General features: G+C 54.9%; 106 protein-coding genes and 2 tRNA genes (2 of these 108 cut by a window edge). 50 read left to right on the top strand and 58 right to left on the bottom strand.

The genetic code is table 11. The features are described from left to right. A protein-coding gene (locus M8006_RS03885) for an asparaginase (protein ID WP_250080146.1) crosses the window boundary here: on the top strand, nt 1-140 show its end. It extends 931 nt beyond the left edge of the window; the window shows 140 of its 1,071 coding nt (coding positions 932-1,071); its start codon lies beyond the left edge, outside the window; its stop codon occupies nt 138-140. A gap of 112 nt (nt 141-252) precedes the next feature. Beyond that, a complete protein-coding gene (locus M8006_RS03880; RefSeq protein ID WP_250080145.1) occupies nt 253-492 on the top strand; it encodes a DUF2789 domain-containing protein in 240 nt (79 codons plus the stop codon). 50 nt (nt 493-542) lie between these two features. Here M8006_RS03880 and M8006_RS03875 read toward each other — a convergent pair whose 3' ends face one another. Further along, complete coding sequence (locus M8006_RS03875; protein WP_250080144.1) at nt 543-971, bottom strand: SRPBCC family protein; 429 nt, start codon at nt 969-971, stop codon at nt 543-545. 89 nt (nt 972-1,060) lie between these two features. Next, nucleotides 1,061-2,473, bottom strand: a complete 1,413-nt coding sequence (gene trhP, locus M8006_RS03870; protein ID WP_250080143.1) for a prephenate-dependent tRNA uridine(34) hydroxylase TrhP — start codon at nt 2,471-2,473, stop codon at nt 1,061-1,063. A 197-nt stretch (nt 2,474-2,670) separates the two neighbouring features. Here trhP and queC point away from each other — a divergent pair, with 197 nt between their 5' ends. Genes queC through M8006_RS03850 form a run of 4 tightly spaced genes read left to right on the top strand, consistent with a single transcriptional unit; the run spans nt 2,671 to nt 5,123 of the window. After that, the gene (gene queC / locus M8006_RS03865; protein ID WP_250080142.1) at nt 2,671-3,366 is read left to right on the top strand and encodes a 7-cyano-7-deazaguanine synthase QueC; all 696 of its coding nucleotides are present in this window, start codon (nt 2,671-2,673) and stop codon (nt 3,364-3,366) included. After that, nucleotides 3,353-4,003, top strand: a complete 651-nt coding sequence (gene queE / locus M8006_RS03860; protein WP_250080141.1) for a 7-carboxy-7-deazaguanine synthase — start codon at nt 3,353-3,355, stop codon at nt 4,001-4,003. Before queC ends, queE begins: the two co-directional genes overlap by 14 nt. Next, complete coding sequence (locus tag M8006_RS03855; protein WP_250080140.1) at nt 4,003-4,836, top strand: 6-carboxytetrahydropterin synthase; 834 nt, start codon at nt 4,003-4,005, stop codon at nt 4,834-4,836. Before queE ends, M8006_RS03855 begins: the two co-directional genes overlap by 1 nt. After that, nucleotides 4,833-5,123 carry a YkgJ family cysteine cluster protein gene (locus tag M8006_RS03850; RefSeq protein WP_250080139.1) on the top strand — a complete coding sequence of 97 codons (291 nt, stop codon included), beginning with the start codon at nt 4,833-4,835 and terminating at the stop codon, nt 5,121-5,123. Before M8006_RS03855 ends, M8006_RS03850 begins: the two co-directional genes overlap by 4 nt. Before the next feature lie 19 nt (nt 5,124-5,142). Here M8006_RS03850 and M8006_RS03845 read toward each other — a convergent pair whose 3' ends face one another. Continuing rightward, complete coding sequence (locus M8006_RS03845; protein WP_250080138.1) at nt 5,143-9,042, bottom strand: ATP-binding protein; 3,900 nt, start codon at nt 9,040-9,042, stop codon at nt 5,143-5,145. Between the two features lie 30 nt (nt 9,043-9,072). Further along, nucleotides 9,073-9,729: a MiaE family protein gene (locus M8006_RS03840; RefSeq protein WP_250080137.1), complete on the bottom strand. Its 657-nt coding sequence runs from the start codon at nt 9,727-9,729 to the stop codon at nt 9,073-9,075. Nucleotides 9,730-10,119: 390 nt separating this feature from the next. On the opposite strand from M8006_RS03840, the gene acnB reads away from it, so the two are divergent. From acnB to M8006_RS03825, 3 genes are all read left to right on the top strand, one after another. Then, entirely contained in the window at nt 10,120-12,723 is a 2,604-nt protein-coding gene (gene acnB, locus M8006_RS03835) for a bifunctional aconitate hydratase 2/2-methylisocitrate dehydratase (RefSeq protein ID WP_250080136.1), read from the top strand. A gap of 184 nt (nt 12,724-12,907) precedes the next feature. Then, the gene (gene rraA / locus M8006_RS03830; protein ID WP_250080135.1) at nt 12,908-13,420 is read left to right on the top strand and encodes a ribonuclease E activity regulator RraA; all 513 of its coding nucleotides are present in this window, start codon (nt 12,908-12,910) and stop codon (nt 13,418-13,420) included. A 141-nt stretch (nt 13,421-13,561) separates the two neighbouring features. Further along, the gene (locus M8006_RS03825) at nt 13,562-15,445 is read left to right on the top strand and encodes a glycerophosphodiester phosphodiesterase family protein (protein WP_250080134.1); all 1,884 of its coding nucleotides are present in this window, start codon (nt 13,562-13,564) and stop codon (nt 15,443-15,445) included. Between the two features lie 6 nt (nt 15,446-15,451). Here the strand turns inward: M8006_RS03825 and M8006_RS03820 are convergent, their stop codons facing one another. Together M8006_RS03820 and ppsA are read right to left on the bottom strand one after the other, a co-directional pair. Continuing rightward, complete coding sequence (locus M8006_RS03820) at nt 15,452-17,248, bottom strand: gamma-glutamyltransferase family protein (protein ID WP_250080133.1); 1,797 nt, start codon at nt 17,246-17,248, stop codon at nt 15,452-15,454. Nucleotides 17,249-17,353: 105 nt separating this feature from the next. Continuing rightward, on the bottom strand, nt 17,354-19,726 hold the full coding sequence (gene ppsA / locus M8006_RS03815) for a phosphoenolpyruvate synthase (RefSeq protein ID WP_250080132.1): 2,373 nt from the start codon (nt 19,724-19,726) through the stop codon (nt 17,354-17,356). A 283-nt stretch (nt 19,727-20,009) separates the two neighbouring features. Between ppsA and ppsR the strand changes: the two genes are divergently transcribed. After that, nucleotides 20,010-20,843, top strand: coding sequence for a posphoenolpyruvate synthetase regulatory kinase/phosphorylase PpsR (ppsR, locus tag M8006_RS03810; protein ID WP_250080131.1), 834 nt, complete (start codon nt 20,010-20,012; stop codon nt 20,841-20,843). A 20-nt stretch (nt 20,844-20,863) separates the two neighbouring features. Here ppsR and M8006_RS03805 read toward each other — a convergent pair whose 3' ends face one another. From M8006_RS03805 to M8006_RS03790, 4 genes are all read right to left on the bottom strand, one after another. After that, nucleotides 20,864-21,442 carry a hypoxanthine-guanine phosphoribosyltransferase gene (locus tag M8006_RS03805; RefSeq protein ID WP_250080130.1) on the bottom strand — a complete coding sequence of 193 codons (579 nt, stop codon included), beginning with the start codon at nt 21,440-21,442 and terminating at the stop codon, nt 20,864-20,866. A 28-nt stretch (nt 21,443-21,470) separates the two neighbouring features. Then, nucleotides 21,471-22,490 (bottom strand): beta-N-acetylhexosaminidase, encoded by a 1,020-nt coding sequence (nagZ, locus tag M8006_RS03800; protein WP_250080129.1) that lies wholly within the window; start codon nt 22,488-22,490, stop codon nt 21,471-21,473. A 64-nt stretch (nt 22,491-22,554) separates the two neighbouring features. Next, nucleotides 22,555-23,073 (bottom strand): L,D-transpeptidase, encoded by a 519-nt coding sequence (locus tag M8006_RS03795; RefSeq protein ID WP_250080128.1) that lies wholly within the window; start codon nt 23,071-23,073, stop codon nt 22,555-22,557. Further along, nucleotides 23,060-23,728, bottom strand: a complete 669-nt coding sequence (locus M8006_RS03790) for a TetR/AcrR family transcriptional regulator (protein ID WP_250080127.1) — start codon at nt 23,726-23,728, stop codon at nt 23,060-23,062. Before M8006_RS03790 ends, M8006_RS03795 begins: the two co-directional genes overlap by 14 nt. A gap of 288 nt (nt 23,729-24,016) precedes the next feature. Here M8006_RS03790 and lexA point away from each other — a divergent pair, with 288 nt between their 5' ends. Continuing rightward, complete coding sequence (gene lexA, locus M8006_RS03785; protein WP_250080126.1) at nt 24,017-24,688, top strand: transcriptional repressor LexA; 672 nt, start codon at nt 24,017-24,019, stop codon at nt 24,686-24,688. A 19-nt stretch (nt 24,689-24,707) separates the two neighbouring features. Here lexA and M8006_RS03780 read toward each other — a convergent pair whose 3' ends face one another. Further along, nucleotides 24,708-25,379, bottom strand: a complete 672-nt coding sequence (locus M8006_RS03780; RefSeq protein ID WP_250080125.1) for an energy-coupling factor ABC transporter permease — start codon at nt 25,377-25,379, stop codon at nt 24,708-24,710. A gap of 22 nt (nt 25,380-25,401) precedes the next feature. After that, nucleotides 25,402-26,271, bottom strand: coding sequence for a formyltetrahydrofolate deformylase (purU, locus tag M8006_RS03775; protein WP_250080124.1), 870 nt, complete (start codon nt 26,269-26,271; stop codon nt 25,402-25,404). A gap of 263 nt (nt 26,272-26,534) precedes the next feature. On the opposite strand from purU, the gene M8006_RS03770 reads away from it, so the two are divergent. After that, nucleotides 26,535-28,118 carry a ribonuclease J gene (locus M8006_RS03770; protein WP_250080160.1) on the top strand — a complete coding sequence of 528 codons (1,584 nt, stop codon included), beginning with the start codon at nt 26,535-26,537 and terminating at the stop codon, nt 28,116-28,118. Nucleotides 28,119-28,162: 44 nt separating this feature from the next. Here M8006_RS03770 and moaE read toward each other — a convergent pair whose 3' ends face one another. The 10 genes from moaE to M8006_RS03720 all read right to left on the bottom strand — a co-directional run bounded on the left by moaE (nt 28,163) and on the right by M8006_RS03720 (nt 36,133). After that, entirely contained in the window at nt 28,163-28,615 is a 453-nt protein-coding gene (gene moaE / locus M8006_RS03765; protein WP_250080123.1) for a molybdopterin synthase catalytic subunit MoaE, read from the bottom strand. A gap of 1 nt (nt 28,616) precedes the next feature. Beyond that, complete coding sequence (gene moaC, locus M8006_RS03760; protein WP_250080122.1) at nt 28,617-29,426, bottom strand: cyclic pyranopterin monophosphate synthase MoaC; 810 nt, start codon at nt 29,424-29,426, stop codon at nt 28,617-28,619. 72 nt (nt 29,427-29,498) lie between these two features. Beyond that, on the bottom strand, nt 29,499-30,077 hold the full coding sequence (mobB, locus tag M8006_RS03755; RefSeq protein ID WP_250080121.1) for a molybdopterin-guanine dinucleotide biosynthesis protein B: 579 nt from the start codon (nt 30,075-30,077) through the stop codon (nt 29,499-29,501). Nucleotides 30,078-30,108: 31 nt separating this feature from the next. Next, the gene (locus M8006_RS03750) at nt 30,109-31,302 is read right to left on the bottom strand and encodes a uracil-xanthine permease family protein (protein ID WP_284046918.1); all 1,194 of its coding nucleotides are present in this window, start codon (nt 31,300-31,302) and stop codon (nt 30,109-30,111) included. A gap of 179 nt (nt 31,303-31,481) precedes the next feature. Next, entirely contained in the window at nt 31,482-32,111 is a 630-nt protein-coding gene (gene upp, locus M8006_RS03745; protein WP_250080119.1) for a uracil phosphoribosyltransferase, read from the bottom strand. A 96-nt stretch (nt 32,112-32,207) separates the two neighbouring features. Beyond that, nucleotides 32,208-32,891 carry a uracil-DNA glycosylase gene (gene ung, locus M8006_RS03740; protein ID WP_250080118.1) on the bottom strand — a complete coding sequence of 228 codons (684 nt, stop codon included), beginning with the start codon at nt 32,889-32,891 and terminating at the stop codon, nt 32,208-32,210. Between the two features lie 42 nt (nt 32,892-32,933). Further along, the gene (gene gpt / locus M8006_RS03735; RefSeq protein WP_250080117.1) at nt 32,934-33,413 is read right to left on the bottom strand and encodes a xanthine phosphoribosyltransferase; all 480 of its coding nucleotides are present in this window, start codon (nt 33,411-33,413) and stop codon (nt 32,934-32,936) included. Between the two features lie 7 nt (nt 33,414-33,420). Beyond that, nucleotides 33,421-33,966, bottom strand: coding sequence for an adenine phosphoribosyltransferase (locus M8006_RS03730; RefSeq protein WP_250080116.1), 546 nt, complete (start codon nt 33,964-33,966; stop codon nt 33,421-33,423). 33 nt (nt 33,967-33,999) lie between these two features. Beyond that, complete coding sequence (locus M8006_RS03725) at nt 34,000-35,298, bottom strand: NCS2 family permease (protein ID WP_250080115.1); 1,299 nt, start codon at nt 35,296-35,298, stop codon at nt 34,000-34,002. Nucleotides 35,299-35,506: 208 nt separating this feature from the next. Continuing rightward, nucleotides 35,507-36,133 carry a riboflavin synthase subunit alpha gene (locus M8006_RS03720; protein ID WP_250080114.1) on the bottom strand — a complete coding sequence of 209 codons (627 nt, stop codon included), beginning with the start codon at nt 36,131-36,133 and terminating at the stop codon, nt 35,507-35,509. A gap of 496 nt (nt 36,134-36,629) precedes the next feature. Here M8006_RS03720 and M8006_RS03715 point away from each other — a divergent pair, with 496 nt between their 5' ends. The 4 genes from M8006_RS03715 to M8006_RS03700 all read left to right on the top strand — a co-directional run bounded on the left by M8006_RS03715 (nt 36,630) and on the right by M8006_RS03700 (nt 39,757). Continuing rightward, nucleotides 36,630-37,688, top strand: a complete 1,059-nt coding sequence (locus tag M8006_RS03715) for a methionine ABC transporter ATP-binding protein (RefSeq protein ID WP_250080113.1) — start codon at nt 36,630-36,632, stop codon at nt 37,686-37,688. Beyond that, nucleotides 37,669-38,322, top strand: a complete 654-nt coding sequence (locus M8006_RS03710) for a methionine ABC transporter permease (RefSeq protein WP_250080112.1) — start codon at nt 37,669-37,671, stop codon at nt 38,320-38,322. Before M8006_RS03715 ends, M8006_RS03710 begins: the two co-directional genes overlap by 20 nt. A 91-nt stretch (nt 38,323-38,413) precedes the next feature. Next, nucleotides 38,414-39,205, top strand: a complete 792-nt coding sequence (locus M8006_RS03705; RefSeq protein ID WP_250080111.1) for a MetQ/NlpA family ABC transporter substrate-binding protein — start codon at nt 38,414-38,416, stop codon at nt 39,203-39,205. Nucleotides 39,206-39,280: 75 nt separating this feature from the next. Continuing rightward, a complete protein-coding gene (locus tag M8006_RS03700) occupies nt 39,281-39,757 on the top strand; it encodes a GAF domain-containing protein (protein WP_250080110.1) in 477 nt (158 codons plus the stop codon). Between the two features lie 88 nt (nt 39,758-39,845). On the opposite strand, the gene M8006_RS03695 is transcribed toward M8006_RS03700, so the two are convergent. The 3 genes from M8006_RS03695 to M8006_RS03685 all read right to left on the bottom strand — a co-directional run bounded on the left by M8006_RS03695 (nt 39,846) and on the right by M8006_RS03685 (nt 41,517). Beyond that, a tRNA-Val gene (locus M8006_RS03695) sits at nt 39,846-39,922 on the bottom strand. 45 nt (nt 39,923-39,967) lie between these two features. Further along, nucleotides 39,968-40,044: transfer RNA gene (locus tag M8006_RS03690), tRNA-Val, on the bottom strand. 96 nt (nt 40,045-40,140) lie between these two features. Next, nucleotides 40,141-41,517 carry a class II fumarate hydratase gene (locus M8006_RS03685; RefSeq protein WP_250080109.1) on the bottom strand — a complete coding sequence of 459 codons (1,377 nt, stop codon included), beginning with the start codon at nt 41,515-41,517 and terminating at the stop codon, nt 40,141-40,143. Between the two features lie 257 nt (nt 41,518-41,774). Between M8006_RS03685 and M8006_RS03680 the strand changes: the two genes are divergently transcribed. Next, the gene (locus M8006_RS03680) at nt 41,775-42,149 is read left to right on the top strand and encodes a phasin family protein (protein WP_250080108.1); all 375 of its coding nucleotides are present in this window, start codon (nt 41,775-41,777) and stop codon (nt 42,147-42,149) included. A 64-nt stretch (nt 42,150-42,213) separates the two neighbouring features. Here M8006_RS03680 and hda read toward each other — a convergent pair whose 3' ends face one another. Continuing rightward, nucleotides 42,214-42,918, bottom strand: coding sequence for a DnaA regulatory inactivator Hda (gene hda, locus M8006_RS03675; protein ID WP_250080107.1), 705 nt, complete (start codon nt 42,916-42,918; stop codon nt 42,214-42,216). Continuing rightward, a complete protein-coding gene (locus tag M8006_RS03670; RefSeq protein WP_250080106.1) occupies nt 42,915-44,033 on the bottom strand; it encodes an AI-2E family transporter in 1,119 nt (372 codons plus the stop codon). Before M8006_RS03670 ends, hda begins: the two co-directional genes overlap by 4 nt. A 175-nt stretch (nt 44,034-44,208) precedes the next feature. On the opposite strand from M8006_RS03670, the gene purM reads away from it, so the two are divergent. Together purM and purN are read left to right on the top strand one after the other, a co-directional pair. Further along, nucleotides 44,209-45,276: a phosphoribosylformylglycinamidine cyclo-ligase gene (purM, locus tag M8006_RS03665; protein WP_250080105.1), complete on the top strand. Its 1,068-nt coding sequence runs from the start codon at nt 44,209-44,211 to the stop codon at nt 45,274-45,276. Next, entirely contained in the window at nt 45,273-46,016 is a 744-nt protein-coding gene (gene purN / locus M8006_RS03660) for a phosphoribosylglycinamide formyltransferase (protein WP_250080104.1), read from the top strand. The genes purM and purN overlap by 4 nt, the downstream gene beginning before the upstream one ends. A 69-nt stretch (nt 46,017-46,085) precedes the next feature. Here the strand turns inward: purN and dcd are convergent, their stop codons facing one another. The 5 genes from dcd to M8006_RS03635 all read right to left on the bottom strand — a co-directional run bounded on the left by dcd (nt 46,086) and on the right by M8006_RS03635 (nt 51,455). Beyond that, nucleotides 46,086-46,652: a dCTP deaminase gene (dcd, locus tag M8006_RS03655; RefSeq protein ID WP_250080103.1), complete on the bottom strand. Its 567-nt coding sequence runs from the start codon at nt 46,650-46,652 to the stop codon at nt 46,086-46,088. 10 nt (nt 46,653-46,662) lie between these two features. Then, entirely contained in the window at nt 46,663-47,463 is an 801-nt protein-coding gene (gene apbC / locus M8006_RS03650) for an iron-sulfur cluster carrier protein ApbC (RefSeq protein ID WP_250080102.1), read from the bottom strand. A 121-nt stretch (nt 47,464-47,584) separates the two neighbouring features. Then, nucleotides 47,585-48,385: an enoyl-CoA hydratase-related protein gene (locus M8006_RS03645; protein WP_250080101.1), complete on the bottom strand. Its 801-nt coding sequence runs from the start codon at nt 48,383-48,385 to the stop codon at nt 47,585-47,587. Continuing rightward, nucleotides 48,385-50,547 carry an acetate--CoA ligase family protein gene (locus M8006_RS03640; RefSeq protein ID WP_250080100.1) on the bottom strand — a complete coding sequence of 721 codons (2,163 nt, stop codon included), beginning with the start codon at nt 50,545-50,547 and terminating at the stop codon, nt 48,385-48,387. The genes M8006_RS03645 and M8006_RS03640 overlap by 1 nt, the downstream gene beginning before the upstream one ends. Nucleotides 50,548-50,609: 62 nt before the next feature. Further along, on the bottom strand, nt 50,610-51,455 hold the full coding sequence (locus M8006_RS03635) for an enoyl-CoA hydratase/isomerase family protein (RefSeq protein WP_250080099.1): 846 nt from the start codon (nt 51,453-51,455) through the stop codon (nt 50,610-50,612). Between the two features lie 294 nt (nt 51,456-51,749). Here M8006_RS03635 and M8006_RS03630 point away from each other — a divergent pair, with 294 nt between their 5' ends. Then, complete coding sequence (locus tag M8006_RS03630; RefSeq protein ID WP_250080098.1) at nt 51,750-52,676, top strand: MurR/RpiR family transcriptional regulator; 927 nt, start codon at nt 51,750-51,752, stop codon at nt 52,674-52,676. A 131-nt stretch (nt 52,677-52,807) separates the two neighbouring features. On the opposite strand, the gene M8006_RS03625 is transcribed toward M8006_RS03630, so the two are convergent. Continuing rightward, nucleotides 52,808-53,785 (bottom strand): NADPH:quinone reductase, encoded by a 978-nt coding sequence (locus M8006_RS03625; RefSeq protein WP_250080097.1) that lies wholly within the window; start codon nt 53,783-53,785, stop codon nt 52,808-52,810. 130 nt (nt 53,786-53,915) lie between these two features. Between M8006_RS03625 and M8006_RS03620 the strand changes: the two genes are divergently transcribed. Then, nucleotides 53,916-54,689, top strand: coding sequence for a glycerophosphodiester phosphodiesterase family protein (locus M8006_RS03620; RefSeq protein ID WP_250080096.1), 774 nt, complete (start codon nt 53,916-53,918; stop codon nt 54,687-54,689). Nucleotides 54,690-54,717: 28 nt separating this feature from the next. On the opposite strand, the gene M8006_RS03615 is transcribed toward M8006_RS03620, so the two are convergent. After that, nucleotides 54,718-55,149, bottom strand: coding sequence for a hypothetical protein (locus M8006_RS03615; protein WP_250080095.1), 432 nt, complete (start codon nt 55,147-55,149; stop codon nt 54,718-54,720). A gap of 231 nt (nt 55,150-55,380) precedes the next feature. Here M8006_RS03615 and M8006_RS03610 point away from each other — a divergent pair, with 231 nt between their 5' ends. From M8006_RS03610 to M8006_RS03585, 6 genes are all read left to right on the top strand, one after another. Beyond that, nucleotides 55,381-57,111: a proline--tRNA ligase gene (locus tag M8006_RS03610; protein ID WP_250080094.1), complete on the top strand. Its 1,731-nt coding sequence runs from the start codon at nt 55,381-55,383 to the stop codon at nt 57,109-57,111. Then, nucleotides 57,083-57,664: a lytic transglycosylase domain-containing protein gene (locus M8006_RS03605; protein ID WP_250080093.1), complete on the top strand. Its 582-nt coding sequence runs from the start codon at nt 57,083-57,085 to the stop codon at nt 57,662-57,664. The genes M8006_RS03610 and M8006_RS03605 overlap by 29 nt, the downstream gene beginning before the upstream one ends. 120 nt (nt 57,665-57,784) lie before the next feature. Then, the gene (locus M8006_RS03600; protein ID WP_250080092.1) at nt 57,785-58,462 is read left to right on the top strand and encodes a cupredoxin domain-containing protein; all 678 of its coding nucleotides are present in this window, start codon (nt 57,785-57,787) and stop codon (nt 58,460-58,462) included. A gap of 29 nt (nt 58,463-58,491) precedes the next feature. Beyond that, the gene (locus tag M8006_RS03595) at nt 58,492-60,840 is read left to right on the top strand and encodes a putative bifunctional diguanylate cyclase/phosphodiesterase (protein WP_250080091.1); all 2,349 of its coding nucleotides are present in this window, start codon (nt 58,492-58,494) and stop codon (nt 60,838-60,840) included. 164 nt (nt 60,841-61,004) lie between these two features. Further along, nucleotides 61,005-61,748 carry a DUF3034 family protein gene (locus M8006_RS03590; protein ID WP_250080090.1) on the top strand — a complete coding sequence of 248 codons (744 nt, stop codon included), beginning with the start codon at nt 61,005-61,007 and terminating at the stop codon, nt 61,746-61,748. Between the two features lie 35 nt (nt 61,749-61,783). Further along, nucleotides 61,784-62,236 carry a group I truncated hemoglobin gene (locus M8006_RS03585; RefSeq protein ID WP_250080089.1) on the top strand — a complete coding sequence of 151 codons (453 nt, stop codon included), beginning with the start codon at nt 61,784-61,786 and terminating at the stop codon, nt 62,234-62,236. Nucleotides 62,237-62,367: 131 nt separating this feature from the next. Here M8006_RS03585 and ccoM read toward each other — a convergent pair whose 3' ends face one another. After that, the gene (gene ccoM / locus M8006_RS18230) at nt 62,368-62,478 is read right to left on the bottom strand and encodes a cytochrome c oxidase subunit CcoM (RefSeq protein ID WP_347709737.1); all 111 of its coding nucleotides are present in this window, start codon (nt 62,476-62,478) and stop codon (nt 62,368-62,370) included. 167 nt (nt 62,479-62,645) lie between these two features. Beyond that, nucleotides 62,646-63,161, bottom strand: coding sequence for an FKBP-type peptidyl-prolyl cis-trans isomerase (locus M8006_RS03580; protein ID WP_250080088.1), 516 nt, complete (start codon nt 63,159-63,161; stop codon nt 62,646-62,648). 94 nt (nt 63,162-63,255) lie between these two features. Here M8006_RS03580 and M8006_RS03575 point away from each other — a divergent pair, with 94 nt between their 5' ends. Further along, a complete protein-coding gene (locus tag M8006_RS03575) occupies nt 63,256-64,623 on the top strand; it encodes an AmpG family muropeptide MFS transporter (protein ID WP_250080087.1) in 1,368 nt (455 codons plus the stop codon). Between the two features lie 23 nt (nt 64,624-64,646). Here the strand turns inward: M8006_RS03575 and M8006_RS03570 are convergent, their stop codons facing one another. Beyond that, entirely contained in the window at nt 64,647-66,464 is a 1,818-nt protein-coding gene (locus M8006_RS03570) for an SEC-C metal-binding domain-containing protein (RefSeq protein ID WP_250080086.1), read from the bottom strand. 96 nt (nt 66,465-66,560) lie between these two features. Next, nucleotides 66,561-67,811 carry an ABC1 kinase family protein gene (locus M8006_RS03565; RefSeq protein WP_250080085.1) on the bottom strand — a complete coding sequence of 417 codons (1,251 nt, stop codon included), beginning with the start codon at nt 67,809-67,811 and terminating at the stop codon, nt 66,561-66,563. A 145-nt stretch (nt 67,812-67,956) separates the two neighbouring features. On the opposite strand from M8006_RS03565, the gene M8006_RS03560 reads away from it, so the two are divergent. Further along, nucleotides 67,957-69,867 (top strand): DNA topoisomerase 3, encoded by a 1,911-nt coding sequence (locus tag M8006_RS03560; protein ID WP_250080084.1) that lies wholly within the window; start codon nt 67,957-67,959, stop codon nt 69,865-69,867. 175 nt (nt 69,868-70,042) lie between these two features. Here the strand turns inward: M8006_RS03560 and M8006_RS03555 are convergent, their stop codons facing one another. The 4 genes from M8006_RS03555 to M8006_RS03540 form a co-directional block, all read right to left on the bottom strand. Next, a complete protein-coding gene (locus tag M8006_RS03555) occupies nt 70,043-70,672 on the bottom strand; it encodes an O-methyltransferase (RefSeq protein WP_250080083.1) in 630 nt (209 codons plus the stop codon). A gap of 378 nt (nt 70,673-71,050) precedes the next feature. Beyond that, nucleotides 71,051-72,358, bottom strand: a complete 1,308-nt coding sequence (locus tag M8006_RS03550) for an ATP-grasp domain-containing protein (RefSeq protein WP_250080082.1) — start codon at nt 72,356-72,358, stop codon at nt 71,051-71,053. 471 nt (nt 72,359-72,829) lie between these two features. Next, the gene (locus tag M8006_RS03545) at nt 72,830-75,985 is read right to left on the bottom strand and encodes an efflux RND transporter permease subunit (protein ID WP_250080081.1); all 3,156 of its coding nucleotides are present in this window, start codon (nt 75,983-75,985) and stop codon (nt 72,830-72,832) included. Then, the gene (locus M8006_RS03540) at nt 75,982-77,220 is read right to left on the bottom strand and encodes an efflux RND transporter periplasmic adaptor subunit (protein ID WP_250080080.1); all 1,239 of its coding nucleotides are present in this window, start codon (nt 77,218-77,220) and stop codon (nt 75,982-75,984) included. The genes M8006_RS03545 and M8006_RS03540 overlap by 4 nt, the downstream gene beginning before the upstream one ends. A 125-nt stretch (nt 77,221-77,345) precedes the next feature. On the opposite strand from M8006_RS03540, the gene M8006_RS03535 reads away from it, so the two are divergent. Continuing rightward, nucleotides 77,346-79,121 (top strand): ABC transporter transmembrane domain-containing protein, encoded by a 1,776-nt coding sequence (locus M8006_RS03535; RefSeq protein ID WP_250080079.1) that lies wholly within the window; start codon nt 77,346-77,348, stop codon nt 79,119-79,121. Here M8006_RS03535 and M8006_RS03530 read toward each other — a convergent pair. From M8006_RS03530 to M8006_RS03495, 6 genes are all read right to left on the bottom strand, one after another. Beyond that, nucleotides 79,118-79,930 (bottom strand): inositol monophosphatase family protein, encoded by an 813-nt coding sequence (locus tag M8006_RS03530; RefSeq protein ID WP_250080078.1) that lies wholly within the window; start codon nt 79,928-79,930, stop codon nt 79,118-79,120. The two genes, M8006_RS03535 and M8006_RS03530, sit on opposite strands and share 4 nt — an antisense overlap. Nucleotides 79,931-80,137: 207 nt before the next feature. Further along, complete coding sequence (locus tag M8006_RS03525) at nt 80,138-80,503, bottom strand: hypothetical protein (protein ID WP_250080077.1); 366 nt, start codon at nt 80,501-80,503, stop codon at nt 80,138-80,140. A 110-nt stretch (nt 80,504-80,613) separates the two neighbouring features. After that, entirely contained in the window at nt 80,614-81,084 is a 471-nt protein-coding gene (locus M8006_RS03520) for a pilin (protein WP_250080076.1), read from the bottom strand. Nucleotides 81,085-81,091: 7 nt separating this feature from the next. Next, nucleotides 81,092-81,604: a pilin gene (locus M8006_RS03515; protein WP_284046912.1), complete on the bottom strand. Its 513-nt coding sequence runs from the start codon at nt 81,602-81,604 to the stop codon at nt 81,092-81,094. A 16-nt stretch (nt 81,605-81,620) separates the two neighbouring features. Beyond that, a complete protein-coding gene (locus tag M8006_RS03505; protein ID WP_284046911.1) occupies nt 81,621-82,136 on the bottom strand; it encodes a pilin in 516 nt (171 codons plus the stop codon). Between the two features lie 67 nt (nt 82,137-82,203). Beyond that, nucleotides 82,204-82,686, bottom strand: a complete 483-nt coding sequence (locus tag M8006_RS03495; RefSeq protein ID WP_284046910.1) for a pilin — start codon at nt 82,684-82,686, stop codon at nt 82,204-82,206. Between the two features lie 220 nt (nt 82,687-82,906). Here M8006_RS03495 and pilB point away from each other — a divergent pair, with 220 nt between their 5' ends. From pilB to M8006_RS03460, 6 genes are read left to right on the top strand one after another with little or no spacing between them, the layout of a single operon-like run. Next, a complete protein-coding gene (gene pilB, locus M8006_RS03485; RefSeq protein WP_250080075.1) occupies nt 82,907-84,664 on the top strand; it encodes a type IV-A pilus assembly ATPase PilB in 1,758 nt (585 codons plus the stop codon). Nucleotides 84,665-84,681: 17 nt separating this feature from the next. Then, nucleotides 84,682-85,914: a type II secretion system F family protein gene (locus M8006_RS03480; RefSeq protein ID WP_250080074.1), complete on the top strand. Its 1,233-nt coding sequence runs from the start codon at nt 84,682-84,684 to the stop codon at nt 85,912-85,914. A gap of 8 nt (nt 85,915-85,922) precedes the next feature. Then, the gene (locus M8006_RS03475) at nt 85,923-86,777 is read left to right on the top strand and encodes a prepilin peptidase (protein ID WP_250080073.1); all 855 of its coding nucleotides are present in this window, start codon (nt 85,923-85,925) and stop codon (nt 86,775-86,777) included. 34 nt (nt 86,778-86,811) lie between these two features. Beyond that, nucleotides 86,812-87,411 carry a dephospho-CoA kinase gene (gene coaE / locus M8006_RS03470; protein ID WP_250080072.1) on the top strand — a complete coding sequence of 200 codons (600 nt, stop codon included), beginning with the start codon at nt 86,812-86,814 and terminating at the stop codon, nt 87,409-87,411. A 51-nt stretch (nt 87,412-87,462) separates the two neighbouring features. Beyond that, nucleotides 87,463-87,708 carry a DNA gyrase inhibitor YacG gene (gene yacG / locus M8006_RS03465; RefSeq protein ID WP_250080071.1) on the top strand — a complete coding sequence of 82 codons (246 nt, stop codon included), beginning with the start codon at nt 87,463-87,465 and terminating at the stop codon, nt 87,706-87,708. Nucleotides 87,709-87,713: 5 nt separating this feature from the next. Beyond that, nucleotides 87,714-88,598 (top strand): DNA replication terminus site-binding protein, encoded by an 885-nt coding sequence (locus M8006_RS03460; protein WP_250080070.1) that lies wholly within the window; start codon nt 87,714-87,716, stop codon nt 88,596-88,598. A gap of 10 nt (nt 88,599-88,608) precedes the next feature. Here the strand turns inward: M8006_RS03460 and M8006_RS03455 are convergent, their stop codons facing one another. After that, nucleotides 88,609-89,004: a hypothetical protein gene (locus tag M8006_RS03455; protein WP_250080069.1), complete on the bottom strand. Its 396-nt coding sequence runs from the start codon at nt 89,002-89,004 to the stop codon at nt 88,609-88,611. 351 nt (nt 89,005-89,355) lie between these two features. Between M8006_RS03455 and M8006_RS03450 the strand changes: the two genes are divergently transcribed. Beyond that, nucleotides 89,356-90,192, top strand: coding sequence for a helix-turn-helix transcriptional regulator (locus M8006_RS03450; RefSeq protein ID WP_250080068.1), 837 nt, complete (start codon nt 89,356-89,358; stop codon nt 90,190-90,192). Between the two features lie 107 nt (nt 90,193-90,299). On the opposite strand, the gene M8006_RS03445 is transcribed toward M8006_RS03450, so the two are convergent. The 8 genes from M8006_RS03445 to M8006_RS03410 all read right to left on the bottom strand — a co-directional run bounded on the left by M8006_RS03445 (nt 90,300) and on the right by M8006_RS03410 (nt 101,514). Next, nucleotides 90,300-90,674 (bottom strand): histone-like nucleoid-structuring protein, MvaT/MvaU family, encoded by a 375-nt coding sequence (locus M8006_RS03445; protein WP_250080067.1) that lies wholly within the window; start codon nt 90,672-90,674, stop codon nt 90,300-90,302. Between the two features lie 540 nt (nt 90,675-91,214). After that, nucleotides 91,215-92,891, bottom strand: a complete 1,677-nt coding sequence (rpsA, locus tag M8006_RS03440; RefSeq protein ID WP_250080066.1) for a 30S ribosomal protein S1 — start codon at nt 92,889-92,891, stop codon at nt 91,215-91,217. Between the two features lie 184 nt (nt 92,892-93,075). Continuing rightward, nucleotides 93,076-93,765, bottom strand: coding sequence for a (d)CMP kinase (gene cmk, locus M8006_RS03435; RefSeq protein WP_250080065.1), 690 nt, complete (start codon nt 93,763-93,765; stop codon nt 93,076-93,078). Beyond that, entirely contained in the window at nt 93,758-96,016 is a 2,259-nt protein-coding gene (locus tag M8006_RS03430) for a bifunctional prephenate dehydrogenase/3-phosphoshikimate 1-carboxyvinyltransferase (RefSeq protein WP_250080156.1), read from the bottom strand. The genes cmk and M8006_RS03430 overlap by 8 nt, the downstream gene beginning before the upstream one ends. A gap of 23 nt (nt 96,017-96,039) precedes the next feature. Continuing rightward, nucleotides 96,040-97,122, bottom strand: coding sequence for a prephenate dehydratase (gene pheA, locus M8006_RS03425; protein WP_250080064.1), 1,083 nt, complete (start codon nt 97,120-97,122; stop codon nt 96,040-96,042). Between the two features lie 7 nt (nt 97,123-97,129). After that, nucleotides 97,130-98,233: a 3-phosphoserine/phosphohydroxythreonine transaminase gene (gene serC, locus M8006_RS03420; RefSeq protein WP_250080063.1), complete on the bottom strand. Its 1,104-nt coding sequence runs from the start codon at nt 98,231-98,233 to the stop codon at nt 97,130-97,132. Next, entirely contained in the window at nt 98,217-100,913 is a 2,697-nt protein-coding gene (gyrA, locus tag M8006_RS03415; RefSeq protein ID WP_250080062.1) for a DNA gyrase subunit A, read from the bottom strand. The genes serC and gyrA overlap by 17 nt, the downstream gene beginning before the upstream one ends. A 163-nt stretch (nt 100,914-101,076) precedes the next feature. After that, nucleotides 101,077-101,514 carry an acyl-CoA thioesterase gene (locus M8006_RS03410; RefSeq protein WP_250080061.1) on the bottom strand — a complete coding sequence of 146 codons (438 nt, stop codon included), beginning with the start codon at nt 101,512-101,514 and terminating at the stop codon, nt 101,077-101,079. Nucleotides 101,515-101,684: 170 nt separating this feature from the next. Between M8006_RS03410 and M8006_RS03405 the strand changes: the two genes are divergently transcribed. From M8006_RS03405 to nth, 11 genes are all read left to right on the top strand, one after another. After that, the gene (locus M8006_RS03405; RefSeq protein WP_250080060.1) at nt 101,685-102,635 is read left to right on the top strand and encodes a recombination-associated protein RdgC; all 951 of its coding nucleotides are present in this window, start codon (nt 101,685-101,687) and stop codon (nt 102,633-102,635) included. A 61-nt stretch (nt 102,636-102,696) separates the two neighbouring features. Further along, the gene (locus M8006_RS03400; RefSeq protein WP_250080059.1) at nt 102,697-103,899 is read left to right on the top strand and encodes a 1-acyl-sn-glycerol-3-phosphate acyltransferase; all 1,203 of its coding nucleotides are present in this window, start codon (nt 102,697-102,699) and stop codon (nt 103,897-103,899) included. 125 nt (nt 103,900-104,024) lie between these two features. After that, complete coding sequence (locus tag M8006_RS03395) at nt 104,025-104,306, top strand: hypothetical protein (RefSeq protein WP_250080058.1); 282 nt, start codon at nt 104,025-104,027, stop codon at nt 104,304-104,306. 96 nt (nt 104,307-104,402) lie between these two features. Continuing rightward, nucleotides 104,403-106,439, top strand: coding sequence for a methionine--tRNA ligase (gene metG / locus M8006_RS03390; RefSeq protein ID WP_250080057.1), 2,037 nt, complete (start codon nt 104,403-104,405; stop codon nt 106,437-106,439). 28 nt (nt 106,440-106,467) lie between these two features. After that, nucleotides 106,468-107,049 (top strand): electron transport complex subunit RsxA, encoded by a 582-nt coding sequence (gene rsxA, locus M8006_RS03385; protein ID WP_250080056.1) that lies wholly within the window; start codon nt 106,468-106,470, stop codon nt 107,047-107,049. A 31-nt stretch (nt 107,050-107,080) separates the two neighbouring features. Continuing rightward, a complete protein-coding gene (gene rsxB / locus M8006_RS03380) occupies nt 107,081-107,689 on the top strand; it encodes an electron transport complex subunit RsxB (protein ID WP_250080055.1) in 609 nt (202 codons plus the stop codon). Then, nucleotides 107,673-109,340: an electron transport complex subunit RsxC gene (gene rsxC / locus M8006_RS03375; RefSeq protein ID WP_250080054.1), complete on the top strand. Its 1,668-nt coding sequence runs from the start codon at nt 107,673-107,675 to the stop codon at nt 109,338-109,340. Before rsxB ends, rsxC begins: the two co-directional genes overlap by 17 nt. A 16-nt stretch (nt 109,341-109,356) precedes the next feature. Beyond that, the gene (locus M8006_RS03370) at nt 109,357-110,406 is read left to right on the top strand and encodes an RnfABCDGE type electron transport complex subunit D (protein ID WP_250080053.1); all 1,050 of its coding nucleotides are present in this window, start codon (nt 109,357-109,359) and stop codon (nt 110,404-110,406) included. Beyond that, nucleotides 110,403-111,053, top strand: a complete 651-nt coding sequence (gene rsxG, locus M8006_RS03365) for an electron transport complex subunit RsxG (protein WP_250080052.1) — start codon at nt 110,403-110,405, stop codon at nt 111,051-111,053. The genes M8006_RS03370 and rsxG overlap by 4 nt, the downstream gene beginning before the upstream one ends. After that, nucleotides 111,050-111,751, top strand: coding sequence for an electron transport complex subunit E (locus tag M8006_RS03360; RefSeq protein ID WP_250080051.1), 702 nt, complete (start codon nt 111,050-111,052; stop codon nt 111,749-111,751). Before rsxG ends, M8006_RS03360 begins: the two co-directional genes overlap by 4 nt. 41 nt (nt 111,752-111,792) lie before the next feature. Further along, entirely contained in the window at nt 111,793-112,431 is a 639-nt protein-coding gene (nth, locus tag M8006_RS03355) for an endonuclease III (RefSeq protein WP_250080050.1), read from the top strand. Here nth and M8006_RS03350 read toward each other — a convergent pair. Further along, complete coding sequence (locus M8006_RS03350) at nt 112,423-113,472, bottom strand: tRNA-queuosine alpha-mannosyltransferase domain-containing protein (RefSeq protein ID WP_250080049.1); 1,050 nt, start codon at nt 113,470-113,472, stop codon at nt 112,423-112,425. The two genes, nth and M8006_RS03350, sit on opposite strands and share 9 nt — an antisense overlap. 183 nt (nt 113,473-113,655) lie before the next feature. On the opposite strand from M8006_RS03350, the gene M8006_RS03345 reads away from it, so the two are divergent. Both M8006_RS03345 and M8006_RS03340 read left to right on the top strand, forming a co-directional pair. Next, the gene (locus M8006_RS03345) at nt 113,656-114,030 is read left to right on the top strand and encodes a response regulator transcription factor (RefSeq protein ID WP_250080048.1); all 375 of its coding nucleotides are present in this window, start codon (nt 113,656-113,658) and stop codon (nt 114,028-114,030) included. Then, nucleotides 114,027-115,343 carry the 5' portion of a 3'-5' exonuclease gene (locus tag M8006_RS03340; RefSeq protein WP_250080047.1) on the top strand. Its footprint extends 741 nt past the window's final position, so 1,317 of the gene's 2,058 nt are visible here — the first part of the coding sequence; the start codon lies at nt 114,027-114,029; its stop codon lies off the right edge, out of view. Before M8006_RS03345 ends, M8006_RS03340 begins: the two co-directional genes overlap by 4 nt.

Here is a 115,343-nt window from a genome sequence, read left to right as displayed (position 1 = left end):
TACGAGAAGCAGGCGTGTTATCGGGAGATGGCATGACGCCTGAAGCAGCTTACACCAAGCTTATCCATTTGCTTGCACAACCTCTTACTGAGGCCGAGCGTCGTCAACAATTCGTGACGTCACTGGTTGGCGAGCGATAGTATATTTCATCGTGACCCAGTATCAGGTCATAGTGGCATAAGCGCGCATACGCGCTATGGTGAGAGTAGCGACGAATTACATGTTATCGACTGCATCGAAAGGAGAGTATAGATGGATAAACCGGTTCACCACTTTAGCGAACTGTTTGAACAACTCGGGCTAGCCAACGACGCAGCTTCAATTGAGCGCTTTATCGAACGTCACTCACCGCTGTCTGCAGAAATGCCTCTTGCTGAAGCACCGTGTTGGAATGAAGGCCAAGCAGAATTGCTGCGCGAAGCCGTAGGTGAAGACGCCGACTGGGCCGAGGTCGTTGACCATTTAGACGTCTCAATGCACAAAAGCAACTAAGTGTTCAATCGAAATAGAATCCGTTAAGTGATTGGGTTACATGCCATCGCTTAGCGCTCATTTTCTATGTCAAGTCTCGCTTGTACGCGCTCCAAAATTTGTCGACTTACCTTCCCCACCAATGGGTTCACGGCTTTATTCACCGCTTTTTCGACGAACCGATTACGGATCTCGTACGTTAAGGAGAGCGAGACTTCCGTGCCACCAGGTACTGGGTGCAACTGATACCGCCCCTGATTTTTCACGCCATTGAGCGATTTCCACGCCAGTACCTCCGGTGCCTTTTTTTCCGTGACCTCCACGTCAAAGGTCCAGTCCATGCCGACCGCCCGCACATACCAGCGATAACGGTCGTTGCCTAGCGATTCGATCCGCTGAACCAGGTCGGAATAATCAGCAAAATCCTCCACATGACTCAACAAAGAAAAAACGCTGGCAGGCGTGGCAGAAAGGATTTCACTGTGCTGAATCGTGGCCATAGAATCATCTCGCGTTGGTGGAGGCTCAGCCTAGCACTTTTTGCCCTAGCGACTCCATGGAGTCGCTAGCATAGACACCCATCACGCTGTCACGTTAAATCACGCATCAATAAGGCAAATTCGATGCGCTCAGGTGAAATTGCCTCGCCAGGCACAGGAATACGCACCACATGGCCAGAGCCAGGCGCCGCACCAACGGACTCGCCGCGCTTATTTTGGATATGCGCCAGCACAAAGCGGCGATTACCGCCCGGCAGCATCAGCTCCACCCCATCACCGACTTCAAAACGATTTTTCACGTCGATTTCTAGCTCGCCGCGAGCAGGATCATAGCTGATCACCTCGCCGACAAACTGTTGATGCACACCAATTGAGTTGCCTTGCTGGTAATTCTGGTATTCGTCGTGAACGTGGCGGCGATAAAACCCTTCGGTATAGCCGCGGTTGGCGAGATTATCGAGCTCATCCATTAAGCGCATATCGAAAGGTCGGCCCGCCACGGCGTCGTCAATGGCGCGACGGTAGACCTGCGCAGTGCGTGCCACATAGTAATGTGATTTAGTGCGACCCTCAATTTTTAGAGATGTCACCCCCATACGGGTCAACGCCGGCACGTGTTGAACTGCGCGCAAGTCTTTGGAGTTCATGATATAGGTGCCGTGCTCATCTTCAAAGACCGGCATGAGATCACCGGGGCGTGTGCGATCTTCAATTAGCGCAGAAAGCTCGTCCTGGCCTTCAATACCACCGGCGGTGGCGGTTGATTCCGCGACACTTCCAATGCCTGCGGCAATCAACCCGCCTTCACCGGGTGTCCACATGCCGCTTGCCGAATGAGCGCGCGCCGAGTTAGCCGGCACAATATCGCCGGTTTCATCCTGCGAAGCCGCCACGGTGTTGTACTTCCAACGGCAAGCGTTGGTGCACGTACCCTGATTGGGATCGCGGTGATTAAAATAGCCCGAGAGCAGACAACGGCCTGAATACGCAATGCACAGCGCCCCGTGAACAAAAGTTTCAATTTCCATATCCGGGCACTGCGCACGGATTTCCGCAATCTCCGCAAGCGACAGCTCGCGCGATAAAATAATGCGGCTGATACCTTGCTGCTGCCAGAATTTGACCGCCGCCCAGTTGACTACGTTAGACTGCACTGAAAGATGAATCACCTGATCTGGCCAGCGCTCACGAATCATCATGATCAAACCGGGGTCGGACATGATCAACGCGTCAGGACCTGCTTCAATCACCGGTTCCATATCGCGCAGATAAGTTTTCAACTTGCTATTATGCGGCGCAATATTGGAGGCGACATAAAATTGCTTACCACGCTCGTGGGCGTACGTAATGCCTTTATGCAAGTTATCGATTTTAAAGTCGTTATTACGCACCCGCAGCGAGTAGCGTGGTTGCCCCGCGTAAACCGCATCCGCCCCATAGGCAAACGCATAACGCATATTTTTAAAGGTGCCAGCGGGTGAGAGTAATTCAGGCGCTTTCATCTACTATGTCCACTCATAAGGTGGAGCGCATAGTACCAAGCTGCCCGTTCACTGACTAGGCAGCCATACCTGGTCAGAGATAGACGAGTTACGTACACTAGCTGCCTTCCGGACCGGACCCCGGAAAGCTTCTCGGCGCAGGAAATCTCATCGCGCTTGTGAGAAGAGATAAATTCTCCGACCAAGAGACGTTTTATATGCCCTACCCTTCAGAAAATACCACCGTGGTAATCTATTCCGGTGGCATGGATTCTTTCACCGTTCTCCATCGCGCCCTGCGCGAAGGGCTTAATATTCACGCGTTATCGTTTGATTATGGCCAACGCCACCGGCGAGAACTCGACGTAGCAACACAGGTTTGCCAAGCGCTCGCTATTCCTCACCAGGTGGTCGATATTCGCGCCATCCATGGCTTAATAGATAATTCAGCGCTAACTAACCTCGAGCGCAGCGTGCCCGATAGCCACTACGACAGCGAAAGTTTAGCCGCCACAGTTGTGCCCAACCGCAATATGGTGCTGCTCTCGCTGGCCATTGCCAAGGCCGTAAATATTGGCGCAACTCGGGTGGATTATGGCGCCCACGCTAGCGATCACGCGTTATATCCGGATTGCCGTCCAGAATTTGTCGATGCGATGAACCACGCTGCAGGCATTGCCAACTTCACCCCAGTAACGCTTCACGCGCCCTACCTTCACGCCAATAAGGCCGATATTCTGAAAGACGGCCTCGCCATGGGGCTCGATTATACTCACACCTGGACCTGCTACGAAGGCAAGGCGTTAGCGTGCGGGATGTGCGGCAGTTGTCGTGAGCGCTTAGCTGCCTTTGCGCAAAACGGCGTGTATGACCCCCTCCCTTATGCCCAAGAGGCAGCTCATGTATCACGTTAAAGAGGCTTTTTACACATTGCAGGGCGAAGGTGCGCAAGCAGGTCGCGCCAGCGTTTTTTGTCGATTTAGCGGCTGCAACCTATGGTCAGGGCGTGAAAAAGATCGTTCAAGCGCACAGTGTCAATTTTGTGATACCGACTTTATCGGCACCGATGGCCTCAATGGTGGTCGCTTTCACGACGCGATTACGCTCGCGATATACCTTCAAGCACTCTGGCCTAACACCACGCAAGGCACGCCTTATATTGTTTTCACCGGGGGAGAGCCGCTTCTACAACTTGATAAAGCCTTAATTGACGCACTACACGAGAAAGGTTTCGATATTGCAGTAGAAACGAACGGTACACTACCGGCACCCGAAGGCATTGATTGGCTGTGTGTCAGCCCCAAAGGTCGCAATCCCCTTGTCATCACCCAAGGGCAAGAGCTTAAGCTTGTGTACCCACAAGACACCGCAGCACCAGAGGAATTCGCTGACCTTGCGTTTACACACTTCTTTTTGCAGCCCATGGACAGCTCTTTTCTCGCGGATTCCGCTACGGTAGAAAAAGCGGTCTCACAGACCACGGAATACTGCCTAAGTCACCCACAATGGCGGCTTTCCATGCAAATACATAAAATCGCGGGCTTTGCATAATGGCGCTCTTTGTTCACAACTTGACTAACGTCGATGTATCTATCTGGGACCCTAATCACGGCTTAACAGGCATGAGCTGGCAGATTGATGTCCATTTAGAAGGGAAGCTTGGCGACGATGGCATGCTGCTCGACTTTGGTGCGGTAAAACCCTGGATCAAAGCAGTACTCGACAGCGGACCCGATCACACGCTTTTGATTCCCACCCAGGCACCTAATACCCGTATTTCCTCTTGCCAAGAGGGACTCTGCTTTCACGCAGAAACACCCTATCCGGCTGAAATCAAAGGGCCAGAAGAAGCATTCACCTTGATACCTGCCACCCATATTGATGCCGCTGTATTTGCGGCGTACGGCAGTCGATTGCTCAGTCAAGCATACCCTGACAACGTTGATCACGTCGGCATCAAAGTGCATCAAGAAGCTATTGACGAAGCGGCTTACGGCTATAGCCATGGACTCAAACGCCATTCAGGCAACTGTCAACGTATTGCGCACGGCCATCGCTCGCACTTAGCAGTTTACCAACAAGGGCAACGACAGCCGACACTTGAAGCTCACTGGGCCGAGTGGTTAAACCACCGCTATTTGGTTGAAGAGGCGGATATTACACACCAAAGTGCCAACACATTAACGTGCCGCTATACGGCGTTGCAGGGCAACTTCGAGCTTACTCTTCCGATGAACCGGTGCGCGGTACTAGGGTCTCCTACCACGGTTGAAAATATTGCTCGGTGGTTAGCCAGTCAAATTGCCCGTTACACGGGCCAAAAGACTGAAGTGGTAGCTTATGAGGGGATCAATAAAGGCGCGACGGCCGACGCTGCACCATGAGCACTTTGATTCAAACCGACCAAGCCAACTCAAATGAGGGGTGCCGTCCTGGTTGCGGCGCCTGCTGCATAGCGCCCTCCATCAGCACTCCTATTCCGAAAATGCCTAACGGAAAGCCTGCTGGAGTACGCTGTGTGCAACTCGACGAGCATAATTTTTGCCGCCTGTTCGGCGAGCCCACACGCCCGGCGGTGTGTGCACTTTTTCGCTTTGATTCAGCGCTATGCGGCGAGAAACGTGAAGACGCTCTCGCCGCTTTAAGCCAATTGGAAGACGCAACAGGCTAAGCCAGCCGCGCTAGGGCAGCTAATCGCTCGCTAGACTTTCGGGTGCCAAGCGACGGCCAAGCAGGCTGACCCATCGCACCAACACCGGTGCGTCACTGTGGCTAACGTCATTGAGCAAGCACCGGAAGGTTTCCCGAGCTTTTTCATCATCCGGTGCTATATCCGTCAACCAAAACTCCAGAGCCGCTAACTCTTGATGGCGATTGCCGTGCTCTCGCGCCTGGGAAATCGCCAGGCTAGCGAGGGTTTTCACCTCTTGAGGTGCGTACCCCATCCGCTGGCGAACGCGAGCCAGATGAGTGGCCAACTCAGGCAAAAATAGCGTGGTACGTTCCTGCGCAATAACCAAGCACTGGTCTAGGTAATCCTCTGCGGCTTTAAGCTCACCTAATGCCACACACGCATCGGCGTACCACAGCACCGGGCGCTTGTAACGATCGCGTCCATTCAGCTCGGCCATTTGATCCAAGCTTTCTTCTAGCTTTTGCAAGCCGGTCCTATCGCCACCTAACGCTTGCTGCCAGCCCAAAATGGCTTGAGCGGCAATTTGCCAAAGTTGCAAATCCGGTGTGCCGGTCATCGCCGCGGCTCGCTCGGCGTGGCGCGTCGCCAAATGCACATGCCCAAGTTGGCGATAAAGCGCAGCCGCAAACAACAATGCCATGGCAAGCGTGCCGGGGTGGCCGATTTGCTCTGCTAACCGAATCGCCGCTGAGACTTGGCGTTCAGCACGCTGGTAATCACCGCGCAAACACAAAGCCCAGCCCTGAAAACACGCCGCGGTGACTTGTGGGTGATCTGAGAAGGGCAACCACTCAATCATCATCTGCGCGTTGAGGGGGTCAATTTCATCAAGGTGATCGTGCGCTTGCTGAATACGCCCTGCCCAATATTCGCAGTGGGCTCGCGCGTAATCCGCCAGGCGCTGATAGCGTGGGTCTTCCAACTTAGCGGCGATACCCGCCAATGTTGAAGCCAGCGCAAATGCGTCCGCATGCGCGTAACGCTGACTGCGTCCCACCCAGAGCCCCCATTTCACCAGAAAGATTTGTTCTAAATCTTCTGGCTCATCAGCACTTTCCTGGTCGGTGCTACGCAAAAGCTCACGCGCACGGACAAAACTTTCATGCGCGGTTGGTGAGCCGTGCCCTTCCAAGGCAAACGCCGCCTGGCCGCGCACGGTAAGTAAACTGACTTCGCGCTCGGTTTGATGGTCTACGTGACGCAAGCTGGCAATACCAAAATCGGCCATGCGCAACGCCGTACGGTTAGCGCTGACTTTTAACGCCTCGCGCGCGGCAAGCTCGAAGTAGCGTGCACCACGGGCGTAATGGCCACTTCGGCGCAGATGGGTAGCAAAATCGCCTGGATGGCGACTCATCCACATGGGAAAGCGCTCTTCAATCAAGCTAACCACTTGCTGATGAAGCTTGACGCGCACATCCCGTGGGCAAGAAAGATAAGCCGCTTCCTGGAGCAGCTGGTGGCTGAACTGGTATTCTAAGTGATCGCCCTCTTTTTCTACCGGTTCTACAATTTCAAGCTGGCGCATATGCTCCAACGCCTGCTGCAACGCCGGTGGCTCAACGCCGCTGCACTCAGCCAGAAAATCCAACCGGAAGCGTTTGCCCAATACCGCCGCCACGTGGGCAAGATGGCGATCTTGCTCTAGCTGATCAATGCGACTAGCGAGCAAGCCTAAAAGGCCTTTGGGCAAATCATCAAACTGTATAGTGCGCCCCTCGCGACGATCCATATCTAGACGCCGACAAATCTCCTGCATATAGAGCGGCACGCCGTCGCAGCGCTCAATAATTTGATTGCGCAACCGCGGGCTAAGATGAATACGGTAGCGGCGTGACAATTGCGACAGCAACCGCGAAGACTGTAGTGCATCCAAGCGTCCTAGCGTTATTTGCTGATCCCAGTGTAGTTTAACCGGCAGCCCCTCGCGCCCATGATGGCTTGCGACAAGCATAAAGGCGGTATTGATGGGCAAGCGTGCCTGCAGGCCAGAAAGCACTTTGAATGAAGGCTCGTCTAACCACTGCAAATCATCAAGCATTAATGCGAGGGTTCGCTCCGACGCTTGCTGCTCGATCAAACGATGCAGCAGGTTTACCACCAGCTCTACGGCTTCACCGTTTTGTGTCAGCTGAGTAATCTCCTGAACGTCACGCACCCCTAACGCTTCTTCCAATAAACGCTGACGGGCGTCGTCAAGCTCAGGCATACCCAGGCGGGCCTGTAGCTCTTTGACCAAGCCAATATCAGGCTCGACATCGAGATACCAACCGATCAACGTACGAGCAACACCATAAGGCTCTAATACCGATAACCGCGTGGCAGGCTGCCAGCAAATTGCGGCGTCGCGACTGAGCTCTAACTGACGAAACCCGACCATCAGTGCGGATTTCCCCATTCCGGAAGGCCCTCGCACTAACACGCTTTGGCGCAACCCAATGCCAGCCCGCGCCAGGGCATCTCGCAGTGTGCGTAGTGCTGTTTCGCGCCCGACCAAACTTGGTGGCATGGCATCGCGCCCACCCTCGTTTTTGCCTAGCGCTAAGGCGCGCAGCCGCACACGGCCATCACTGGCTAGCAAGCGCGACGTAAGGCGTGGCTGCAAATCAAGCGCGGGCGGCATATGCTGGCTCGCCTCTTGCGAGATCACCAGTTCACTGCCTTCCGCAGCGCTCATTAGCTCAAGCGAAACCTGCGTCACTTGCCCCAACGGGTCTGCTAACTGACGCTCGGGCAAGTAAACCACACGACCGCTGTGTAAGCCCGCTGCCAACTCAAAGTGTGGTGGCTCACCGTCTCCCATCCAGTGGCGTTCGCACTCTTGCGGCAGCGCATGGCGACAATGCTCGTAAAGCGCCACTAGCTCTGCCAGCTGGTGAGCGGGCCCATGTGTGCCAAAACATGCTAGGCCTAAGCCACCCGTGGCGCCGGGTAACCAAAACCCGCCCAAGTGATGGCACTGTTGCTCCAGCCAGCGCAGCAACTCAAGCTGCAAGGTCAAGCAGCTGCGGGTCGCCCCCCGGTCTTGCCAATCTCCTTGCAAACGCAAACGTATAGCCATAACAGAAAGCTGACGAAGTTCGATTTCATCCTCGCGCAGCGGCTTACTATCTGCCGCCAAGGTCCGCGAATAGGCCCCCTGCGGGCTGATCATCCGAGGGTCCTGGTGCCCATCTGACCAATAGTTGGCAAGCTGCAAAAAGCTGGGTTCCGGTTGCTGACCCGAGAGCGCCAACAGCTGCAAGTAACTATTATATTGCTCGTGAGCTGCGGCCATTTGATCTTGCTCAGCCAACTGTTTCACTAGCCGCTCATGGAAAGGACCATAACCGGAAAAACGGCTTACCAAGGTTTCTAGCATGATATCCGGCATATCGGTGTGTGCATCTAGCACCTGTTCGGCAAAACGAATAACACGCTGACGCCACTCGTTGCGTACTTGCACCAGCCAACGTTGAAATTCGGCACAGTTGGTTAGCTGCAACTCTTCGATCAAATCTCCTTGGTAGCAGGCCAGCACAGCGTCGAGCGTTTCCAGATCGCGCGGCCCTTCAAGCAAACGCTGCAACTCATGCAAATCCACCTGCCAATGTAGGGGCAAGTTAAAGGCAATCGTTTGGCGAGAAACGCTGATCACCTGATCTGCTTTATCCCCCAGCGACTGACGCAAGCAGTGCAACGCATGACGTAGGTTAGTACGCCCTGACGATAACCCTTGGTCCGGCCAGAGAAGCTCCGCGAGCGCGGCGCGATTTACCGGCTGACGGTGAAGTAGCAAATACACCAGTAACGCTTTCACCTTGTCATAGCTGAAGTGGGTCAGCACATCCTCACCCAGGCTTAGGGAAAAATGGCCAAAAAGAACCAGCTGATCAGACTCACTTACATCGCGCATGGGACACATCCTGCCTAAGCAAATGACGGGTTACGCCGGGACACCGCTATGAAAACGAAACGCTGTATCGGGCGACATGATCAATTCCTGCTCACAAGCCACAAAGAACGCAATGCGTTCATCGATAGGCTCTCGGGTCTGCTGACCTGCCAGCAAAAGGTAATCCTCAAAATGCCGCCCTTCCGATTTCACCAGTGTACGATAGAACTTAGCAAGCTCAATATCTAAATAAGGAATCAAACAGGCAAACCGCTCACAGCTTCGCGCCTCAATCAACGCCCCGATAATCAGCACATCAATCAACCGCTCAGGTTCGTTAGGACGCACATGCCGTCTCAGCCCTTCGGCATAGCGAGAGGCCGTTAAATGACGATACGTTACGCCGCGCTTTTCCATCAGTTGGACGACTTGCTCAAAATGTAAAAGCTCTTCACGCGCTAGCTGTGACATTTTGCTAAGCAATAACGGCTGTTCAACATACCGGTAGAGCAAACTCATCGCCGTCGACGCGGCTTTTTTTTCGCACTGCGCGTGATCAATCAGCAGCAGCTCGTGATTTTCTAATGCCCAACCTATCCATGCCCTAGGGGTTGGACAGGCTAAAAAGTTCAGCAGACTTTCAGGCAGCAGGTCATCCGCTGTTAAAGAATGATCGGCTTGGTTTGATTCAGCGGTAAATATCGACATAACACCCGTACCCAAAAAAACGTTTTCGTCATTGTACAAGACATGTATCTAAAACGTAGGCACTGTGCAACATTAAGTATTATTACAGGCACACGTCATGACGTTTTCCATTACGTTATACTTCGACGTTTCATATTAACGTGGCAACGCCAGAATCACACCTGTTGGCTTATGCACTATCTCAATGCGGCTTTTTTACCTGCGGGCTTTCACCAAAGTACAAGGGCTTTGCCCGCCTGCTCGCTTAACATTGTCGACAGTTTGCCGTAGAATTGCGGACACCTAACCAGACGCTGTTTGTCAAGCGTATATCGTATGTCTGGCCTGTCCACTACTGACTTTCTGTAGCTACCCAGCCAGCCATCATAAAGCAAATGAGAGGGCCCCAACGTGCTTGAAGCTTACCGCCAACATGTCGATGAACGCGCTGCTGAGGGCGTACCGCCCAAGCCCCTGACCGCTGAGCAGGTTGCTGATCTTGTAGAGTTACTAAATAATCCACCGGCAGGTGAAGAAGAGTTCATTCTCGACTTGATCACCAACCGTGTACCGCCTGGCGTCGATGAAGCCGCTTATGTTAAAGCGGGTTTCCTAACCGCTATTGCAAAAGGAGACGCCACCTCCCCGCTGATCGACAAGATCCACGCAGTAAAACTGCTGGGCACCATGCAGGGTGGCTACAACATTGTCTCGCTGGTTGAGCTTTTAGATAACGAAGAACTGGCCCGTGAAATTGGCGAACAACTCAAACACACCCTGTTGATGTTCGATGCTTTCCACGACGTTGAAGAGCGTGCTAAGAACGGTAATGCTGTCGCCAAGGACGTTATTCAGTCTTGGGCCGAAGCTGAATGGTTCCTGTCTAAACCAGCGCTGGAAGAGAAAATCACCCTGACCGTGTTTAAGGTACCAGGTGAAACCAACACCGATGATCTCTCTCCTGCCCCCGATGCCTGGTCGCGTCCGGATATGCCGTTACATGCTCGCGCCATGCTAAAAAATGAGCGCGAAGGCATCGAGCCGATTGAACAGGGCAAGGTTGGCCCGCTCAAACAGATCGAAGAGGTAAAAGCCAAAGGCTTCCCAGTAGCATACGTCGGCGACGTCGTAGGTACGGGCTCTTCGCGCAAGTCCGCCACCAACTCCGTATTGTGGTTCTTCGGTGACGATATCCCGAACGTGCCGAACAAGCGCGCTGGCGGCTTCTGCTTTGGCGGCAAAATCGCCCCGATCTTCTTTAACACTATGGAAGACTCAGGCGCACTGCCGGTTGAGATGGACGTATCCAATCTTAATATGGGCGACGTTATCGACGTTTACCCGTACGAAGGCAAAGTGTGCCAACACGGCACCGACGACGTGCTGACGACTTTCGAACTCAAGACCCAGCTGATTCTTGATGAAGTACGCGCCGGTGGCCGTATTCCGCTGATCATTGGCCGTGGTTTAACCGGCAAGGCACGCGAATCGCTCGGCCTTGCGCCGTCTGATGTCTTCCGCCTGCCTGAGCAACCGGTAGATACCGGCAAAGGGTTTACGCTGGCGCAAAAGATGGTCGGCAAGGCGTGTGGCATGGACGGCGTTCGCCCGGGCATGTACTGCGAGCCAAAGATGACGACCGTAGGCTCTCAGGATACCACCGGCCCGATGACCCGCGACGAGCTCAAAGATCTGGCTTGTCTTGGCTTCCAAGCCGATCTGGTCATGCAGTCGTTCTGTCATACGGCTGCCTACCCGAAGCCGGTTGACGTCGATACTCATCACACCCTGCCCGACTTCATCATGAACCGCGGTGGAGTTTCGCTGCGCCCAGGCGACGGCATCATTCACAGCTGGCTGAACCGCATGCTGTTGCCCGATACCGTGGGCACCGGCGGCGACTCCCACACGCGCTTCCCGATGGGTATTTCCTTCCCCGCCGGTTCTGGCCTAGTGGCCTTTGCCGCCGCCACCGGTGTAATGCCGCTGGACATGCCGGAATCCGTACTGGTGCGCTTTAAAGGCGAGCGCCAGCCGGGCGTTACCCTGCGCGATTTGGTTCACGCCATTCCGCTTTACGGCATCAAGCAGGGCCTGTTGACCGTCGAGAAATCTGGCAAGAAGAACGCGTTCTCCGGCCGCGTATTGGAAATCGAAGGGCTTGACGATCTTACCGTCGAGCAGGCGTTCGAGCTTTCCGATGCGTCTGCAGAGCGCTCTGCGGCAGGTTGTACCATTACGCTTTCCGAGGACAGCGTAAGCGAGTACTTGAAGTCCAACATTACACTGCTCAAGTGGATGATCAGCAACGGTTATGGCGATGAGCGTACTATCAGCCGTCGTATCGAGGCCATGGAAGCCTGGTTAGCCGATCCGAGCCTGATGCGCGCCGACAAAGACGCCGATTACGCCGAAGTCATCGAGATCGATCTGAGCGAAATCAAAGAGCCGATCCTCTGCGCGCCGAACGACCCGGACGACGCCCGTTTGTTGTCTGATGTCGCTGGCGAGAAGATCGATGAAGTGTTCATTGGTTCCTGCATGACCAACATCGGCCACTTCCGCGCTGCAGGTAAGTTGCTAGAAAAGCAGCCAGCCGGCAGCCTGAAGACTCGCCTATGGCTGGCACCGCCAACCAAGATGGATCAGCATCAGTTGACCGAAGAAGGGTATTACGGCATCTACGGCCGTGCTGGCGCGCGCATGGAAATGCCGGGCTGCTCGTTGTGCATGGGTAACCAAGCACGGGTTGCCGCGAAATCCACGGTGGTCTCCACCTCCACACGTAACTTCCCCAACCGTCTGGGCGATGGCGCCAATGTCTACTTGGCCTCTGCCGAGCTGGCCGCTGTGGCGGCAGTAGAAGGTCGACTACCCAGCGTTGAAGAGTACCAGCGCTACATGGGTGAGTTTGATGCCATGGCCAGCGAAATCTATCGCTACATGAACTTCCACGAAATTGAGGAATATCAAAAAATCGCCTCGAACGTGATTCCGGTGGAACAAGAAGCGTAATCGCCTCCACCTGACCGACATCGCCGATGCTCGCACCATCACAGAAGCAGGCATTACGCTTCTGAGCCGATGACCGAACGCCCCGTTCCTGCCTTTGCAGGCGGGGCGTTTTTTCGATACTGGTCGTCATCATGGCTTATTAGATAACATCATTTTCTATTAGATAAAGCATAAGGAGTTTTCCATGAGTGTATCGATGAACCTCAATGAAAACGATATCGTGACCCCCGACATTTGCGATCGTTATCCCGACGTAAACGTTATTGAGCCACTCTTTGCCAATTTCGGTGGCTTAGACGCTTTCGGCGGGCCGGTACGTACGATTAAGTGCTTTGAGGACAATTCAATGGTCAAACGGGCCGTCGCCGAACCCGGTGATGGAGCCGTGTTGGTGGTCGATGCTGGCGGCTCTTACCGCTGCGCGATGCTTGGCGATATGCTCGCCGAACAAGCCGTCAAAAACGGCTGGGCAGGCATTGTAATGTATGGCTGCGTGCGTGATGTGGATATTCTCGCCACCCTGACCCTTGGCGTGCAGGCGCTCGGCAGTCACCCGCGCAAAAGTGAAAAACGCGATGAAGGGCAGCGCGATATTGCTGTCACGTTTGGCGGGGTCACCATCGAGCCGGGGCAGTGGCTGTATGCCGATAACAACGGGATCCTCATTGCCAAAGAACGTCTGACGCTCCCCGCTTGATTTTTTCCTCGTTTGCCAAGGGTGGTGGAACAGTGCCACCCTAGTCTTTCAACGTGAGATGGCACGGCACTGTTTAGCCACTTAACGTGTCCCACGACCGTTTCGTCATTCTTGGTCAGCTAGGTTTGTTCAACCATTACTATGCAGCCACTGAATACGCTAGGAAAGTCCTTACTCAGAACACTGCGTGACCACCTTCGGCCACTCATTGCCTTCCATCTATTTTTCACCGTGCTCGCCTCTGCTCTATTCTTACCTGCCGTTATTTGGTTGCTTCACGGGTTTTTAGCGCAGCTCAATCGAACGGTTGTCACTACCGATGAACTCGTCGCCCTTCTGTTTAGCCCGCTGGGGTTAGGCGTGTCATTGGTGGTGTTGGGTCTTGGGTTTCTGGTGCTTTATTGGCAGCAGGCCGGCATGCTTCATGTCGCCATACGCCCACGTGACAATCACTATCGCCTAGCATTAGACGCACTGTGGCTTAGCACTCGGCGTCTGCCCGCGCTAGCCGGTCTCGTCATCCTGCAGGTGGGCTCTCATCTCTTATTGATAGCGCCTTTTATGTTCGCCCTAGCGTGGCTTTATGACGCTTGGCTTGGCGGGCTAGATAGCTATTACCTACTACGCGTGAAGCCACCGGTGCTGTGGTACTTTGTTGCGTCGACTCTACCAATGGCGGGGCTGTGGGTGTGGCTTGCGGCAAGGCTCTACCTGCGGTGGGTACTGGCACTCCCTCTAGTGGCACTGGAGAACATGTCACCTTCGGGGGCTCTCAAGCGCAGCGTTATACTTACCCGTGGCTGGCATCGCTCAATTGGCACGGCGGTGCTCCTCGTACTGGTCGGCATTATTGTGCTGCCGATTTTAACCACACTGCTTTTTGATCGCTTGTTCACCCCCCTGCTTTGGTGGTTACCGGAACATAACGCCGTCCTGTTGCCGGCGATGCTGGCCTACCTAACGGGCTATGTGCTCGTGACCCTTGCCATCACGTTTTTAGGCATTGCAGTCAATGCCATGCTATCGGCCTGCTTATACCTGCAACTTACCCATCGCTCGCAGCACGCTGCAGCGCCCCAAGCCTCACACCCTGGGCGCCTTGCTTGGGCGGTAGAGCTTGGCGTACTGCTATTTGCGGGGTTACAGGCGTGGTGGATACTCAATAGCTTCGAGCTAAGCGACGATGTTGAGATTATCGCCCATCGTGGTAGTTCAATGGTAGCACCGGAAAACACGCTGGCCGCAACGCATCAGGCGATCAGAGACGGCGCCGATTCCATTGAGATTGATGTACGCTTAACCGCCGATGAACAGGTAATGCTCTATCACGACCGCAGTATGGCGCGCCTGACAGGTGACCAGCGCGAATTTAGCGATTTAACCCGCGAAAAGCTAAGCCAATTTGATGTGGGCAGCTGGTTCGGTGATGCCTTTCAAGGTGAGCATATACCCGGCCTAGATGAAACCTTACGTGCCGTGCGCGGCAAAGCCAGCCTGATGATAGACATGAAGCCACTCCCAGGCCAAAGCCGACGACTCGCCGACGCCGTCATCGCTACGCTACACACCGAAAGCGATGAGAGACGTGCTTGCTGGGCTCAACAGAAAATATCACTGAATGCTTATGCATACTGCGGTTTTCCTAATGCGTTTGCCGAAATGCGCGTAGCCACGATGACACCGGCACTACTCAGTTATTTAACAGCGCAGGTGCCCGGCTTACGTAAAACATTATTGGCCCAGCTAATTCTTCCCGGCACGCTCAACCGAGGTGAATTTGATGCGCTTGGCTTGCGCCATAACCGCATCACTAAACGGGAGATGCGCTTGGCAGTTCTTTACGGTTACGAAATCCACGCCTGGACGGTCAATAGTCGCGTCCGCATGTCAACGCTGATGGATATGGGCGTCGATGCGATTATTACCGACTACCCTGATCAACTCGCAGCGCTTCTAAACAACCGCCGCGAACTCAGCGACGGCGGTCTCATGCTGGTCAAACTGCGCAACTGGCTTCGCCAGTGACGAGAATTAATCGCCCATCACTACCCCTTCCCGCCGAGGGTCAGCTCCACCGAAAAGGGTGGCATCGTCTTGGCGCATAATCACTTGTAGTCCGCTTGTGAGCTCGCGTTGCGTTACCTGATGACCGTATTCCTCTAGCGCGTCTAGCGTCTCTTCCGGGAAGCGATCGGCTTCAACAAACACACTATCTCCAAGTGTAATGGCATGCGGGAGGTTTAGCGCCTCTTGGGCGTTTAGATCCCAATCTCGTAACGCCACTAACGTACGTGCCGTGTAGTGAATAATCGCCGCCCCGCCGGGTGAGCCCAAGCTTCCCACAAACTCACCACTTTCACGCTCGAAAATCAGCGTTGGGCTCATGCTCGAGCGTGGCCGCTTACCCGCTTCGACTCGATTGGCGACCGGTTTGCCTTCCACTTCGGGTACGAAAGAGAAGTCCGTAAGCTGATTGTTGAGCAGGTACCCACCGGCAAGCCCTGTGCCACCATCGGCGAGAATACGCGAACCAAACGCCTGCTCAATCGATGATGTCATCGCCACCGCTCGTCCGTCAGCATCCACGATGCTGATATGGCTAGTGCCATACTCTGGCTGCGAAGGTGCCACCGCCCAGCTAACGTTAAGCTCACCTGGGTTGCCAGGCTTAGCCCCACTCCCCATGCTTTTATCGGAAGAGACCAAGGCGGCACGCTTAGCCAAGTAAGCAGGCGCGAGCAGGGTATTCCAGTCACCATCTGGTGCACCTATAAAGCCAGGGTCGGCGATATAACGGTTGCGATCTGCAAAGGCAAGACGCGAGACCTCTAAAAACTGATGCAACCAGCCTCCGCTTGGTGCCCCGCTATCTAGAGGCGCTTCAAGCATCGCCTGGTGATCCAGCATGCCCAACATCTGCATCACGGTTAAATGCCCCGACGAGGGAGGCGGAAAGCCACACACCTTCCATTGACGCCACGGGGTACACAGCGGCTCCCGAATTAAGGCTTCGTACTCGGCCAAATCGCCCAGGCTTATCTCGCCTGGGCGGTCGTGATGTGTATTCACGCGTTGGACCAAATCTTCTGCGATAGCTCCTTCGTGCAAAACGTGAATACCATGCTGGGCAATCTGGCGCAGAATTTCCGCTAAAGCGGGGTTTTTTAGCACTTCCCCGATGGCCACTGGCGTGTCTTTGCCTTGATAATAAAACGCTTTTGCCAACGAATCGTTTCGAAGCGCCTCATCACTCGCTAGGCTCTGGTGTAAGCGGGGACTAACCTTGACCCCCTCTTCCGCCAAGGTAATTGCTGGGGTGAAAAGCGCGTCCCACGCGAGCGCCCCATGTTTATTATGGGCTTTTTCAAGCATTTTTAGCGTACCCGGCACGCCTACCGATCGCCCACTTGCCACCGCCTCCATAAAAGCCAGTGGTTCGCCCTCGCCATCAAGGAAAAGCCCCTCATCCACGGCTGCCGGTGCTGTCTCACGCCCGTCAAATGCTTGAACGGTGGCCCCATCAAAATGGAGCAAAAAGCTACCGCCGCCGATCCCGCTTGACTGCGGCTCGACCAAGGCCAGCACCATCTGCACCGCGACAGCCGCGTCTATCGCATTACCCCCCGCTTTGAGCACTTGATAACCCGCATCAGTAGCCAACGGGTTTGCCGCCGCCACCGCAAACTTCTCCGCCTTCCAGCCGGGTTTTTCTTCAAAACCCGACTCGGTTTCCGGCGAGATGGCCGGCGTTTCGTAGCTAAATCCCGCTGCAGATAGCGGCAGCAGCAAAAAACCTAGCGGCCAGCGTTTTTTCCAGTGGCGTAACATAAGCACTCCTATTCGTTCGCGGTGTTCATTGGCCTCACTGTACCTCAAACTAAAACGCCCAGCGTTAGGCCGGGCGTATGAAACAAAAAATGACGTTGCCGCTTTTTAGCCGAGCTTTTCGCCAGCAAGCATAAACCAAGTTTCCAAGACGGCATCAGGGTTAAGAGAAACAGAGTCGATCCCTTGCTCCATCAGCCATTTCGCCAAGTCCGGGTGATCCGACGGCCCTTGACCGCAAATCCCCACGTATTTGCCTTGCGCTTTACACGCTTGAATCGCCATCGCCAGCAGCTTTTTCACCGCTTCGTTACGCTCATCAAACAGATGCGCCACAATACCCGAGTCTCGATCGAGGCCCAATGTCAGCTGGGTTAAGTCGTTTGAGCCGATGGAGAAACCGTCAAAGTACTGTAGGAACTCATCGGCCAGTAGCGCATTGGCCGGAAGCTCGCACATCATAATGACCTTCAAGCCATGATCTCCGCGCTTCAACCCATTGGCCGCGAGCAGATCCACTACCTCACACGCTTCCTCAGTCGTGCGCACAAAAGGCACCATGATTTCGATATTGTCGAGCCCCATCACTTCTCGCACGCGTTTAAGCGCGCGGCACTCAAGCTCAAAACATGGTCGAAACGCATCAGAAATATAGCGAGAGGCACCGCGGAAACCAAGCATTGGGTTTTCTTCACCGGGCTCGTAAAGCTTACCGCCGATGAGGTTTTCGTACTCGTTAGACTTAAAGTCCGAGAGACGAACGATGACGCGCTGCGGATAGAACGACGCTGCCAGTGTCGAGATACCTTCAACCAGTTTATCAACGTAGAAGCTAACCGGGTCATCATAGCCTGCGGTGCGCAAATCAATAATTTGCTGCAAATCTGACGGCAGCGTGTCGTACTCCAACAGCGCTTTGGGGTGAACGCCAATCATACGGTTAATGATAAATTCAAGGCGCGCTAAACCCACACCCGCATTAGGTAAGCTGGCAAAACTGAACGCACGATCTGGGTTGCCGACGTTCATCATAATTTTGAACGGAATCTCTGGCATTGCATCAATGCTTGAGACATTATGATCAAACTCTAGCAACCCCTCATAGACGTGACCCGTATCGCCTTCCGCGCAAGAGACGGTTACGTCGCTGCCTTCGTTAAGCAGCTTCGTGGCGTCGCCACACCCCACCACGGCAGGAATGCCAAGTTCACGGGCAATGATTGCCGCGTGGCAGGTGCGCCCCCCCCGATTAGTGACAATGGCAGAAGCACGTTTCATGATCGGCTCCCAATCAGGGTCGGTCATGTCGGTGACCAGCACATCGCCGTCGTTGATCTTGTCCATTTCATCAGGACTAAGTACTACCTTGACCGCACCGCTACCAATGCGCTGGCCAATCGCGCGGCCGGTCACCAACGTGCGCCCCTTCTCTTTAAGGTTGAAGCGCTCGAGTTTGCCACCTTCCTGCTGAGAGACAACGGTTTCCGGTCGAGCCTGAACGATGTAAAGCTTGCCATCGTCTCCATCAAGCGCCCACTCGATATCCATTGGCCGCTGGTAGTGCGCTTCAATCGTCATCGCTTGACGCGACAACGCCATGATCTGCTCATCGTCGATGCAGAAACGACTACGGTCTTTCAGCGGCACATCGACGGTTTCCACCGACTTACCCGCGCTGGCATCTTCACCATAGACCATCTTGATCAGTTTAGAACCCAGGTTACGGCGCAGCACTGCCGGGCGTCCTGCGGCCAACGTCGGCTTGTGTACATAGAACTCATCCGGGTTCACCGCGCCCTGCACCACTGTCTCGCCCAACCCCCAAGACGCAGTAACAAACACCGCATCGCGGTAGCCAGACTCGGTATCCAGGGTAAACATCACGCCAGCCGAACCGGTTTCCGAGCGCACCATTTTCTGAATACCAGCGGAGAGCGCGACGTTTTCGTGGGCATAGCCGCGATGCACACGGTAAGAGATCGCACGGTCATTAAACAACGAGGCGAAAACTTCGTGCACCGCACGCTTGATATTGGCAAAGCCTTCAATATTAAGGAAGGTCTCTTGCTGACCGGCAAACGAGGCATCGGGAAGATCTTCAGCAGTTGCCGAGCTACGCACGGCGACTTTCAAATGCGGGTGTTGCTGTTGCAGTTTTTCGTAAGCGTCGCGCAGCGCGGCTTCAAACGTTGGCGGTAGCGGTGTATCGATAATCCACTGGCGGATATTGCGTCCGGCTTCGCTTAGCGCTTGAACGTCATCAACATCCAAGCGATTTAGCGTGTCGTTGATGCGTTCGTTGAGGCCTTCGTGGGAAAGAAATTCACGGTAGGCATGAGCGGTTGTGGCAAAACCGCCGGGGACGGTGACTCCCACTTCCGACAGGTTAGAGATCATTTCACCCAGCGAGGCGTTTTTCCCGCCCACGCGCTCGACGTCGGCCATACCCAACTGATCAAACCACAGAATATACTCTTCCACGCAATCCCCCTCGCATTTAAACATCCGTACGGCCAGTCGGCCTCTACTGATTGACGCTGACACCCTAGCACCGGCCGAATATATTCGCCATTAGTCTAAACGCGCAGAGAGTGGAGGATATTTACAACATAACGGTTTTTTCGCCCAGTTCTGTAGTGAGGCCGTTATAGCCGTCAGTGAATTTTGTCGTTCGAACGACATTGTCATCGGCATCACAACGCTCGACAATAGTCGCCACTATTTATTAATTACTGAGTTTATTGACTACTGAGTTAAGCACACCATGACACGCACTGCTTTTTTTATCTCTGACGGCACCGGGATTACCGCCGAAAGCTTAGGCCGTAGCCTGCTTGCGCAGTTTGAGAATGTCGATATCAACATGCAAACGAAGCCCTATATCGACACGCTGGAGAAAGCCCATACGTTGGTGGAAGTGATCAACGCCACTGCCAACCGCGACGGCGAGCGACCGATCATTATTGATACCATTGTGGATCAAGAGATTCGTGACGTCATTCGCCAAGCACTGGGCTTTAAAGTGGATATTTTTTCCACCTTTCTGAAACCGCTGGAACAAGAGCTCGATACGCACTCCTCGTACAGTGTCGGGCGTACGCACTCCATTGGTAGCGATGACGTCTACATGGACCGAATTCACTCGGTTCACTTTGCGCTGGATAACGACGACGGGGCGCGCACACATCAGTACAGTAAAGCCGATATTATTCTGGTGGGGGTTTCGCGCTGCGGCAAGACACCGACATCGCTCTACCTAGCGTTGCAGTTTGGGATTCGTGCGGCCAACTACCCGCTTACCGAAGACGATCAGGACGAAGATGGCGTACTCAAGCTACCAAAAGTGTTAGCGCCGCACCAACATAAACTGTTTGGCCTAACCATCGATGCCCGTCGACTTTCTGCGATACGTAACGAGCGTCGGCCCAATAGCCGCTATAGCTCAATGGATCAGTGCTTTCAGGAAGTGGAACAGGCCGAGTCACTCTACCGTTCGATGCATATTCCCTACATCGATACGACACGCTTCTCGGTAGAAGAAATCTCGACCCGCATGATTGCCGAAACCGGGCTGGCTCGGCGTTTTTCACCGCGCTGATGGCGACTAAGCGTAATGCTTCAGAGACCTTTAGGGGCAAAAATGCCTGGGGCGTTGCGCCAATAGCCTTTATAATCCATGCCGAAACCAAAGACGAAGCGATCAGCCACTTCTAGCCCGCAATAATCGGCTTTAAGTCCGGGTACTGCTTTGCGGTTGTGCTGTTTATCCACGAGCACCGCGGTGCTGATGCTCGCGGCTTGCGCTTCTTTGCAGTAGTCCAAGATAGCGGCAAGCGTGGCGCCTTCATCTAAAATGTCATCAATAATGACAACGTGGCGACCCGCCATAGGGACTTCGGGTGAAACACGCCAGAACAGCTCCCCTCCGCGGAGCTCGCTTCGATAGCGCGTCGCATGGAGATAGTCCACTTCTAATGGAAAGCCAAGGCGTGTTAGTAGATGCCCAGTGGTAATCAGGCCACCATTCATGACACAGTAGAACACCGGTAGCTTATCGCCGAGATCGCGATTAATTTCATCTGCCATACGGTCAAGTGCGTGCTCTACCTGCTCTTGGGTGATCAGGCAGTCCGCGTCGTCCATAAGCTCACGCATGGAGTCGAGCGAAGCGAGCGCTTCTTTGTCTAGCTTAGCCATATCTTACTTCCAAAAGTCACAAAAAAATTTAAGCGTACTCAGCCGCCAGTGCTTCAAGCCGAGCGTGAGTACGACGCCAACGCCCGAGGGCGGTTAGCGCATCGATATCTGGACGAGCACGCGCGTAGCGCAGTTTTGCCGGACGTTTGGCACTAACATTGGCGCAAGCAGACACCACCTCGAGTGCAGCCTCACGATCGTTACACACCAACAGCATATCGCAGCCTGCCCGCAGCGCGGCTTGAGCGCGCTGTGCTGGCGCACCAACTTCTTTGGCGCCCGCCATGCTTAAGTCATCCGAGAAAATACAACCTTTAAAGCCTAGCGATTCTCGCAGCATCCCCAGCCAGATAGGGGAAAACCCTGCAGGACGATGATCAAAGGAGCGATAAATCACGTGCGCAGGCATAATGCCATCTAAGTCGCTGGCAAGATGAGCAAACGGGATTAGGTCGTGCTGTTTGATAGCGCTTAACGGGCGCTCGTCAATGGGAAGGGCCACATGTGAATCTTCTGCCACGCTTCCGTGGCCAGGAAAGTGCTTACCGACGGCCGCCATACCCGCCTCATGGAGGCCAGAAATCAAGGCCTGGCCCAACGCACTTACTTGTTCAGGGTGGGTGCCAAAACTACGGTCACCAATGACGCTCGAAACACCGCCATCAATATCCAGCACCGGCGCAAACGTGATGTCTATTCCGCAAGCTGCCATCTCCATGCCGAGTAACCAGCCAGTATCTTTCACCAACCCAACACTTTCTGCACGCGCGGCTTGATATTGCTTACCCAGAACTGCCATGGGCGGCAGGCGCGTCACGCCCTCTTTGATACGCTGTACGCGACCGCCTTCTTGGTCCACAGCGATAAGAAGCCCTGGTCGTTGGCGACGAATGGAATCGCAAAGCGTTCTTACTTGAAAAGCATTATCAACGTTTCGCGCAAACAAAATGACGCCGCCAACGGCTGGAGCTTTTAATAGCGTGCGCTCATCACGGGTTAAAGAAAGCCCTTCAAGGTCAAGCATGACCGGGCCAAAGGGGTGCGGCATGGCGAAAGATCCTGAAAAAAGGAGCGCTAATTCTAGACAAACACTCGGTACATGCAACTATTCGCTAACCATGCACCCACACCGGCGTTCCCGGTGGCGCATGGTCAAACACGTAGAGCAAATCGTTTCGGCTTAGGCGAATACAACCATGAGACAGCGCCTGCCCCATGGGTTCGCTTTCCGGCGTGCCGTGTAGATAGATATAACGGCGCTGGGAATCCACGCAACCACCCCGGTTACGTCCTGTCTCCAATCCGCATAACCATAAAATACGGGTTAATATCCAATCGCGCTCGGGGTGCTGTTGGCCAAGCGTTGATGTGTAGACTTTACCTGTCCATCGCCGACCTCGGAATACCGCGTTCACCGGCGCACCGGCACCAATAGCAGCACGCACATAGTGCCATCCGTGGGGTGTTTTTCCGCTGCCCTCATCCTGCCCAATGCCAGCTTTTCCCGTAGAAACTAAGCAAGAGAAAAGCACTTTATCCCCTTTCCATAACGTAAGCGTCTGGCATTGGGTATCAATTTCTAGCCAATAGGCTTGCGAAGGCGGTAATTCACTGAGCCTAGGCGTTCGCATACATCCCCTCACCGACGTTTGCAGGCAGCGGAGCATTCATCGCTGCCACGACGACGGGACGCAACCGCCTGACAAGATCGCGCACTGAAACGTGTTCTTGATAGTCCTTTTCTGCAATATCGCGTAGCGCATCTAAACCCGAAAGCGTAAAGATTACCGTTCCTAGCATGAAATGCAGCCGCCAAAAACGCTCGGCATCGGGGATAGCGGGTGTTGCCTGACGCACTAGCTCCGTAAAGCGTGTGAACACATCGCCATACGCGTCTTGAATAAAACGACGTAAATGCCCTTGTGCTTGGCTATAAGCAAGGCCAAGAAGGCGCATAAATACCTTCAAGCTATTACGTTCGGCAGGCACGGCCAACACTGTCGTGGCCATGGTTTCTAGCAACGCCTCTAAGGGAATTACCTGCCCTTCGTAGCGTACTTCAAGCTCATCAAGCGCAGTATGAAAGCGTTGTGTAAAGGGATCAAGGTAGCGCGAGAACACCGCTTGAATTAGGGCTTTTTTAGAACCAAAGTGATAGTTCACTGCGGCCAAATTGACCCGTGCCTTACTGGTGATAGTACGCAGTGACGTTTCCGCGAAACCGCGTTCAGCAAATAATACTTCGGCAGTATCCAATATCCGTATCACCGTATCAGACTGAGCCATGATCGCTCCTAAAAACGAGTGTTTTAAACATTTTAGAATATTACGCCAAGCGTTATCCCGGCTCAATGCTTGAGGAATCAAGAGTTTTAAACGCTACCGTGACATTTGTACTATTACACTTAAACGCCCGCACCAGAAAATCAGGAAAAAGGCACATAACTGTTGTACTGGACAGAGCAACATACTGTATACTTAATCACACAAAACCACTTTACGTTATTGGCTTAGCCGTTTCATCGAGATGTCAAAACGTGCATAAGCCAAAACGTGCATAAACAGGAGCTTGCGATGTCACGGCCTTTAACAGCTCGTCAGCAAAACGTTTACGACTTTATTGTCAAAACCATGAGCGAGTACGGTTACCCGCCAACACGTGCCGAAATCGCTAAAGCACTTGGGTTTCGCTCCCCAAACGCAGCCGAAGAACACTTACGCGCACTAGAGCGTAAAGGCGCCATTCGTATTATCCGTAACACCTCCCGCGGCATCCGCTTACCCGCGCAAGAAACCGCCGAAAGACAAGAGCTCTCAAGCGAGAGCACCGCTGATAGCACCACGCCTAGCGGCCTACCGGTCATTGGCGAGGTCGCAGCGGGAAGTCCCGTTTTAGCCGCCGAACACATTGATCGCTACTGCCCTTTACCGTCTGAATACTTCACGCCAAAAGCCGACTACTTACTGCGTGTGCGCGGGCTCTCGATGAAAGATGTGGGTATTTTAGAGGGCGATCTGCTGGCGGTCCATCGCACCGAGCGCGTTCGCGATGGCCAAATTGTCGTCGCTCGGATTGAAGACGAAGTCACTGTTAAGCGCTTCAAACGCCAAGGGCACAACGTTCAACTGCTTGCGGAAAACGCAGACTTTGATCCGATTGTGATAGACCTGCGCACCCAAGCGCTAGAGATTGAGGGTGTTGGCGTCGGCGTCATTCGTGGCGGTAATGGCCAAGCCCTTGGCTAGAGTGTTCTAGACAAAGGATTTACTGCATATCGATATAGCGGTGGTCATTAAATGTGGCCACCCAGCTCGGATGATAGACCAGCAAAACGCTCAACAACATGCCGGTGATAAAGGCTTCAGACGGCATGAGTAGCGGTAAAAAACGCGCATATTCCTGTGCCAAATATACGGCTTCAGGATCGGTACTCGCAGCGACAATTAGCCCAACAGCGGTCAAACCACCCCCTAATGTTGCAAGAGCTGCGCCAAAAAAACCGCACACAAACAAAAAAACCATCAGGTTATCGGGCAGCTTACGATCCACAAGTCGCCAGATAATACCCACCACCAACGCCGGAATAATGCCGGTGACGAGCACATTCACGCCAAGCAATGCCCATTCATTGCGGCCAATCATTACCATTGCCACGTTAATCATCACATTGCTTATCAGTGCAAGCGGTGCTTTAAAAACCAGCGTCATCAATGCCGTAAAAACCAAGTGCAGCGTCAGCCAGTCAACGGCTTGAGCGCGCAGCTGCCACATCAACACAACCGCTAAGGTCGCCGCCAGCCAGCGATGCTGCAGCGCGCTGTCATCGAGCAAGGGCTGCCATGGTTTAAGTGCCATGACACGTAGCAGCACGGCGAGCGAAATAGCGCCACATAACCATAATGCCCAAGGAGCCAGCACACTTTCCGCAAATGACATAGCCACCTCAGCCGTCGATGAATTAGCTAAACACCACTGTTTTATTACCGTGAATAATCACTCGGTCTTCCAAATGCCAACGCAGACCGCGCGCCAGTACGGCTTTCTCTACATCACGCCCAAAGCGCACAAGATCAGTTGGGGTATGACAATGACTCACGCGATGGATGTCTTGTTCGACAATCGGCCCGGCATCGAGCGCTTCGGTCACGTAATGGCAAGTAGCGCCAATGAGCTTTACACCGCGTTCATATGCTTGGTGGTAAGGCTTCGCTCCCGCGAACGAAGGCAAAAAACTGTGGTGAATATTGATCACACGGCCTTGATAGCGCTGGCACAGCGCTGGCGGCAAAATCTGCATGTAGCGCGCTAGCACCACGCAATCAGCATCAAGGGCTTCTATTTGCGCTTCGACGGCATCAAACGCCGACTGCTTATTCTGTGGATCAACGGGAATATGAAAATACGGAATGCCATACCACTCGGTAAGCGCACACATATCGCTATGGTTTGAAATAACACCGACAATATCACACGCCAATTCACCCACTTGCCAACGGTAAAGAAGGTCCACCAAACAATGAGATTCTCTTGAGACCATCAGTACGACACGCGGAAGGCGTTTCGTATCGGTCAGCGCCCACTGCATGTTGAACGCTTGCGCTATTGGGGTAAATCCCTCGCGCAACGCCTGCGCTGTAATGCCAAGCGACTCTGCGATAATTTCATAGCGCATAAAAAAGCGCCCCGTTTCTAAATCAGAGTGTTGGCTTGCCTCGGTAATAGAGCCCCCTTGCTGGGCGATAAAACTGGATACACGGGCCACAATCCCGACCTGATCGGGACAAGAAACCACTAGACGATAATAGTGAGGCTGAGGAATATGAGACATAGAAAAACTTACTCTATTAACTAAAACTAAACGCCAAGCGGAGAAAAAAGGCGATAGTAACCACATGAAAGACGCTTAACACTACCTCCGCAAAAGGCGCCATGAATGACAAGCACGATTGTGACACGCCCCCGCAATCCCGTATAGTAAAGGCCCAACTTTCAAGGCTTTTCATCAACATGCAAGCACCGCGCGTACACATTCGCCCTCGCCGCCGCCACCCCTTGCGCTTACTGCCGCTAGGGGGGTGTGGTGAAGTGGGGATGAATTTCACGCTGTATGGCTTTGCGGAGCATTGGATCGCCGTCGACTGCGGCATGATGATACGCCAGGACTTGCCCAACACACCACTGCAAGTCCCTAACCTGGATACACTGGCAACGCTTGATATTTCCCCAGCCGCGCTATTTATTACCCACGGGCACGAAGATCATACCGGCGCGGTTGCTTGGCTGTGGCCCCACTGGCAATGTCCAATTTACGCCACACCATTAGCCGCTGGGTTATTGCGGCTCAAATTTGCCGAGCACGGCCTGAAACACGATGCCATTAAGGTCATAGAGCCGGGAGAGGCGCTAACCTCAGGTCCTTTTACGCTACGTTACTTAGCGCTAACCCACTCCATCCCGGAGAGCTGCGCACTTGTCATGCAAGCCGGTGATTACCGGATACTGCACACCGGTGATTGGAAACTCGATGCCGAGCCACTAGTGGGCAAGCCGGTCGATGCCACGCCGTTTCGCGCGCTAGCCCCGATCGATCTTGTCGTTGGCGATTCCACTAACGCCCCCATGCCAGGCCATTCCGGCAGCGAAGGCGATGTTGCCCGCGCCTTGGCTAAAACGCTTGCTACCTGCAAAGGCCGCGTCGTAGTGTCGTGCTTTGCCAGCAATGTGGCACGCATTGTCGCTATCGCCCGCGCAGCACAACGCTGCGGACGACGGATCAGCTTGATGGGGCGCTCCATGGAGCGCATGGTAACGGTCGCACGCGGGTTAGGCTACTTAGACGAGCTGCCGCCGCTGGTTCCCGCGCATGACTTGGGTTATTTGCCGCCGGAAGAGGTCGTGATTATTGCCACCGGTAGCCAAGGCGAGCCACGCGCGGCGCTTCAGCGCTTAGCGCAAGGCCGACACCCGTTTGTTGATCTGGAGCCAGGCGATAGCATCATTTTCTCAGCAAAGGCCATTCCCGGTAACGAACGGCCTATCGAGCAGCTGAAAAAGCGCTTTACTCAACTTGGCGTCATGTTGTTTGATGAATTTAACCATCCTGAATTACACGCCACCGGGCATCCCGCTCACGATGAGCTATGCACGCTCTATCGTTGGGTTAAGCCTAAGCATTTACTGCCTGTGCACGGTGAGGCTCGCCACCAGCAGGCTCACCAAGCTATTGCAGCGTCTCTGGGCATTGAAGCGCCCTTGGCGCCAATTAACGGCGACATGCTGCTATTCGATAGTCACGGGCTGAAATGCGAAGCGCGCTATCCACAGCCGCCCTGCATTGTGCATCAAAATAGTGTCACGCCCCACCCAGGGCTTGAAACGCCCAGTCATAGTTCACGACGCGGCAGCCTTTATCTCGCCCTGCCTGTTACCGCGAGTGAAACGGGCTGGTGGCGCATCGGTCGGCTGATGCTAGATAACGCAGGCGCCAGCCCGCTAGATGAAGACAGCTTTAGCGACTGGCTAGACGAGCAGCTAGACGAAATCCACGCAGATACGCTGGCGGAGCTCCGCCAAGCTTTACAACCTCGTCTGATTGCGTGGCTCGCAGAGCATATGCAGCATTTGCCTGAAGTGCATTTACAAATCATGGCCACCGAGATGCCTGAATCTCTTTGAGTCTTGAACCACTTTAATGCTGAGCTTTCGTTGCAGTTTGCCAATCACCAGCGCAAAGCATCATATTGGTCGGTATCGCGTTCTTTCACCCAGTAATCGCCTTGTTGGGCGTGCTCTTTTTTCCAAAACGGCGCCTGGGTTTTTAGGTAATCCATAATAAAGTCGCAGGCTTCAAAAGCATCACGGCGATGCGCACTTGCCACGGATACCCGCACAATAGGGTCTCCCGGCGCCATATAGCCAATACGGTGAATGATACGAACGCCCTGAAGTGACCAACGCTGCCACGCTTGTTCACCGATGTCTTCTAACGTGCGCTCGGTCATGCCTGGGTAGTGCTCAAGCGTCAAGCCGGTTACCTCGGGCGACTCATTAAAGTCCCGCACCAGTCCCGTAAAACTTACCACGGCGCCCACATCGGTACGCTCGGCGAGCAAATCATCATAGCCATACGCCATATCAAATGGGGCTAGCTGTACGTTTACGCCAATATTCATCTTACCCCCCGGTGACAGGTGGAAAGAACGCCACTTCGTCATCGTCGGTTACCGGTGCATTGTCATTGGCCATCACCTGATTAACGGCACACAACGTACGGCGATCACTCAATGCGGAAAAGACCTCGCTGCGCCTGGCAAGCGCCGCTTTAAGCCCGCCAACGTCGCGCGACTCCATCTCATCTAAGCTAATGGTAGCTTCGTTCTCTCCCAAACGTTCACGTAACTCGGCAAGAAACTTCACTCGCACGCAAGGTGAGACACAACGCTCACCTATGCGCACTTCGCCAGCCGCGCCAGCACCGGTCACAATGGGCGATGTCGTTTCGTAACCGTTGCCATCGCGCTGGTAGTCACCACTCTTACCACCCTGCTTGCTCTCAAGCTGCACGGCATCGATGCGCATCGATTTATCCACCGCCTTGCACATATCGTAAAGCGTTAAGCACGCGACCGAAACCGCCGTCAGCGCCTCCATCTCAACGCCAGTTTGCCCGCTTAGCCGACACATCGCTTCAACGTGAACACACCCATTTTGCTCGTCAATGTCAAAATCGAGCGCCACTTTTGACAGCGAAAGCGAATGGCATAGCGGAATCAGCTCATGGGTTCGCTTCGCCGCCTGAATCCCGGCAATGCGTGCTGTCGCAATCACATCGCCCTTAGGCAACGCGCCGTCCACCAATAGCTTTAGCGTTTGCGGCTGCATCACAATGCGCCCTGTTGCCACGGCCTCACGGCGCGTTGCTTGTTTATCGCCCACATCCACCATATTGGCTTCACCACGGACATTAAGATGCGTCAGCTGCATGTAAAATCACCTTGAATCGCTTTAGCGGATAGGGTACCAGGCCACGCGAGCGCTCGGCACCACCACATTCTATTACGCATTCACCTCACACGGCGTCAGTGCCCACTGTCTTACCCAGTCAGCTACCGCGTGAATATCATCAATGTCTAGTCGAGCAACATCCGACCTTAACGTGCGCTTATCTTCCGCTTTAAGCGCCGCCGCGCGCACCCACGCATTATCCAAAATAGCAGGGTCACCAACCTCCTCACGATAGAGCACCAACTTCGCCAACGGCCAGGCTTTAAAGCCCTCAACGATCACCAAATCGGGCGCATGCGGCAACATCAAACTGAGGAGGTGATTGAGATCGGGCTCCTGCTGCTCCGGGGTTTCCTGCATCAAAGCAAAGCGCTGATGCGAGGCCACCAGCATAGGCGATGCCCCTGCTTGGCGAAGCTCATAGCTGTCTTTCCCCGGCTTATCGACGTCAAAGCTGTGATGCGCGTGTTTAACTACGCCCACGTGAAGGCCGAAATTGCGCAGTATCGGCATCAGCTGTGTGAGCAACGTAGTTTTACCGGTACCGCTCCAGGCAGCAATACTTAACACGGGAAAAGGCATCGACGTTACAGGCGCAGTATGAGCAGAAAATGAAGGCGTTGACGGCATTGCGGCATGCTCCTTTTAGTTCTTAAACGGCTTACGCATCCTCACTGGCACCCGGCAACACCCAATTCAGTACAATGCCTACCAGTGCTGCAAGACTTACGCCCTGAAGCGTAAATTGACCACTGCCGAACTGCATACCGCCGATACCAAAAACAAGTATTAGCGATACGACCACGAGATTACGCGGCGCTGTCAGTGAATGCCCCGCGCGCACCAGCGTATTCATCCCGACAACGGCAATCGAACCGAAGAGCAACGTCATGATACCGCCCATCACCGGGCCAGGTATGGTCTGTAAAAGCGCTCCTAGTTTAGCAATGAAAGCCAGAAGGATGGCTATCACCGCCGCTACGACCATGTACATGGGGTTAAAAGCGCGTGTTAGCGTTACCGCACCGGTCACTTCTGAATAAGTCGTGTTGGGCGGGCCACCAAAAAGAGCCGCCAAAGTCGTCGCCAACCCATCGCCTAAAAGCGTGCGATGTAGCCCTGGTTTTTCGAGATAGTTATTACGCGTGACCGAACCAATCGCGACCATATCACCAATGTGCTCAACCGCTGGCGCAATAGCGACAGGAATCATGAACAAAATAGCGGCCCAATGAAACTCGGGGGCGGTAAAACCGGGCAAAGCGATCCAACTCGCTTCAACCACCGGAGAAAAATCGACCACGCCCATTATAAGCGCCAGCACATAACCGGTCACAATACCGCCCATAATGGGGACCAAACGAAGCAGCCCGCGCCCAAAAACGGCAAGCACCAACGTCACCAAAAGGCTTGCCATTGATAGCACAATCGCCTTGGCGTAGCCGATGTTATCACTCGTTTCACCGGTGGCCATATCCACCGCCACTGGTGCTAGCGCCAAGCCAATCACCATAATCACCGGGCCCACCACCACGGCCGGCAGCAACCGGTGTAACCATACCGTGCCTTTGAGTCGCACTGCTTGAGATATCACCACGTAAACCAAGCCCGCTGCCATCAAACCACCCAGGGTGGCGGGAATACCAAAATTTGCAATGGAGCCTTGTATGGGCGCAATAAACGCAAACGAAGAGGCCAAAAATACGGGCACGCTTTGCTTGGTAACCGCATGAAAGACCAACGTACCTGCACCGGCGGTAAACAGTGCTACGCTTGGATCAAGCCCGGTGAGTAACGGCACCAGCACCAACGCACCGAAGGCAACAAAGAGCATCTGGGTACCCGTCAGTAACATTTTGAGCCATGAATCAGCTTGCGCAGTCGTATCTGTCACTCGGGGCCTCCTTAATCTCCAGCAAAATAAGATATCCAGCAAAATAAGTTTCACGCTGCCCTATATGTTTCGTGTTTATCAGCAGGGCAAAAAAATGCCCCCACCGCACGGAGCGAAAGGGGCAGTCAAGCTAGTTGCACTTACCGCGTACCAAAAATTTTATCGCCAGCGTCGCCAAGACCAGGCACGATATAGCCATTCTCGTCTAGCCGCTCGTCGATGGACGCTGTATAAATCTCAATATCCGGGTAGGCTTCTTGCACACGCTCGATTCCTTCGGGTGCTGCCACCAGCACGATGACTTTCATGTTTTTGCAGCCGTGATCACGCAACATATCAAGGGTTGCCACCATGGAACCGCCCGTGGCGAGCATCGGGTCGATGACAATGGCCATCCGCTCTTCGATATCATTGGCGAACTTGGCAAAATAAGGCACCGGCTGCAGCGTTTCTTCATCACGGTACAAGCCGACTACACTTACACGTGCACTAGGAATTAAATCCGTTACGCCTTCCAGCATGCCCAAGCCTGCGCGCAATATCGGCACGACCGTGACTTTCTTACCTTTAAGGCGGCGAGTGGCAATCGGCTCTCCGTTCCAGCCTTTAATCTCATGATCTTCAAGCTCTAGCCCTTGAGTCGCTTCATACGTAAGAAGCTTTGCCACTTCACCGGCCAACTCACGAAAGCTTTTGGTGCTGAGATCCGCCTCACGCATCAGCCCCAGCTTATGCTGCACAAGCGGATGATTAATGGCATGAACACTCATGGGACTTCCTCACTGCAGGCATTTGATTCAACGACGTTTGTCGTCTCGACAGGTATACAAAATTGCAGATCATTCTACGCGCAACCTGCCTTGAGGTTAAGGGATTTCCAACAATTGCCAATCAATCGGCATTCGGCCTTGAGATTGAAGAAAGTCATTCGCTTGGGAAAAATGGCGCGAGCCAAAAAAACCGCGATGAGCGGAAAGCGGCGAAGGATGCGGCGCTTCAAGTACCAAATGACGCTCGCGATCAATCAATTGTTTCTTCTGCCGCGCGTGACCGCCCCACAGCAAAAAAACACAAGGAGGCGCTTTTTCACTAACCGTCTCAATCACACGGTCGGTAAATAGCTCCCAACCTTTGCCACGATGCGATGCCGCGTTACCTTGCTCAACCGTTAACGCCGTGTTGAGGAGCAGTACGCCTTGCTTGGCCCAAGATTCCAAATAACCGTGTCTAACCGGCGTAAACCCGACATCAGAGGCAAGCTCTTTGTAGATGTTGGCAAGCGAAGGGGGGACAGGCACGCCCGGTTGCACAGAAAAACAAAGCCCATGGGCCTGGTTCGGGCCGTGGTAAGGGTCTTGACCCAAAATAACGACCTTGACCTCATCAAGCGGCGTTAGCTCGAACGCGCGAAACCAGTTCGATGAGTGGGGGTATATCACCTTTTTTGCCGCTTTTTCGTCCGCGAGAAATTGCTTGAGCGAGTGCATATACTCAGCATGAAACTCACTTTCTAAGGCCTGCCCCCACTCGCCCGATAACGGATTCGCCATCGCCTCACCTCTTTATGGTCTCAAACGTCATGCTTTCAAACGTTACTTTTTAATTTGATCGACGAGCGGCTCTACATAGGCCACACCCATATCCCAGGGGAATTGGATCCAGCACTGCTGGGCCACTTCCGTGAGGTATTGGTCAACCAGCGGGCGCCCTTCTGGCTTAGCATAAATCGTGACGAAGTGCGCTTTGGGCAGCATTTCTCTAACAGCCTTGGCCGTTTTGCCAGTATCCACCAAATCATCAACGAGAAGCCAGCCATCGCCGTCATGGTCAACGCCTTTCAGAACATCCAAGCCACCCTGGTCCATGTGATCATAGCTTTTGATGCAGACAGTATCGATCAGTCGCACGTTAAGCTCGCGAGCAATCAGCGCCGCTGGAATCAATCCACCGCGTGTAATCGCCACAATGCCTTTAAAATCACGCTCAATTAACTGATGACACAGCTGACGCACATCGCGATGTAGCTGATCCCAGGAGACCGTAAAATGCTGATGATAACGATGAGTACTCATAAAGGCGTTACTCGTCTTCGGTGAAGGAACAAACCGCGAACACACCAAAGCCTGCATCGCGAATTTTCTGCGATCCACCCAGCTCAGGCAAATCAATAATGGTGGCAGTTTCCACCACGTGGCCACCGCTGCGCTGAATCAGATTAGCCGCGGCCAGCATAGTGCCACCGGTGGCGATCAAGTCATCCATCAGCAAAATGCGGTCATTTTTCTGAAAAGCATCAGAGTGTAGCTCAACTTCAGAATGGCCATACTCCAGCGTGTACGTTTCACTGATCGTTTTAAACGGCAGCTTACCCTTCTTGCGCACAGGCACAAAGCTGCAGCCAAGCTCGTAAGCCAATGGAGCGCCGATGATAAAGCCTCGCGCGTCGATCGACGCAATGGCATCTAAATTCATCTCTTGATAACGGTGCACAAAGCTATCAATTAGCTTGCGAAAGGCGGCACTGTTTTGCAGCAACGGGGTAATATCGCGGAAATTTACACCCGGTTCAGGCCAATCCGGCACCGTGCGGATAACGGACTTAATATAGTCGCCATAGATGCTCATCGCGTCTCTCGTTTCGTCGGTAAGTGTCGAGGTTTAGTCTAAAAAGAAGAATTTAGCCACGAACAGCAGCGCCAATAACACCACTGCAATATTTAAATCTTTAAAGCGCCCTGATAACGTCTTAATCGCCACGTAGCTAATAAAGCCCAGCGCGATACCTTCTGCGATAGAGAACGTCAACGGCATGGCCAATGCGGCAATTAAGACGGGCGCGGCTTCCGTTGCGTCCTCCCAGTCAGCGTGGGCGAGGCTACCTGCCATCAATACCGCCACGTATAGCAGCGCTCCGGCGGTCGCATAAGCGGGAATAGAGCCAGCCAACGGGGCAAAAAAGAGGCTAAGCAAAAACAGAACCCCCACGACCACGGCAGTCAATCCCGTGCGCCCGCCAGCCGCAATACCGGCGGTGGATTCTATATAACTCGTGGTGGTCGAGGTACCCAGGGCCGCGCCTGCCATTGATGCCGTACTATCTGCCATCATCGCGCGTCCAACCCGGGGTAATTTACCATCTTTATCCAGCAGTTTGCCCCGCTGCGCGACACCGACCAGCGTGCCAGAGGTATCAAAGAGATCGACAAACAGGAACGCAAAAATAACGCTCAGCATGGCGACATCAAGCGCGGCCATGACATCCATCTGCATCAGCGTGGGGGCAATAGACGGTGGCATTGACATCAGGCCACCGTACTCATTGTGCCCGAACACCATCGCGACCACCGTAACGCCCAAAATACCAATCATCACCGCGCCGGTCACATTCAAATACGAGAGAGCCGTGATAACGAAAAAGCCAACCAGCGCATAAATTGCCGACGGCTCAGAAAGATCCCCAAGGGCTACATAGGTCGCTGGATTTGACACCACAATACCGGCATTTTTAAGCGCCACCATGGCCAAGAAAAGACCAATACCCGCAGCAATACCCAAGCGCAGCGAGAACGGAATCGAATTGATAATCCACTCGCGCACCTTAAAAATACTCAGCAAAAAGAAGCAAAAGCCCGACAAGAAGACCGCCCCTAGGGCGGCTTCCCAAGTATGCCCCATACCCAAAACAACGCCATAGGTAAAGAAGGCGTTTAGCCCCATACCCGGCGCTTGACCGATAGGGTAATTGGCCCAAACCCCCATCACTAAACAGCCGATAGCAGCGGCCACACACGTCGCCACAAAAACCGCGCCATAATCCATTCCCGCCTCAGAGAGAATGCTGGGGTTAACGAAAATGATATAGGCCATCGTCAGGAACGTTGTAATCCCCGCGATCACCTCAGTTTTCACGTTCGTTTTGTGCTCAGAGAGCTTGAAGTGCTTCTCAAGAAATTTCATAGAGTTTTTCTATCCTTCACGCCAACGCGTAGAGTCCCTGAGTGTAAGAAAAGCCGCACATGTTATCGGAAGGCACTTGTTATCGAAAGACAATTTGTGACACGAGCACCAAAATGCAGCCGAGCGACATGGGCATCTGCCCACCTGTAGTGACTAGCAAACTTTAGGCCAAAAGCTAACCAACTGGTCAATAAATCCAAAACATCACCTACGCACGGTTCGCTAAGACGCGTTCCACCGTTTCGACAATCACTTGGGTTTGCGGATCAATCTCGATATTGACCTCATCTCCAAGCATCCGCTCGCTTAATACCGTACGCGACAGCGTCTCGGGTATGAGATTCACGCTGAACACTACGCCGCCATGCTCATCCACGCGACGCACATCAGCCACCGTCAGGCTAATACCGTCTACTCCGATATAACCTTTCTCAAATACAAACCGGCTGACATCTTTAGACAGCGCAAACCACAGGCGACGATTGTTCGGCGCTTCTTCAATCTCAACCAGCCTTGCTTTGCAGATCACGTGACCCGACATGGCATGCCCGCCAATTTCATCACCGAAACGCGCGGCACGCTCGATATTGACGCATTGACCAGGGGTAATTGCACCAAGATTGGTCAATCGCAACGTTTCACGCATTAAGTCAAAGCTCACATTGTCGCCATCAATCGCCGTTGCGGTCAGGCAAACGCCGTTGTGGGCAACGGACGCCCCAATTTCAAGCCCTTGTCGCATATGGGAAGGCATCTCCACCACGTGCGTACGAAAGGCGTCGAGTTCGCGCACCGCAACAACAACGGCAGTACCCTGGACAATCCCAGTAAACATCGCTTTCCCCCTGGACACGGTTTTTTAATCAACACGGCTTATTACAAAATGCTCGGCTGCAAATTGGTGACATTGTGCCACTTTTAGACTGAACTCACTCCCCCTTCAGCACTTATTCAGCACTTACAAAGTAAAATCTCCTACACAAGGCTTCATACATTGGCTTTAATCCTCAGACATACCCAACAAAAGATCCAAAAATAGCAAATAAATCTAAAATAGACCTTAATCATAAAAAATACCGCTAAGTCTATTTGACAGTACTCAGCCAGGTCTTTAGACTTTCGCCGCAAATGTAAAGGCGCCGATTTGTACCCAGATTGCGGGCGTCACCCTAGCGACTTGCCGGGTTAAATGCAGCTAAAAGGGTGTGTCCAGCGTTGATGGCCACCCGTCTAGGGTGGCCTTTTTTTGTTTCCCGCCCTACGCTTGCCCCTCGCACTCTATTGTCGGCCTAACTTTACGTCTTTGGCCTCACATAAGGCAGACGCAACCCATGATCGAACTTAAAAACGTCAGTAAAACTTACTATAGTAAAGCCAATGGCAGCGATGCAGGTGCTGTGCACGCATTAAAAAACGCGGACTTATACATTCCTAAAGGGACTATTCACGGCGTCATTGGCTTGTCGGGCGCCGGTAAGTCAACGCTGATACGCTGCGTCAACCTCTTGGAACGCCCGACAGAAGGTAGCGTCACGGTCAATGGTCAAGAAATAACACGCCTGAATGCCCAAGAGCTAAATCGCGCTCGCCACCGCATTGGTATGATTTTTCAGCACTTTAACCTACTCACAACGCGCAATGTCTTTGACAACATCGCCCTGCCGTTAGAATTAATGGGCCGCTCTAAAAGAGCGATTCGCGAGCGCGTTCTCCCACTTTTAGAACTCGTCGGACTCAGCGACAAAACCCATCAATTTCCCGCTCAACTCTCCGGCGGACAAAAACAGCGCGTCGCGATTGCCCGGGCGCTCGCCAGCGAACCCGCCGTATTACTCTGCGATGAAGCAACATCAGCGCTCGACCCACAAACGACCGGCTCCATTCTTGAACTACTACGCGATATCAACCAGACGCTCGGCATTACCATTTTGTTGATCACACATGAAATGGAAGTGGTTAAATCTATCTGTCATCGCGTCAGCCTGATCTCTGACGGTGAGCTGGTAGAGGACGCGGTCGTCGGCGATTTCTTCACCGCGCCTCGGACACAACTCGGGCGTGAATTCTTGAATGACTTTCTTCAGCTAGCGCCCCCTAAAGAGCTGGTGGATCGCCTACAAGAAGCCGCTAACGATTCCACTCACCCGATTGTGCGGCTCACGTTTTCCGGCGATGCCGTCTCCACCCCGCTGATTTCACAGCTCGCACGGGAGTGCGGCGTCGATGTCAGTATTCTTCAAGCCAAAGTGGAATCCATCCAGGAACGCACCTTAGGCCTAATGATTGCCGAACTGCTCGGAACACCAGAGCAAACGCAGCAAGCCATGAACTATCTTAAATCCCACCAGCTACAAGTAGAGGTATTGGGTCATGTCCAGCGCGATGATTGATCTTATTCTGCAGGCAACGCTGGATACCATCTATATGGTAGGCGTATCCGGCCTTATTTCGACATTGCTCGGTGTGCCACTAGGCGTAATGCTTTACGTGACACGTCCGCGGCAAATTCTGACCATGCCGATACTCAACCAAGCGCTCGGGATTGTGACTAACATTGGCCGCTCCATCCCGTTTATCATTCTGATGGTGGCAATCATTCCCTTTACACGCATGCTAGTGGGCACCTCCATCGGGATTAACGCCGCGGTGGTACCGCTGACGATTGCCGCCATTCCTTTTGTCGCCCGCTTAGTAGAAGGCGCACTTAACGAGCTATCTCCAGGATTGATCGAATCCGCACAAGCCATGGGCGCCACACCTTGGCAAATCATACGCAAGGTATTACTCCCTGAAGCACGTGGCGGCATTATTACGGGCTTGACTATCACATTGGTAACGCTTGTCAGCTACTCAGCCATGGCTGGCGCGGTAGGTGGTGGCGGCCTCGGAGACCTGGGCATTCGTTACGGCTATAACCGCTTTAACCCGACTATCATGCTCATTACCGTGATCATTTTGGTGGTCATGGTGCAAGGCTTCCAAAGCCTAGGCGACTATTTAGTGCGCAAAAGCGATCGTAAGTAACCATCGCAGTTATAATTAAAAAGCATTAGACATCGAATTTTTATCACTTCAAAATAATAGCGGTGGAATAACTTGCAAACAGGAAACCTACATGAAAAAGCTTTTAATTAGCGGTTTATCCGCTCTCGCCCTAGTCGGCAACGCCGCGAATGCAGACTCCCACAGCATTAAAGTGGGCACCGTGGCTGGCCCGGAAACCGACGTCATGCAGGTCGCGGTCGATATCGCCGAACGCGAGCATGGCCTAAACGTTGAAATCATTGAGTTCACTGATTACGTCACGCCCAATGCTGCCTTGGCAGATGGCAGCTTAGATGCCAACGCTTACCAGCACGAACCATACATGCAAGCCATGATAAACGATCGAGGTTACGACTTTGCCGTTGCTGGCTACACTTTCGTGTATCCGATTGGTGCCTATTCAGAGAAGCTTGAGCACATAGATGCGTTACCGGAAGGAGCCCAAATTGCGCTGCCCAACGATCCGTCTAACGAAGGGCGTGCATTAATTTTGATGCACAACCACGGTCTAATTACGCTCAACGACCCTGAAAACCTGGAAGCGACCCCCATCGATATTGCGGAAAACCCACATAATTTTCGTTTTCGCGAGATCGATGCCGCTCAGCTGCCCCGCGTACTGCCGGATGTCGACATGGCATTCATCAACAACACGTTTGCCCAGCCGGCCGGTCTTAGCCTTGATGACGCCTTGATCAAAGAAGGCCCAGAGTCGCCCTACGTCAACTTGATTGTGGTTCGCGGAGGTGACGAGGACCGCGAAGCTATTCGTCAGCTGGTCGACGCCTACCAGAGCGAAGCCGTTATCGAAAAAGCCGAAGAGCTGTTCGATGGCGCGGCCGTTCCTGGTTGGACCGAGTAAGCGCAAAACGCTTCGCCTTCAAGAACATCCATCAGGTCGGCATTACGCCGGCCTGATGCGTTATTAGGACTCAATATGACGCAACCACCTATCGATTATGCTTTACTTGGTAAGCAACTCCACGCCCTACTAGACACCCGGGACTGGCTTACTAATAGCGCGCAACTCAGTGCGTTTGTTTTTGAGCAAATCCCCGAACTCAACTGGGTGGGATTTTATCTACAGCGCGAGCCTGAAATGCTCTGCCTCGGCCCATTTCAAGGCAAGACAGCGTGTCACCCCATTCCATTCAACAAGGGAGTTTGTGGCGCTGCAGCACGCTCCGGGCAAACCCAACGAGTGGATGACGTTCACGACGTAGCCGATCATATCGCTTGCGACACTAACTCGCGCTCCGAACTTGTGATCCCCATTATGTCAGACGGCACGCTTTGGGGCGTATTCGATCTCGACAGCCCCCAGCCAACGCGTTTCAGCACGGCTGACCAAGTAGGCCTTGAATCCCTCGTGGCCATCTTTACCCAGCGCACAGAGCTGCCCCGCTTTTGCTGAGCATTTTGACAGCGCGGCATACAGCCAAGCCAAGAACAAAAAACCAATACACAAAAACGCCCATACGCTAAGCGTATGGGCGTTGTCTTGGTAGGACCAGGCGGATTTGAACCGCCGACCTCCACGATGTCAACGTGGCGCTCTAACCAACTGAGCTATGGTCCTAGAAATCGGTAGAAAACTGACTATGGCTGTGGAAAATTCAATGTCTGGTAGGACCAGGCGGATTTGAACCGCCGACCTCCACGATGTCAACGTGGCGCTCTAACCAACTGAGCTATGGTCCTGCTGCTCCACAACGGATGAGAATTTTACGGATTTACGACTGAAATGCAAGCATTTTTCGCTTAACGCCGTCATAAGAACATCCGCGTGTAGCAAGTTTACTCTGGCACACCACCCTCGGTGAGTTTTTTCGGGTCCAGTAAGCGCTCAAGCGTTGATCGATCAAGCTCCGTTTCTTCCTCGGCAACGTCGATGATCGGACGTCCGGATTGGTATGCTTTTTTGGCGATTGCGGCCGCCGCGTTGTACCCAATGACGCCGTTAAGGGCGGTAACCAAAATAGGGTTGCGTGCCAACGGCTCGCTTAGCTGGTCTTCCCGCACGCTAAATGTCGCAATCGCCCGATCTGCCAGCAACCGCGCCGTATTACTCATCAACGTGACAGACGTTAGCAAATTTGAGGCTACTAGCGGCAACATCACGTTCAGCTGAAAATTTCCGCTCTGCCCGGCAACCGTAATGGCCGTATCCAAGCCAATCACTTGCGCCGCCGCTTGCGCCGCTGACTCAGGAATGACCGGGTTCACTTTACCCGGCATAATTGAGCTACCAGGTTGCAGCGCCTCAAGCTCAATCTCGCCAAGCCCAGCAAGAGGGCCCGAATTCATCCAACGTAGGTCGTTGGCGATCTTCATCACCACACAGGCCAAGCCTTTCAGCTGCCCGGAGAGTTCGACCGCCGCATCCTGCGACGAGAGACTGGCGAAAAAACTATCGTTAGGTACAAAGCTAAGGCCGGTTTGATCACTCAAGTGCTCAGCCATTCTAGCGCCAAACTCGACAGGTGTATTAATGCCGGTTCCAACCGCCGTTCCGCCTTGCGCCAAGCGTTGAAGACGTGTCATGGCGCTCTCAATACGTTCAATCGCTTGATCCAGCTGACTCACCCAGGCGCCTAGCTCCTGTGCCATGGTTAACGGCATGGCATCCATTAAGTGCGTACGCCCCGTTTTCACCACGCCTTCTAACTCGTTAGCACGTTGAGCAATCGCCTCACGCAAGTGCATTAGCGCCGGCAGTAGCATGCTATCTACGTCAATTGCCGCAGAAACGTGAATCGCTGTCGGGATAACATCGTTACTCGATTGCCCCATATTGACGTGATCGTTTGGCAGCACCTCGACCTTTACCCGGCTAGCGAGATTGGCTAAGACCTCGTTGACGTTCATGTTGCTTGATGTGCCAGAGCCTGTCTGGAAAACATCCACCGGAAAATGCACATCATGCTTGCCATTAATGACTTCTTGCGCTGCGTCTTTAATGGCAGTGGCACGTGCCTCATCGAGCAAGCCCAATGCTTGATTAGTATGGGCCGCGGCGAGCTTGATGCGCGCAATTGCATGGATAAACGCAGGTGGCATTGACTGGTGCGATACTGGAAAATTATTCACCGCGCGCTGGGTCTGGGCGCCATAAAGCGCATCAGTGGGCACGTTTAACGCTCCCATGCTATCGCGTTCAATGCGTGTCGACATGGTGTTCTCCTTTTCATCAATGAAACAAACAAGCGTTACTCTTCAGCCTAACGCGCTTATCCGAGTAAGCAAATGCGCGATAAGCGGCCCCGCCCCCCCCCGCCTCTTATCCAGTTATTTAACATCGCACCCTCAATAATGTTGCACTGCACAAAATTAACCCCTACACTGCAACGCAACATGACGGAGATTGCATCGATATTCACACCAACGGTCTTCGCATTAACATCATAACGATCACCCTAGGAGGGTTTATCATGCGTACTATCAACACTAACGAAATGACTCAGCAGTTCGATAACATGTTCATGGCACCGGCTCGCGCTTTTGCTGCACTAAATGTCGATTTCGCTGAGAAAATATTTAACGCTCAGCTTGACGCAGGCAAAGCCTACGTTGACACCAGCATGGCTCAGGCGCGCAGCTTCATGGACGTTAAAGACGTTGAAGGTCTGCGTTCTTACATGGAAGGCCAGCAAAAAGTCGCTAAAGACCTAGCTGAGCGCGTTAAAGGCGATGCGGATAAAGTTGTTGGTTTGCAGCAGGATTTCATCCAGAAGAGCCAGAAGCTGACCGAAGATAACGTCAAGCAAGCGCAAGAAGCAGCGACCAAAATGAGCAAAACGGCTTAATCTCAACGCACCGCGCTTTGATAAAACCGCCAACGGCTTACCGTTGGCGGTTTTTTATGTTGCCCTACCAGCCTAGCGCTTGCTTCACAAACGGGATGGTCAGTTTACGCTTTGCCGACAGCGAGGCTTGATCCAGCGTTTCCAATGCGCGGCATAGCTCGCTAAGCTCACGCGGCCCGCGGTGCAAAATATAGCGCCCTACATCGTTAGGTAGCTGCATCCCCCGGCTTTTTGCCCGCAGCTTTAGTGCGCCTAGGCACTCGTCATCATCCAAAGAATGAATATGAAACGTCACGCCCCACGTCAGCCTTGAGGCAAGATCCGGCAGCACCACGGGTAACTGACGCGGTGGTGCATTGGCAGCAATCACTAAGCATTTTCCCGCATCGCGTAAGCGGTTAAACGCGTGGAAAAGCCCCTCTTCCCAACGTTTACGCCCTACAACGCACTCAAGATCGTCGATCATGACAACGTCTAAGCGTTCAATCTCTTCTAACATGAGCGGCGGAAAGTGGCCTAAATCAGCCAAGGGTAAATAGAGCGCACGCTTATCGTGATCCGATGCGGCGTGACACGCCGCTTGAAGCAAGTGGCTTTTACCGCTACCAAAACTACCCCATAGGTACAAATACGGCTCACCTTGGGACGCTATTTGGCTCACCAATGCTTGCACCAGCGCTGCGTTAGTCGCACTGGTGTAATAGTTCTCAAAAGTGGCATCATCGCGCAACCCGACGCCTAAGGGTAACTGTGCTGGCACTCGGCTCATGGTGTCCCCCTATCGTCATAAAGATCCTGATTGAGTTTGCGCTGCTCTGAGGCAGTACTTTCAGACACCGCCTCGGCATCATAAAGCGAGCTGCCTTTGTAGCGATCAAACGCTTCGCGTAAGAGCACCATGATCACCGCCGCAGCGGGCAATGCCAACAATACACCAATGAAGCCGAACAGCTCCCCCCCCGCCAACACGGAAAAAATTACCGCCACGGGATGCAGGCCAATTTTGTCACCTAGAAGTTTAGGCTGAAGTACAACACTCTCGATCACTTGGCCAATGGAAAACACCACAATGACACCCAAGATCGCCCAAACGGTGCCCATCTGAAAAAGCGCCACGACTAGCGCAATGCTCATCCCGACAATAAAGCCTAAGAACGGCACAATGCTGGCTATCCCGGAAATAAAACCGATCAAAAGGCCGAAGTTCAGTCCCATCAAACTCAGCCCCAGCGCGTATATAATGCCCAAACACAGCATTACCAGCAGCTGTCCGCGCAAAAAAGCCGAAAGCACTTCATCGCAGCGGGCGACCAACCGATACGTATCCTCGACCCACTGGCGGGGAATCAGATTGGCGATATTGTTAATTAAGCGGTCCCAATCAAGCAGTAAATAAAACGTTACGACGGGGACCAAGGCCACATACGTCACCCAAGAGACCAGCGCCATACTAGAGCGGCCTACCTGCTCTAGCGCCTGCGCTAAAAAGCCCCCAGCATCACGCCAGTTCTGGACCAAAATTTCGCGAAGATTCGCCACTTCCGTTTGCAGATCGTAGCCTGTCCACGCTTGCAGCTGAGGGGCAAGCGTGACTTCCACCCATTGCAAAATGGACGGGAGCACTTCGCCTAACTCTTTCACCTGCTGAATGATCAACGGCACCACAATCAGCAAACTCACGACCAAAATCAGCGAGAGCACCAAAAAAACACTCGTCACGGCCAGGGGGCGTTTCATCCCCCAGCATTCAAAGCGATTGGCCATCGGATCGGCCAAATAAGCCAGAATCATGCCGGTCACAAACGGCATAAGGACCGCATCGAGCAAATAGATAAATCCTGCGATAACCACTAACAGCAGGATTCCCCACCAAGAATGACGCATTCAGCGACTCCTCCATGAACCAAAAGGCTGACTAGCCTGTCGTGTTACGCTGCTTGGAGCGATGCGGCTAACGCCGCTGGGTGTTACAATTTGGCTTATACCGCATTGGCGCTGGCTATCCGCCAGCATTAGCATCGTTACTTTCATCGATATTTTTTGCACCACAGGATCTGCTATGACCGAGACCCCCTCTTCATCCACCAAACCCTCGCTAAGCTACAAGGATGCGGGCGTTGATATTGACGCGGGTAACGCCCTTGTTGACCGTATTAAGCACGTAGCCAAGCGTACCTCACGCCCAGAGGTGATGGGTGGCCTCGGTGGTTTTGGCGCTCTGTGCGAGCTTCCCAAAAACTATAAAGAGCCGGTGTTGGTATCGGGCACCGACGGCGTGGGCACAAAATTACGCCTTGCGATGGACCTTGGCAAACACGACACCATCGGCATCGACCTTGTCGCCATGTGCGTTAATGATCTGATTGTTGCCGGTGCCGAGCCACTGCTCTTTCTTGACTACTATGCCACGGGAAAGCTCAACGTGGATATCGCCGCCGACGTTGTCGAAGGCATCGGGGCCGGTTGCGAGCAAGCAGGCTGCGCGCTTGTGGGTGGTGAAACAGCCGAAATGCCGGGCATGTACGAAGGTGACGACTACGATCTCGCCGGCTTCTGCGTGGGTGTTGTCGAAAAAGCGAACATCTTAGACGGCAGTAACGTTAGCGATGGTGACGTACTCTTGGGCCTTGCCTCATCCGGCCCACACTCCAACGGCTATTCGCTGATTCGCAAAATCCTTGAAGTGAATGAAGCACCGCTCGACACCGCCATCGATGGCAAGCCGCTAAGCGAAGCGCTGATGGCGCCAACGCGCATCTATGTCAAGCCACTGCTATCCCTAATGCGCGAAACGGATACGCCCGTCCATGCATTGTCGCATATCACCGGCGGTGGGCTGTTGGAAAACCTTCCACGCGTGTTGCCCGAACACTTAGCCGCGCACATCGATATCGCCAGCTGGCAACGCCCTGAGGTCTTCAACTGGTTGAAAACTCAAGGCAATGTTGACGAAACTGAAATGCACCGAGTGCTCAACTGCGGCATCGGCATGGTGATCGTTGTCCCGCCGGCCCACGCCGACAAAGCTCGCGCGCACCTGCAAGCCCAAGGCGAAACGGTTTACACGCTTGGCAATATCGTGGCGCGTGAAGACGACGCCGTGACGTTGGAGAATCTTCCCGCATGAGCAGCACCGATTACACCAGCGATACGTTAAAAGAGATAGAACCCGAAGCCACGGACGCGCGCCGCGTTGTGGTGCTGATTTCCGGTAGCGGCAGTAACTTGCAAGCGCTGATCGAAGCACAATCCCATGACCGGTTGGGCGGCGAGATTGTGGCGGTTATCGCTAACGAGGCCGATGCTTATGGCCTAAAGCGCGCACGAGACGCTGGCATCGACGCAGTGGCTTTACCGCACCGAGAATACGATAGCCGCGAGGCTTACGACGGCGCTTTGATCAAAGTCATCGAGCGTCACGAGCCTGACCTCATTGTGCTCGCCGGCTTTATGCGCATCTTGACGCCGCGCTTTGTACAGCGATTTCTCGGGCGAATGCTCAATATTCACCCATCGCTGCTGCCCGCCTACCGGGGCCTAAATACCCATGCTCAAGCGCTTGCCGATGGCGTATCAGAACATGGCTGCAGCGTTCATTTTGTGACCGAAGAGCTCGATGGCGGCCCGGTGGTGATTCAGGCAGCCCTAAAAGTGAGCACCAATGACACCATCGAGACGCTAAAAGAGAAAGTCCACGCCCGCGAGCACTTGATTTTCCCTATTGCGATCGGCTGGTTTTTACACGGCCGTCTACAGTATAGCGGGACGGGAGCCACACTCGACGGCACCGCGCTGCCACCACAGGGCCTGCGCTTGAGCCATGAAGACGCCGCAGAGGAGCTTGACGAGCTCAACGATTATACCTAAGCCAAACACAACAACGGCGCTTGAGCGTTTCGTCGCTAAGCGCCGTTATGTGTTGTGTTGCTTTGCTTTTTAGGTTCGAGGGAGTGTCACGCCCCGTTGGCCCATGTACTTACCGCCCCGGTCTTTATAGGACATTTCGCAAATCTCATCGGATTCCAAAAAGAGCATTTGCGCCACGCCTTCGTTGGCGTAGATTTTGGCTGGCAAGTTAGTAGTATTGGAAAATTCCAACGTTACGTGCCCTTCCCACTCGGGCTCAAGCGGCGTTACGTTGACAATAATCCCACAGCGCGCGTAAGTCGATTTGCCCAAGCAAATGGTCAGCACGCTGCGAGGAATACGGAAATATTCTACCGTGCGCGCTAGCGCGAAAGAGTTAGGTGGAATAACGCAGACATCCCCTTTCACATCGACAAAACTCTTATCGTCAAACCCTTTCGGGTCGACCACCGCCGAGTGAATATTGGTGAACACCTTAAAATCATCGGCGCATCGCACATCGTAACCATAGCTTGATGTGCCGTATGAGATCACGCGCTGACCATCAACGTAGCGTACCTGCTGTGCTTCAAAAGGCTCAATCATGGCATCACTGGCGGCCATGCGACGAATCCATTTATCCGATTTAATGCTCATTGTGTTGCTATCACTCACTAAAAGAAATCGTCGGGCCTTGCTCGGCGGCGCCATCTACCTCAGAAGCGACACGCTTAGCGATCTCGCCAAATGTTTGGCTCACGGGGCTATCTGGCTCAGATATCACACTCGGATTGCCGGAATCCGCTAGTTCACGAATGGACAGACTCAGCGGTAAGCGCCCAAGCACCTGGGTTTCATATTCGTCTGCAATCCGCTCACCCCCACCGGTACCAAAAATGGGCGCTTCGTGGCCGCAATTTTCACAGTGATAGGTGCTCATGTTCTCGACGATACCAAGCACTGGCACGTTAACCTTGCGGAACATCTCGATACCCTTACGCGCATCCAGCAACGCAATATCCTGCGGTGTTGTGACGATAACAGCCCCAGACACCGGCACGCGCTGAGAGAGCGTCAGCTGAATATCACCCGTACCGGGGGGCATATCGATGAGCAGAAAGTCAAGATTATCCCACTGAGTTTGGTTTAAGAGCTGTTGAAAGGCACCAACGACCATGGGGCCGCGCCACACCATGGGCTCGCGGGTATTGACCAAAAACGCCATCGACATAGCTTGAATGCCGTGGGCTTCAAGCGGGAAAAATTTATCTTCCCCTGCGGCCTGAGGGCGCTCGCCTTCTTTCACGCCGAGCATTTGCGCCTGGCTGGGGCCATAAATATCGGCGTCCAACACGCCTACGCGGTAGCCCTGCGCCGACAGCGCCAGGGCTAAATTAACCGTTACCGTGGATTTACCCACGCCACCTTTGCCCGAGGCAACGGCGACAATATGCTTCACCCCTTCCATTCGTGGCACTCCTCGTCAATTGATTAGGCTTTCGCTTAAGATGATACGCGCAAGCGGCTCATTCATAAACTGACGAAGGCACTAACGGAAAGCGAACGGGAAAATACGTGATTTTTAGCGCTTATTTTTTCGCCATGCTATCCAGCATTTTATTCACGGCGTCTAAATGTTCCGGTTCGTTATGGCACATGCCTTGAAAGGTGGCACAGACGTCAAGAAAGCCTTTCAGCTCCATATTGGGCGCCATTTTCATCAGCCGTTTGGTCAGCCGCGTGGCTTTGGGCGGCTTCGCGGCTATACGCTCGGCATGTGCCAATGCCGCATCCATCAGCGCTTCTGGCTCGGCCACTTCTAGCACAATGCCATAGGCTTTTGCTTCTTCGGCGTCGATGATGCGGCCGGAAAGCGTAAGCTCAAACGCGCGCTGGTAACCGATCAAACGCTGCATAAACCAAGCACCGCCATCGCCGGGAATGATGCCTAGATTAAGAAATGTCTCGCCGAACTTCGCCTTGCGTGAGGCAATACGGATATCCGCCATATTGGCCAGATCAAAGCCCGCGCCAATCGCCGGGCCATTCACCGCCGCGATGATCGGTACCTCTACGTCTTGCAATGCTAGCGGTATGCGTTGAATACCACGGCGGTAGCGCTCGGCCACTTCAGCAGCATTGCCAGCAAAATCACCCCCGCGGTTGGCCATGTCTTTAACGTTTCCACCGGCAGAGAACGCGGAACCCGAGCCAGTAATCAAGAGTACTGATACGTCGTCGCAGCGGTTGACCCATTCGGCCACCGCCACAATATCGTCAACCAGCGCCGTCCCGGTTAAGGCGTTACGTACATCGTGGCGGTTTAGGGTTAACGTCGCGATGCGATGCTCTAACGTCAACGTGGCATCTTGTAGCGTCGGTAGTGTCATTAGGACTCCTTAACAATAATTCGCGCGTCCACCACGGCGTAACCATCGGGGTAGGCAATCACCGGGTTGAGATCGAGTTCAGCAATCTGCGGGTAAGCTTCAACGATACGCGATACGCTGAGCAGAAGCTCAACAAGTGCCTCTTTATCAATTGCTGATGCCCCGCGCACGCCTTCAAAGAGTTTCTTCGCTTTGATTTGCTCCACCATTGAGGCGGCATCATGATGGCTAAGGGGTATAGCGCGGAAAGCCACATCTTCAAGAATCTCGACAAATACGCCGCCAAGGCCAAACATCAACACCGAGCCGAAAATCGGGTCCCGTATCATACCGATGATCACCTCAACGCCCTTTTGCGCCATGGGCGTTATCAATACGCCCTCAATATCGGCGTTGGCATCATAGGCCCGCGCTGACGCCATGATCTGATCAAAGCCATTCTGCAATGCTGCTTCACCCGCCAGATTGAGCTTCACGCCACCCGCATCGGATTTATGCAAAATATCTTTCGATACCACCTTCATCGCCAACGGCTGAGCGCCAAACTCACAGGCAATGTCGCCAAGCTCGTCGGCACGGCGAACGACGTGCTCGACCGGTACGCGAATACCGTGCTCTGCCAGCAGCATTTTTGCTTCAAACTCTAAAAAATCACGCCTCTGAGCTTGCGCCTGGATAAATAACGCTCGACCCTTTTCCGTGGGCAGCGCCTGCTTTTGAGGCATCAATGTAGCGCATTGCGCTAGATACTCACCACGCTCACCGAGTGCTGCCAGTACTCGCACGGCATGCTCGATTGAGGTATAAACCGGCAGGCCCGCTTCATGTAAGCGCCGAAGTGCAGGCGGTTTGACCGGCGCATAAAGGCTGTAAACCACCAGCGGTTTTGCCGTTTTCTTTGAGAGATCCACCATCGCCTCGGCGCCGCGCATCTCGTCACCCAGCAGTGACTCGGCAAAGCGCAAGCTGTAGCCGCCGAACATCCCAACGAGAAAAATACTGTCGACATTATCGTCGGCGGCGACAATCTCCATGCACGTTGCCAGCAGTGACGGGTTGGCATCCGATGTGCCCGCAACGTCCACAGGGTTGGTGGTCGACGCCTGCGGGAACAGAATATCGCGCAGTTTGTTACGCGTATCATCCGAGAGCTCGGCAAGCGTTAGCCCGGCTTCGACTAAGCGGTCGGAGGCAATCGTGGCCTGCCCCCCACCATCGGCGATCACCGCCACCCGCTTGCCGCGCGCTTTTTGTAAAAGGCCCAAGCCTTCGGCCACCGGGAGAATTTCATCGGAGTACTGCACCACGCTCACGCCAGACTGACGCAGCAGGTCTACCGTCATTTGATAGCTGCCCGCCAGTGCCCCAGTATGCGAGCTAGCAGCCTTTTGCCCCTGCTCAGTGGCGCCCGATTTGTACACCACCACCGGTTTCATCGCCGTCACATCGCGGGCAACCTGCAGGAACTTGCGTCCATCGCGAAAGCCTTCCACATAAAGCGTGGCCACACGAGTGTGCTCATCCTCGCCGAGATAGCGCAGATAATCATTAAAGCCGATATCGCTCTGGTTTCCCGGGCCAATATAAGTGCTAAAGCCGACTTGGCCGTTATGCTGCGCCTCCAATGCCAGCGACAACAGCATATTGCCCGACTGCGAGACAATACCGATATCGCCTGGCTTGACGTTATTCAGCGCAAGTAAGTTCACTCGGTGATGCAGGTTGAACATCCCCGAGGTATTCGGGCCAATAATGCGCACGCCATGAGCGCACGCCTTGGCCATCATTTCCTGCTCAAGGCTTGCACCCGCCTCCCCCGTTTCGCCAAAGCCGCTGGCGAGAATCACCGCGCCTTTGATGCCACGGCGGCCGCACTCGGCTACCAACTCCGGCACGGTCGACGCTGGCGTACAAATCAGCGCAAGCGCTGGATTCCCTGGAATCTCCATCACCGATGGCCAGGCTTTCACCCCTAAAATTTTATCGGCCTTGAGGTTAACGGGGTAAATCTCGCCTTGGTAACCGTCCTTGATTAGCCCCACCATGGCTTTATAGCCGCGTTTGGTTGGGTCAGCAGACGCCCCCACCACGGCAATACCGGTGGGCGCTAGAATATCGTGAAGCGGGCTACGCAGGGGAAGGTGGCCTTCAATCGGATTCATGCCTAAACCTTTAACTTTTGCTATACAGCGAGGATGTATTGAGTCGATAAAAACAAACAGGGTTAACGGCCTTGGAAGTTCGGCATTCGCTTTTGTGCAAAAGCATCCACGCCCTCCTGCCAGTCATCCGTGGCCGAGCAGGTGAAAATGGCGTCTAACTCTTGCTGAAGATGACTCTCGACATCGTTCGCGCTACTAACATTTACCAACCGCTTGAGCATGGCCATCGACACCGGTGCCTGCTTGGCGAGCTTTGCGCCGAGCGCATGGGCTTCGGCAAGCAGCTGATCCTGCGGGTAAGCGGCCAGAGCCATTGAAATACGCGCTGCTTCTGTGCCGGTAATTTTCTCACCGGTGAACAGCAGCCGACGCGCCTGCGTGAGCCCGACCATTTGTGGTAAAACCTTCGAGACGCCACCGCCTACGCAGGTACCAATACTCGTCTCGGGAAAACCGATCTGTGCGTTTTCAGCCATCACAATAAAGTCACAGGCCACCGCTATTTCTGCCCCAGCACCCAAGGCGTAACCATTGACCGCGGCCACCACGGGCTTTTTCAGCCGATAAATCGCTTCACACACATCGTTGCCCAACTGTAAATACTGGCGGCGCTGATAAAGTGTGCGCGCAGCGCCGCCATGCGCTTTCATATCAGCGCCAACGCAAAATGCTCGTCCCTCGCCGGTTAACACCACGGCACGCACATTTTCCGCCCGCTCAGCCAAGGCGAGTGCATTAAGCAGCTCGGTATAAAGTACTTCCACCACCGCATTGAGCCGGTGCGGGCGATTAAAGCGAATTTCGAGCACCTGCTCATGCAAACAAACCAGCAGCGTTTCATAGGGTGGTATCGCATCGGCTGTCAGCGTAAGGCGAGATGGGACGTGTGAGAGGTCGTGAATCGGCATAAAGGTAGTAAAAGGCCCGCAATGAATCGTTAAGCATGAATGGACGTTGCAAAGAAGCCAACGTGCTTTTCAAAACATTTGTATCAAAAATAACTTTTTTGAATACGTTTGTATTATTCGCATCGTATTCCAGGACATCATGCTTAGTCAATACATATGTATCGTTACTATACATCAGCGAAACAAATGTGCCACCCCCCCCCCTCCACGCTCGATACAGCGCTGCCTTCCGTGCTGGTCGTAGGTTACAATGCCCCACTTTTTCGCATGCTGCCGAGGATTGAGGAGCCATGTATGTCAAACCCTACTCAGCATGACCCAGCAGAGTCCCTGTCCGATACGACACGCTCTGTACGCCCAGATGAGATTAATCAACAGCTGGCAGAGGCTTACCCAGACCTTAGCCCTCAGCTAAAGCTGGCTGCAGGTTATGTTCTAGATCACCCACTCGATATTGCCTTTCAATCGATTCGTAAATCCGCCGCCGCCGCAAAAGTGACTCCCTCTACGCTTGTCCGCCTGGCCAAAAGACTCGGGTTTGAAAGCTACGAACTTTTTCGCGAAGTGTTCCAGTCGGCGGTGCAGGCAGGGCCTGTTGAGTTTTCCGGGCGTGCCAGCCAGTTACGTAACTTAGCCAGTCACACCGATGACCAAGTGTTTCTCGATGTGGGTGATGCCGCGTTCTATAATATCGGTCGTCTATTTACCGCTGATAATCAATCACGCGTTCGCGAGGCCGCCCAGATGATTCTAGGGGCACGACAAGTGGCAGTGGTTGGGTTTCGCGATACCTTTGCATGCGCCTACCACTTTGCTTATGTAGGGCGCATCGCCATACCGGATATCCATCTCATTCGCGGCTTAGAAGGCGGGCTTTTGACCGAGCTTGACCGTTTTGATGAGGACGATGTGGTGGTCGTTTTCGGCTTTGAACCTTACTGTGCCGAAACGGTTAAAGCGCTAGACGTCACCCGTGCTAACGGGGTAAAAGCCATCGTGGTGACGGACACTATGCGATCCCCTCTGGTGCCGGGCGCGCAAATCACGTTCAACGTCGCCAATGCGACCCCTCACTTCTTCCCCTCGATTCTATCAGCGATTACGCTGATCGAAGCGATTTTGGCGGAATGTGTCGCCTTCGGCCCTAACGATTTGGTCGACAACGTTTCGACATTTGAGCAACGCATGCGCCACATGGGTGCCTATGTCGACGTGGACTAGCGGTGATGCAAGCACACTTGTGCTACGCTTCCCAGTACTGGTTGCCTCGCTGCTTAACTTAGCCTAAGAATAGCCTGTTCGCCCACCGCCCCCGCCTTGCGAGGGCGGTTTTGCGTTTTAGGGCAACTCTATTAGGGTAATAACACGGTTGATCCGGTAGTCTTACGGTTTTGCAAGGCATCCTGCGCCTTGCCTGCTTCCGCGAGTGGGTAGCGGTTGGTCACGTCGATATGGATCTTGCCACTCTCGAGCATGGCAAAGAAATCTTCGCACATCATCTCAAGGCGCTCACGGGTATCCGCGTAACCGTTCAAACTGGGGCGGGTAACAAAAAGCGAGCCTTTCTTATTAAGAATGCCGATATTCACGCCATCGACAGGTCCGGACGCGTTGCCAAAGCTGACCATCAAGGCACGCGGTTTCAGGCAGTCCAGCGACATTTCCCAGGTATCTTTACCCACCGAGTCGTAAACGACGTCGCACATCTCACCGTTGGTTAGCTCGCGCACGCGCTCCACGACATCCTCTTCGGTATAGTTGATAGTCGCCCAGGCGCCGTTTTTTTCCGCCAATGCGGCTTTCTCGGCGGAGCTGACCGTGCCAATCAGCTTTATGCCTAACGCCTTAGCCCACTGACAGGCAATCGAGCCAACGCCGCCGGCCGCGGCATGAAACAAAATGGTTTCGCCGCCCTTGAGTTCATAGGTTTGGCGCAGCAAATACTGCACAGTTAGGCCTTTCAGCATACTGGCCGCCGCGGTTTCAAAATCAACAAAATCGGGCAGTGTAACGACTTTGGCGGCGGGGAGCGTATGGTGCTCGGCGTATGCCCCCAGCGGGCCTTGGGCGTAAGCTACCCTGTCGCCTTCTTTCAGATGGGTCACGCCCTCGCCCACCGCATCCACCACACCAGCGCCTTCGGTGCCTAAACCCGAGGGCATAGCGGGCGCAGGGTAAAGCCCGGTGCGAAAATAAATATCGATAAAATTAAGGCCAATCGCCTTATTGGCAATACGGACTTCGCCAGCCGCTGGCGCATCTGGGCTTGCTTCGACCAGTTCAAGCACTTCTGAACCGCCGGTTTGAGTAAACTGAATCCGTTGAGACATACAGGTGGAGCTCCTTTTTTATTGGGAAGTATTGCACGCTAACGCTGTCGAGACGGCTGCGCAACGCGGCGGTAACAATGCGCATGATAAACTCCGGCTATATTGATCGCCGACGGCTAATGGAACGTTCATGATGCACCCAGAAATCTCACTGCCCGCCTTAATTACTCACCGCGGTTATTCGTCTGCGGCGCCGGAAAACACCCTGGCCGCCGTTAAAGCTGCGCATGATATAGGTGCGCGCTGGGTAGAGCTTGACGTGCAACTTCTTGGCGATGGCACAGCGGTTATTTGGCACGACAAAGACGTTACGCGCTGCTCGGATGGGCAGGGAGATATAAGCCGTTTAAGCTGGTCGCAAGCCTGCCAGCTTGACGTGGGCAGTTGGTTTGGCGATACCTTTCGCGGAGAGCGTATGGCCAGTTTGAAATCCATGTTGGCGCTTTTAGACACGCTCACCATGGGAGTTAATATAGAGCTTAAAGTCAACCAAGGCCGTGACGGCGAAGCACTGGTCGACCGCGTCATTCCCCTATTGATGTCAGCACTATCGCCCGAACGGTTGCTTGTTTCATCGTTTGATATTCAAGCGCTGAAACGCTGCCGCCAACACGCCAATGCACAGGAACTCGCATTGGGCGCACTCTTTCGTGCACTACCTGCCAACTGGCGATCTCAGTGCGAGGCCATCGACGCTTATAGCGTGCATTGCCACTGGCCACGGTTGTCACGCCATCACGCCAACGCGGTACGCGTCGCGGGTTACCAACTCCTTTGCTACACCGTCAACGACCCAAGTGCGTTTCACCCGTACTGGGCATGGGGTGTTTCAAGCGCGTTTACGGATGACCCGGCGACGTTTCAGCGCTACCTAAATAGCCAACAAGATAAGGCAAATCGATGAAATATACTGGCGCTAACGTTAGCTTCATCTACATGGTGGCGAGTTTCTCGTCGTCTAATACGCCGGACATACGCACCATCGCCATGGCAACATCGAGGCTTTCGACCTCTTCCACCATGAGCAGCTCGTTATTCAGTCGCACCGGCTGCCCGGCCTTTTGCGACAGCAGCGTTTCCAGTGCGACTACGTCGTTGACATCTTTTAGGCGCTCAACGTCAAGTGAGGCCGAGTCACGGCTAGGGAGATAGATGGTTCCGTTTGAGAAATCGACGGCATAGGCGATTACCCCCGGTACAATAAAGAACAGCAAGCCAACACCGTTGGCAATGGCCACGACCGGATCCACATTGCCGCTCATCTGCCCTTTACGCTCAGGATAGAAAAGCGTCCCGCAGCCACTTAATGCCACCACACAGGTGGCAACAACTGCGCCTTTTAACCAGCGATACCGCGCTTGCATAGCTCTTCCTCATCAAGGCAAAACGGTTTTCAAAACAGTTTCTAAAACAGATTTTACCAATACGCTTAAAAACACCAACATACTAGCACAGCCTAACAGACGTTTGAGTTTTGCCGCTGTCAACGCTTCGCCGTACAATGTCGGCACTTGTTCGTTGCCAGCTTACATCGGCAAGCCCACCGATCACGGCTTCACATCCACTGCTAAGAATATCAAGGGATACCTAACCCCATGCGCGCCAGCCAATTACTCATTGCTACTCTTAAAGAAACCCCGGCCGATGCAGAAGTGATCAGCCACCAGCTGATGCTGCGTGCAGGGATGATCCGTCGCTTAACCTCAGGGCTGTACACTTGGCTGCCACTGGGACTGCGCACATTGCGTAAAGTCGAAACCATCGTGCGCGAAGAGATGGATCGCGCCGGTGCCCAGGAAGTACTAATGCCGGCAGTGCAACCCGCCGAGCTGTGGCAGGAGTCTGGCCGCTGGGACAAGTACGGTGACCTGCTGCTGCGACTCAAGGATCGTCATGACCGCGACTACTGCGTCGGCCCCACCCACGAGGAAGTGATCACCGACTTGGTGCGCAAAGAGATCGCTAGCTACAAGCAGCTCCCGGCCAACTTCTACCAGATCCAGACCAAGTTCCGCGATGAGACCCGTCCACGTTTCGGCGTGATGCGCTCGCGCGAATTCATCATGAAGGACGCCTACTCATTCGATGTCGACCAGGCTGGGCTTAAGCGTTCGTACCAGGTGATGTATGACGCCTACATGCGGATATTCACCCGGTTAGGGCTCGACTTTCGCGCCGTCGAAGCTGACAACGGCGACATCGGCGGGACCGGTTCCCATGAGTTTCAGGTGCTGGCCGATTCTGGAGAAGACGCTATTGTCTTCTCGACCGAGTCCGACTACGCCGCTAACATCGAGAAAGCCGAGGCACTTGCCGCGCCTCTAGGCAGCAACGCAGAGCGCGCCGCCCCCAGCGAAGAACTTCGCCTTGTCGATACACCGGATGCCAAAACCATCGCCACCTTGGTTGAACAGTTCAAGCTGCCGATTGAAAAAACCGTAAAAACACTGATGGTACATGCCGCGGAAGGCGGCTTGATTGCGCTTCTGGTACGTGGCGATCACGAGCTAAACGACGTGAAAGCGGAAAACCATCCTGACGTGGCCGCGCCGCTGACCATGGCATCTGAAGAAGAAATTCGCGCCGCGGTAGGCGCAGGTCCTGGCTCACTTGGCCCGGTGAACCTCGACATGCCGATTATCATCGATCGCAGCGTGGCGCTAATGAGCGACTTTGGCGCAGGCGCTAACACCGATGGCAAGCACCACTTCGGCATCAACTGGGAGCGCGACGCCGCGCTGCCGGAAGTGGCAGACCTTCGCAACGTGGTCGAAGGCGACCCCTCACCCGACGGCAAGGGCAAGCTTGCGATTAAACGCGGCATCGAAGTCGGCCACGTTTTCCAGCTGGGGCAAAAATACTCTGAATCGATGAACGCCACGGTTCTTGGCGATAACGGCAAAACCAGCCACCCGTGGATGGGCTGCTACGGTATTGGCGTAACCCGTGTGGTCGCCGCCGCCATAGAGCAGAATCACGACGAAGCAGGCATCATCTGGCCCAACGCCATCGCACCGTTCCATGTCGCCCTGGTGCCGATGAACGCACACAAATCACAGCGCGTACGCGAAGAATCTGAACGTCTTTACCAAACGTTAACCGCCGCCGGGCTCGACGTTCTCTTAGACGACCGCGATACCCGCCCTGGCGTTAAGTTTGCCGATCTAGAGCTGATGGGCGTTCCACACCGTATCGTGATTGGTGATCGCGGCCTGGATAACGGCGAGCTAGAGTACAAAGGCCGCCGCGATACCGACGTCACGATGATTCCTGCTGAGCAAGTGAGCGACTTTCTGCGTGAAAAAGCCGGGCTTGCACAAGCGTAATAGCCTATGGCTTTTGCTTGCGGCGTGTGGGCTCATAAGCCTAGCGCCGCAAGCGTCTGAGCCAGCCAGCAAGACAGCACTTCGCCCCACGTTCGAAGCTGCGTCTGAATCACATATCAACACCGACCAACAGCAAAAAAAGCGCTGGGTTGAACGCATGGCACCTGCCTTAACCCGCTTCATCGCTGACGCTGCCAAACGCGATCGTTTACTGCGCCGTATCTACCTGGAAGCCAGATTAGCCGATTTACCACCGACCTTAGTGCTGGCACTCATTCAAGTTGAAAGTGGCTTTGATGCCAACGCCATCTCATCTGCCGGTGCCGTTGGACTCATGCAGATTATGCCGTTCTGGATTGATGAGCTCGGCGTGCCTGCCGATGATCTTAAAGACCCACGGCGCAATTTACGCTACGGTTGCACTATCTTGGCACACTATTTAGCCGTTGAAAGGGGCGATTTTACCCGAGCGCTTGCGCGCTATAACGGAAGCCTTGGAGAGACGTGGTATCCCGAACGGGTGCTTCAGGAATGGCGAAAAAACTGGCGCTAGGGTGCCTTATTGTTAATTTTATTTTGATTTATCTACGATAACCGTTAATTCGAAAACCTGACTTTTGGGCATTTATATTACATTATTAGGAACAATTTTTTCCTATTCAGGTATTACTCCATGCGCTCACCGTTTACGGATTTACGCTCAAGCTTCCATGCCTTGCCACTTGTATGTCTGACGGCTCTGCTCAGCTTAAATGTTGAAGCAGCGACGGTTAACGTGACCGACTTAGCGGGCAATCCCTTAGAAAATGCGGTAGTAGAAGTCTATTTCGAACCGGCGCCAACACCGGAAGATCCATCTCATAACGTCGTCCAACGCAACGCAACGTTTCACCCTCGCGTTCTTACCGTGCCTACCGGAAGCCATGTCGCCTTTCCTAACGAAGACACTACGCGACATCATGTCTTCTCTTTTTCACCGGCTAAAACCTTTGATTTGGAGCTTTACCTAAACGAAACGCCGCCACCGATTCATTTCGACCAAGCCGGTGTTGTGGTGTTGGGCTGTAATATCCATGATCATATGCAAGCATTTATCGTTGTGAGCGATGCGCCTTACGCTGCCCTGACCGATAGCGAAGGTAGGCTGACACTGCCCGCATTACCTGAAGGAAGTCACCGTATGCGGGTGTGGCACAGTCGTATGGATGATAGCCAAACCGTATGGTGGGAAGGTGATATTAGCGATTCGGAGAACGTGGCCGTTAGCCTAGAGTTAAACGCCATGCCGCCACAGCCGCCTGAACCTTCTCCGTTGCAGCAGCGATTCCAAGAAGCCACCCAAAGCCATTAAGCACAGACGCTGCCCATTAAGAGGTATTTATGCGCTTTCGCACGCGCTTGTTGCTAGTGCTGCTGACCGTTGTGATCATTTCTCAACTTGCCACAGGCGTTGCGTTTTTGCGCGCCACGCAAAACGATGCACTGGCAAAAGGCAGCCAGCGGCTTGAGGTAGGGGCGCGTGTGCTTCAGCAGCTGCTCGACGGTCGTGGCGAACAGTTGCGTAATAACGTCGCAATTTTGGCAGATGACTTCGGCTTTAAAAGTGCGGTAGCCACTAAAGACACGGCCACACTGTATTCCGTACTTGCCAATCACGGCGACCGCGCCAAAGCTAACATGGTCATGCTCAGCGACCTGGATGGAAACGTGCTGGCCAGCAGTCACCATGCCCAGGACAGCGCGGTGCCTTTTCCTGAACTTTTTGAACGCGCCCAGCAAAATGGTCATGGCGTTGGCGTGGTGATTGCCGAAGGTAAGCCCTACGAATTTGTCCTGATGCCGGTTCGCGCTCCCAATCTCATAGGCTGGGTGGGCATGGGCTTTTTACTTGACGAAGACGTTACCCAGGAAATCAATACGCTGACCGGATTAGATATCAGTATCGTGACCTACCATGCCAGCGGCCAAGTGAGTTATGTGGCGAGTTCCCACCAAGAGCAGATTGCCATGAGCCTGATGAACGACCAGGGCAACAGGCTAATGGAAGGAGGCTATACCACCCGCAGTCAGATGTCAGACGATGATAACTACCTCTCCTACGCATCCATCTTGCTTGATAACGACCGTTATCAATCGTTTGCCTTATTGCAGCTATCGCGGAATGAACTGCTGGGTGCCTACAGCAACCTAATGTGGCAACTATTCGGTATTGTCGTACTGATGCTGCTACTTACCACAGCGGCGGCCATGTGGAGTGCTCGCAGCATCAGTAAGCCGCTTATCGCCCTCGCCAAGGCGGCCCAACGTATTGGCCAAGGCGAACGAATGGCACATATTCCCGAAGGGGCTTCCGTCAAAGAAACTCGCTTACTGGCCAGTACGCTGCTTTCTATGCAGGAAGATATTGACCGGCGCGAAGCCACGCTGCGCCACCAGTCACGCCACGACCTATTAACCGATCTTCCCAACCGCATTAGCGCACTGGAAGATATTCACCATGTCATCCAGCAACAACAACCGTTCACGTTGCTGCGTATTACCGTTAATGACTTGCGCGATATTAAAGACACCTTTGGCTATGCGCTGGGAGATCAATTGCTGGTCACGCTGGCCCAGCGAATGCAACAACTGCCTGACCCCGTCAAGAAAGCCTACCGCCTGGATGGTGATGAACTGGTCCTATTGATCGAACAGCCACATTGTGAACCCGCTACCCGGGTGAAACTGATGGCCATGCTGAGCCAACCGATAGAACTGGCTAAATCCCCCATTACACCGTCGCTCTCTGCTGGCGAAGTTAACTATCCGGCTCACGGCGACAACCCACAACTGCTGCTGCGGCGTTCGGATATCGCCCTCGATAAAGCCCGCCGTCAACGCTTAAGCCATGAAAGGTACGTGGAAGGCCAAGATGAACAGCATCTGCGTCAGCTAACGCTGATTCGCGATTTGCAGGAAGCCGTCAATAAAAACGAGCTATGGATGGCCTACCAACCCAAGGTGGATACCCGCACCGGGCGAGTATGCCAGTTTGAGGCACTCATGCGCTGGCGGCACCCGACCTTGGGGTTTGTGCCACCGGATGAATTTATTGGCTTAGCTGAACGCTCGGGCAACATCGCGATGCTTAGTCACTGGATGCTCGGCCATGTTTGCCAACAGATTCACCTATGGAAAACGCAGGGGCACCACTTGTCGGTAGCGATTAACTTATCGGCAAGCGATGTGACCGACCCAACGCTACCCCAGCGGCTAAATAAGCTGTTTAGCCACTACAACCTAACTCCCGACCAGCTAGCCCTAGAAGTCACCGAAAGCGACGTCATGCAGGATGCCGATGCGGCGACAGAAACGCTGCTTGATCTTAGCTGGCTGGGATTAAAAATTTCCGTTGATGATTATGGCACCGGCTATTCGTCGCTGGCGCAAATTAAGCGCTTGCCCGTTGATGAACTAAAGATCGATAAATCTTTTGTGCTCAAGCTCGATACTCAAGAAGAAGACCTCACGATTGTGCGCTCCACCATTGAAATGGGGCACAATTTGGACCTAAAAATTGTGGCCGAAGGCGTTGAAAATAGCGCCAGCGCTGAACTACTAAGCCGTCTGCACTGCGATTACCTGCAGGGCTATTGGATAGCAAAACCGATGCCCGCCGATGCCGTTACTTCATGGCTTGCTGACTTTAAACCCCTGCTGCTGTCTGGCAGCACCACAACCAACAAATAACAGCATAACTAATGTATAACTTTATAAATAACGTACAGAGTACCGCTATGTCCCGACACCTTTTCTCCAAACGATGCCTCGCGTTCACAGCCTGCTTAGCACTTATCGCTCTACTGACGGCGGCCCCAAGCGTCGCAGGCAGCCGAATTTTAGGCACCGGTGCAGTGAGCGCCATTGAAGGCGCGGCTGGCGGCGGGCTCTCTCCCTGGGCAGTGCTCACCAGCACCGCCAGTGAAAGCGAGTTAGGCGTTACCGCCTCGGCCACACGAGCACGGCTCGATGATTACCGGCTAAGCGTTATCGGCACAAGCGTTAACATTCATGACCGAATGGAATTCTCTATCGCGCGCCAAACCTTTGAACTGACGACACTGGGCGGCGAAATTGAGCAGGATATTTACGGTGGTAAAGCGCGCCTGTTTGGCGATGTGCTGTACCACCCGCTGGGTATTTGGAGCGTCGGCGTACTGCACAAGCGCTTGGTCGATGGCACGGTGCCAACGGCACTGGGTGCCGATGACACCCGTGGTACCGACGCTTATATAAGCGCCAGCAAACTGCTGTTCAACGCCTTTTTGGGCCGTAACGTACTGGTTAACGGCACACTGCGTAACACGTCGGCTAACCAGGGCGGGCTCTTGGGGTTTGGTGGCGACCAGGGAGGCCGTGACTGGGTGGCGGAAGGCAGCGTAGGCGTCTTTATTACGCCCAACTGGATTGTAGGCACCGAGTACCGCCAAAAACCAGATAACTTAAGCGTGGCCCAGGAAGACGATTGGCAAAGTCTCTATAGCGCTTACTTCTTTAATAAGCATGTATCGCTTACCGGTGCGTGGCTGGACCTCGGTGACATTGCCGGGCTGCCCTCCCAGCGCGGCGGGTATGTGTCCCTTCAAGCGGCTTTTTAAGTTGCTTATTTCTGGGTTACGAAAAAGGAACTACCATGCGATTAACCGACATCAGCGCCCGTCACTTAATGCTTACATGCGTGCTAGTGAGCGCATGGTCTCTGTCGGGTTGCGCTCAGCGTCACGATACCTCCACGCTTTACGCACGCATGGGTGGCCAAGCCACTATTGACGCCGTGGTGGAAAACCTGCTCTACCGAATTGCCGATGATGACGAAGTGGTGAGCTACTTTACCAACACCAATATCGACCTCTTTGCCACCTCGTTTGCCACACAGCTGTGCGATATTAGCGACGGCCCCTGCCGTTACGAGGGGCCACCGATGGACCGAGCCCACCAAACCATGGGGATAACCGACGCGCATTTTAACCGTGTTGTCGCGTATTTAGATGCAGCGATGCAGGAAGAAGGCGTGCCGCTTTCTGCCCGCAATGACATGCTAGGCCGCCTAGCGCCGCTTTATGAGGAGATCATGCGCTTGCAGTAAGCATTCATTATCAAGTAGAGCTTTTTCTTTTTAACATACAAAAAAAATGCCGACCCAAACGGGTCGGCAACTGGAAGCTTACCTATTACAGCAAGCCTCCTCCCCTGACGACTGGTTGCTAATAACAAAACTTACTTCTTACGTTTGCTATCACGAACGATAAAACCGATCCATCCCGCCATAAAAACAATCATTAATCCGACGGTGACCAAACCAAAGATAACAGTGCCATCCCAATACATGTGCTTGCTCCCCCGCCGTGATGTGATGGCTTCATAGTAGTCACGAATGCGGGGAAGAAAACTGATCTACGTCAATTTTGCTGACACCAAAGCAGGCACGAACGAAACAATTTGATATGGGTCACTTTTCTATTAACGGCCGAAGCTTCTTTTATCAACATCGGACGTTATAGCACCTTGCGATCTTCTACCTTGGCATGATCGGTACCCGGCGGTAGCGGGTGTCCTTTTGCCAACTCGGCCCGGGTGGCTTCGCGCACATCTAATAGGCTCACCTGATAGTGAAGCGTTCGGCCTGCCAGCGGATGGTTGGTATCCACGGTCACCTGATCCCCGTCTACGCTAACCACAGTAACAATTTGTGGCCCCGCCTCGCCTTCGGTTTGAAAACAGCTGCCGGGCTGTAAGTCAGCGTTACCAAACGAAGCGCGGCCCACCTGCTGCACCAACGACTCGTTGCGAACGCCATACGCATCGGCTGGCATTAGCGTTACGCCAAGTTCAGCACCCGCCTTTTGGCCCTCCAGCGCGCGCTCAAGCCCTGGCACGATGTTATGGTGGCCGTGCAAATACTCCAGCGGCTTATTGCGTGCCTTGGAATCGTCAAGTACCCGCTTGCCATCGCTGAGCACATCGCTTAACACATAGTGCAACGTCACCACCTGATGCGCCGTAATCGACATGGAAAACTCCTCTCCGGTAAGCTATCGGCGTTTAAATTTTCACCGAGCAGTTTACCACCTGCCCTAGACAACGTCTTTCCAGGAGACCTTATTGATGCCTACCCCGACTCCCCAGCATAGCTGGCGGGCTGCCCTGGCGATTTATTGGCAAGCGCCGGTGCTCACCATGCTGTTTTTAGGGTTTTCCGCAGGCCTGCCGTTTTTGCTGGTGTTCTCAACGCTGTCAGCTTGGCTACGCAGTGACGGGGTGGAGGTCGCGGCGATTGGTTTTTTCGCCTGGATCGGGATGCTTTACTCGATCAAGTTTTTCTGGGCCCCGGTCGTTGATCGATTAGCCCTTCCTGTTCTGACACGCGCCTTCGGGCAGCGCAGGGGCTGGATGCTACTTGCACAGGCAATGATTGCAGGGGGGCTTATTGGGCTTGCCGGGCTTGAACCGGTGGGAAATCTGGGGTGGGTCGCCACATTCTCGCTGTTGGTGGCGTTTGGTTCAGCAACACAAGATATTGCGATTGATGCCTTTCGCATCGAATCCGCCGATGACAATGTACAAGCCGCCATGGCGTCGACGTATATCATCGGTTACCGGGGTGGGCTCATGGCCGCCGGTGCTGGCGCGTTATTTGTCGCCTCAGCCATTTCGTGGGATGTGGCGTATTTAACCATGGCGGCGTTAGTGGGCATTGGTGTCATCACGGTGTTGCTGCGCCCGGAACCGGCGCGTACCACCCTGAGCATTCAATTAATCCATGAGCCGAAAGTACGCGCTTTTTTGCGCGCTAGCCGCGGTAAACCAAAAACGTTCAGGCGCTTGGGTGCCTGGGGCATCGGCGCGATTGTTTGCCCCTTCACTGACTTTTTTACCCGCTATGGCGTCAAGGCACTCTGGGTGCTGGTATTCATTGCCGTGTTTCGCATTAGTGATTTAGCGATGGCGTCGATGGCAAACCCGTTGTACATCGATTTGGGGTTTTCACTTGGCACCATTGCCAGTGTTACCAATATCTTTGGGATTGCCATGAGCATTGGCGGTGGCATTTTGGGCGGCTTACTGGTCGCACGCTATGGCATTGGCCCGCTGTTAATCTTCGGGGCGACGATTGTAATGCTCACCAACCTGTTGTTTGTCATGCTGGCGTTGATGGGAGATCAGTTGCCTATGCTGGTACTCACCATTATCGGCGATAACCTCGCTAATGGCTTGGCCAGCGCGGTGTTTATCGCGTTTCTTTCGAGTCTCACGTCACGGGCTTATACCGCCACGCAGTATGCCCTTTTTTCATCTCTCATGACGCTACCAGGTAAGTTTTTGAGCGGCTTTGGGGGGCTTGTGGTTACCTCACACGGGTATGCAAGCTTCTTTGTGGTGGCAGCCCTATTGGGCCTTCCCGCGGTGGCCTTAGCCACCTGGGTAAACCGGGATGCTCAGTTAGTACCGCCGCCGCATAAATCTGACGCATAAAGCAAGGTAAAAATCAGACAGCATTACCAGTGCGCCAACAGCCACTTAAGCGCACCGGTTGAAGCGCGCCACTGGTCACGCATCAACGTGCGATACTGCCAGGCCTCTTCTCGGCTACCCGGTTTGATATCGCTATCCCCAGTGGGCAGCGCCGAACGAGGGTTTTCCGCGCACAACATATCAATCGCGTAACGGTTATGCTGCTTCACCATCTGCAGCGCCGCATCAGCTTCTTCATAACGTGCTAGCCGATAAAGCGCGAGCGCTCGCCCGAGCAGAATATTCAGCGGCATCGAGCCATCGTCATTGTTCTCTTCTGCTAGCGCTAGGGCGTCTTCGTTACGCTCGTCACGCAGCAACTGATCAAGTACGAGTTCACGCAGCCCCAGGCTATCCTCACGATTAATGGCCAACAGCTCTTCGGCGAGCTCCCGAGAGTGTTGACGCGCGCCGCGCTCCATCCCGACCACCAGCGCAAGGCCCGTACGCAGTAAAATAGCGTTATCCGCGTCATCCCAGCACAGATTCCCGCCGCCCTCGGCACGAGCTTGCTGCAGCCAACGCGAAAACCTTACCGCCAACGGCTCCAATAGGCTGGGCGCCATCCAGGGAAGGCTGCCAAAGCGGCTGGTTAACGCCAACGTGAGGTCCTGCACGACTTGGGGAGCATCCAGCCACTCGGGGTGCGCGCAAAGCGTCGACATCCACTCCACCGCATTACCCCAAGGGTCATCGCGAAAGCCAAGCGCTACGTCTTCATCTACCAACACCTGAAACTGCTCATGCCAGGCGGCAAAGAGCGTGGCCTCACGGGCGCTGACGTGATAATGCAAGCGGTCACTCTCTGGCGCCACGCGAACATCCAGCTTAGGTGCCGTCGGCAGGGCCGCTAACAGGGATTGCAAACCAATCAGCGGCGTGGCGAGATCTTCTTCAGCACTGAGTAGCTGATCCGCCAGCGTGGCGCCTGGGTTATTCGCCAGCGCAGCGAGAAAGTCGAGCTGGTCTTCATCCAGCTCGCCTTGGCGCACCAAGCGTCGATACCAGAAATTAGCCCGCTCTTTGGCCTCATTCTCGTGGCCTTCATGGAGCAGCAACATCGCTTCGATATAAGCCAGTGTTGGAGAATCCGGCAGCGCCTGCTGGGCCCGCACAAAGGCGGCCCGGGCACTGTCGAGATCATCGCTATCCAAGTGCATCAAGCACAGACGCTCAAGCGCCACACCGCGCAGAAACAACGGCCCCCGTTCTAGTACCTCGTCGAGAAGCTCGGCACGCTTGCGGGTAAACCCCCGCTCTTGATAGATATCGAGCAAAATTTCAAAGGCGGGCTCGGCCTGTTCCGGCAGGCGCGACCAATCGCTGCCGTCGAACAGCGATTCCAAAATCTGCATGGCACGGCCCGACTGCCCGCTTTCTGCGGCAATCAACCCCGCTTCCAGAAGTGCCTGAGCCGGCGCGCGCTGGCTCGCCAATGCGGCTTTTAGCGTGGCGCCCTTCCATTCGCGCAGCGACAGCATCCACATCATTTGTTCAGGGATCTCTGTCGGAAAATCAACGCGGTAGCAGCACTCTTTATACTTGCGCCCGGAATCGCACCAGCAAGGCTCGTTGCGCGCCGGTGTTGCCAGCGATTCACAAGCAAAGTCTAAGCGCACAAGTGGCGTCTGCGACCATAAAATGGGCGCCAATGCCTGAGCGGTGGCGGTGTCGCCGTTAAAGTAATCGGCGCCCTCGGCCCGCACCCAGATCATGAAATCGGGATAGTGCTCTTTTTGCCTAATCGCCGAGAGTGCCCCAGAAGCAAATCCCAGCAGCTGATCGACCCATACCGCCAGCATTGCCGTCTCCATACGGTGGTAAAAGGGCCGCAGTTTAGCATGTTGAGATAGGCTTACGCAGCGGTACCTTTTGCCAGACGTCTTACTCGGCACCGTTTAAGCTGGCTGACGCGCCCATGCAAGAAGCGGCTGCGTGCGCGCATGCATATCAAGCCGGGCACCAAGGCGAACCAAGTTCCAATAGTGGCCATTAAGCGCCCGCGAAAGCAAAAGCGTATCGGCAGGCGGCTGCAATCGGTCCATAGCGGCCCACACTTTGGGCGTTAGCTCGCGCAGGCGACGGTGCACCCGGACGTCGCTGAAGTCCTGCTCGCCTGGCGCAAACAGCGGCGCAACACATTCGGCGGACTCTTTATACAGCGAAAGCGGCGCGCCTTGGCCTTGGCGGCCCCCCATTTTAAGAAGCGCTTCGTCCATCGCCATGGGTTCTTTGGCAAGCGTCGCATCCAAGAGCTGCATCATCGCCTTCAAGCGTACCTCTGGCACCGGGATGACCGAACCAAAGTCGTAAATCACTAGCCGCCCGTGCTCATCAGCAGCGAAGTTACCCGAATGGGGGTCAGCATGCAGCTCGCCGTAGGTAAACAGTTCCTCGGTGATCCAATCCGCCAGGGCAACGGCAATACCTTGGCGAGTCGCATCATCAACGCTCTCTAGCTCGCGCAGCGGGGTGCCATCGACAAATTGCATCGCCAGCACATGCTGGCCGGAGAGCGCCAATAAGGGTTCGGGGATGACCAGGCGCGGATTATCCTGGTAGCGTTCGCGGTAGCGCAGCATCGCGCTAGCCTCAGTGTGGTAGTCGAGTTCCTCACGCAAACCTACCGCCAGCTCTTCAAAAAGCGCATCCAGCCGGGCTTGGGGCACTTTAAACCAGCGACCTAAGCGCATAATGCGCTTGACCTGCTTCAGGTCACTTTCCAGCACCTCGGCTAGGCCAGGATACTGCACTTTCAACACAACCGTGTCGCCGGCAACGGTTACTGCACGGTGCACTTGACCCATCGAGGCACTGGCGAAGGGACGCTCTTCAACCTGGCTAAAGTGCTGATCAATATCCCCGTACTGCATCACCAGAGCTTCGCGAATACGCGGCCAAGGCATCGGCTCTGCCTGGCGTTGCAGGCGCGCAAGTTCATCCGCCAGGTCTGGCGGCAGCAGGTCATCCCACTGGGACATGATCTGCGCCAGTTTCATCGCCGGGCCTTTAAGCTCGGAGAGGCCTTCAAACAACGCCTCGCCTAGCGAGCGCCAATCCGCTTGGCCGCCTAAACGCGTTTTAAGCAGCGCACCGCCAGTTCGGGCGCCTAAGCCCATTAGGCGTCGTGTTCTACCGCGATCTCGCATGATATTACCTCCTTAAAAGCCACTCATGCAGCTTAACGAAGGTTCGTAATTTATACAAAACTTATACGTAAAAATCGCACAATACACCTATCGACCTCTGCTACTATGAGCGCTATTCAGGCTACCGAGTAACGCGGCTTTCACCATGCGCTTAATTATCGCTGAAAAACCCAGCCTCGCGCGGGCCATCGCCGACGCCCTCCCCGGCAATACTCAGCGTCAAGAAGGGGCGATTACGTGCGGTGATACCACCGTGACCTGGTGCTTGGGGCACCTGCTGGAACAGGCCCCGCCCGATGCCTACGATCCCGCCGATAAACAGTGGCGGCTGGATCGGCTACCTATTGTGCCCCAGCAGTGGAAACTGATGCCCCGCTCCAAAGCACGCGGGCAACTCAGGGTGATTGGTAAGCTGATCAAGCAAGCGAAAGAGGTAGTGCACGCAGGCGACCCTGATCGCGAGGGCCAATTGCTGGTACAAGAAGTGATCGAGCACATGAAATATCGCGGGCCGGTGCAGCGATTGTTAATCAGCGATTTAAATCGCCCCGCCGTTAGCCGCGCACTGGCCGTGATGAAAAGTAATACTGCCTATCAGCCCCTTTTCCGCGCGGCAGAGGCACGCGCCCGTGCTGACTGGCTGTACGGCATCAACCTTACCCGCGCCTGGACGCTCACCGGCCGTCAAGCCGGGTTCGATGGTGTGCTTTCCATCGGCCGCGTGCAAACGCCAGTGCTGGGGCTGATTGTGCGTCGCGACAACGCTATCCGCGACTTTGTACCTCATCCGTTCTACCCACTGTGGGTCGATTTAAAGGTCGCACAAGGACAACTACGTGCTTGGTGGGCACCCAAAGAACACCAGCCGCTGGACGATCAAGGCCGTTTGATTGACCGCGCACCCGCCGACGAACTGGCGGCTCAATTGCCCAGTGCCAATGGCTCGCTAACCCAGCTTGATCAACAAGAGAAACGCCAAGCGCCGCCGCTGCCCTACTCGCTATCCGCACTACAGGTTGACGCCGCCCGCCGTCATGGGCTTTCCGCGCAGATGGTGCTAGATATTTGCCAGCGACTTTACGAGCAACACAAGCTGATTACCTATCCGCGCTCAGACTGCCGCTACCTGCCCGAAGAACACCGACCGCTTGCCCAGCGCAGCTTGAGCGGCGCCTGCCAAAACGACGACACCCTTCAGCAGTGGCTTAATGGCGCGGACTTTGACCTGCACTCCAAGGCCTGGAACGACAAGCAGGTAGGTGCCCACCACGCCATCGCGCCCAGCGGCAAACCGGCGGATTTCAGCCAGCTTTCCGACACCGAAGGTCATGTGTTTCGGCTTATCGTCCGCAATGTGATGGCACAGTTTTACCGTCCGCTGCGTACCTTTGAAGTAAAAGCTGAATTTACCTTGCTTGCCGAGACCTTCCGCGCTCGCGGCCAAAGTATTCTCGACCCCGGCTGGAAACCGCTATTCACCACCCGCGATGAAAGCCCGCCGCTGCCGCCGCTTATCCAAGGGGAAGCCTGCCAAGCGCTTGGTGCAGGCGTTGAGGAAAAGGAAACCCGCCCACCAGAGCCCTTCACCGATGCCAGCCTGATCAAAGCAATGATGAACATTGGCCGCTACGTCGATGACCCCGCCGTGCGCCGCACCCTGCGCGACACCGACGGCCTGGGTACCGAAGCCACCCGCGCTGGCATCATTGAAACCCTGGTGCAGCGCGGCTACCTGGTGCGCAAACAAAAGGCCCTGCGCGCCACTCAGCTCGGCAGCGCCCTGATCGCCGCCTTACCCAGCGCCGTGAGTACACCCGAACGCACTGCATTATGGGAGCAGCGTCTGCGCGCCATTGCCGAACAACACGACGACGCGAACGCCTTTCAGCAAGCGTTGCTAGAAGATTTACGCGGCTTACTCACCCACAGCAACGCGGCCAAATTAAAACAGAGCCTGCAAACCGCGCAAGGCGAAGCCAGTAGTCCGGCAAAGCGCTCAAGTAAGCCGATAAAGCGCAGAGGAAAGGTGAAACGCAAACCTGCCAAGCAAGGCTGATGCGTGGCAGCAGATATCAACAAGTGGTGACAGTTTGTTTGATACTGACTCTGCCCTATCCCCCTAGCGCAACTCCAACCCCTTTTCCGCCAGCACAGCGACCAGCTTCGCCTGAGCGAGTCCCTGGCGCAGGGTATCAGCCAGTACCCTTCCAGAGTATTTCTTCCCTTTGCGCTTAGTGACTGAGCGTTGCCAAAAACTGCCCGTTCCCGACGGGTACTGTGCAGGTAGTAACATCAGCATCTGCCGACACCAATGCCATAAAAGCCGCCATTTCATCGGCATGAGAGGCGGCGTTATCGACGACAAGAAGCCCGCCCTTTCGCAGTACCCGTTTAATAGTGGGCCACCAGTGCACGTATTCCGAGCGCTTAGCGTCGAGGAAAATCAAGTCAACATTAGCGTCGGGCCTGTTTTCAATCAGACCGCCCGCCTCCCCGCAGAGCTGGGTGATCACCTCAGAAAGACCCGAGCGCTCAACGTTTTTGGCCGCTAGTTCAAGCTTGAACTCGGATTGCTCAATTGTCGTAACGTGCCCACCGATCTTTTGTGCCCCCTGAGCCAGCCACAAGGTGGAATACCCGTTGGAGGTGCCAATCTCCAGGATACGCTGCGCGTTGGTTGACTGAACCAGTACTGACAGAAACTCCCCGGTATCGCGGGTAATATTCAGCATTCGCCTAGGACGGTTAGCAATAGCGGCGTCGTTTTCCTGACCAAATTGCTCTAATTCGACTAACAGTGCTTGTAATGCCTCGCTCGACCCGGAAGGCGAGCAGCCGCTTCCTTGAGGTTTTTTAGCCATCCCAGGCCTCCTTTACGTTTGGCTGTTAAGCGTTAAAGCTCAAGTGCATGGCCATGGAAACCCATGTATCGCCATGCAGAAACACACAGTTTTAGCTTAACGCACCTGATAATCTTTGCCAGATTGATTGGCCTTTGGCGTCTGCAGCCAAAAAAATGTCGGTTATTGCTCTTCAAACTACCCGAAAGCAGGTAGCGAGGCTTAAAGTTATTCTTTTCGTTCAGGAAGATAAACATCTTAGCGAGCCCATTTATTCGGCCGCACCACTTACCTGATTCACCTTACCGGCTAAAACACCAAGCAAAAAAACCGCCACCGTCAGCCATATAGCTGACGGTGGCGGTGGCGGTGGCGGTGGCGTTAATAATCCCGCGAAATTTAGACGTAGAAATCCAAGTCTTCCTGAGCTTTCAACAGATCGCGCATTTTGATCGGATCGTCACCAAAGAAGAAAATCAAGCCCCAATGCGTGCCGAAGGCCGACCGGTCAGGCACGGTTTCTTCTGCCGGTGCAACCAATTCGTGCGATTCAAAATAGGGGTGATCAACGCATTCCTTGGGCATTTCCAGTTTGCTGACAACACGACGGCGTGGATACACACCGAAGCAGCCCGCATAACCTTTCGCATCGACCACTTCACGGGGGAAGAAATCAGCCACTTCCTCTTTCGTGCTTTTAGGATCAAACACCAACATTGACGCTTGATAGGCGTTAAATCCATAAGCCCGCTCGATCAGCTCGAACGCCTTAAACCCGGGCGGACGATAAGCAACTTCGCCAAAGTACATTTCGCCATCAGCCGTCACAAAATACTCGGGGTGAATCAGGCCAAACTTGATATCGAACGTTTTGATCAGCAATTCGATCTGTTTGGTAATCGCGTTGCGCCAGCTCTCCAATTCCTTGGTAGCGGGCACGAATACCGAATAGCCCAGGGTGACGTATTCCGAGATATTGAGGAACTGAATTTTGCCATCGTGGACCCAAGCCTCAACAGCAAACTCCCAGCCATCCAAGTGACTTTCCATCAGCAAGGGATATTCTTCGTCCGGAATATGTTCAATTTCTTCCAACGTGCGAATCATCCGATGGCCGAGACAACCGGCTTTATCAAATGCCTTGACGTGAATCGGGTCATCCGGGTCACCGTCAAGCTTGAGCAGCGTCTGGTTGACACGCTTCATGAAGCGGACGATATCTTCTTTCTCGTGCGCCTCCTCAAAGATCCCCACACGGATGCCACCAAGCTGGGCACGGCGTTTCATTAGCGCCTTATCGCGGAAGAGAATGGACTGCCCGTACATACGAGGGCTATCGAGAAGAACGGAGTTGATCGCACCGGACCACTCAACGGTTTCCTCGAATAGCGGTATGGCGACATCAACGCCTTCTTCTTTCAGTCTTTCAGCAATTTCCATGGAACGGTCGTTCAGTCGAACGAAGTCCCATGCAATAAAAGGGATTTTGTTGGCAGTACAGAAATCGGCTGCCCATTCCGGGGCCACCACGATATAGCGACGGTCAAACTTCTGTGCTGCCTTAATGGCATTCACGCTCCAGCCAAGCAGAGCGATATAGCCTTTGTTTGGATCTTTGGGTGTCTCTGTACCTTTAACTGAATCCAATTCCGGATCACGCCAAGCTGCTACTTCTTCAGGCATTTTCTTTTCAGATGATATCGACATTCGCAGTTCTCCTTGCGGGTTGACTCAGACTGGTTGCGCCGGAAACAAAATATGATCAGCAAACTGAACTGCCGTCAGTACTGTTCACTTACCAGTACTATTCACCTACCAGTACTGGTAAGCGACAATTGAGCGAACCAGTGCTAGAAATGTTTAGCGCACTTGCCTCTTAAGTTAGTGGATTACGTAATAAATGGCAATTCAACGGTAGAACTTTAGACAAACCATTGTACAAGGTGGTTCACTGCCAGCGCGGCTTAGGATGGACGGCACAACGCCTGAAATGCTGCTTAATTCCGCCAAGGCTTACCATCGCAGGTCGCGTAGTTTTTACAATCGGCCGTACAGCCACGGCAAGGAAGTCGATACGGTGAGGGAGGTGTTACCGTTTTTTTAGATACCGTCATATCAATCTCACCTGTATTGCCAAAAGGAAGGAATTTTTACGCGAGTTTCCTCGCTAGCGGCCCTCTACGCAAGCGCCACTCGCGTCGCCCACCACTCACGACCATGCTCCAGCCATGAAAGAAGCGCTGGCGTTACGAGCAACACCAACACCATCGAACCGCCAAGGCCAAAGGCGATAGACGTCGCCATGGGAATCAAGAACTGCGCCTGCAGCGACGTTTCAAACAGCAAGGGCAAAAGCCCGCCAATTGTCGTGAGTGACGTTAGTAACACTGCCCTTACGCGCTGCACAACCGCTTCATTTAGCGCCGCGTTAATCGCCAACCCTTGTGCGCGCTGTTGGCGATAAAAGCTGACGAGAATTATGGCGTTATTGACCACAATGCCCGAAAGCCCAAATAAACCAAATAGCGACAAAATCGTAAGATCAATCCCCAGCGCCCAATGTCCCAATAGTGCACCTACCAAGGAGAAAGGGATGATCGCCAGCACGATCAGCGGTAGGCTCCAGGAAGCGAACACCCAAGTCAGCACGCCATACATAAGCCCGAGACCAATCACTAAGCCGGTACGCATATCCGCCATCGTTTCACGCTGATCTGCAGCGCGTCCTTCAAAACTAGCGCTCAAAAAATATTCACGCTCAAGGCGAGGAATCAGCTCGCTGGAAAGGCTTGCCAGCACCTGTTCTGCCGAGGTGACCTGGTCATTAATCTCCGCTGTCACTTCCACGGCCAACTGGCCATCCGCATGGCGCAACGTCTCAAACCCTTGGCGGTGAGAAAGCGTCATGACCTGAGATAGCGGCACCTGACGGCCATCCGCCAGTGTCACAGCCAGTCGCGATAGCGTCGAAAGACTTTCGCGCTGTGCTCTGGGCAGCTGCACACGCACTTCGATTTCATCGGCACCGGCCTGGTGAATCTGCACCACCTGGCCGTCGAACGCCGTACGCAGCTGGCTACCCAAGTCTTCAGTGGTCATGCCCAGCGCTTCGCCATAAGCATTGACCCGATAAATCAGCTGTTCGCGCCCCCAAGGCATATCGTCTTCGGTACTAAGCACTCCAGGCAACCCGGCCATTGCCTGGCTCAGCCTATCGGCAGCATCCCGCAGCCCTTGCGCGTCTTCACCGGTCAGTCGCACGTTGACATCTTTGCCCGGCGGGCCGGCGGCGCGTTCGTTAATGTTGAGGGTATCCAGGCCTGCCGGGGTTTGTATGCGCTCTCGCCAGGCTTGAATAAACGCCGCATTGCGCACATCACGAGCATCGGGGGAAATCATCTCCACCATCAAGGAGCCCACTTCATCCCCCGTGCGGGCAGGGGAGCCGCCGGATTGCGTGGCGCCATAGTGGGAAACAGCAACGCGCACCAGCCCCCCGCCCATGGCCTGATCGGTCTCTTGCAGGGTTGACTGCATATGATCGACAAGATCCGCCACTCGCGCACGTTCGGTGCCGGCGACGAAACTGGCATTGGCGTACACGATGCTCGATTCTGGTGAAGGAAAGAAATTAAAGCCCATCCGCCCGCCTGCCAGTAGCCCAGCGCTCACCAGGGTAATAGCCAGCGCGGTCGCCAGGGTGGCACCGCGATAGCGCAGGGTGAGCAGCGATAAGCGCCGAAAGGGTCCTTCGCGAAAGCTGTCAAAGCGCGTTTCAAAACGCTCGCGCAAGCGGACAATGCCGCGAGCCGGGTTCCATGCTTTTTTCTGCTTTTGCGACACAGAGTGCTTTGAAACCGTTTTCTTAGGCACAAACGCGTTGCGTAAGTGGGCGGGTAACACGACAAAACATTCCAATAGCGAAGCGATGAGAACGCAGATCATGATGACCGGAATGTCCCCGAGAATGTTGCCGATTACACCACCCACCATCAAGAGCGGCATAAAGGCAGCGACCGTGGTCAGCGATGACGCTACCACCGGCCATAACATACGCCGCGCGGCACCGGCCGACGCCAGCTTGGGGTCTTCCCCCATACGATAGTGGGCATCCGCGTCTTCACCCACCACAATGGCATCGTCAACGATAACGCCCAACGCCATAATCAGTGCAAACAGCGAGAGCATGTTGATCGAACCGCCAATCAGCCAGAAACTCCCCAAAGAGGCCATAAAAGCGGTCGGAATGCCCACCGCTACCCAGAACGCCACCTGGGCTGGCAAGAAGAAATACAACAGCACCACGACCAACAGCAAGCCGGTAGCGCCGTTAACCAAAAGCAGAGAAATACGCTCATCTATCAGCTGCCAAGACTCATCGAATACATCAAGCTCGACACCCGGTGGCAAAGTGGGGCGCACGTCTTTTATCCAGTTATCCAGCCGCTGCGCAGCTTCCAGCGAGTCGCCGCTTTCGGCGCGCTGCAAAATCATCTCGGCGGCAGGCTGACCACGGTAAGAAAGCGTTACCTGACCCTCGCGTGGCTCCTGATGGATGATGGCAATATCGCCCAGGCGCAGCTGCATACGGTCGCTACTCATCACCGTTAAATCTTCAAAAGCCAGGGCGTCGCGGCGCTGTTCAAGAGAGCGCAATTCGCGGGTACTGTCCTGCTGGCCGAGAAGCCCCGCGGGGAGATCCCGCGACATGCCTAGTACCCGCGCAGCAATTTCCCCAAGCGATAATCCAAGCGTCTGCAAGCGCTCAGCGGGCACTTCGATACTGATTTGCTGGGCAGGCAGGCCGTTGATCTGCACCCGGTCAATGCCCGCCAATAATAGTTCGTCCTCAAAGCGCTGAGTAATTTGGCGCAGCTCATGGGCGGCCAAATCACCGTGCACCAGCAAGCGTGCGACCGGCTCATAGCGGGCCAGGCGGGAGACCTCCGGCGCTTCCGCCGTTTCCGGCAGGTTGGTGAAGCTGTCGACCTGCTGACGAGCATCATCCAGGACCAGCACCGGGTCGCTGCCTTCATCAAACTCCAGGGTGATATTGGAGATACCCTGCGCCGAGGTCGAAGTCATCCGCTTCAGGCTATCGAGACTGCGCAGCCGTTGCTCAAGCGGGTTGGTAATGCCCTGTTCGATATCTTCGGCCGAGGCGCCGCTCCACACCACGCGCACATTGACAATATCCAGCGCAAAGGTAGGGAAAAACTGAATGTTCATTCGCGCAATGCCCAGCGCACCACCTAGCAACATCACCAGCATCACTAGGTTCGCCGCGACCTTGTGATGAACGAAAAAACCGATAAACCCACGATGCTGCGTCATGGATTTGGCCCTTCGTCATTCGCCACCTCGACGCGCAACCCCTGAACCGCATTGGGCAAATGCGTCGACATCACGCGGCCGCCCTCAGCCAGTGATTCAGCGCGAACCAGCAGCCAGCGCTCGCCGCCTCGACGGTGGGTTTCGCCCAAGCGCTTAACGCGTTGACGTTCAAGGCGGTTGTCGTCGTTAATGCGGTAAATCAGGTCATCGCCGTGCAAGGCGCCATAAGGTACCGCCAGCGCATTGGCCACCGGCGGGCGCCTTAGTTGCACAGTGACCATCGCCCCAGGGCGCAACCCATGGGCCTGGCCTTGGACGGAGAAAATGGCCTCAATACCAATCGGGTCGCTCTCCCCCGCTAAGCGCTCCAGTATAAAGTGCTGCACACCCTCTTCGCCCACGGCGATTAACGGCGTGCCCGCATCCAAGGCGCTTTCAAGTTCCGCCTGAAAGCGCTGAGGGATGCGCGCGCGTATTTCAAGCTCGCCAACAGGATAAAGCGATAACAAAGACGCTTGCGCGGCCACCTCATCTCCAGGGGCCACCTGCACGCGCGTGACACGGCCATCGAAGGGCGCATGAATACGGCCGCGCTTGAGATCACGCTGGGCGTTTTCCTGTATGACTTGGGCGCGGGCCAAACGCGCTTTAAGGCTTGCCAAGCGCGAAGGAAACTCGGCAATCGCGCTGTCACGGGCAGACACGTTCAGTTGGGCGCGGGCGACGGTATCTCGCGCGGCGTCGACATCGGCCTGCGAGGCCAGGTTGCGGCCTGCCAGCGAACGGCTACGCTCAAGCTGACGATTGGCACTGGCCAAGATATCGCGCTCTTGCGTTAATACCCGGCGATTGTTCTCATGGCGTATACGCTCGTTTTCCACCTGGGCTTTCAAATCGCCAACTTCCGCCTCGGCCTGGCGCAATGGCGATAAAAGCTCGTCCTCGTCCAGCGCCACCAGCAGCTCACCTTGTGACACGCGCTGCCCATCGCTGACCGGACGTGCGGCCACTCTTGCCGTAATAGGCGCCACCAAATCGACCATGTCTGGCGCCACCACTTCACCGAACAACGGTAATAACGGAACATGCTCACCAAGCGAGACAGGCAACGCCTCGACAGGCCAGCTGCGCTCCTGCGCTTCCACGGGAACTGGCTCAGGGCGAGTGAGACGCAAGGCCATGAAACCCGCGATACCGAGAGCCAGAATGATCAAAGGAATTAAACGCTTAAGCATAAGGATATCTGCGTATAGAATAAAGCCATCCCATCATAACGCATCGAGGCGTTTTGGGTCTTCATCATCATCCATGGTTTAACAAAACTGCCTGCGGCAATCCCGCGCAGCCAAACAGGTGTTCAATGAACCAACGACCTAACCACCATGTACTGCTCAGGTTGCTGGAGCTGCTGCGCCCTTATCGCCTGCGCCTTGCCCTGGCGGGCCTGGCCTTACTACTGGCATCCGGCAGCGTGCTGGCGCTGGGCAACAGGCTGCGCCTGGTGATCGACAACGGCTTTCTCGCTGAAGATTCGCAGGCACTGGCCAAAACCCTTGGCATGATGCTTGGCGTGGTGGCGGTGCTGGCCATGGCTTCCGCCCTGCGTTACTACCAAGTTACCTGGATTGGCGAACGCCTGGCAGCGGATTTGCGCCAACAAGTGTTCGATCATTTGTTAACTTTAGAGCCGAGCTTTTTCGAAAGTGCTAGCAAAGGCCGCGCCGCGGGCGAGATCGCCTCACGGCTAACCGCCGACACCAGCGTGCTGCAGAGCCTGTTCGGGTCATCGATCTCGCTGGCGCTGCGCAACCTGGTGATGCTGGTAGGGGCGGTGATCCTGATGCTGGTGACCCAGCCGTGGCTCTCGGCCATGGTATTGATTGGTATCCCCACGACGCTACTGCCAATTGTCTGGTACGGGCGCCGGGTGCGGCGGCTCTCGCGCGCCAGCCAGGACCGCGTGGCCGAGCTGGGCCGCTATGCCGAAGAGGCGCTGCGCGGCATCCAAACGCTGCAAGCGTTTTCTCACGAAGCGGTGGATCAACGCCACTACGGCCAGCGCGTTGAGCAAGCGTTTGACAGCGCCGTGGCGCGCACTCGCCAACGCGCCTGGCTGACTGGCGTGGCGTTACTGGTGGTGTTCACCGCCGTGGGGTTAATGCTCTGGCAAGGCGGGCAGGCGGTGCTCGCTGGCACCATGAGCGCGGGCGAACTCTCGGCGTTTATCTTTTACGCCTTGCTGGCCGCTGGGGCCGTGGCTACCCTAGCGGAAGTCGCGGGTGACGTGCAGCGCGCCGCCGGTGCCGCCGAGCGGCTGCTTGAATTGCTAGATACCCAGTCGAGCATTCAGCCCCCCGCCAAACCAGCGGCACTGCCACCGCCAACACAAGGCGCCATCACGCTGGACACTATTCACTTCACTTACCCCGGCCGCGACACCCCGGCGCTCGACGGGGTTAACCTGACGATTCAGGCGGGAGAGCGCGTCGCCGTTGTTGGGCCATCCGGCGCGGGCAAAAGCACACTGCTGGGGCTACTACTGCGCTTTTACGACCCGGACCAAGGCCGAATCACCCTGGACGGCCTGGATATTCGCACGTTGAATCTCACCGACTTGCGTGGCGCCATGGGTTTGGTAGCGCAAGAGCCCGTACTATTTAGCGGCTCGGTAGCCGACAACCTGCGCTACGGCGACCCTGAGGCCAACATCGAGACACTACGTGCTGCCGCTAGGAATGCCAGCGCGCTTGAGTTTATCGAGGCGTTCCCTCAAGGGTTTGATACGCCCCTAGGCCCGGGTGGCGTACAGCTTTCCGGCGGGCAGCGCCAGCGGCTCGCCATTGCCCGCGCGCTGCTGAAAAACCCGGCAGTGTTGTTGCTTGATGAAGCCACCAGCGCCCTGGACGCTGAAAGCGAGCGACTGGTGCAACAGGCCTTGGACCGGCTGATGATCGGGCGCACCAGTATCGTGATTGCCCACCGCCTAGCTACGGTGGTGAACGCTGATCGTTTATTAGTGCTGAAAGACGGGCAACTCGTTGCATCCGGCACCCATAGCGAACTTATTGGCACCAGCGCCCTTTATCGCCACCTGGCCGCGTTGCAGTTCGGCGCCGAAACACCTGCAACCGCTTAGGCGCCGCTATCCGCCTTGTGTAAAAGTGCTTTCATCGCGTCAAAAACTCCCCGCGCGGTCACCAACAAGTGGCGGCTGTAAAGATCGCGCGGAATATCTTCGGGCACCGGGTAGCGGTGCGCGAAAGAGGCCCCCGCCTCGCGGGCAATCAACCCGCCAGCGGCACAATCCCAAGGCGAGACGCTTTCGTAGTAAGCCCCCAACCGCCCGCACGCCACATCACATAAATCCAGCGCCGCCGAGCCGTTGCGGCGAATATCTTGGCACTGCGCCAGCACCGCCTCTAAGCGTTTCAGCAGCGCCGCACGGTCAGCTTTTTGGTAGGGAAAGCCCGTCGCCACCAACGTATGCGAAAGCGCAGTGGCGCCACTTGCCTGAATCGGCTCGCCATTGCACGTTGCGCCCTGGCCTTTAGCCGCCGCAAACGTCTCTTGTAAAAACGGCGCGTGGACCACGCCCACTTTACCCACGCCCGCTTCCAGCCACGCGATGGAAACCGCCACGTGGCGCAGGCCGTTGGCGAAATTAACCGTGCCGTCGATCGGGTCCACCACCCACAGCGCGGGTACGTCTAATTGCTGCTGCTCGGGGGATAATTCTTCGGAAAGCAACGCCTCACCGGGAAAGTGTTCTTCCAAGCGCTCAAGAATCAACGTATCAACGGCCACATCGGCATCGGTCACCAACTCCTCGCCGCCTTTCAAGCGCTGACCAAATGTTTGCGCTTCGCGAGCATCGGCAATCATTCGGCCTGCTTCCTCGGCGATAGACGTGGCAATCTCAAGGCGTTGATCTAACGTATACGTCATCGGCTCACTCACAAATCTACTTGGCTCTCGTTGGGTAGTCTTGATTAACGTTCTAACACGAGCATTTCACGCGTCATTTACCACAGTACGACACGCGGGCCTAAGAAGGCGTTTATCAATCGCCACGCCTTCCGCCCTCTTCAACATGGCTCGCTTCTTGGCAGACCCACTCTATTTGGCCGCTACCGCTTTGCAAGCGCGCCACCATCACCATGACACCATCGCGAATTTGCGAGTCGACATCAGGCAAGTCTCTGAAATAAAGGCGAAAGGTGCTGCGTGGCAGTTCATCAAACGTGCCGCTGGGTCAATGCGCTCAAGAAAGCGCCCGGAGATATCATCGAACTGCGGCTGCATTGCGTTTAACTCGCGCACAGAAGGCAACCGGCCGTTAGTGGCGACAAACTCGGCCAGTGTAATTTTGATAGTTCGCGTCAAGGTCACCCCTTCAAGCACCTGCGCCTGCGCCGGGAAATCACGATACGCCCGCATCGCTTGAATGATCAGCAAGCTGATAATCAGTATCACGATGAAAAGTTCAACAAAGGAAAAGCCGCGCTGGCGGGGTGGCATGCTTTTATCCTTGAGCGCAGGGCGTTATATCGGCGATGAATAATGGCAAGAATTATATAAGTTTTCACTCAACCGTTAAGAGCAGGATTACTTGGACTCACTCGGCAGCATCAAAATGACGAAGGCTCTCCTCTACAGCTACCCGGCAAATATTTTTCTTCAATACCGTTGCTTTTCGCCGACATACACGCCCATTTAATCGAACCACCATCAGCAATGAGTTCAACACGAAGGCGCTTGCCACGAATCGCATCGGCAACAGGCGGTTGATTACGCATTCTCATGCCTATGGCAACGTTGTCTTCCCGATAAAAGTAATCGACATTTTGAACGTAACGGGTTTGGCTTACCAACTCCTTTAAATTTGTATCCTTATCGGTACCAAAATCGCCGTCAAACGCATAACGTTCCGCTAGCTGCACTTTGACACCGCTCAACACATTCAGTGCTTCCGCGACCTGCGCCCTTGCCGTGTAATTTTGATACTGCGGCACCGCGATAGACGCCAACACGCCAATGATCGCGACGACGATCATCAGTTCAATTAGGGTGAAACCGCGTTGGTAAACGTTTTTGATCATGAAAAGACTACTCTTTTTCATCATAACAGGAGGCGGGCATATATTTTGCCGGAATCCTGGCATTACCAGTGCCGGTTGTCGTGCGGCATGAAAATTGGATCGAACCACTAGATTCATACGCTTCCATGACGATCCAACCCCCGGCAATTTCACTATTAGCAGTGTTGCTCATTTCGATAACAAAGCGTGCGTTGTACTTTCCATTTCCGGTAGCCGGAGAAATACCGATCGCTTCGACGTAGCCACCAAAGCCTTGACTCGCGTTGCCCCCGTGAACAGCCGCATGATCTGTAGGCAAACCAGCTTCTTCGTTACTCTGGGGGAAACGTCCGTTAATGGCATAATATTCCGTCATCGCCGTTTTGTAGGCAGCAGAAAGAGAGAAAGCCTCTGAAACTTGCGCCCTAGCGGTGTAATTCTGATACTGCGGCACCGCAATGGATGCCAACACACCAATAACCGCCACGACGATCATCAGCTCAATTAGGGTAAAACCGCTGTTTTTGCTATTTATCGCCATAAGAATTTATCCATGATCAGAGGCTACGGCATGAGCTGGGGAAATATTTGTCAGGAATGGAGGCATTATCGGCAGTGGCCGATTGGCATATCCACTCAAGCGATCCAGACTCTACTCCGTCTTGTGCAAATCGCGCATACATAATCATTGAGCGGCCCTGTAAATCGGGATTAACGCCCTCATTTTTGAAGGTCAAACGGAACAGGCTACGCGGGTTGCTGTTCCCCCCTGGATTACCACTACTAAACACACCATGAGCAACAACTTTTTTAATATACTTACCTGACATATCACTAACTAAGTCACCAAATTCATCATTTAGCTCTGCTTTATCTGCAGGGAGCCTGCCTTTAAGGGAGACAAAATCAGCAATCGCAGACTTAATTGGGACGGTTAGATTAATGCCTTCCGCCACCTGCGCCCTTGCCGTGTAATTCTGATACTGCGGCACCGCAATGGATGCCAACACACCAATAATCGCCACGACGATCATCAGTTCAATTAGGGTGAAACCACGTTGAGTTCCGTTCATGTCGTTTTCCTCCCAGAAAAAGGGGCTGTCAGAACAGCCCCATTACGATTGTGTTATGCGCTAAATATTAGTCTTTACAGCCAGCTGGCAGCTGATTTTCTTCAATTCCATTGCTACTACCTACCGCACATGTCCAGCCTGACTGTGGATTTTCAGTCGAAATATCCATGGTCTTGCCATCGCCTAGAGCACTATCACTATTAAAAGTAACAGTAATAGTACCTTTAGCTGGGGTTCCACTGGCAGCATATTTAGCGGACTTAACATATCGTCCACTGATATCAAGGTCAGTAGAATTTGCGTCTGCACCCAAAGCTTCGGCATTGGCTGGCATTTTGCCGGTTAAAGAATACTGCTCGGCAATATCAGCACGTGTGCCTGCCGTCACAGAGAGCCCTTCACTTGCTTGTGCGCGGGCGGTGTAGTTTTGATACTGCGGCACGGCGATGGACGCTAGCACACCAATAATCGCGACGACGATCATTAGCTCGATCAGGGTAAAGCCGCCCTGGCGGATGTTGCGCGGTGCGGTTTGGGTGAGTTTTTGCATAGAGATTCCTCTTGGTGAGAAAAGTCGTTTAGCGTTGTTAGCTAAACGTATGAGTTTATAACTGTTACAATAGCTTACGCGATGTCAATTTTCAATGTCACTTACCATGTTATATCGACTATATGTATGACAACTTGAGCGCCCTCAAGTTTCGTGCCGTGGAGGTGGTGAATATGGTACAAGTAGCCCCACCGCAAGCGTCGAGACGGCAGTGAACCCTATGACCCAACCCACGTACGAATCCACCCTTAGCCACGCGGCGGCGCGTGGGGGGCTGCGCGGTATTGCCCAGCGTTTGGTCAAGCATAAGCTGCTGACCGAGGCGCAAGCCGCTACCGCTGAATCGGCTGCCGCGCAGCAGGATATCTCGCTGCTCAGCCATGTCATTGAAAGTGGTATGGTCGACCCCGCGGAAGCCGCGCTGGCCGCGGCGTGGGAATATGGCTTGCCAGTGATTGACCTGGATTCGGTGCGTTTGAGTTCGCTGCCGCCCGCCGCGGAGTACCCGGTGCGAGTGCTACAGAATTTAAACGTGCTGCCGCTGGCGCGTCACGGCCACCGCTTGACCGTCGCAGTGCCCTACCCCGCCACACTCACCCAGCTCGATGAACTACAGTTCGCCACTGGATTGAGTGTTGAAGGCGTGCTAGCGCCAGTCGACCAGCTTACGACAGCGCTTAATAGCTACCTGGCGCAGAACGAGCGCAGCATGCTTGATGAGTTGGAAGGTGTGGACGACGCCGTCTCGTCGCTGAATATCGTGCAAAACGCCGACGGCGACGAAGTGCCGTTGGAAGAAGCGCCGCAAAACAGCGACGACGCCCCGATTGTTAAGTTTGTTAACAAAATACTGCTCGATGCCATTCGCCGCGGCGCGTCGGATATCCACTTTGAGCCGTACGAGACAAGCTTTCGCGTGCGCTTTCGCGTCGACGGCTTGCTGATCGAAGTCGCCCGCCCGCCGTTTGCCATGCGCAACCGCATTGCGGCGCGCTTAAAAATCATGGCGCGGCTGGATATCTCTGAGCGCCGCTTGCCACAAGATGGCGCGATAAAACTCAAGCTCTCACGCTCGCGCTCGCTGGATTTCCGCGTTAACTCGCTGCCAACCGTTTACGGCGAAAAGATCGTACTGCGTATTCTCGACCCCACCGCCGCGCAAATGGGCATTGAGCAGCTTGGCTTTACCGATGAGCAACGCATCCACTACGAGCATGCGCTTGAGCAGCCCCAAGGTATGATTTTGGTCACCGGCCCCACGGGTAGCGGTAAAACCGTCTCGCTTTATACCGGCATCAATATTTTAAACGAAGTCGAGCGCAATATTTGCACCGCCGAAGACCCGGTCGAGATCAAAGTCCCCGGCGTTAATCAGGTTAACGTGCTGCCCAAAATCGGCTTAGATTTCGCCAATGCGCTACGGGCGTTTTTGCGTCAAGACCCTGACGTGGTGATGGTGGGCGAAATCCGCGACTTGGAAACCGCCGAGATCGGCGTCAAAGCAGCGCAAACCGGTCACTTAGTGCTATCGACGGTACACACTAACTCGGCGGCGGAAACGCTCACACGCCTTGCTAATATGGGCGTGTCTTCTTTTAATATTGCCAGCGCCATGAGTTTGATTATCGCCCAGCGCTTAGCGCGCAAACTGTGCAAACACTGCAAGGAACCCATCGATATTCCCAAAGAAGCGCTGAGGAAAGAAGGCTTTCACGATGACGAAATCAACCGGGCGACGCTTTATAAAGCGGTGGGCTGCAAGCAGTGTACCCAAGGCTACAAAGGCCGCACTGGGATCTACGAGGTAGTGCCCATTAGTGACGAAATGCGCCAACTGGTCATGCGCGATGCCAACTCGCTGGAAATCGATAAACTCATGCGCGAAGAGGGCCACCCAAGCTTGCACCAAAGCGGCCTCTTAAAAGTCATGGACGGGCTAACCAGCCTTGAAGAGATTAACCGAATCACCAAAGAGTAACTTTTAGGAGAACACCCATGGCAAGAAAGCCACGGGCACGACGTACGCCTGAGATCCAACTTGCGCGTTGGAAATGGGTCGGCAAAGGCCCCAATAATCGCGTGCTAAGCGGAGAAATGGTCGGCAGTAGCAAAGCAGGCATCTCCACCGAGCTGCAAAACCAAGGCATTACCGTGCAAAAGCTGCGCAAAAAAGGCAGCCTAAGTGGACGGGGGCGTATTAACGCTAATGATATTATGGTCTTCGCCCGCCAAATGGCGACCATGATTCGCGCGGGGATTCCGCTTTTGCAGGCGTTTCAGGTCGTCGCAGAGAGCTTGAAAAAGCCAGCGATGGTGGCGTTGGTACAGCGCATGATGACCGAAGTCTCGGCGGGGTCAAGCTTTTCGGATGCCTTAAGCCGCCACCCCAAGTATTTTGACCGGTTGTTTGTCAACCTGGTGGAAGCCGGCGAACAGGCCGGTGCCTTGGATCAAATGCTCGAGCGCGTTGCCACTTATAAAGAAAAAACCGAATCGCTTAAAGGGCGGGTGAAAAAAGCCATGTGGTACCCCAGTGCGGTGATGGCCATCGGCATCGGCGTGACCATGTTGCTGCTGATTAAAGTGGTGCCAGAATTTGAGAGTATGTTCCAAAGCTTCGGCGCTGAACTTCCGGCGATGACACAGATGACCGTCAACCTCTCAGAACTGGCACAAAAATATTGGTTGCACGCTCTCGGCGCGGTGATCGCCAGCGTGCTACTGCTCAAAGAAGGCATTAAACGCTCGCCCAATATCGCCTACCGCTTTCACTTTTTCCTGCTGCGCTTGCCGGTGATTGGCGATATTCTGCATAAATCGGCCGTGGCGCGCTTTGCCCGCACGCTGGCGACCACGTTCGTGGCGGGCGTGCCGCTGGTGGAAGGGCTGGAAACGTCAGCGGGCGCCACAGGCAATAAAGTCTACGAACGCGCCGCCCACCAAGCCCGCCACGATGTGGCCACCGGTCAGCAGTTGCATTTTGCCATGCGCATGACCAACCGCTTCCCGGCACTGGCGGTACAGATGGTCAGCATCGGCGAAGAAGCCGGCTCACTGGACGCGATGCTCAACCGCGTGGCGGACTACTACGAAGAGGAAGTCGACAATAAAGTGGATGCTCTTACGTCACTCATGGAGCCAGTGATTATCGTCGTGCTCGGCGTACTGGTTGGTGGCGTGGTGGTTTCGATGTACCTGCCTATTTTCAATCTTGGCTCGGCGCTTTAAGGAGACATATGCATTCCACGCCGTTGATTTTTTGGCTGATTGCCCTACTGCTTGGTCTTTGCGTTGGCAGTTTTTTGAACGTGGTGATCACGCGCTTACCGGTCATGCTGATGCAACAATGGCGCGGCGAGGCCCGCGCCGCGTTAGAACTGCCGGATGAAACGCCACCGCGGTTTAATATTGCCTTTCCCGCGTCGATGTGCCCGGCTTGCCGCGCGCCGATTAAGTGGCACGACAATTTGCCGCTGATTGGGTGGCTAAAGCGTCGTGGGCGCTGCGCGGCCTGTCAGGCACGTATCAGCCCACAATACCCCCTGGTCGAGCTGTTTGGTGCTGCGATTGCGCTCGCAATCCTGGCGCTTTACGGCGTCACGCTACAAGCGCTGTTTATTGCCGGCGCCTGTTATGCCCTGCTGGCCATGGCCGTCATTGACCTGCGCACGCAGCTATTACCCGATATGCTAACGCTGCCCCTGCTGTGGGCGGGGCTGATCTACCAGCTGCTATTTCAGCCGCTGATGCTGCCATCCGCGGTGATAGGCGCTATCGTCGGCTATCTTGCGCTATGGAGTGTCTACTGGCTATTTAAGCTCGTCACCGGCCGTGAAGGCATGGGCTACGGCGATTTCAAACTGCTCGCGGCTCTCGGGGCGTGGCTTGGCTGGCAGTTCTTGCCGTTAGTACTGATTATTGCTGCAGGGCTTGGTGCCATCGTGGGCATCGCGCTGCAGCTCAGCATAAAAGACAAACGTGGCGTCCCCATGGCGTTTGGGCCGTTTCTGGCACTAGCAGGCTGGGTGGCGCTACTCGGCGGCGACGGCTTAATGGCGCTCTATCTGCAATTTAGTGGCTTAGGCTTATAATTTAGAAATCCGCGATAATAGTATGGGAGCAGCGATGATTGTGGGGTTAACCGGCGGGATTGGCTCGGGCAAATCCACCGTGGCGCGGGCATTTAGCGAGCGCGGCATCCCGTGGATCGATGCCGATGACGTCGCCCGTGAGATTGTCGCCCCTGGCGAGCCAGCGCTGGAAGCCATCCGCCAGCGCCACGGCGAGGCCGTGTTGCAAAGCGATGGCACGCTTAACCGTGCTCGTCTGCGTGAACTTATCTTCCAGCAGCCGGAGGAACGCACGTGGCTTGAAAGCGTGACTCACCCGCGCGTGCGCGAGCGCATTGTGACCCATCTTGAGCGAATGCAACGCGAAGACGCGCCCTATGTGCTGCTGGTGTCGCCATTGCTGTTTGAGTCTGGCCAAGATGCGCTAGTCGACTTTACCGTCGTGATTGATATTCCCGAAGCGTTACAGCTATCGCGCACCCTGGCACGCGACAAGGTGAGCGAAACCCAAGTGCGTGCTATCCTCGCCGCTCAAATGCCGCGCGAGGAGCGCCGCGCACGGGCCGATGCGCTGATTGATAACAGCCAAGACACCGTACACATGCGTGAGCAAGTGGCGAAACTCGATGAGCACCTGCGCGCAGCTACACGCTAATTTGACCCGTCACCCGATATATCCAGACGCTTTTAGAAGGAACGTATCCCCATGCCCACCGCGAAACACTCTGCCGCGAATAATACGCCGCTTGAAGTCGCCTGCCCGCAGTGCGGCAAAAAAGTGCCTTGGTCTTCAGAGAACACCTACCGCCCTTTTTGCAGCAAGCGTTGCCAGCTGATTGATTTTGGCGCCTGGGCGGATGAGTCGCATCGCATTGCTGGGGAATCCTCAATGGACGAAGCTGACATCGACATGTTATTGCAGCAAGCTGACCGCGACGCACCGCTGTCATAGCCGCTATGCCGACTTCCTCCTCCAACGACACATTGCTGCCGTACCAACTTCAACACCGACTTGATGCGAGCTTTGATGCAGTGCTCAATGCTCTTGAAGGCGTTGTCGCGCGGTTTGACGAGCACGCACCGGCGGTATGGGCCTTTAACAACCCAATGCCGGATGCTGCTTGGCTTCGCCGTGCCCTTTTCGATATGTGGCATGAAGAAGGCCAAGACGGCCGCGAAACGCGCAACTACATCGGCTTAATCGCTGCGGATGAGGCGCTGATTGATGCGGTGATGGCGGCAAATCAGGCCAAAAACGACGTTAGCGAGTGCCTGAAGGCCATTAAAGCGCACGCCCCTACCGCAATGAGCAGTGCCAAAGCGCAGCTGCCAATGCGACACCCGGACGTAGAGCGAGTACTGGAGAAAACCGGTTTAGCACGGCTTCATCTCAAACAGTGTTGGCGACATTTACCCGTGGCACAAGCGCCCGTCTCAAGGGTACGCTTTGCCTGGTACAGCAGCGGGCGCTCAATCAAACGCGTAACGGTACAAGAAGCCGAGAAAAAGCTATTGGCGTTGGATACCGACGCCGCGCATGTCCGCATTCAACTGCGTAAACTTGCGAGCATACCGAGCGGAGAGATTTTGGCGCAAGTGCAAACACAAGCGCCGCTAATGCGGGCTAACCTGTTTTTTACCGAGCCACTAGAAGATGGACATACGCGTCGCGCGCTGAACGTGGCCATGCCTATTTTCGTGCCGAGCCATGATGGACGTCTGCCTCACAGCAATATGCCCCCGCTTACCCCACCAGAAACCCGCACCCGAGCCAAACGCCGCGATGAAAAGCTAGAAAGCGAGGCCTTTTTGCCGAGCCTACGCGTCTATCGCTATCGCTAACGCTAACGCCTCAGTTTTTAACGTCTTCACCCTTTGTTGACGCCAAACCTGCTTTGGCCTTAGGCACTTGCCTCTCTTTCCAGTGCCCGGTACGTAACAGCGTTTCAATCAGTGCGAGAAGCTGCGCTTGCGAGATGGGCGACTCGGCCAACAGCGCGTGAAAACGCTCACGAAATACCGCCGCACTTTCTTGCTCACGAGCTTCCTCACGTTCTTGCTCACGGGCTTTTTGCTCTTCCTCTTCCAAGGCGGCTAGCGAACGCACCGGTGGGCCGGTGGGAATATTGAAGGCATTTTTCGGGTTTTCAAGCTCGCGCAGTGCGTTAGCAAACGCATCATCTAGCTCGCGAAACTGGCGCAGCTTATCCCTTTCATCTAATGGCTTGTGGTCTTTTTGATATTTCATCGACTCTCATCTTCACCTACGGAAAAGCGGCAAGACCGCTAAAATGGGCATTAATGTCTTAAAACTATGCACAAATGTGCAAACGCATACAGCAAACTTGCCTTTGGCCTCCTAAAACATGCATAAAGAACATAGCATAAGAACCTAGTATGAAAGCATGAACCGAGGTCATCGTACGTGAGTACGACAGAAACGCCGCCGGTTAGCTTATTGCGCATTAGACACCACCGTTCGGCATAAAAGCGCCAAAAGCGCTGCAGCAAAAGCTTACACAAGCAAGTACGCACCGGGAAGGTGCCTAGCAGGTAATACAACACACACCTGCCCAACGAATGCACAGGAGGCCGAATAATGTTTAATGCAATGACACGGGCAGAAATATGGCTACAGGATACCATCGACAAGCCACTGGGCATTAATGACCTTGCCAACCATTTGGGCTATTCCGACTCGCAAGTCAGGCGTCAATTTCGCGATTTTTTTCACATCTCACCCAGTGCCTACCGCGACCGGCGCCGCCTTGAGCGTGCGGCCGTGTTACTCGTTCTAACCCCTAAAAATATAGCGCAGGTGGCTCTTGAATGTGGCTATTGTAACCACTCTTCTTTTTCACGCGCTTTCCACAAACACTTTGCCGTAAGCCCGCGAGATTTCCGGCAAGCATTACGCCAAGACCTTCATCAACAATGCCCAGCTAGCGGTTTTATCACTCGGGTTGTCAAAAAGCCGCCACGACAAGTTATACTGCAACGCTACTATAAAGCACCCGAGCAACTTAACGCATTAGGCACACCCAAACTGCATGCGACACCATTAGCTATGCAGGCCAAGGCTTGGGAGAACGCCATACCAAGTATTGCCTTGCCTGATTTGCTGACCGAAAAAATCGATGCACATGTCGTTGAGTCATCACCCGTGCAACGGCGAACAGACGTGGGCCTCTACTTAACGCCTCAAGATGACTCGTCTTTAAAGCTTTCTCTGCCGATGCCTTATCGGCGTATTGCCTTAGCGCCACAATACTATGCCATCACCCGCTTTGACGATCTTTCGACGCTCTCACACGCGCTGACGCATGCTCTGTGCCATTTAACCTGCAAGGCCACCCCGTTTCATGTCAACGGTAACGCACCTTTTATATTATGGTGCAACGGTACGATGGAGCTGCGCTTACCGTTAACAGGGTAGACAATAATGTTCGCGCATTATTACGTATTGGCTGGCCAATGCAAAACCGGCATTTCAGAGAAATGCCGGTTTAAAACACTAAGCCTTAATTACCGAGTTTTCGATACTTAGTCTTCCATACGCACTAGCCAAGATTCGACCGTATCATCACCGTACTCTGCTTTCCAGCTTCTCAGGCCTTTGTGATTACCGCCACGGGTCTCAATCACATCCCCTGTGTGCGGGTTCTCGTAAATCTTGAGACGGCGTTTGCGGCGGCCATCGGTACTCTTCATTTGCTTCTGAGCATTCGACCGTACGTTCGGATCAAACAACGCGACAAGATCAGCTGGCATTTTACCAAACTCTTCCATCAGTGCTTCAAGGCGCTCTTTGAATTCAAGCTCACTCTTTAAGCGCTGATCGCCTTCCATCCGCTGCAGATCTTCTTGCAGTTGCTTAAGCTGCTGCTCTTTCTGGATGTATTCATTCAATAGGGACATTCGAGGCATCCTTTGGTGTCATTCAAGCCGCAAAATAGCGCATTGGCTGGCTCTAACATTTCAATTGTCGCTTTTCACTTAAGCGATCACGCAGTATTGCTATAAAAACAGACTCAAGTGCTTTTAAATACGCGCATATTATTGCTTTAAATAATACCACTGACAACAGTATAGTCCGTTTTAAATGGATAATAGCTATTTTTTAGGTTTAAACACCCTTTCCGCAGCAACTAAGTGCAACAGAAAACGGCTGATTTTACGCTATAAAACCAATCGCTAAAGCAATATACCAAGAGTCAAACCTTAAAATGGGTTCGGGACACCATGGATAACAAAAAATCAAATAAGCGCCGTGGAGAACGGGCACAAAAAGCGTTTCAACAAACACCTAACAAAGCCTGAACAACCTAACCGTTAGAGCGCCGAATAGAACCGAACCGAACCCAACCAGGCAGAAAAACGCCGCCCCATAGGGCGGCGTTTTGAATGGGCCTAACTGTGTACCAACAGCGTCTTAGTAAGACGCCTAAACTAACAGTATTAGTCTTGGCCCATTTGCTGCTTGATCAAGTCACCGATAGTCGTCGGAGCACCTGATTCCGGCTCTTGCTCACGAACCTTCTTCATGTTCTGACGCGTTTCGTCCTGCTCTTTCGCCTTTACTGACAGATTAATCTGGCGGCTCTTGCGATCGACACTGACGATGCGCGCCTCTACGCTGTCGCCTTCGTTCAGTACATTACGTGCGTCTTCCACACGGTCAGCGCTGATTTCAGACGCTTTCAGCACGGCGACAACGTCTGTTGCGAGTTCAACTTGCGCTTCTTTGGCGTCAACTTCAACAACACGACCTGTCACGATGGTGCCCTTGTCATTAACAGACAGGAACTCAGCGACTGGGTCGGTATCCATCTGCTTGATGCCCAGGGAAATGCGCTCGCGCTCCGGGTCGATAGAGAGGATAACGGCTTCGGCTTCGTCGCCTTTCTTAAAGTGGCGCACAGCTTCTTCACCGGTCTCTGTCCAAGAGATATCGGACAGGTGAACCAAGCCATCAATGCCGCCTTCCAAGCCAATGAAGATACCGAAATCGGTGATCGACTTGATGGTACCGGAAACACGGTCGCCCTTGTTGTACTGGGCGTTGAACGTTTCCCAGGGGTTCGGCGTGCACTGCTTAATACCCAAGGAGATACGACGACGTTCTTCGTCGATATCCAAGATCATCACATCAACATCGTCGCTCACTTGAACGACTTTAGACGGATGGATATTCTTGTTAGTCCAGTCCATTTCAGATACGTGAACCAGGCCTTCGACACCTTCTTCCAATTCGGCAAAGCAGCCGTAATCGGTGAGATTGGTTACTACGGCGTGCACGATGGTGCCTTCCGGATAACGCTGCTTGATGCTGACCCACGGATCTTCACCGAGTTGCTTAAGACCCAGCGATACGCGGTTGCGCTCACGGTCAAACTTCAGCACTTTTACGTTAATTTCGTCGCCCACGGCAACAATTTCAGACGGATGCTTGATGCGCTTCCATGCCATATCGGTAATGTGAAGCAGGCCATCTACGCCACCCAAATCAACGAAGGCGCCGTAGTCGGTAAGGTTCTTAACGATACCTTTAATCTGCTGGCCTTCTTGCAGCGTGGCAAGCAGCGCTTCACGCTCGGCACTGTTCTCAGCTTCAAGAACGGCACGACGCGAAACCACCACGTTGTTACGCTTCGGATCGAGCTTTATCACTTTAAAGTCGAGTTCTTTGTTCTCAAGGTGCGCGGTATCGCGAACCGGACGAACATCGACCAAAGAGCCCGGTAGGAAGGCACGAATGGAGTCTACCTCGACGGTGAAGCCGCCTTTGACTTTACCGTTGATCACGCCTTTGATGACTTCATCTTTCTCGAAGGCTGCTTCAAGCACCTTCCACGCTTCGGCGCGTTTGGCTTTTTCACGGGACAGACGCGTTTCACCGAAGCCATCTTCTACGGCTTCCAAGGCAACGTGTACATCGTCACCGATGGCGATGTTCAGTTCACCGTTTTCATCGCGGAATTGTGCCGCGGGGATCTGACCTTCAGACTTCAGGCCAGCGTTAACGGTAACCCAGTCACCGTCAATGTCGACAACCTGGGCCACGACGATGGCGCCCGGCTCCATATCGATGTCGTTAAGAGACTGTTCAAACAGTTCAGCAAAGCTTTCGCTCATGGTTTTCCTACGTGATCAACGTTGTTGAGGCATAACTGCCTTCTCCGCACCACCAGCAAGTACGGGCCTAATGTCACTCTGCTTTCGAGGGCGTTAGCGCTGGTTCGACCTAGCCGGGCTCACCGCAAAGAGTTAAGTGCCCTGCCACGTCATGACACCGGTTCGAAAGCGCCGCAAGGGAGAATCAAACGCCGGATGCTATACCTTTATTGGCCAGCAATTCGGTCATCCAATCTACCACTTCCGGTATACTCAGGCGCGTGGTATCAAGCGTAATAGCATCATCTGCTGGCTTGAGTGGAGCCACTTCGCGCTGCGTGTCGCGTGCATCGCGTGCCTGAATCTCCTCTAAAAGACTCGAAAGACTAGCATTCACTCCAGCTTCCTGCAACTGAAGATGCCGCCGCCGTGCCCGCTCTTCGGCACTAGCGGTTAAAAAAATCTTCACCGGGGCGTCACGAAAAACCACGGTACCCATATCGCGACCATCGGCCACGAGCCCCGGCGCCTGGCAAAAGTCGCGCTGGCGCTGCAAAAGCGCCGAGCGTACCGCAGGTAGCGCGGCCACTTGCGAGGCTCGCTCGCCTGCGGCTTCTGTGCGAATCGCGCGTCCGACATCTTCACCTTCCAACAATGTCTTGGGCGAACCATTTTCGACTGGAAAGGCAACGTCAAGTTGTTCCGCTAGCTGAGCCAATGCGGGCTCATCGTCTAGAGCGACTTGGTGCTTAGTGGCCGCGTGAGCGGTAAGACGATAAAGCGCGCCGCTATCAAGCAAATGCCAGCCTAATGTTTGTGCCATTAGGCTACTGATCGTGCCTTTTCCCGCGCCGCCGGGCCCGTCAATAGTGAGAACCGGTGCCTGTTCAGCCATTTTCGCCCTCCACCTTCATCCCCATACCGATGCGTGTCGCAAGCTCAACGAAATTGGGAAACGACGTCCCCACATTGGCGCAGTCGTCGATGACGATTTCATCACTGGCGCGCAGGGCAGCAACCGCAAACGCCATCGCGATACGGTGATCTCCCAGGCTATCAATGCGCCCGCCGCCATAACTTGGCGTGTCCTCGCGGCTATGACCCACGATATCAATGCCGTCTTTCACCACCGTATGTGCAACGCCCAGTATCGCCAGGCCATCGGCCATTGCCTGAATACGGTCGGATTCTTTGACCCGCAACTCTTCTGCGCCGCGCAGGCGAGTCGTGCCTTCAGCGTTAGCAGCGGCGATGAAAAGTGCCGGAAATTCATCGATTGCCAGCGGCACCTGATCAGCGGGAATATCAATACCCTTGAGCGGCGCATAGCGAATACGAATATCCGCCACCGGCTCACCGCCGACCTCCGTTTGGTTAGACAAGGCAAGATCCGCGCCCATCAGCGTTAAAATATTGATCACGCCGATACGCGTTGGATTGATACCAACATGCTCCAGGGTAATATCCGCCCCGGGCGTAATCGCCGCCGCGACCAAGAAAAACGTCGCCGACGAAATATCCGACGGCACATCGATCGGGCCTGCCGTGAGTTTGCCGCCACCGGCTAGCCAACAGGTATCGCCATCGCGCTGCACCGAATAGCCAAAGCCGTTCAGCATGCGCTCAGTATGATCGCGCGTCGGCGCAGGTTCGCGCACACGAGTTTCCCCGTCAGCGTACATGCCAGCAAAAAGCAGACAGGATTTCACCTGGGCGCTGGCCATTGGTAAATCATAGCCGATGCCTTTTAGCGCTGACCCACCGTGAATTTTAAGCGGCGGTCGCCCTCCTTCGGCAGTATCGATAACGGCACCCATTAGGCGCAAAGGGTCAGCCACCCGCCCCATCGGACGTTTGTTGAGCGAGGCGTCACCGGTCAATTCGCTATCGAATGCCTGCCCGGCCAAGAGACCCGCAAATAAGCGCATCGCCGTGCCGGAGTTCCCCACATAAAGCGGCCCGGAAGGCGCTTTTAAACCGTGCATTCCCACACCGTGAATGGTCACGCGACCTTGATGCGGGCCTTCTATCGCCACGCCCATTTCGCGAAAGGCCTGCAGCGTCGCCAGGCTATCTTCCCCTTCCAGAAAGCCCTTTACCTCGCTTACGCCTTCGGCAAGCGCGCCGAGCATGATAGAGCGGTGAGAAATCGATTTATCGCCGGGTACCCGTAAGCGGCCCTGGGCTTGGCCGCCGGGGCGCACGCGGTACGTCACTTGACCCTGTGGTTGCATTAAGTATTCCGCCTGGTAACTGGTATCGTTCAAAAGCGATTCGAAGTAGTGTCGCGCATGGCTTGCACGGTCAAACGTGGCCAGCATCGCGTCGCTGTTGCCGGCTTCAACGGCCGTGCGCAGCGTTGAAAGCCCGGCCTCAAAGTCATCGAGTGATGCCAGCACGGCGTCGCGATTGGCAATGAAGATATCCCGCCACATGACAGGGTCACTGCCGGCGATACGGGTAAAGTCGCGAAACCCGCCCGCCGCGTAGCGAAAAATGTCCAGCCGCTGATCCTGGCGTGCCAGCGTATCCACTAGCGAAAACGCTAGAAGATGCGGTAAGTGACTGGTGCGAGCCAGAACATGATCGTGCTGTGCTACGTCCATTTCTAACACCTCGGCACCTGTCGCTTGCCATAGCGCACGCACACGCGCAAGCGCTTCAGGGTCGACATCAGGCTCGGGAGTGAGAATCACTTTATGGTTCACATAGAGCTTGGGGTTAGCCGCTGCCACGCCGCTTTTTTCCGAACCCGCAATCGGGTGACCGAGCACCAGCGTTGGCGGCACCCGGCCAAACACGCGATGCGCACATTCGCGAATCGTCGCCTTGGTACTGCCCACGTCGGTGATCACCACGCGCGTCATATTCGGTAGCACGTCGGCAAGCTCACGCATCACGCTTTCCATCGCCAGCACCGGCACGGCAAGCACGATCATACTCGCCCCCGGCGCTTGCTGGGAAAGCGTTGTCCCGCCGGAATCAATCAACCCCATGTCGATACCGCGCTCAATCTCTTTGGCGTCGGGGTCGCAGGCGACGATCTCACCGTCAAAGCCCGCCTCTCGAAGCGCTGCCGCGAGAGAGCCGCCAATCAACCCCAACCCAACGATCAAGAGCCGCGATTCGCTCACCCGGTTCGGCATAACGGCATTGGGGCCCGCTACGCTCACATCACGCCCTTGGGATAAGAACCCAAGACCCTTAAATCGGCAGCGCGCAGACGTACTTCTTCGAGCATAGCGGCCACATGCGGTTCAGCGTAGTGGCCTTTAAAGTCGATGAAGAAGACATAGTTCCACACACCGCTTCGCGAAGGCCGTGTTTCTAGGCGTGTCATATCGATCTGATGACGATGAAAAGGCTCTAGCAAATCGTGCAATGCGCCGGGCTGGTTGCGCATTGCCACCACCAGCGAGGTTTTGTCATCACCGGACATCGGCACATCTTGGCTGCCGATAATCAAAAAGCGAGTAGAGTTATCCGGGCGGTCTTCAATTTTTTCCGTCACGCGGTCTAAGCCATAAAGCTTTGCCGCCATATCACCGGCAATCGCCGCGCTATGCCATTCGGTTTTCACTAGCTTGGCGGCTTCAGCGTTGGACGCCACCGGCACGCGCTCGGCGTGAGGGAAATGAGCATCGAGCCATTTGCGGCACTGGGCAAACGATTGCGGATGCGAGTAAACGCGCGAGACCTTGTCTCGCCGGGTATTCTCACTCACCAGTAAATGGTGATGAATCCGCAGCACCACTTCACCGCAGATATTGATAGAAGAATCCATAAAGGTATCCAGCGTGTGGTTAACCACGCCTTCGGTAGAATTTTCCACCGGCACCACGCCGTAGTTCACCGCCCCCGCTTCTACCTCGCGGAACACTTCATCAATGGCGGCCATCGGCAAGCTGACCGCGCTTTCGCCAAAGTGTTTAAGCGCTGCCTGCTGGGTGAACGTCCCTTCCGGGCCGAGATACGCGACCTTGACCGGCTGCTCTAACGCCAAACACGCGGACATAATTTCACGAAACAGCCGCGCCATTTCTTCATCATCTAGTGGCCCGTCGTTTAGCTCCATAATGCGACGCAATACTTGAGCCTCGCGCTCAGGGCGATAAAACACCGCCGAGGCGTCATCGGCGAGTTTGGCCCGGGCAACTTCTTTCGCGCAGCTCGCGCGCTCACTGATGAGACGCAAGACATCGCTATCAAGCTGGTCAATGCGCTGGCGAAGCGCTTCAAGCTTATCGGACATCGTGGCTTTAACCCCTTCTCTGTTCAAAATCTGCCATGAAGGCAATCAGCGCATCCACGGCGTCTTCCGATACCGCATTGTAGAGACTGGCGCGTATGCCCCCGACGCTGCGATGCCCCTTGAGATTTAACAGCCCGGCGTTATCGGCCTCGGCTAAAAAAGCACCGTCCAACGCCGAATCCGCCAGCACAAACGGTACGTTCATGCGCGACCGGTCAGGCTTTGCTATCGGGTTGGCGTAGAAATCGCTGGCATCAATCGCACCGTATAACTTATCTGCCTTACGTTGATTGATCGCCTCCATCTGCGCAAGCCCGCCAATATCATCCTTCAGCCATTGGAACACCAGCCCCGCTAAGTACCACGCGTAAGTCGGCGGCGTGTTGACCATTGAGTTCGCATCCGCAATGGCACGATAGTTAAATAGCGACGGTATTGGGCTCTGTGCTTGGTCAAGTAAATCATCGCGCACGATCACCAGCGTCAAGCCTGCCGGGCCAATATTCTTCTGCGCGCCAGCGTAAATAATGCCGTATTGCGACACATCAAGCGGCGCAGCGAGAATATTCGATGACATATCGCACACCAGCGGCACTTTTGTGCCATCGATGCGCTGTGCATTGGGCGTGTAATCAAACGCCAGACCGCCAATGGTCTCGTTGGAGGTAAAGTGCAAGTAAGCGGCATCGTCGCTTACCTGAATCGCACCCTGACGCGGTACCGCCGTGTGTCCGTTTGACTCGCTGCTGGCCGCCAAATGGTGCGGCAACCCAAGTTGGTTAATTTCCGCCAGTGCCTTTTTGCCCCAAATACCGGTATGGATAAAATTAGCACTGCCACCGCGACCCAACAGATTCATCGGCAACATTGAAAATTGCAGGCTAGCGCCGCCTTGCAAAAACAACACTTTATAGTTGTCCGGCACGCCAAGCAGCGAACGAAAATCGGCTTCTGACTGCTCGGCGATGGCGATAAAATCATCGCTGCGGTGGCTCATTTCCATTACCGAGAGGCCATGCCCTCGGTAATCAAGCATTTCCGCCTGCGCACGTTCGAGCACTGCCGCAGGCAGAGCCGCCGGCCCCGCGCAGAAATTATAGTGACGCGTCATCAGCTCCCGTGGCCTCCTCTTTATTTTCATCTACCACGTCGTTTTCATCTAGCACTTCGAGTTCGGTATCTTCCGGCTCATCGACACGCACTGTTTTCACGAGCTTTTCGTCTTTACCCAAGCGAATCAACATCACGCCTTGGGTGTTTCGCGAGGTCGTTGAGACTTCCTCAACCCGAGTACGAACCAGCGTGCCGCGATCGGTAATCAGCATCATTTCATCGCTGTCATAAACCTGCATACTGGCGACAAGCGCGCCGTTACGTTCGCTCGTTTGCATCGCAATCACACCCTGGCCGCCACGACCACGCAACGGGAACTCACCCAGGCGCGTACGTTTGCCATAACCGTTTTCGCTCGCGGTAAGGATATAAATCGGCGCTTCTTCCGCCCCGGCTTCAGCGACAGGTAAGGTGTCGTTGCCTTCTGCGTCTATTTCGGCATCAATTTGCTGATGCTTGGGAATAATCAAGCTAATGACTTCCGCGTCGCCTGCCAAGCGCATGCCGCGCACACCGCGTGCAGTGCGGCCCATCGCGCGGACGTCGCCCTCTTCGAAGCGGATCGCCTTGCCGTTGGACGAGAGCAGCATGGCGTGGTCATCGCCGGTAGTAATTGCCGCGCCGACCAAACGGTCGCTGTCATCGAGATCAATGGCGATCAAACCCACGCTACGCGGGCGCGAGAACTGCTCAAGGCTGACACGCTTGACCGTCCCTTTGGCGGTGGCGAAGAAGATGTAGTGGCTAGGCTCGTAGTCGCGCACCGGAAGGATTGCGTTAATCGCCTCCCCGTCCTCTAGCGGCAGCAAGTTCACCAGTGGCTTACCTCTTGATCCACGGCTTGCAGCTGGCATCTCGTAGACTTTCAGCCAGTAGACCTTGCCCCGATTTGAGAACAGCAGCACGGTATCGTGGGTCGAGGCGACCAGCAGGTGCTCGATGACGTCCTCGTCCTTCATCGCCGTGGCTGACTTACCGCGCCCGCCACGATGCTGCGCTTGATAATCCGAAAGCGGCTGCGTTTTGGCGTACCCCGAACGCGACACCGTGACCACCATATCCTCTTCAGCGATCAGATCCTCCATGGAAAGATCAAGATGGCTGGCCTGGATAACTGTGCGTCGCTCATCGCCAAACTGATCGCGAACGGCGTGCAGTTCCTCACGGATCACCTCCATCAGGCGATCCGCGGAGGCGAGAATTTCGGTAAGTTCCGCAATTTTCTCCAGGATCGAGAGGTACTCATTGAGCAGCTTCTCGGTTTCAAGTCCGGTTAAACGGTGCAAACGCAGCTCAAGAATCGCTTGTGCCTGGGCAGGCGATAGGCGGTATTTTGTCGCTGAGGGATTAAGGCCGAAGCCTTCTTCTAACCCTTCCGGTTTGCAAGAGGTCGCGCCAGCGCGCTCCAGCATGCCGGTCACCTGCCCCGGCTGCCAATCGCGGTCAAGCAGCTTCTGTTTGGCTTCCGCGGCGTTAGGAGAGGCTTTGATCAGCTCAATCACTTGATCGATATTGGAGATCGCGACGGTCAAGCCTTCCAAAATGTGGCCACGTTCACGGGCTTTTTTCAGCTCATATAGCGTACGACGCGTCACCACTTCACGGCGGTGGCGTATAAAGGCTTCTAACAGCTCTTTAAGGTTGAGCGTGCGCGGCTGGCCGTTTTCCAGCGCGACGATGTTAATGCCGAACACGTTTTGCAGTTGAGTTTGGGCAAAGAGGTTGTTAACCACCACCTCGCCGGACTCGCCGCGCTTAATTTCAATCACCACGCGCAAGCCGTCTTTATCCGACTCATCGCGCAGTTCGGCAATGCCTTCGATGCGCTTTTCTTTGACCAGCTCGGCGATTTTTTCGATCAGCCGCGCTTTATTCACCTGATACGGCAGCTCGGTGATAATGATGTGGTCGCGACCGGTTTTATCGTCGTGCTCGATGGTGTGGCAGGCGCGCACGTAAACACGCCCACGGCCGGTGCGATAGGCTTCGAGGATACCGGCCCGGCCATTAATGATACCGCCGGTGGGGAAATCCGGGCCCGGGACATAATCCATCAGGTCATCCACCGAGAGCGTGTAGTCGTCGATCAGTGCCAAGCAGGCGTCGATCACTTCACGCATGTTGTGCGGCGGAATATTGGTCGCCATACCCACGGCGATGCCCGAGGAACCATTAATTAACAGGTTTGGGACTTTGGTGGGCAGGACATCGGGGATGCGTTCGGTGCCATCGTAGTTATCGACCCAGTCGACGGTCTCTTTTTCGAGATCGGCCAGTAACTCGTGGGCCAAGCGCGACATGCGCACTTCGGTATAACGCATGGCGGCGGCGCTATCACCGTCGATCGAACCAAAGTTACCTTGGCCGTCTACCAGTACGTGGCGCATGGAGAAATGCTGCGCCATCCGCACGATGGTGTCGTAAACCGCGCTATCCCCGTGAGGATGGTATTTACCGATGACATCGCCGACTACGCGCGCCGATTTCTTATACGGTTTATTCCAGTCATTACCCAACTCGTGCATAGCGAATAAAACGCGCCGATGCACGGGCTTTAAGCCATCGCGCACGTCTGGAAGCGCGCGGCCGATGATAACGCTCATCGCATAGTCGAGGTACGACTGTTTGAGCTCGTCTTCAATATTGACGGGCAGAATTTCTCTGGCGATGTCACCCATGAAAGTCAGATCCTTTGCACTGCTTTGGCACTGCGAGAGTTGAAAGCGCTTAAAAATACCGCCTTGGGTCATACAACACGGCGGCGCGCAAATACCGCAACATCATACCATTACAGACGCGGCAAGGGCAGTCAGGGTAAGCAGGATTCCCTCTGCCTTTGGCCTAAACGCTAAACGCCTCTTTACTCAGGATGAGCGTATTCAGCGCTTCACGCACATCGCCCTCAATCGGTGAGGCTTTATTGGCTTTCACATCTAGCAGCACAAAGGTCAGGTCCGCTTTTGCGACCAAAGCACTATCCTGGCGGCGAACAATCTGATGGTGGCAAACAGCACTGCGATCACCAACCTCCACCATACCGGTTAACACCACCAGATCATCACCGGCCACCGCGGCGGCGCGATAATCGATGTTTAAGTTCACCACCACAAAAGCCTTACCCGCTTGATGCAGCTCTTTTATTAACACGGGATGCTCATCAAAGAACGCCCAGCGCCCTTCTTCCATAAACTCTAAATAGCGCGCGTTATTGACATGACCGTAGCCATCCAAATGATAGCCGCGAACCCGCAGTGCCGTGCGTGAGAATAAATCGCTCATTATCAAGCCTCCTATCTTTTATATATGTGCAATGTGCGAAAGACTAAATCAAACACAAGTTTGAAACACATACAACAGTCGCATACCTTGGCACTTGGATTCAGTAATCGTGCTGGCAGGCAGGCGCCGCTTTCGCCATAATGATCGCCCTTTTCTTTAGGACAGGCGATATGTGGTTTAAAAACCTGCTGTTATACCGCCTTCACGGCGCATTGGGAGACGCTCAAGAAAGTGCGCAAACTCCCCCCCTCGACGCGTTAGGTGATGCCCTAGAAGCGCACGCGGCCCGACCGCTCGGCAGTGCCGATGCGCGTCGACTGGGCTGGACAGCGCCTGGTGGCCGCTTGGGTAGCGGGCAATACGTGCACGAAATTCAAGGGCACCGGCTGCTCTCCGCCCTGCGCCAAGAACGCCTACTGCCGGCTTCCGTGGTCAAAGAAGAGCTGGAAGATCAGGTGGCTAACATTGAGGCAAGCGAGAGCCGCAAGGTCACCCGCAAAGAAAAAACCGCGCTCAAAGAGCAAATCACCGAAGCGCTGTTGCCACGTGCTTTCGTCCGCAGCCAAAAAACAGACCTTTGGTGGGATACACGCCGTGGGCTCATCGGCATTAACGCAAGCTCCCGCACCCGGGCAGAAGAAGTTTTAGACTTGCTGCGAGAAACGCTCGGTAGCTTAAAAGTTACGCCACTGGCCACGCAAACGCTGCCCATTCGCGCGATGACGACCTGGCTTAACGACCCGACAACGCGCCCAACGGATATGCAGCTTAGCGATCAGGTCGAGCTCAAAGCCAAAGGCGACGACGGCGTACTGCGGGCGCGCCAAGTGGATCTTGACGGTGACGATATTCAGCAGCTTTTAGACACCGGCCGCCAGGCGAGCAAGCTGGCGCTAGGGATCGAAGGACGGCTAAGCTTTGTCTTACACGATGACCTGGCGCTGAAATCACTTCGCTTTGGCGACGCACTGATCGAGGAAGCTGACCACGCCGACGACGGTGACGATGCCCTCCTCCGGTTAGAAACCGATTTTATCTTGATGGCGCAAGCATTGACTGAAGACATCGAGCGCTTAATCGGCTGGCTAGGTGGTGAAACACAATCCCAATCGCCATCCTAGATATTTGCGTATAACGCTTGGATGACACCTTTTCGCATCGCTATCTATTTTGACGGATCGCATGACTGAGACCAACGCTACCGGCGCCACCACGCGCGCCAATACACACACAGCAAACACTGACGACCCTTGGGCCGAGGTTCGCCCGTACCTGGATCATGAAGTGGCCGACGTGCTTGCTCGCCTTTCACGCGATAGTGAACTACTCAATGCCCTAACGCGTTTCCGCCTGCCCCGGCTTGCCCGCTGGGCACCCCCGCTTGCCCGCGCGCTGGCAAGCCACGCCGTGCGCCGCGAGGTGAAAGGCGTCAAAACCGTGTACGATTTTCAAATGCGTATCGCAAGTTACATGGAGCGCATGATCCGCACCTCAACCGACGCGTTTGAGGTCGCGGGACTGGATAAGCTGGATGAGAATAGCGCCTACCTTTTTATCGGCAATCACCGTGATATTTCACTTGATCCGGCATTTGTGAACTACGCCCTGTATCAGGCAAACCGCGATACCGTGCGTATTGCTATTGGCGATAACCTGTTGAAAAAGCCCTACGTCACCGACCTGATGCGGCTTAATAAAAGCTTTATTGTCCCGCGTAGTGCGCGTGGTAAGCGTGCCATGCTCGCCGCTTACCAGCAGTTGTCGGCCTATATTCGCCACTCCATCACCGTGGATGAACACTCCATTTGGATGGCGCAACGCGAAGGGCGGGCAAAAAACGGCATCGACCACACTGACCCCGCTATTATTAAGATGCTAACCATTGCGCGCCGTGGTGCTGATCGCCAAGCCAATTTTGGCGACGCCATCGCCGAGCTCAAGCTAGTGCCTGTCTCGATCAGTTACGAATTTGACCCTTGCGATACACAAAAAGCCCAAGAGCTGCACGATATCGACACTCAAGGCAGTTATGCCAAAAGCGAGTTTGAAGATATTAAGTCTATTGTGGCCGGCATTACCGGGGGCAAGGGGCGGGTTCAACTGCGCTTCGGCACTCCGATTGGCACCGACATGGCAACCCCGGATGAAGTCGCCGCGGAAATTGATCGCCAAGTGATTGGCGGCTACCGGCTGTACCCAAGCCATTATCTTGCGTTGGAAGCGCTTGGCGATGCCCCCGAACTTGTCGCCTGCAAGGCCATCACCCGCCAGGATCGCGAGCGATTCCAAGCGCGCCTGGCCACCGTGCCCGAGCATTTACGGCCTTACTGGCTGGCGCAATACGCCAACCCGGTAAAACACAAAGCGGGACGCCTGACGATGTAAGCATGCTATTTTTATACAATGCACACCGAACACGATGCACGTCGCATCATGCCCTGAAAGGCAAAAAATGCTATGGTCCATGCAGTTATTGGCGAGACCAAGCCGGGTCGTTAAGGAGAACCTTTATGTCCGCTTCAGAAATTCAAAAAACACGTATTATTAATGAGCTGCAGGGCTTTATTCGTAAGCTTTTGCAAGACCCAAAAATTTTAGAGCAGTCGCTTGAAGTCGCACGCAAAGAGTTTGCCAATGGAAGCACGCCTGAAGTGATGGCCCGGGTGGCCAATGAAATCTCCGACACCACCAGCGTGCATATTCCTGAAGACTCGGCCGAGCACTCTGAAGCCGATAAACTCTTTTTAGCCCTTTTGCGCGAAGTGGTGCTAGAAGAGCAAGCGCTCTACTAACAAGCCCACGCCCTACTACCTTGTCACCGGCGAAGCATCGGCTGCTTTGCCGTCTTTGCTTACAGTCTGCTGACGTCAATGGAAATGTCATTACCTATGTCCCATACCGCCACGCGCAAAATCCTGGTTACCAGCGCGCTCCCCTACGCCAACGGCGACATTCACCTCGGTCACCTGCTGGAATACATTCAGACCGATATCTGGGTGCGCTTCCAGAAAAGCCGTGGTCAGCAGTGCTACTATGTCTGCGCCGATGATGCGCACGGTACCGCGATCATGCTGCGCGCCGAACAAGAGGGCATTACATCTGAAGCGTTGATCGAGCGTGTCTCCCACGCTCACCAAGCCGACTTTGCTCGCTTTGGCGTCAACTTTGATAACTACCATTCCACCCATTCGACAGAAAACCGTTATTTCAGTGAGCTGATTTACACGCGCCTGCGCGATAAAGGCCACATCGCCACGCGAGATATCGAGCAAATGTTCGACCCGCAAAAAGGCCTCTTTCTCGCCGACCGTTTTATCAAGGGCACCTGCCCGAAGTGCCACGCCGAGGACCAATACGGCGATAACTGCGAAAAATGCGGTGCGACGTACACCCCGGCGGAGCTAATCGACCCGGTCTCCGCGATTTCCGGAGCAACACCGGAAGTACGCAGCTCCACCCACTACTTCTTTAAGCTGCCGGATTTTGCCGACTTTATGCAGAAGTGGATTAATGACGGTCACGTGCAGCCGCAAATTCGCAACAAACTGATGGAGTGGTTTGAGTCGGGCTTCAACGAGTGGGATATCTCCCGCGATGCGCCTTACTTCGGCTTTGAAATCCCCGATGCGCCGGGTAAATATTTTTATGTTTGGCTCGACGCGCCGATTGGCTATCTCGCCAGTTTTAAGAACCTGTGCGAGCGCGAAGGCATCGATTTCGATAGTTTCTGGCAACCAGGCTCCGATGCTGAGGTGTACCACTTTATCGGCAAAGATATCGTCTACTTCCACGCGCTGTTCTGGCCCGCCATGCTCCACGGCGCTGACTTTCGCACGCCCACGGCGGTCAACTGCCACGGCTTTGTCACCGTCGATGGCGCCAAGATGTCAAAATCCCGCGGCACCTTTATTAAGGCCGCCACCTATGCCGATTACCTCAACCCCGAGTACCTGCGCTACTACTTCGCTGCTAAGCTCACTTCCAAGGTGGACGATCTCGACCTGAATCTTGACGATTTTACCGCGCGAGTAAATAGCGATTTGGTCGGCAAAGTTATCAACATCGCCAGCCGTTGCGCGGGTTTTGTGAAAAAAATTGGCGGCGGCACGCTATCGTCAAGCTGCGCCGATCCGCAGATGCTGGCAAGCTTTATCGCCGCCGGCGATGATATCGCCGCTGACTATGAAGCCCGCGAATTCAGTCGTGCAATGCGCCACATCATGGAGCTGGCCGACGAAGCCAACACCTACATCGCCGATGCCGAGCCATGGGTGCTCGCCAAGCAAGATGGCCGCGAGCAAGAAGTACTCGATATTTGCTCGATGGGCATTAATCTATTCCGTCAGCTGATGGTTTATCTCGCGCCGGTTGTGCCAGCCATGGCTAAAGAGGCGCAAGCGTTCTTAAACCTGGCAACGCTTGACTGGCATAGTCGCCACGAGGTGCTGTCAAACCATGCCATCAATAAGTTCAAGCCGCTGATGACTCGCGTAGAGCGCGACAAAATCGATGCTATGATTGAGGCATCCAAGGAAGATCTCGTGGAAGAACAAAAACTCAAAGACGCCCCCAAAGGGCCGCTTACGGATGATCCTGTTGCCGATGAGGTCAGCTTCGATGACTTCATGAAAGTTGACCTGCGCATTGCCCGTATCGCCAAGGCGCAGTACGTTGAAGGCGCTGACAAGCTGCTGCAGTTGACACTGGATCTTGGCGGCGAAACGCGTAACGTTTTCTCCGGTATTCGTGCCTCCTACGCGCCGGAAGCGCTGGAAGGTCGCCTAACGGTCATGGTCGCCAACCTTGCGCCTCGCAAGATGCGCTTTGGCGTTTCCGAAGGCATGGTACTTGCCTCTGCTAACGACGACGGTATTTACCTGCTCTCACCGGATGCGGGTGCCGAACCGGGGCAGCGTGTTACCTAACCAGATCAACTAATAACCTGAGTCACCGATGAGCGAACTGTTCGTCATCCTGATCGGCACCGCGCTGGTCAACAATTTTGTCCTGGTCCAGTTTTTGGGGCTCTGCCCCTTTATGGGGGTCTCAAATAAGCTGGAATCCGCCGTGGGTATGTCGGCGGCCACGACCTTTGTACTCACGCTCGCCTCGGCGGCGAGCTACGTGGTGTATCACGGCTTGCTGGTACCGCTGGAGGTGACCTACTTACGCACCATTAGCTTTATTGTGGTGATCGCGGCGGTGGTACAGTTTACCGAGGTGATGGTGCGCTACATGAGCCCGCTTTTGCACCAAGTGCTGGGCATCTTTCTGCCGCTGATTACCACCAACTGCGCAGTGCTGGGGGTGGCGCTTTTGTCGCTCAACCGCGAGCTGAGTTTTTTCCATACCACGCTTTACGGCTTTGGTGCCGCGCTCGGGTTTTCGCTGATTCTGGTGCTGTTTGCGGCTCTGCGCGAGCGCTTGGGCACAGCCGATATCCCCAAACCCTTTCAAGGCGCGGCGATTGCGATGATTACGGCAAGCTTAATGTCGTTGGCCTTTTTAGGCTTTTCTGGTCTCGTTCAGCTCTAACGTTGTTGACTCCCTCTGCGAGGATCCCGCCATGCAGGCATCCAATACGCTGATTTCGTTATTGAGCGCCATTGCCGTGCTGGCCGGTCTCGGCGTGGGCTTTGGCGCACTATTAGGCTTTGTGAGTGAGCGGTTTAAAGTCAAAGGTAACCCGCTGGTGGAGAAAATCGATGCCTTACTGCCGCAAACGCAGTGCGGCCAGTGTGGCTATCCGGGGTGCCGCCCCTACGCTGAAGCGATCAACGAAGGGGATGCCATCAACAAATGCCCGCCGGGAGGCGAAAGTACCATTGCCGCCTTAGCGGATTTGCTAGGGCGCGAGCCCGAACCGTTAGACGGCGAGTCCCAAGCCGAAGAGCGCGTGGCCGTCATCCGCGAGGACGAGTGCATCGGCTGCACCAAGTGCATTCAAGCCTGCCCGGTCGACGCCATTATCGGCGCCGCCAAACAGATGCACACGGTCATCGAGGATGAATGCACCGGCTGCGATCTGTGCATTGCCCCCTGCCCGGTCGACTGTATTGATATGCTGCCCCGAAGCACACCGCTCACCCAGTGGCAGCCGGTCGTTAACGCGTCCACCGCCGACCTCATCGCCAGCGACCGCGCCGAGGAGCCACCCCATGTCGCGCGCGTTTGACTTTCCTGGCGGCGTTTACCCTCCCGAGCGCAAGACCCGTTCAACCGAGCGCCCTTTAAGCGATACGCCACTTCCTGATCGGGTCGTTCTACCACTCAGTCAACACAGCGGGCGCCCCGCTGTGCCCTGCGTAGCTGTAGGCGAGCAGGTGCACACTGGCACGTTGATCGCCCAGCCCGACAACATGATCTCAAGCGCCCTGCACGCAAGCATTAGCGGTAAGGTGGTGGAAATAAACACGGCGCACATCATCATTGAAAAAGACACGGGTAACGCAGGTGATAAAAAAGATACCGAGACACGCCTTAAACCGCTGGATTGGCGCGCCGCAGAGCCTGAAACTCTGCTTGAACGGCTTGATACCAGTGGTGTTGTCGGGCTTGGTGGGGCGGGCTTCCCAACGCAGGTAAAAGCCCGCGTGCGTGAGCGCCATTCGCTCGATACGCTGGTGGTCAACGCCGCCGAGTGTGAGCCTTATATCACCGCCGATGACGTGACGCTACGGCACTTTGCGGCTGACGTGCTCGAAGGCGCGCAGTTAATGGCCAAGCTTGCTGGCGCCGAACAAATACTCGTCGGCATTGAGGACAATAAGCCCGAGGCCATTGCCGCATTAGAAGCGGCGGTGCCTAAAAGCCTGCCGCTGCCGGTGGTGATCAACGTCATCGAGACCCGCTACCCCAGCGGCGGTGAGCGCCAACTGATTAAAAAGCTGCTCGACCGCGAAGTGCCCAGCGGCGGCTTGCCTGCCGATGTCGGCGTGCTGTGCCACAACCCCGGCACGCTCTCGGCAGTGCTGCACGCCGTGCGCGACGGCGCTCCGCTAACCTCACGAATCGTCACCCTGACCGGCAATGCCCTCGCACGCCCCGGCAATTACCGCGTACGCCTTGGCACGCCCATGCGTGAATTGTTGCAACACGCGGGCCTGAACGCTGCCAAGTTAACGACGCTGATTCATGGCGGGCCGATGATGGGTGTCGCGTTAACCGACCTTGACACCCCGGTGGGAAAGACCACCAACTGCTTGATTGCCGCCACGGCTGATGAGCTGCCAGCCGCGCCAACGGAGTCGCCCTGTATCCGCTGCGGCGCCTGTGAAGACGTTTGCCCGGCGTCATTACTGCCGCAGCAGCTGCATTGGTATGCCCGTGCAGGGGATGACGCCCGCTTGGAACGCTACCACCTTTTCGACTGCATCGAGTGCGGTGCCTGCAGTTACGTCTGCCCGAGCCATATCCCGCTAGTGGATGATTACCGCGAGGCCAAAGCACGCCTGCGCCTTAAACGCATCGAAGCGACAAAAGCCGAGCACGCCAAACACCGCTTCGAGTTCCGCCAAGCGCGCTTAGCTCGCGAGGAAGCCGAGAAACAGGCCCGGCGCGAGGCGCGTCTCGCGCAAGCTAAACGTCCATCGCAAGCGGAGGAAAACGACGGCGCCAGCAATCAAGCCGATATACGCAGTCTACGTATCGCCCAAACCGCGGCGAAAGCGGCCGTGCGCAAAGCGGAAAAAACGCTCGCCCGAGCAGCACAACAGGACCCGCAGCAAGACCTCTCAGACCTGGAAACCCAGCTCGCGACGGCGCAGGAGAACTTAAAAGCCGCTGACGCCAAGCTATCTGCCGCCCGCAAGCCATCAACCTCTTAAGGAGCCAAACGCCACGATGAGCTTTTTGCATCACACGGCGACGCCCGTCAATGCCCAGCGACCCAACAGCACGCCGGTGCTGATGCGCTGGGTACTGATCGCTACGCTGCCCGGTATCGCCGTGATGACGTATTACTTCGGTGCTGGCGTGCTGGCCAATATCGTGATCGCCACGGTCATTGGCTTGGCACTGGAAGCGGCGGTGCTGACGCTGCGTAAACGCCCCATTCGCCCGGCGCTTAATGACTCCAGCACGCTGGTCACCGCCGTGCTGCTGGGCGTCGCGCTGCCCCCTGCAAGCCCGTGGTGGCTGATTAGCGTGGGCATGGTGGCTGCCGTGGTGGTGGCTAAACAGCTTTACGGCGGGCTGGGGCAAAACCCCTTCAACCCGGCGATGGTGGGCTATGCGCTACTTTTAGTCTCCTTCCCCACCTACATGACGCTTTGGTCGCCGCCGCAGCCGCTTCTACCCGAGACACTGTGGGCACAAATGTTGGGCCTTTTACCCGCAGCCGAGTGGGATGCGACCAGCGGCGCCACCCCGCTGGACGCGTTCAAACACAAAGGCGAAGCGGTGCTTGCCAGCGAATTCTGGGCGACGAATCCGCTACCGCCGGACACGCTTGATGCCTGGCAACACAGTGGTTGGGCATGGCTTTTAGGCGGTGGGCTTTTGCTCTACAAACGCATCATCAGCTGGCATATTCCCGTAGCAATGCTGGGTAGCATGACGCTGCTGGCGGCGCTGTTTTATGCCGGCGACCCCAGTCACTTTGCCTCGCCAAGTTTTCATCTTTTTACCGGGGCAGCGATTTTCGGGGCGTTTTTTATCGCCACCGACCCCGTCTCAGCGGCCACTAGCCGCCGTGGCAAACTTATCTATGGCGCAGGTATTGGCGCATTAGTGATGTTGATACGCACCTTCGGTGCCTACCCTGACGCGGTGGCATTTGCCGTGCTGTTGATGAACCTGTGTGTGCCGCTGCTGGATCTTTACAGCGACCCGCGCGTCATGGGGCACGCGAAGACGACTCGCGGGCAGCGCCCACCGGGAGGCGAGGCATGAGAGTGCAAGCGGCGATCAAGCAGGGAGCGTTAGCGCTCGGGGCGTTTGCACTGGTCACGGCTGGCAGTGTCGGGGTGATTCGCGCGCTCACCGCCGAACGTATTGCCACCAATGCCGAGGTGTATCAGCATCAAAAGCTACGCGAGGTGTTGCCGCCAGCGCTAGCAAACGTTGGCATCGAGCGTATTCTTGAAGGCGCCTTTGCCCTACCCGAGCCGCAAGCACTTGGTCACCATGGCCCCGCTCAAGGCTGGTCGATACAAACACAAGACAAAAGCATCATCATTCTCCCAGTCGTTACCCACGAAGGTTATAGCGGGGACATACATCTACTGGTGGGCATTGGTGCCGAGCGGCACATTAGCGGCGTGCGCGTCACCGAGCATCAGGAAACGCCGGGGCTTGGCGATAAAATCGAGCGGCGCCGTAGCGATTGGGTCACCGAATTTAACGGTTTGCGCTTGGACAGCCTGCCCGAGCGCGCCTGGGCGGTAACCAAAGACGGCGGTGAATTCGACACTTTCACCGGCGCGACGATTACGCCCCGCGCCGTGGTCGACGCCGTGTATCAAGCCCTGCTCTATGCCGAGCGCACGCCGCTGCCCGGCTTAGTAACACCCAATATCATGAAGGAGCCCACGCCATGAGCCAGTTTTCTGCTCTCGCCCGCGAGGGGCTGTGGCATCAAAACCCCGCGCTGGTACAGCTACTCGGCTTGTGCCCGTTATTGGCCGTGAGCAACAGCGTGGTGAACGCGCTCGGGCTTGCCATCGCCACGCTGTTAGTGCTGGTGGGCTCAAGCAGCGTGGTGTCGCTATTACGCCACCAAGTGCCCGGCAGCGTGCGCTTGCCCGCGTTTGTGATGATCATCGCCGCTTTTGTCACCTGCGCCGAGCTTTTGATGGCCGCCTATGCGTACCCGCTCTACCAGGTGCTGGGCATTTTCATTCCACTGATTGTCACCAACTGCGCGATTTTAGGCCGCGCCGATGCCTTCGCTTCACGCCATCCGCCGCTTATCGCCGCCTTTGATGGCTTGATGATGGGGCTGGGTTTTGCCGCCGTGCTGGTGCTGCTGGGCGCGCTACGCGAGCTGTTGGGCCAAGGCACGCTGTTTAGCGATATGGCGCTACTATTTGGCGCCGCTGCCAACAGCTGGGAAATGGTGATTATCGCCGATTATCAGTTTCTGTTTTTCCTGCTGCCGCCGGGGGCATTTTTTGTCGCGGGCCTGCTCATCGCGCTGAAAAATGCCATCGACCAGGCCAATGCCGCACGCGCCAACCCCGTCGATGCCGCCGCGACAACAGAGCGACGCGTACGCGTCACCGGCATGATTAAATAGCAGACAGCCCGTTGAAAACAGCACATAGAACAGGATGCTGCATGAACGCACAAAAACGCTACGAGATTTTTTCCCGCCTCAAGGCAGAAACCCCGCAGCCGACCACTGAGCTCAATTGGTCCTCGCCGTTTGAGTTGCTCGCCGCCGTTTTGCTTTCAGCGCAAGCCACCGATGTCGGCGTCAACAAGGCCACCGCCCGGCTCTTTCCCATCGCCAATACGCCTCAAGGCATTATTGACCTGGGAATAGACGGGCTCAAAGAGCACATTAAGACCATCGGGCTTTACAATACCAAGGCCAACAACCTGATGAAGACGTGCCATCTATTGGTGGACCAACACGGCGGCGAGGTGCCCAAAACCCGCAAGGCGCTGGAAGCGCTGCCCGGCGTGGGACGCAAGACCGCCAACGTGATATTGAACACCGCCTTTGGCCTACCCACCATCGCCGTGGATACGCATATCTTTCGCGTCTCCAACCGTACCGGCATCGCCAAAGGCAAAGACGTGGTGGAAGTCGAGCAGAAGCTGTTGCGCCATGTGCCGCGCGAGTTCAAGCAAGACGCCCACCACTGGCTGATTCTGCACGGACGCTATACCTGTGTCGCCCGCAAACCTCGCTGCGGTAGCTGTATCATCGAAGATCTCTGTGAATACAAAGAGAAAACCGAGCTAGGATAATAACACCTGATACTCTCCCTCCCAGGCGGGCCATTCCCATTGTGCTGTAGCAAGAGGTGGCGGTCGGGAACTTGGCGCCGTCAGCCACGCGCGGAGCGTATCGGTCAGCCCTTTTCGTGTGCCATCGAAGCGATAAGCCTTCGGGTACAGCTCGGGAAAGCAAAGGCGATCCGGCACCAGCGGCAGCACTCCCCGCTGCGCCGCCTCCATGATCGCTAACCCTTGAAACTCGTGCCAAGTGGTCGACACCACGATTCCGGCACTTGCCAACAACGCATGGTATTCCGTCTCTGGCTGAGGTCCCCAGGCCACTATTCGGTTGGCTAAACGCTCGCGCGCTTGATCAAATACCGGCGGCGTTTGCCGAAACTGCTGCCCCATCACGGCGAGTTCAAATGCCACGCCTTCTTCACTCAGGGCAAAAAGCGCGTGAAAGAAGTCATCCGGGTTTTTATCGTACTCCCAGCGATGGTTCCAAACGATCCGCTGGGGCATGTTCTGCTGACCCTCATCCGAGGCAAGCGGCAAAATCGGCACCGGCAACACCCGCGCGTTTTGGCGCAATGTTTCGAGCAACTTAGCGGCGGGCAGATTTTCTGGCATGCGCTTGAGAAAAGCCCGCGCCCCGTCGATAAACGAATCACGGTTATACGCGGAGTTAAACACCACCTGATCAGCGGCGAGAGCGGCATAAAGATTGACCATTTTCGCCTCACCCTGCGGCGCCTGCTCGGCGGACTCGGGGTAAGCGAACTGGTTTTCATGGAAATACACCACTTTCTTAGCACTCCCCAGATGCGGATACAGCCCAATCAGCGTGGCGACATCGACCATGGATGTCGCCAGCACGAGATCGAACGGCTGACTCAGTGCGTGGTGTTCTTTCAGCGCCCACGTCAGCGGATTTCCGCGAATGCGCCAGCGAAAATGTCGCGGCGGCAGGGTTAAACACGTCCACTCGGCCTCGGTATGCGCCATCACCTTCTCCGCCCAAAACCGATGGCTCACCGCCGAGTAGGCCGATAATAAAAGGGCTCGCATAAGGTTTCCTTTAATTTTAGCGTGATTCCCACAAAGCGCAGCGACTTTAGCAGCATTCGGCCAAGGTCGTCTTGGCCGAATGCGACCGCCCTCATACACTGAAAGCGACAACAGCGATAAAGTACGACTTAAACGCTAACCACCGATCCAAAAAAATAAAACACAGCATCCTGGGAGAGCGAGATGGCCAATGTGTTGGTAGTCGATGACGAGCCCAATATCGTTCTGTCTTTAGAGTTTTTGATGGAGCAAGCCGGTTTTCAGGTCACGATAGCCGAGGATGGCGAACAAGCCTTAGAAAGCGTTAAAAACGCCCACCCCGATTTGATTTTGCTCGACATCAGCCTACCGGGTATCAGCGGCTTCGACGTGCTAGAGCAGCTACGCGGGCAGCCGGATACCGCGTCATTGCCGATTATCATGCTCACCGCCCACGGTCGTGAGGTAGAGCGTGAAAAAGGCATGGCACTAGGGGCCGATGATTACATCACCAAGCCTTTTTCGACCCAAACCCTGGTCGAAAAAGTCAAAGCGCTACTTAATGGGGCACCGTCATGAAACGCCACGGACTCCCCAAACGTCAGCGGCTGATTGGCCTTTGGCTTTTACTCAGTGGCGTAAGCTTATTTGGCGGTGCACTTTTCGCGGGCTGGCTGGACGCGCACCTCAATCCTGATGGCTGGCAACGTATCGTGCTGTGGCTGGGTAGTTTTTCAGGTGGCGGCACCATTTTTCTTGTGGGCCTTTTGCTTGAACGAATGCTGTTTACCCCGCTACGCCATTTGCAGGTGCAACTGGCACGCTTGGTTTCAAGCCCCGATGCCCGCGATGAGCATCCGCCTGAAGGCTGGTTAAAAGGCTTAGGCCCTGACCTTCGCCGCGTGCATGAAAGTTGGCGCGACGACCGGGCGCGGCTTGCCACCGCGCATGCAGAAGGTGCCCGCAGCGCGGCACGTATCCGCCAGGAGCTGGAAACCCTGCTACAAGTGCTCGAAACGCCCCTGCTGCTATGCGACCACCACCGTCGTGTCATGCTCTTTAATCAAGCGGCAGAAGATTTTTTTTCTGGCCATGACGGTCTAGGCCTCGGCAAGCGGCTAGAAACATTGCTTCCCAGCCCCAGTTTGCAGCACTCGCTGTCGCAACTCCCCCACGATGGCTCTCCCCGTGAGCTGCTCGCCCCGTGCGATGAACGCTGGCTAAAAATCATCCTGCGCCGTGTACCAGGCAGCGACGGCGAAACCTTATTGACATTTACCGATGCGACCGCCTCTTGGTCGAGTGAAATGGGCGTGCGCGCGGAAATCGCCGCCATGTTAACGCCGCTGCGCCAGCATACGGCTAGCCTCACCAGCGCCGCCGATGCGCTCATTCAACTTCGCCAGCGTGATGATGCGACCGATTCGCTCCGTGAACGCCTTGAGCGGGTTATCGAAGAAGAAGGCGTCACCCTTGGCGACAGCGTGGCCCGCATCGGCACGCTTTTAGATGACATGCAGCACCAGGGCGAGCGCTTAACCCCAATGTGGTCAAACGATTTCTGGCAGGCATTAGATGAGCACCTAGACCCCGAGCATCGCCTGATCACGCCCATTGGCATGCCGGCTTGGTTCAAAGGCGACGCACCGGCACTGATTGCGCTGCTGGCGTCACTGGTCCAACACCTTAACGCGTACTTGCCGGATAACGGCTTCGAGGGTGAAGTCTGCCTAGGCAACAAGCGCGTTTATCTCGACTTCATCTGGCGCGGCAAGCCACTGCCCGAGCGTGAACTGGCACAGTGGCAGCAAAAAACGCTGGAGAGTTTACCCCTTTCGCCGACCGTCGCCGACGTACTGCGCCAGCATGCCAGCGATATCTGGAGCCTGGCT

Origin of the sequence: Halomonas llamarensis (assembly GCF_023555005.1) — a bacterium.
GTDB lineage: Bacteria > Pseudomonadota > Gammaproteobacteria > Pseudomonadales > Halomonadaceae > Vreelandella > Vreelandella llamarensis.
This window is presented reverse-complemented; position numbering and strand designations above follow the sequence as displayed.

Coding starts and splice junctions, on each gene's coding strand:
- M8006_RS03880 (WP_250080145.1), top strand. CDS start 253: ATGGATAAACCGGTTCACCACTTTAGCGAACTGTTTGAACAACTCGGG.
- M8006_RS03875 (WP_250080144.1), bottom strand. CDS start 971: ATGGCCACGATTCAGCACAGTGAAATCCTTTCTGCCACGCCTGCCAGC.
- trhP (WP_250080143.1), bottom strand. CDS start 2,473: ATGAAAGCGCCTGAATTACTCTCACCCGCTGGCACCTTTAAAAATATG.
- queC (WP_250080142.1), top strand. CDS start 2,671: ATGCCCTACCCTTCAGAAAATACCACCGTGGTAATCTATTCCGGTGGC.
- queE (WP_250080141.1), top strand. CDS start 3,353: ATGTATCACGTTAAAGAGGCTTTTTACACATTGCAGGGCGAAGGTGCG.
- M8006_RS03855 (WP_250080140.1), top strand. CDS start 4,003: ATGGCGCTCTTTGTTCACAACTTGACTAACGTCGATGTATCTATCTGG.
- M8006_RS03850 (WP_250080139.1), top strand. CDS start 4,833: ATGAGCACTTTGATTCAAACCGACCAAGCCAACTCAAATGAGGGGTGC.
- M8006_RS03845 (WP_250080138.1), bottom strand. CDS start 9,042: ATGCGCGATGTAAGTGAGTCTGATCAGCTGGTTCTTTTTGGCCATTTT.
- M8006_RS03840 (WP_250080137.1), bottom strand. CDS start 9,729: ATGTCGATATTTACCGCTGAATCAAACCAAGCCGATCATTCTTTAACA.
- rraA (WP_250080135.1), top strand. CDS start 12,908: ATGAGTGTATCGATGAACCTCAATGAAAACGATATCGTGACCCCCGAC.
- M8006_RS03825 (WP_250080134.1), top strand. CDS start 13,562: ATGCAGCCACTGAATACGCTAGGAAAGTCCTTACTCAGAACACTGCGT.
- M8006_RS03820 (WP_250080133.1), bottom strand. CDS start 17,248: ATGTTACGCCACTGGAAAAAACGCTGGCCGCTAGGTTTTTTGCTGCTG.
- ppsR (WP_250080131.1), top strand. CDS start 20,010: ATGACACGCACTGCTTTTTTTATCTCTGACGGCACCGGGATTACCGCC.
- M8006_RS03805 (WP_250080130.1), bottom strand. CDS start 21,442: ATGGCTAAGCTAGACAAAGAAGCGCTCGCTTCGCTCGACTCCATGCGT.
- nagZ (WP_250080129.1), bottom strand. CDS start 22,490: ATGCCGCACCCCTTTGGCCCGGTCATGCTTGACCTTGAAGGGCTTTCT.
- M8006_RS03795 (WP_250080128.1), bottom strand. CDS start 23,073: ATGCGAACGCCTAGGCTCAGTGAATTACCGCCTTCGCAAGCCTATTGG.
- M8006_RS03790 (WP_250080127.1), bottom strand. CDS start 23,728: ATGGCTCAGTCTGATACGGTGATACGGATATTGGATACTGCCGAAGTA.
- lexA (WP_250080126.1), top strand. CDS start 24,017: ATGTCACGGCCTTTAACAGCTCGTCAGCAAAACGTTTACGACTTTATT.
- M8006_RS03780 (WP_250080125.1), bottom strand. CDS start 25,379: ATGTCATTTGCGGAAAGTGTGCTGGCTCCTTGGGCATTATGGTTATGT.
- purU (WP_250080124.1), bottom strand. CDS start 26,271: ATGTCTCATATTCCTCAGCCTCACTATTATCGTCTAGTGGTTTCTTGT.
- M8006_RS03770 (WP_250080160.1), top strand. CDS start 26,535: ATGAATTTCACGCTGTATGGCTTTGCGGAGCATTGGATCGCCGTCGAC.
- moaE (WP_250080123.1), bottom strand. CDS start 28,615: ATGAATATTGGCGTAAACGTACAGCTAGCCCCATTTGATATGGCGTAT.
- moaC (WP_250080122.1), bottom strand. CDS start 29,426: ATGCAGCTGACGCATCTTAATGTCCGTGGTGAAGCCAATATGGTGGAT.
- mobB (WP_250080121.1), bottom strand. CDS start 30,077: ATGCCGTCAACGCCTTCATTTTCTGCTCATACTGCGCCTGTAACGTCG.
- M8006_RS03750 (WP_284046918.1), bottom strand. CDS start 31,302: ATGTTACTGACGGGTACCCAGATGCTCTTTGTTGCCTTCGGTGCGTTG.
- upp (WP_250080119.1), bottom strand. CDS start 32,111: ATGAGTGTTCATGCCATTAATCATCCGCTTGTGCAGCATAAGCTGGGG.
- ung (WP_250080118.1), bottom strand. CDS start 32,891: ATGGCGAATCCGTTATCGGGCGAGTGGGGGCAGGCCTTAGAAAGTGAG.
- gpt (WP_250080117.1), bottom strand. CDS start 33,413: ATGAGTACTCATCGTTATCATCAGCATTTTACGGTCTCCTGGGATCAG.
- M8006_RS03730 (WP_250080116.1), bottom strand. CDS start 33,966: ATGAGCATCTATGGCGACTATATTAAGTCCGTTATCCGCACGGTGCCG.
- M8006_RS03725 (WP_250080115.1), bottom strand. CDS start 35,298: ATGAAATTTCTTGAGAAGCACTTCAAGCTCTCTGAGCACAAAACGAAC.
- M8006_RS03720 (WP_250080114.1), bottom strand. CDS start 36,133: ATGTTTACTGGGATTGTCCAGGGTACTGCCGTTGTTGTTGCGGTGCGC.
- M8006_RS03715 (WP_250080113.1), top strand. CDS start 36,630: ATGATCGAACTTAAAAACGTCAGTAAAACTTACTATAGTAAAGCCAAT.
- M8006_RS03710 (WP_250080112.1), top strand. CDS start 37,669: ATGTCCAGCGCGATGATTGATCTTATTCTGCAGGCAACGCTGGATACC.
- M8006_RS03705 (WP_250080111.1), top strand. CDS start 38,414: ATGAAAAAGCTTTTAATTAGCGGTTTATCCGCTCTCGCCCTAGTCGGC.
- M8006_RS03700 (WP_250080110.1), top strand. CDS start 39,281: ATGACGCAACCACCTATCGATTATGCTTTACTTGGTAAGCAACTCCAC.
- M8006_RS03685 (WP_250080109.1), bottom strand. CDS start 41,517: ATGTCGACACGCATTGAACGCGATAGCATGGGAGCGTTAAACGTGCCC.
- M8006_RS03680 (WP_250080108.1), top strand. CDS start 41,775: ATGCGTACTATCAACACTAACGAAATGACTCAGCAGTTCGATAACATG.
- hda (WP_250080107.1), bottom strand. CDS start 42,918: ATGAGCCGAGTGCCAGCACAGTTACCCTTAGGCGTCGGGTTGCGCGAT.
- M8006_RS03670 (WP_250080106.1), bottom strand. CDS start 44,033: ATGCGTCATTCTTGGTGGGGAATCCTGCTGTTAGTGGTTATCGCAGGA.
- purM (WP_250080105.1), top strand. CDS start 44,209: ATGACCGAGACCCCCTCTTCATCCACCAAACCCTCGCTAAGCTACAAG.
- purN (WP_250080104.1), top strand. CDS start 45,273: ATGAGCAGCACCGATTACACCAGCGATACGTTAAAAGAGATAGAACCC.
- dcd (WP_250080103.1), bottom strand. CDS start 46,652: ATGAGCATTAAATCGGATAAATGGATTCGTCGCATGGCCGCCAGTGAT.
- apbC (WP_250080102.1), bottom strand. CDS start 47,463: ATGGAAGGGGTGAAGCATATTGTCGCCGTTGCCTCGGGCAAAGGTGGC.
- M8006_RS03645 (WP_250080101.1), bottom strand. CDS start 48,385: ATGACACTACCGACGCTACAAGATGCCACGTTGACGTTAGAGCATCGC.
- M8006_RS03640 (WP_250080100.1), bottom strand. CDS start 50,547: ATGAATCCGATTGAAGGCCACCTTCCCCTGCGTAGCCCGCTTCACGAT.
- M8006_RS03635 (WP_250080099.1), bottom strand. CDS start 51,455: ATGCCGATTCACGACCTCTCACACGTCCCATCTCGCCTTACGCTGACA.
- M8006_RS03630 (WP_250080098.1), top strand. CDS start 51,750: ATGTCAAACCCTACTCAGCATGACCCAGCAGAGTCCCTGTCCGATACG.
- M8006_RS03625 (WP_250080097.1), bottom strand. CDS start 53,785: ATGTCTCAACGGATTCAGTTTACTCAAACCGGCGGTTCAGAAGTGCTT.
- M8006_RS03620 (WP_250080096.1), top strand. CDS start 53,916: ATGATGCACCCAGAAATCTCACTGCCCGCCTTAATTACTCACCGCGGT.
- M8006_RS03615 (WP_250080095.1), bottom strand. CDS start 55,149: ATGCAAGCGCGGTATCGCTGGTTAAAAGGCGCAGTTGTTGCCACCTGT.
- M8006_RS03610 (WP_250080094.1), top strand. CDS start 55,381: ATGCGCGCCAGCCAATTACTCATTGCTACTCTTAAAGAAACCCCGGCC.
- M8006_RS03600 (WP_250080092.1), top strand. CDS start 57,785: ATGCGCTCACCGTTTACGGATTTACGCTCAAGCTTCCATGCCTTGCCA.
- M8006_RS03595 (WP_250080091.1), top strand. CDS start 58,492: ATGCGCTTTCGCACGCGCTTGTTGCTAGTGCTGCTGACCGTTGTGATC.
- M8006_RS03585 (WP_250080089.1), top strand. CDS start 61,784: ATGCGATTAACCGACATCAGCGCCCGTCACTTAATGCTTACATGCGTG.
- ccoM (WP_347709737.1), bottom strand. CDS start 62,478: ATGTATTGGGATGGCACTGTTATCTTTGGTTTGGTCACCGTCGGATTA.
- M8006_RS03580 (WP_250080088.1), bottom strand. CDS start 63,161: ATGTCGATTACGGCGCATCAGGTGGTGACGTTGCACTATGTGTTAAGC.
- M8006_RS03575 (WP_250080087.1), top strand. CDS start 63,256: ATGCCTACCCCGACTCCCCAGCATAGCTGGCGGGCTGCCCTGGCGATT.
- M8006_RS03570 (WP_250080086.1), bottom strand. CDS start 66,464: ATGCTGGCGGTATGGGTCGATCAGCTGCTGGGATTTGCTTCTGGGGCA.
- M8006_RS03565 (WP_250080085.1), bottom strand. CDS start 67,811: ATGCGAGATCGCGGTAGAACACGACGCCTAATGGGCTTAGGCGCCCGA.
- M8006_RS03560 (WP_250080084.1), top strand. CDS start 67,957: ATGCGCTTAATTATCGCTGAAAAACCCAGCCTCGCGCGGGCCATCGCC.
- M8006_RS03555 (WP_250080083.1), bottom strand. CDS start 70,672: ATGGCTAAAAAACCTCAAGGAAGCGGCTGCTCGCCTTCCGGGTCGAGC.
- M8006_RS03550 (WP_250080082.1), bottom strand. CDS start 72,358: ATGTCGATATCATCTGAAAAGAAAATGCCTGAAGAAGTAGCAGCTTGG.
- M8006_RS03545 (WP_250080081.1), bottom strand. CDS start 75,985: ATGACGCAGCATCGTGGGTTTATCGGTTTTTTCGTTCATCACAAGGTC.
- M8006_RS03540 (WP_250080080.1), bottom strand. CDS start 77,220: ATGCTTAAGCGTTTAATTCCTTTGATCATTCTGGCTCTCGGTATCGCG.
- M8006_RS03535 (WP_250080079.1), top strand. CDS start 77,346: ATGAACCAACGACCTAACCACCATGTACTGCTCAGGTTGCTGGAGCTG.
- M8006_RS03530 (WP_250080078.1), bottom strand. CDS start 79,930: ATGACGTATACGTTAGATCAACGCCTTGAGATTGCCACGTCTATCGCC.
- M8006_RS03525 (WP_250080077.1), bottom strand. CDS start 80,503: ATGCCACCCCGCCAGCGCGGCTTTTCCTTTGTTGAACTTTTCATCGTG.
- M8006_RS03520 (WP_250080076.1), bottom strand. CDS start 81,084: ATGATCAAAAACGTTTACCAACGCGGTTTCACCCTAATTGAACTGATG.
- M8006_RS03515 (WP_284046912.1), bottom strand. CDS start 81,604: ATGGCGATAAATAGCAAAAACAGCGGTTTTACCCTAATTGAGCTGATG.
- M8006_RS03505 (WP_284046911.1), bottom strand. CDS start 82,136: ATGAACGGAACTCAACGTGGTTTCACCCTAATTGAACTGATGATCGTC.
- M8006_RS03495 (WP_284046910.1), bottom strand. CDS start 82,686: ATGCAAAAACTCACCCAAACCGCACCGCGCAACATCCGCCAGGGCGGC.
- pilB (WP_250080075.1), top strand. CDS start 82,907: ATGACCCAACCCACGTACGAATCCACCCTTAGCCACGCGGCGGCGCGT.
- M8006_RS03480 (WP_250080074.1), top strand. CDS start 84,682: ATGGCAAGAAAGCCACGGGCACGACGTACGCCTGAGATCCAACTTGCG.
- M8006_RS03475 (WP_250080073.1), top strand. CDS start 85,923: ATGCATTCCACGCCGTTGATTTTTTGGCTGATTGCCCTACTGCTTGGT.
- coaE (WP_250080072.1), top strand. CDS start 86,812: ATGATTGTGGGGTTAACCGGCGGGATTGGCTCGGGCAAATCCACCGTG.
- yacG (WP_250080071.1), top strand. CDS start 87,463: ATGCCCACCGCGAAACACTCTGCCGCGAATAATACGCCGCTTGAAGTC.
- M8006_RS03460 (WP_250080070.1), top strand. CDS start 87,714: ATGCCGACTTCCTCCTCCAACGACACATTGCTGCCGTACCAACTTCAA.
- M8006_RS03455 (WP_250080069.1), bottom strand. CDS start 89,004: ATGAAATATCAAAAAGACCACAAGCCATTAGATGAAAGGGATAAGCTG.
- M8006_RS03450 (WP_250080068.1), top strand. CDS start 89,356: ATGTTTAATGCAATGACACGGGCAGAAATATGGCTACAGGATACCATC.
- M8006_RS03445 (WP_250080067.1), bottom strand. CDS start 90,674: ATGTCCCTATTGAATGAATACATCCAGAAAGAGCAGCAGCTTAAGCAA.
- rpsA (WP_250080066.1), bottom strand. CDS start 92,891: ATGAGCGAAAGCTTTGCTGAACTGTTTGAACAGTCTCTTAACGACATC.
- cmk (WP_250080065.1), bottom strand. CDS start 93,765: ATGGCTGAACAGGCACCGGTTCTCACTATTGACGGGCCCGGCGGCGCG.
- M8006_RS03430 (WP_250080156.1), bottom strand. CDS start 96,016: ATGCCGAACCGGGTGAGCGAATCGCGGCTCTTGATCGTTGGGTTGGGG.
- pheA (WP_250080064.1), bottom strand. CDS start 97,122: ATGTCCGATAAGCTTGAAGCGCTTCGCCAGCGCATTGACCAGCTTGAT.
- serC (WP_250080063.1), bottom strand. CDS start 98,233: ATGACGCGTCACTATAATTTCTGCGCGGGGCCGGCGGCTCTGCCTGCG.
- gyrA (WP_250080062.1), bottom strand. CDS start 100,913: ATGGGTGACATCGCCAGAGAAATTCTGCCCGTCAATATTGAAGACGAG.
- M8006_RS03410 (WP_250080061.1), bottom strand. CDS start 101,514: ATGAGCGATTTATTCTCACGCACGGCACTGCGGGTTCGCGGCTATCAT.
- M8006_RS03405 (WP_250080060.1), top strand. CDS start 101,685: ATGTGGTTTAAAAACCTGCTGTTATACCGCCTTCACGGCGCATTGGGA.
- M8006_RS03400 (WP_250080059.1), top strand. CDS start 102,697: ATGACTGAGACCAACGCTACCGGCGCCACCACGCGCGCCAATACACAC.
- M8006_RS03395 (WP_250080058.1), top strand. CDS start 104,025: ATGTCCGCTTCAGAAATTCAAAAAACACGTATTATTAATGAGCTGCAG.
- metG (WP_250080057.1), top strand. CDS start 104,403: ATGTCCCATACCGCCACGCGCAAAATCCTGGTTACCAGCGCGCTCCCC.
- rsxA (WP_250080056.1), top strand. CDS start 106,468: ATGAGCGAACTGTTCGTCATCCTGATCGGCACCGCGCTGGTCAACAAT.
- rsxB (WP_250080055.1), top strand. CDS start 107,081: ATGCAGGCATCCAATACGCTGATTTCGTTATTGAGCGCCATTGCCGTG.
- rsxC (WP_250080054.1), top strand. CDS start 107,673: ATGTCGCGCGCGTTTGACTTTCCTGGCGGCGTTTACCCTCCCGAGCGC.
- M8006_RS03370 (WP_250080053.1), top strand. CDS start 109,357: ATGAGCTTTTTGCATCACACGGCGACGCCCGTCAATGCCCAGCGACCC.
- rsxG (WP_250080052.1), top strand. CDS start 110,403: ATGAGAGTGCAAGCGGCGATCAAGCAGGGAGCGTTAGCGCTCGGGGCG.
- M8006_RS03360 (WP_250080051.1), top strand. CDS start 111,050: ATGAGCCAGTTTTCTGCTCTCGCCCGCGAGGGGCTGTGGCATCAAAAC.
- nth (WP_250080050.1), top strand. CDS start 111,793: ATGAACGCACAAAAACGCTACGAGATTTTTTCCCGCCTCAAGGCAGAA.
- M8006_RS03350 (WP_250080049.1), bottom strand. CDS start 113,472: ATGCGAGCCCTTTTATTATCGGCCTACTCGGCGGTGAGCCATCGGTTT.
- M8006_RS03345 (WP_250080048.1), top strand. CDS start 113,656: ATGGCCAATGTGTTGGTAGTCGATGACGAGCCCAATATCGTTCTGTCT.